This is a genomic window from Streptomyces sp. Tue6028 (genome assembly GCF_002300165.1).
Classification (GTDB): Bacteria; Actinomycetota; Actinomycetes; order Streptomycetales; family Streptomycetaceae; genus Streptomyces; species Streptomyces siamensis.
In genome coordinates, this window is record NZ_MLCE01000026.1 from 229,529 (window position 1) to 343,760 (window position 114,232).

The following is a 114,232-nucleotide window of genomic DNA, read 5'->3' on the forward strand; positions in this document are numbered from 1 at the left end:
ATTCGAAGGCATCCTCCTGGGAGGTGCGCGCGGTGATGCGCGCTAACCGCAGCCGTGACACTAAGCCGGAACTGGCGCTTCGTTCCCTGCTCCACCGGACTGGCCTGCGCTACCGAGTGGACATCCCACCGTTGGAGGGTGTCCGCCGGCGGGCAGACATTGTCTTCGTAAAGGATCGCATCGCCGTTTTCGTGGATGGTTGCTTCTGGCACGGCTGCCCTGAACACATGCGCTCTTCCAAGAAGAACGCGGCGGCGTGGACTGCGAAGCTCGAAGGTAACCGCGCACGTGACGCTGAGACGAACGAGTTGCTGCGGGCCGCTGGTTGGACTGTGATCCGGGTTTGGGAGCACGAGGACCCAGCCGAGGCAAGCCACCGGATCACAGATGCCGTCCAACAGGCGCGACGTGAAGAACGTGGTTAGCCGGAGGCGCCCGGCCGGCCCGGGGAACTGTGATTCTTGGGCCTGTTGACAGCGCCTGGTGATGTATGGGCCCCAAGGGCTGCCGCTGGCTCGGCAGTAACTAACGGGCTGGTGTTCGGCCAGCTGCCCGCCCTCAACTCACGTGGAGCCGGGTGCAGTTGCAGGTCAGGGCTGTGGTACAGTTATGGGGCTCGATCTCCTCGTGCCCCGAGCTGGACTCAAGGCGGGTTTTTTGCGTGGAGAAGTGTTAGAGCTCGAATCTTAATAAGTAAATATTTGTGAAATCGTAAGCCTGATTTCTTTTCGCGATGATGGTGCTTTAGTGCCGGAGTGATTAGGAATCGGGCTTTTCTTGTCTCGATGCAGAGAAGGTTAGAAGCGAGAGTGCTTGAAATGAAATGAGTGGAGGTACCGTGCGCGAATTGTTTTCGCAAGTTGGGCAGACGGTCCGGTTCGCAATTGCCGACGAGTCCCGGACCGCCCGCCTGAAGTCCCTGATTACGACGACGGCCATCATCGGAGTCACGGGCTACATCGTTCTGTTCGTCAGGTAGGCACGCCGACGCCAGAACCACCTAAGAGTACGGCTGGTTGCACCCAGTGATACACCCCGCCGTGCTCAGTAGCTTGTCACGACGCCCGCCCGAGACGTTTTCAGCGCGTCAGCTTGCTGCCGAACCCGAGAGGTCGGTGTAGCGGCTTTGGCCGGGAGCTGCTTTGGCGCGAGTGATCATGGCCCCTTACGCTGGCCCGCGGATCGGGCAGGCTTGTGAACCTGCCCGTTAGTGCTCGATGTGGGGCCGTGATCTTCGAGGCTCGCGCCAAAGTGGCTGGCTAAAGCCGTGGAGCCGACCGCCCCAGCGACGACGGGGTTTTCCCCTCTCAGGGCCGCACCCGCCATCCGGCTGGCCGCCCGGTGCGGGATCAGCGGGCCGTACGAAGCCCGCGCATCTGGCAGCGTCGGCCCGCATGCCACCGCCACCACGATCCGGCCTCTTTTGGTGACACAAAGCGTCTTTGACCTGCACCGTTGGGGATCACATCCGCCCCCGTGCCCGTGTTGGAATGTGGCCGCTGCGTGTGGCGACGGACGGGCGGCGACGTGCGGCCGGTGGCGAAGACATGGAGGCGGCGCGGCGGCGACCGGCCGGCGCCGCCGCGCTTGTGTGGCCCTTGGTTGATCCGACCTACTGGTGTAGGCAACCGGGTGGAAAGGGGTGCGGCGTGGCCCCGGAAGCGGGGCGTTGAAGTCCGACCGCTGTTGCGTCTTTCCCCTCCCGAGGCCGGATCGTGGTGGCGGTGGCATGCGGGCTGTACGCGGCCGTTGATGCGTTCGGGCGGAGTGTGCGGCGGTCGGGTTGGCGATGATCGCTGGGCGCCGTTCACCGCCCGGCGAGCGAGCGCAGCGAGCCTTGATGATGTAGGGAAAGTTTGACCGCATGGCTCTACATGGCGTGTGTCTTGTCTCGGTTGATGCTTGACGCAGTGGCTTCAGTTGATGCTTGACACCGCTTGCCTCGGCTTGGCTACGTGCGTCTCACAGGCCTGTGCGCGGTGCCATCAATATCGACGGTGGTCATGCGAGCATCGGGGCATGCTCACAGGTGCACACGTGATCCTCTACTCCCAGGATGCTGAGGCCGACCGGGCCTTTATTAAGGACGTCCTCGGCTTCGCCCATGTTGACGCGGGCCATGGCTGGCTGATCTTCAAGCTGCCGCCCGCCGAGGTCGCCGTGCACCCTACCAACGGCGCGCCGAAGCACGAGTTCTACCTGATGTGTGACGACCTGGACGCCGTATGCGCTCAGCTTGCAGAGCGCGGCGCGGAGCTCACCGGCGAGGTGACCGAGGAGCGGTGGGGACGCCTCACCGCCGTACGCCTCCCCAGCGGCAGTGAACTGCCCCTCTACCAGCCGCTGCACCCCGTCGCGCACAGCCTCGACTGAACCTCCGCCACCACCTCGTCACCGCGGGGACTTCGCTGGCCTCTCAGTGTTGAGCCACGTGGACATCTCGCGCGCTCTGGGCCAGTCCGCTTCCACCACAGCCCGTCACGGCACGTTTACTGGCCATCGCTCGACCTGTCGCAGTGCCAGAACCGGTTTTGATCGACTGAGGTTCGCCACTGAGCGTGATGTCGGCGGACCGTGCAGCTGAGTCCACGTCCGGGGGACTTTCGGCGTCCGTCATCAGACCCGGCGGTTAGCGGATTTCGAGCGTCAGCCTGGCCACTACCTACGACTGCGTGCGCACCTCGTTCGTGTGGCTGACGAGAGCCTGGCCCTCATAGCCCCGCAGTCACCGGGTGCGGCGGACACGCTGCTGGAGGCGGGCGAGGAGCCGACCGACCCCTTCCTGCGCCGCAAGGCGGGCCCGGCTTCCATCCTGATCAGGACTGAGCGGTGGTGGCTCGGTGGTGAGGGGCTCTGCCCTGCGCTGGGGGTGACTTCCTGGGGAGGGCGACTCGGGGTCAACGGGTCGCAAAAGGAGCGGAAGCCATTTATTTCGTGACGTCAGTCACAGTGCTCTACGAATCAACCGGTGCACTTAGTAGATGAGGCATGGCGTACATCTGAGTATTTGTCCGTCTTGACCTGGATGTGGATCCTGCGGTGTGTGTGGGGAATTCCGCCCAGCCTGCCCGCATGCACACTGCCGTGCGCTGTAAGGCTTCTGACGCTGCGACAGCTTTTCCTCCTGTCGCTGTGTGGGGATCGGAGGCCCACGCGCGGTCTTGGCGCGGTCCTGAGATCTACGGAGCGACGTAGTAGTGGGACCCATTGCGTGCTCTGTCGGGCGGTTCTAAGAATGTCGACCCACAGGACGTCGCTGCAGTTCGGAACCGGTGTTCACGCCGAGTCGACCGCGCGCTGTGGCGCTCGGCGTCACCGAGTGAGTAGGAGCACCCCCCACGTGATTTCGTCCCGAATATCTCCGAGATTCCTCGCCCTCGCTCTTGGCCTGGGTCTGGCCTCCAGCACGCTGGCCGTGGCTGTGCCGGCGAGCGCCCAGCCGGCCGCCACCCCCTCCGATTCCGCCGATACCTCCGTGGCGGGGTACGACGGGTCGGCTGGGGAGGCCGCGAACAACAAGGCATTCTTCGAGGCTGTGCTCAAGTCGGTCGCCGAGAAGAGTGCTGCTCAGCCCAGCGGGCAGGCGGTGACCCTCCACTACGACGCCTCCAAGGCACCGAGCTTCCGTTCGCAGATATCGAGCGCGGCCGAGATCTGGAACAGCTCCGAGTCCAACGTGAAGCTCGCGGAGGCTTCGAGCGGTTCGAGCAGCGCCGACTTCTCCTACACCGAGGGCAACGACCCCCGCGGGTCCCACGCCTCCACTGACGGCCACGGAGGCGGCCAGATCTTCCTCGACTACACCCAGATCCAGCAGTACGACTCGATTCGCGTTGTCACCCACGAGACCGGGCACGTCTTGGGCCTGCCGGACGACTACAGCGGGCCGTGTAGTGAGCTGATGTCGGGCGGCGGCCCTGGCCCGTCCTGCACCAACCGCAACCCGAACGCCACCGAGCGTGCGCGTGTCGACGAGCTGTGGGCCGGCGGAGGCGCGCAGGCTTCGGGTACGGGGAACCAGTCCGGTGGCGGCCCGAGTGCTGCACCGTCGGCACCGTCCGTGGCTCCGGGTACGGGGAATCCGTCCACTGGCGGCCCGAGTGCTGCACCGTCGGCACCGTCCGTGGCCCCGGGCGCAGGGAATCCGTCCGCTGGCGGCCCGAGCACTGCATGGCCGGGACGGCCCGTGTGGCCGGGTCACGGTCCGTGGCGTTCGCACCACCGCACGCTCTGGAATTGATCGCGTTCCAGCGGGAAGCGGCTCGCTGTCGAGGATGGCTGCAGCCGCATGCTCACGACGGTCGTCTGAGCACTCTCGCAGGATGGTCGACAGACGCTAGTGCGTTGTACGGCTGTCCTGGGGGACGGTGAAGCCAACCGCCTGCTGGTTGGTGACCTTGAACGTGCTCAACAGGGCCGGGTTGGTAGCCAACACTGCCAGCCCGGCCACGATCAGCAGAAGTCGGCTCTGGGACCGGAACGTCAAGCATCAGATGGAATCCGGCGGTTCTACTTGACGTGGCTGAGTGTGTTCAGGTGCTCCAAGTAACCCTGTCCTGAGTTCTCATCGGAGAAGTCACGGTTGACCAGTGCGGCGAGTTCGCGGCTGACCAAGAGGAGCGAGGGCAGAGAACGCCGATCTCCCTTAAGGGCCCACTCGCCATAGTCCACTGCCTGTTCAAGATCCCCGCGCCGGGCCGCGACGACTCCGAGTGTGACCCTGGCTTCGGCCATCCGCATGGGCGACTTCTCAGTGCCATCGAAGTCGGTCCCGACTCGGATTACTTCGTTGGCCAGGGTCTCCGCGAGGGCGTTCTCCCCAAGCAGGCGGTAGCAATCCATCGCGTAGAAGTCGAACTTGGCTGGGTCTACCACGAAGTGGTGATCAAGGTTCTCGGGGTAGGGCATCCCTTCCAGCAACTTACGTCCGCGATCGAGGGCTACCTCTGTCTTCCTCCGATCCCCGAGCCGCGCCCATCCTTTCGCCTCATGGGCCGCGAGTTGGACGGCGACACCGTGGTGAGTGGCGACCTCGGTACCGGCTTGGGAGGCGGCGAGGATGCCGTGATAGTCGCCGGTGGTGAGCGCGAACCATGCCCGCATCTCGTGGGCCCATCCAGCAACTTCGGAGTTTTCAGCCTCGTTGGCCAGCGACAGTACGGCGCGCCTGGTGCTCTCCGCCGCCGCGCGGTCGCCCATGTCGTACTCGACGCATCCGACGAGCAGAGCGAGCCACGCCGAGATTGTCAGCACCTCGCGGTGCTGGGCCAGCGTTAGCCGCTGGGACTGGAGACCGGCTACGCGCCTGAGCCATTCACGCCCTTCCAAGGCGAGTTGATCACTCGGGAGGTACGGGTATTCAGAGCAGAGGCGATCGGCCGTGATCCGTAGGGCATCCAGGGTCGCATTGTCGACGTCGGATGCCTGCAAGCGGCTGAGGATGTCGAGCGTCTCCATGCCGCTCGCCGTGGTGATCTCGGCGTTGCCGTCCCGGCGCCCCTCAACAGGGAAGATCGCGTGAGTCACTGTGCCGAAGGTGGACGCGATGATCGGTTGATAGAAGTCACTGGGGGTGACCTCGCCGGACTCCCACCGCTTCCATTGCCGGATCATGCTCGAACCCTCGGGCAGGCGCTTCGGAGAGTGCGCGCGAAGCGCTGCCACGGCTTCGGCCTGTGACCACTGCCGCGCTTGCCGCTCGGCTGCAATCCGCCGGGCCCATGCCGGCCGTTCGTCGCTCATGTGGTGCCCTCCCATCGAGTGCCTGGTTCGAGTCTGGCATCTCAGAAGCCGGTGACACGGGCGGTGACAGGGGGCTGACACCGGGGCTGTCCCCTGGTGACACCACCGCTGTCACTGGTTGGGGGATCACTCTGTGCGCATGGTGGGTCACGTGTCAGGCGCTGCCCGTGTGATCGCTTCGCTTCTCCAACTCGGCTACACGAGCGGCAAGTTGTCGGATCTCGGAGTGGATTGCGTTGATCTCTTCTCGGTCGATCGGGCCGGTTGGCACCTCGACATCGTCACCGTCCGTCGATGACTGCACGAAGTACCCCCGCGTCGGCACGGACACGATCAGTTCTTCGTCGATGAGGATCTGGAGCGCGTTGCCCACGGTCACGGTCGTGACTCCGAACCTGTCGGCCAGCTCGCGCAAAGACGCGAGCCGGTGCCCGTCTGGAAGCTCGGCGATCTCTGGACGCAACGTGTCCGCGATCTGCACCTTTTTGGGCCTTGGGTCATGGGCGGCAACGGTCATGACCTGAGCGTATCGACCCCACTCGAAGTAGTGCACCCTATGGCGCCCTACCTCTTGTGATCTAGTCTGCTATAGAGCAAGCTATGTCATGTGGCTGAGGCCGCGAACCTCGGAGGGCGACGCCACTACCGCCAAGCAGAACGCCGCCCTCCTTCGCCCCTTGAAGGGAAGTTCAATCATGCGTCAGATCCCCGTCGACACGAACGGTGCAACCTTGATGGTTGCCCAGCCCCCGCAGACGAAGATGCGCGACAAGCGCAACGGCGTGATCGCCACCGACCTCGACACCGGCCACACGCTCGTGACGGTCGACGTGCTGTTCGTGATGAACGGCAACGCCGAGGTCGTCACCATCACGGTCGCCGAGCCGGACATCTCCGGTGAGCTGGCCATGGGCACCCCGGTCGCGCTGACCGGCCTGGTCGCCCGTCCCTGGGAGAACGAGTTCAACGGCCAGAAGAAGCACGGAATCAGCTTCCGCGCGGTCGCCGTCACCTCGCTCGCCGCCGGCGCGTCGAAGCCCAAGGCGGCCTGATCATGGGCCGGTTAGTGCTCGCCGCTCTCGCGGCTCTGGTCGTGCTGGCGCTGCTGCTGAAGTGGCGCCGCCCCGCCTGGTACTGGCTGACCTTCGGCGTCCTGCTCGCCGTGCTGCGGGTGCGGCTGCGGTACGCGTCCGTGATGGAGGCCTGCCACCTCACCGTTCCGCCGCCGCGCTGGCGCCTCGCGCTGGCCCGCATGCTCAAGCGGGAGATCCCGCGTCAACAGGTGCCCCGGCTGCTGTGGCTGAGGCCCACCCGGACCGGCATCCGGCTGCGGATCCGGATGCGTCCCGGTCAGGACGCCTTCGAGTTCTCTGCCGCCGCCGACCGGCTGCGCCACTCCTTCGCCGTACATCAGGTCACCTCCCGCGAGATCAAGCCCGGTGTCGTTGAGATCGCGATGACCGGCTACGACGTCCTCAAGCGGGTGCAGATGCCTGCCAAGACCGAAAGCGGACCGTTGAAGATCCCGGTCGCGCTAGCCGAGGACGGCGTGGTGCACTACCGCGACTACCAGGAGACCCCGCACTCGGTCACCCTCGGTGCCACCAAGTCCGGCAAGTCCGTCTACCAACGTCAGGTGGTCAAGGAACTCGCTCCGCAGCGCGTCGCCCTGGTCGGTATCGACTGCAAGAACGGAGTCGAACTCGGCCCGCTCGCCCGCCGTTTCTCCGCGCTGGCCGACAACCCCGAGGACGCCGCCGATCTCCTCGAAGCGCTCGTGGCCCGGATGGACGGCATCTACGACCTGATCCGCCGGGAACAGCGGCTCAGCGCCGACATCCCCAACGCGGAGATCACCGCCGACATCTGGGGCCTGCCCGAGAAACTGCGGCCGGTGCCCGTCGTGGTCACGATCGACGAGATCGCCGAACTCGCTCTCACCTCCTCCAGGGCGGACGAGAAGCGCCGGGACCGATGCATCACCGCCCTGGTCCGCCTGGCGCAGCTCGGCCGTGCCGCCGGGATGTTCCTCGACATCTATGGGCAGCGCTTCGGCTCCGAACTTGGCAACGGCATCACTATGCTGCGCGCCCAGCTGACCGGCCGGACCGTGCACCGCGTCAACGACGAGTCGTCCGCGAAGATGGCGTTCGGTGACATCTCTGCGCACGCCGTGTTCGCCGCCACTCAGATTCCCAATACGCGGCGAGGGATGGCCGTGGTCGGCTACTCCTCCGGCGAATGGGTCCGCATTCGCACCCCGCACACCTCGATGCGCCAGGCCGTGACCGCCTGCAACCGGCACGCCCACCTCACCCCGGACCTGCCGGAACTGGCCCGCTTCAAGCCGCTGGTCGATCTCGCGCCTGTAGAGGCGGCTTCGGTGGCCAAAGCCGCCTGACCCATCCAGCTTGACCGGCCGGCGCGACCGCCTCGCGCCAAGTCCCTACCCGCTCCATGCCCAAAACCGTCGATCCGACAGGAGAGACCGCCATGTGCGAGCACATCGAGGACTTCCACCGCACGGTGCTGATGCTCGGCTCGCTGGCCGTGTACGCCGATCAGCCCGACGCCGACCATTCGTTCATCGAGGCGATCGGCCCGTCCCTGGCCTCGTCGCTGCCCGAGCCGCCGCCCGGCATGTTCCCGCCCGGCTACGACCCCACCGACGGCCCCGACTACCCCGGCCAGGGGTGAGGACGGTGGCCGCGCGCAAGCCCCGCAAAGCCACCGTGCCCGTGCCCGCTGCCAAACAGTGCGGGCCGTGCAACGGCACCGGTGAGGTTGCCCGCACCGTCCGCGTGGGTCGCACAAAGCGCCCGGTCGGCCAGCAGACCGGCATCTGCCTCGCCTGCTTCGGCACCGGCGAAGCCACCGACTGAACCCCGCCAGGGCGGGGCGGTCGGACCCGATCCCCGCCCTGCCCCGGCTCAACCCCCGCGAAGGAGGTGAAGACATGACCCGCTCGATCCGCCCGGATGCCGTACTCGTACAGGCCGTGATTGCCGGGGCGCTGTCCTTCGCCCACCTGCACGACCTTGCCTCCGCGGCCGGACAGACCGGCTGGAAGGCATGGGCCTACCCGATCAGTGTCGACCTGCTGCTGGTCGCCGCGTGGCGACGACTGCGCGCTGACGGCCCGTCCCGGCTGGCCTGGTCCTGGTTCCTGATCGCCCTTACCGCCTCGCTCGGCGCGAACGTCGCCACCGCCGGATTCCTCGATCTGGCCCACCCCCCTGCCTGGCTGCGCTTCGGCGTCGCTGGATGGCCCGCCCTCGCCTTCCTCGGCGGCACGCTGCTCGCCCACTCGTCGAACGCCGCCACGGACCGAGGGCCGGTTCCGCCGGCGCCTACAGCCCCGGCACTCGAACCCGACATCACCACCCCGGACACGAACGCGGTACCCATCGCCGCTGCCGAAGGGCCCGCGGCTCTGCCCGCTGCCGACCCGGCCCCCGCTCCCGCGGTTCCGGCCGCGCTGGTCGCGCACGCCCGCAAGGTCGCCGACGACCACCGCGCCCGCACCGGAGTCCGGATCGACACCGACACCCTGCGTGCCCGCCTCGGCGTCCCCGCCTCGCTGGCTGACGCGATCGCTGACCAACTCACCTGACCCGAAAGGAGCACCACCCATGGGCCTGTACCGGATCTACCGCGAACTGCACCGCGTCGGCACCACCACTGTCGGCAGCGGCCAGGACCGCAACGGCCACAGCTCGTACGTCGCCGCCTGCGGGACCGAGGAGTGCGGCTGGTCCAGCTCCTACGAGACCTACGCCGCCGCCATGGTCGCCGCCCAGGGCCACCGCTGCCCCGTCCGCTGAAGGGAGATCTCCCGTGTCCGTGCCGCTGTGGTTGTTCATCGCCTGCGTCGGATGGGTCGGCATCAAGCTCGTGCGCCCGCCGCTCTGGCTCGTCCTGGTCTTGCTACTCGGCGGCTACCTCCTCGCCGGCAGCTTCCTGGCCCCCGCCATCGACACCGCCACCAAGTGAAAGGAGATCAACTCGTGTTCCAGCCCCGCATCCCGGTCAACCCGACCCCGGCCAAGCAGCCGGTGCCGGTAGTCACGCCGACCGCTATCAAGCAGCCCCACCACACCCCGGCAGCTCCCTGCGGCTGCCAGCACCACACCCCAGCCCCCGTCATCCCCGCGCCGTCCCGGCCCGCCGTCCAGCTCACTCCGGTCTCTGTCGTGGCCGTCGTCGGTGGCGGTGTCGCCGTGGTCCTGGTCGTCGGTGCGGTCCTGGTCTCGCTGCTGCTCGCCGTGGCCGTCACGGGCGCCTCGCTCGCCATCTGCGCCCTGGTCATCCGCTCTCTGATCACCACCGACGCAAAGCGACGCTGACCGGCCCCCGGAGCGGCCTCTGTCGCCAAACTTCGTCCGCTCCGGGCGCCGTCCCTGTCTGATCCACTGAACCGGAAGGAAGTCTCATCATGACCGACCGCGCCCGTGCCGTGCCGCCGATCTGCCCGGACTGCCACGGCTTCGCCTCCGCCGCCGTATCCTCCGGCGGCCGCGACCGGCACGGCCACCTGCGCACCCTCACCGTCAACTGCCCGGCCTGTCACGGCACCGGCACCGTGTCCCGCTCCGTTCCTGCCCCGGTCCTCGTGGCCGTCGTCTCGGACCGGCGGGAGGTGTCCCGGTGATGCGACGCTCCCCGACCTCCCGTCCGACCTCCATCCACCTGTTCTGCGGTGCCGGGGGAGACTCCGACGGCTTCCGCCGCGCCGGCTTCGACGTCGTACTCGGCGCGAACCACTGGAACCGCGCGGTGGAGACCCATGCCGCGAACTTCCCCGAGGCCGAACACCTCTGCGTCGACCTCGACCACTACGACATGCGACGTCTGCCCAAGGCCCGCGTCCTGGTCGGCTCGCCCATCTGCACCGAGGGCAGTCCCGCCGACGGCATCAGGCGCCGCAAGGCCCCGCCCACCCCCGGACAGCTTGACCTCTTCGAGCAGGGCCCGATGCAGGATGCCGCCTGGGAACGCACCCGGGCGACCGCCTACGACATCCTCCGTGCCGCTGAGGTCCACGACTTCGACGCGGTGGTCTGCGAGAACGTGCCCCGCTTCGCGACCGCCTGGCCGCTGTTCGTCTGGTGGCTGCACGGCATGGAGATCCTCGGCTTCCGACACCAGGTCGTCTCCGTGTCCGCCGCACACGTGGGAGGCGCGGACAACCCGCACGCCCCGCAATGGCGGGATCGCATCTTCATCGTCTTCACCCGCACCCAGATGCGCGCCCCCAACCTCGACCTGCGCCCGCCTGCGTGGTGCCCCGGCTGCGAGAAGGACGTAACGGCGGTGCAGTCATGGCGCAACGGCCGCACCATCGGCAAGTACCGCCAGCAGTACGACTACCGCTGCCCTAACGCCACCTGCCGGTACCGCATCGTCGAGCCCTACGTGCGCCCGGCAGCGAGCGCAATCAACTGGGACGACCCTGGCATCAGGATCGGCGACCGTGCCGCCCACGGCCGCGGACCCCTCGCAGACGCAACCCTCCGCAAGATCCACCTTGGCCTGGCCAAACACCGCGTCCCGTCCGTGGTCACCGTCAACCACTCCGACGCCGGGGACGGCCGCGCCTTCCCCGCCCTGGCCGCGCCGCTGCCCACCCGCACGGTCCGCATCGGCGACGGCATCGCCATCCCGCCCCTGCTCGTCCCGGCCGGCGGAAGCTGGAACACCGACGCGGTTCCGGTCACCGTGCCCATGCACACCCGCACCACCCGCGACAGCGAAGCCCTCCTGGTACCGGCCCCGTTCATCACCGAACATCGCGGCGGAGGCTCCACCACACGGGGCATCGGCGACCCGCTCGCCGCGATCACCGCCGGGGGCAACCACCACGGCCTCGTCATCCCCTACCGCAAGGGCACCCCGACCACGACCGCCGTCCCGCTGCACACCATCGCCACCCGCGAATCCGCCGCCCTGGTCCTCGGCGCCGACGACACCCCGGGACAGATCGACGTCGAGGACTGCTACTTCCGGATGCTGTCCGCCCGCGAACACCTGCGCGCCCAGCGCTTCACCGACGACTACACCGTCCTCGGCCACGGCGGTGAGCAGACCAAACAGGCCGGAAACGCCGTCCCTGCCAACGTCGCCCAATGGATTGCCACCGCCCTCCTGGAGGTGCTGTGACATCTGACCTGATGATGGACCCGGCAACCCTCGCCGACGTGCTGCGGGTGGCCGGATCGCCTGGCTTCGACCGCTGGCAAGACCAGATCCGCCGCACCGGAGGATGCGCCAACCCCATCCATCTGACCGGCTGGGCCCTCACCAAGGACCGCACGACCGGCAAGACCCTGCGCCACTACAGCACCGAGCATGAGCCCGGTGGCCGCCTCCGCATCGCCTGCGGCAACCGCCGCGCCTCCCGCTGCCCGGCCTGCGCCTGGACCTACGCCGGAGACACCTACCACCTCATCCGCGCGGGTCTGGCCGGCGACGACCGCTACGACATCCCGTCCACAGTCCGCGAGTGCCCGCGCGTCTTCGCCACCTTCACCGCCCCCTCGTTCGGGCCCGTGCACAACCGGCCCGCACACGGGCACTGCCGTTGCGGCATCCAGCACGCCGACGACGATCCCGCGCTCGGCACCGCGCTCGACCCGGTGACCTACGACTACGCGGGCGCAGTCCTCTTCAACAACCATGCCGGGGAGCTGTGGCACCGCTTCGCCAAGCGCCTCCGCCGCGAGATCGCCGCACGCGCTGGACTGACACAGCGCGAACTCGCCGACACCTGCCGCGTCTCCTACGGCAAGGTCGCCGAGTTCCAGAAACGCGGTGCCGTGCACTTCCACGCGATCATCCGTCTCGACGGACCCGACGGCCCCGAAGATCCGCCGCCGTCCTGGGCCACCACCGCGCTCCTTGACGATGCGATCCGTGCCGCCGCCGTCCACCCCTACGCCACGGTCACCGCCCCGGCTGCCGGGGACCAACCGGCCCGCACCTTCCGCTGGGGCCGACAGCTCGACGTTCGCCCCGTCAAGGCGTTCGGCGACGGAACGGACCTGACAGAGCAGGCGGTCGCCTCCTATGTCGCCAAGTACGCCACCAAGGCAGCCGAGTCGACAGGCACCCTCGATCGCCCCATCGGCAACCGCGAAGCCGCAACCCTCCTCGGCGTCCCCGACCACGCCCGCCGCCTTATAGATGCCTGCTTCGACCTCGACCCCCTCTACCCCGACCGCCGGTTACGCGCCTGGGCGCACATGCTCGGCTTCCGCGGCCACTTCAGCTCCAAGTCCCGCCGCTACTCCACCACCCTCGGCGAACTCCGCCAGACCCGCGCCAACTACCGCGCCCTGCAGGAACGCCAAGAACTCGGCCTCGACGACCGCGAGCCGGAAACCGTGCTCGTCCTCGCCTCCTGGCAATACGCCGGACACGGCCACACCCCCGGCGAATCCGCCCTCGCCGCGTCGATCGCCCGTGACCTCCAGCTCAACCGCGAAACAGCCCGCGAAGCCCTACGAGGCGAGCTCGCCATGGAAGGGGCGCACCTGTGAGGGACGAACTGATGACGGTTCCGGAGATTCTCAACGAGTTGGGGAAGGTCTCGCGGCGCACCTTCTACCGCTGGCGGGAGCTGGGGCAGGCACCAAAGGCCCTGAAGCTGCCCAACGGCGAACTGCGGGTGTGGCGAAGCGACTTCACCGCGTGGCTGCGTGAGCGGGAGGAAGCCGCGTGAAGTCTCTGAACGTGAAGATTTGGGGGGTTCGCAAGCGTGCCTCGAAGCGGCCTTCCTACAACGTGCGTTGGTCGGTGGCCGACAGGGTCTTTTCCGAGACTTTCCGGACTAAAGCTCTGGCGGATCATTACCGAACCAAGCTCGTGGTCGCCGCGCGTGACGGTGAGGAATTCGACGATGTCACGGGTCTTCCGGATTCGATGGCGGAGAAGAAGGCCGAGCTGACCTGGTACACCTTCGCCTTGAAGTACCTGGCGATGAAGTGGCCGCATGCCGCGCCGAACACCCGTGACGGGATCAATGAATCACTGGCTTCCGTGACGATCGCGCTCCTCGACGACCGCGCCGGACGGCCGAGTGCCGATTTGATCAGGCAGGCCCTGCGGAACTGGGCCTTCGTCCTGCCCGGGCCGACTGAACGGGAGGTGCCTACGGAGATCGCGAACACCCTGCATTGGATCGCCAAGGCGTCGCGCTCGTTGAATGATCTGGCCGATCCTGTGACGGCGCGCGAGGTACTCGACTCGTTCAAGGTCCGTCTCGATGGGAAGGCTGCTGCGGCCGAGACGGTACGCCGCAAGCGACGCACCTTCGTCAATGCTCTGCACTACGCCGTTGACCTCGGTGAATTCAAAGAGAATCCGCTGACGGCCGTGCGCTGGCAGAAGCCCAAGGTGTCCAGCGAGGTGGACCCGCGCGTCGTGGTGAATCCGCAGCAGGCCCTCTCACTCCTCCATGCCGTCTCCTATGTGGGCGGATATCGCAGGGCCCGCGGTCGTCGACTGGTCGGGCTCTTCGCTTGTATGTACTTCGCCGGCCTGCGGCCCGCCGAAGCTGTCGGGCTCACGGAATCCGACCTGACTCTGCCTGAGCAGGGCTGGGGCGCCGTGGTCCTACATCGGACGCGTCCGAGCGTCGGCAAGCGGTGGACGGATTCCGGAGAGAGCCACGACGACCGCGGGCTGAAGAACCGACCGGCCGAAGACGTGCGCCGCGTACCGATCCCGCCTCAACTCGTGGCGATGCTCCGTGAACACCTCGCCGTCTTCGGGACGGCTGCCGACGGACGCCTCTTCCAGAGCGAAGGTGGGGGAGTGGTCGCCTCGTCGACGTACTGGCGGGCCTGGCAGGATGCCCGCACGCTTGCCCTTCCGCCGGCCGCGGTGGCATCGCCGCTGGCGCGCCGACCGTACGACCTTCGCCACTCCGCTCTGTCGACGTGGCTCAACGCCGGCGTCGACCCGACTGAGGTAGCCGAACGGGCTGGCAACAGTGTTGAGGTCCTGCTCAGCCGGTACGCGAAGTGCCTGGACGGGAGGCAGGAGGTGGCCAACCGTCGCATCGAAGATCTTCTGAACGAGTACGACTGACCGGCGCGCGTCGCGCATCCTACGCTGGGCCCCTGGACCTCTCCGGGGGCCTGCGCCGTTTTGTGGGGTCTGACCAGGGAAAACGTTCCAAGATCCTGTCCACGAATAGTCCACAGACGCTGACATGGGGCCGCTCAGGGCGGCATACGGCTGCACAGGGCTGTAGATACGCGAAGACCCCGGCCTCAGCGTTTCCGCTGGTGACGGGGTCTTTGGGCACCTCATACAGGGTGCCCCCGGCAGGATTCGAACCTGCGCACACGGCTCCGGAGGCCGTTGCTCTATCCCCTGAGCTACGGGGGCGTGTCGGGCGCGGTGTTCGCGGCGACGGGTAGAACCCTACCAGCTCTTTCGGGGGTGATTGCCATGGGTTTTGGTGGTCGGAGGCGTCGTGTTGTGAGGGGGGGGTGGGCAGGCTGGGGGTGTCCGGGCGGGCCGGCCGGGGGAGGGGCGCGCGTCCCCCAGGGGGTGGAAGTCGGGAAAACCCGGACGCGGCGGTGGGTGCGGACCTACTCTCGAGTTGTGCCAGGCGCGTCCGGTCGGGTGCTTGTTGTGGACGACAACAAGGTCATCCGGCAGCTGATCAGGGTCAACCTCGAACTGGAGGGTCTCGAGGTCGTGACCGCGGCCGACGGTGCCGAATGTCTGGACGTCATTCATCAGGTGCGGCCCGATGTCGTCACCCTCGACGTCGTGATGCCCCGGCTCGACGGTCTCCGGACCGCCGCCCGCCTCCGTGCCGACCCCCGCACGCGGAACGTGCCCCTCGCCATCGTCAGCGCCTGCACCCAGCACGAGGTCGAAAGCGGTCTCGACGTCGGCGTCGACGCCTTCCTCGCGAAGCCGTTCGAGCCCTCCGAACTCGTACGGCTCGTCCGGCAGTTGATGGATCGGCGTGAGTCCGACCGCGAGCGTGCCATGAGTGGGGGGAGCCGCGAGGGGAGTGCGGGCAGCAGTCGTGAGGGCGGCTCACCCGACCCGGCCTTCGAGGACCCCTCCTTCGACGCGGATCCCTTCGGCGGGCGCCCCTTCGACGACGCCTTCGGGGCGGGCGGCGGGCCCGACGCCGGCCTCGGCCTCGACGAAACCGAGCGCGCCGGACGTGCCGGGCACTGACCGAGGGTTCCGGTATCCGGTTGTTCTGATCAGCGCCCCACCCCGCCCCGTCCCGTCCTGATCAGTGGTCCTTGCTCTGATCCGCACCGCCGTCCTGATCATCCCCGGTGACCCCGGTGACCCCGGTGACCCCGGTGACCCCGGTGACCCCGGTGACCCCGGTGACCCCAGAGACTCCGGTGGCGCCCGTGGCCCCAGAGACTCCCGTCACCCCAGAGCCCCAGCCACACCACGCCGCCCGTACGGCCAAGAATCCGTCCCCCCGGCCCCGGCCCCAACCCGCCGCGAGCCCAGCCCCCCACTCCCACGAGGACACCCCACCACCCGACCGCACCACGCCGACCGTACGGCCAAGAATCCGGCCCCCGACCCTGACCCCGGCCCCACCCCCCGACCGCACCCGACCCCGTCCACACCCCACCCCCTCACCCCGTCCACATCCCGGACCCCACCCCAAACCCATTAGCCTCCCCACCCCCCTCCTCCCATACGCTTGTCCCGTGACCCCCGTCGAGCTGTCCCGGACCGTGCTGTGCGCGGTGCGGCGTGCTGTCGATTCGGGGGAGCTGAGTGTGGCCGTGCCCGCACGGGTCTTGGTGACGGTGCCGGGGCCCGGAGGGTGCGGGGACTACGCGACCAACGTCGCGTTGCAGCTCGCGCGGCCCGCCGGGCGGCCCGCGCGGCAGGTCGCCGAGATCCTGCGGCCGCACATCGGCGGCGCCGCCGGCGTCGCGGGCGTCGAGATCACCGGACCCGGTTTCCTGAACATCAGCCTCGGCCGCGAGGCCTCCGCCGCCCTGGTGGCGGAGGTGCTGGCACAGGGCGCCGGGTACGGACACGGCGACGCCCTCGCCGGACAGGTCGTCGAGCTGCGCGTGCCGTTCGACACCCGTGCCGAGGTCGTCGCCGACGCGCTGGTACGGATCGTCGCCACCCAGGGCGGTCGCGTCGAGGTCCGGCACGTCGAGTCGGGGAACCCCCGGTCGGTGCTCGCACCAGAGCATCGGGGGGTACGAGTCGCCGGCCCCCAGGAGGCCCACCCCGAGCCACGCCACCCCGAGGTGCGGCAAGCCGAGGTGCGGCACCCGGAGCCCCGCCACCCCGAGCCGGTGAACCTGCGCCCCGTACCCGCCCCGGAGGACCCCGCCCCACTGGGCACGGACGCCGCCCGCTGGGCCCTGCTGCACCCCGCACCGCACGACCGGCCCCGGATCAGCGCGGATCACCTCGTCCAGCGCGAGAGCAACCCTCTCTTCCGGGTCCGTTACGCCCATGCCCGCACCCGGGCCCTGCTTCGGAACGCCGCGGCGCTCGGCTACACCGGCGCCCCCGGCGACGTACGCGATCTGGACCGGGCCGGGGACCTGCTCGGCGCCCTCGCCGAGTACCCGCACGCCCTGCGCGTCGCCGCGGCCGACCGCACCCCCGACCGGCTCGCCCGGCACCTCGTCGTCACCGCCGATGCCCTGCTCGCCGTCCAGCACACCGTGCTGCCGGTCGGCGACGAGAAACCCATGGCCGCCCACCGTGCCCGGCTCGCGCTCGCCGACGCCGCCGGGACGGTGCTGGCCGGCGGCCTGACCCTGCTCGGCATCAGCGCACCCGACCACCTCTGACTGCCTCAGACACCGCAGAAAGCCGACACCTGAGATGAGCCGTTCCGCACACCCCGCCGGGCCCCGTCACGCCGATGTGCTTCCCGAGGGCCACTACACCGCGCCGCCCGCCGACCTCAACGCCCTCGACCCGAAGGTCTGGTCCCACACCGTGACCCGTACGGCCGACGGGGTCGTCAGTGTCGGCGGCATCGAAGTCACCCGGCTCGCCGAGGAGTTCGGCACGCCCGCCTACTTCCTGGACGAGGCCGACTTCCGGGAGCGCGCCCGCGCCTGGCGCACCGCGTTCGGGCACGACGCCGACGTCTTCTACGCGGGCAAGGCATTCCTGTCGCGTGCCGTCGTGCGCTGGCTGCACGAGGAGGGCCTCAACCTCGACGTGTGCTCGGGCGGCGAGCTGGCCACCGCGCTCTCGGCCGGCATGCCCGCCGACCGCATCGCGTTCCACGGCAACAACAAGTCGGAGACCGAGATCCGCGCGGCGATCGAGGCCGGGGTCGGGCGCATCGTCCTCGACTCCTTCCAGGAGATCGTGCGGGTCTCGCACATCGCGCAGTCGCTCGGCAAGCGCCAGCGGGTGCAGATCCGCGTCACCGTGGGCGTCGAGGCGCACACCCACGAGTTCATCGCCACGGCGCACGAGGACCAGAAGTTCGGCATCGCGCTCGCCGACGGGCAGGCCGCGGAGGCGGTGCGCCGGGCCCTGAATCTGGACGGGCTCGAACTCGTCGGGATCCACAGCCACATCGGTTCGCAGATCTTCGACATGGCGGGCTTCGAGGTCGCGGCCCGGCGCGTGGTGGGGCTGCTCGCCGCCGTCCGTGACGAGCACGGCGTCGAGCTGCCCGAGATCGACCTCGGCGGCGGTCTCGGTATCGCGTACACCAGTGAGGACGACCCGCGCGAGCCGCACGAGATCGCCAAGGCGCTGAGCGAGATCGTGACGCGGGAGTGCGAGGCCGCCAGGCTTTCGACGCCCCGGATCTCGGTGGAGCCGGGCCGGGCGATCGTGGGCCCGACCGCCTTCACGCTCTACGAGGTCGGCACGATCAAGCCCCTCGACGGGCTGCGTACGTACGTCTCGGTGGACGGGGGCATGTCCGACAACATCCGTACGGCGCTGTACGACGCCGAGTACAGCGTCGCGCTGGTGTCGCGGACCTCGGACGCCGACCCCATGCTCGTCCGTGTCGTCGGCAAGCACTGCGAGAGCGGCGACATCGTGGTGAAGGACGCCTTCCTGCCCTCCGACGTGGCTCCGGGCGATCTCATCGCGGTGCCGGCGACCGGGGCGTACTGCCGTTCCATGGCCAGCAACTACAACCACGCGCTGCGTCCGCCGGTCGTCGCCGTGCAGGACGGGGCGGCCCGGGTGATCGTCCGGCGCGAGACGGAGGAGGACCTGCTGCGCCTCGACGTGGGCTGAGCGGTGTTCGAACCGGTGTCGGTGATGTCGGCCGAGAGGTGGCCTGTCCACCCACTCGGCCGACATCGGGGGACGCCGGCTGAGAAGCTTGACCTGCGGCGGAAGATCTCCTGCGGTCCGCCGCCGTGAAAATGAAATAGACGTCTCACGATCCGGACGAAGGATAGAAACTCCAGTCCGGTGAGTGAGACTGGTCGAACCGAGAACGGTATGAGGAAACGAGGTCGGATGATGCGTACGCGTCCGCTGAAGGTGGCGCTGCTGGGCTGTGGGGTTGTCGGCTCAGAGGTGGCGCGCATCATGACGACGCACGCCGACGATCTCGCCGCCAGGATCGGAGCCCCGGTCGAGCTCGCGGGTGTCGCCGTCCGGCGCTCCTCGAAGGTCCGGGAGGGCATCGCGCCCGAGCTGGTCACCACGGACGCCACCGCGCTCGTCAAACGCGGGGACCTCGACGTCGTCGTCGAGGTCATCGGCGGCATCGAGCCCGCCCGTACGCTCATCACCACCGCCTTCGAGCACGGCGCCTCCGTCGTCTCCGCGAACAAGGCGCTCCTCGCCCAGGACGGCGCGGCCCTGCACGCCGCGGCCGACGAGCACGGCAGGGACCTCTACTACGAGGCCGCCGTCGCCGGTGCCATCCCGCTGATCCGCCCGCTGCGCGAGTCCCTCGCCGGCGACAAGATCAACCGCGTGATGGGCATCGTCAACGGAACGACGAACTTCATCCTCGACAAGATGGACTCCACCGGCGCCGGCTATCAGGAGGCCCTCGACGAGGCCACCGCGCTCGGGTACGCCGAGGCCGACCCGACCGCCGACGTCGAGGGGTTCGACGCGGCCGCCAAGGCCGCCATCCTCGCCGGGATCGCCTTCCACACGCGTGTGCGCCTCGACGACGTCTATCGCGAGGGCATGACCGAGGTCACCGCCGCGGATTTCGCCTCGGCGAAGGAGATGGGCTGCACCATCAAGCTGCTCGCCATCTGCGAGCGGGCCGCCGACGGCGGGTCGGTCACCGCGCGCGTGCACCCCGCGATGATTCCGCTGAGCCACCCCCTCGCCTCCGTGCGCGGCGCGTACAACGCCGTGTTCGTCGAGTCCGACGCGGCCGGGCAGCTCATGTTCTACGGGCCGGGTGCGGGCGGCGCCCCCACGGCCTCCGCGGTCCTCGGCGACCTGGTGGCCGTGTGCCGCAACAAGCTCAACGGCGCGACCGGACCGGGTGAGTCCGCGTACGCCGCGCTGCGGGTCTCGCCCATGGGCGACGTCGTCACCCGCTACCACATCAGCCTCGATGTGGCCGACAAGCCGGGTGTTCTCGCCCAGGTCGCCACCGTCTTCGCCGAGCACGGTGTGTCGATCGATACGGTTCGCCAGCAGGGCAAGGACGGCGAGGCCTCCCTCGTCGTCGTCACGCATCGTGCGTCCGACGCGTCCCTCACCGGGACCGTCGAGGCGCTGCGCAGCCTCGACACCGTGCGGGGTGTCGCCAGCATCATGCGGGTTGAAGGAGAGTAACCAGCAATGACCCACCAGTGGCGCGGAATCATCGAGGAGTACCGGGACCGGCTGCCGGTATCCGACAGCACGCCGGTCGTGACGCTCCGTGAGGGCGGTACGCCGCTCGTGCCCGCGCAGGTGCTCTCCGAGCGCACGGGCTGCGAGGTCCACCTCAAGGTGGAGGGCGCCAACCCGACCGGGTCCTTCAAGGACCGCGGTATGACCATGGCCATCACGAAGGCCAAGGAGGAGGGGGCGAAGGCCGTCATCTGCGCCTCCACCGGCAACACGTCCGCCTCCGCCGCGGCCTACGCGGTACGCGCCGGGATGGTGTCCGCCGTCCTGGTGCCGCAGGGCAAGATCGCGCTCGGCAAGATGGGCCAGGCCCTCGTGCACGGCGCGAAGATCCTCCAGGTCGACGGCAACTTCGACGACTGCCTCACGCTCGCCCGGTCGCTGTCCGACAACTACCCCGTGGCGCTGGTCAATTCGGTCAACCCGGTGCGTATCGAGGGCCAAAAGACCGCCGCCTTCGAGATCGTGGACATGCTCGGCGACGCGCCCGACATCCATGTGCTCCCGGTGGGCAACGCGGGCAACATCACCGCGTACTGGAAGGGGTACACGGAGTACGCCGCCGACGGTGTCGCGAAGCGGACCCCGCGCATGTGGGGTTTCCAGGCCTCCGGTTCCGCGCCCATCGTGCGCGGCGAGGTGGTCAAGGACCCGTCGACCATCGCCACCGCGATCCGCATCGGCAACCCCGCGTCGTGGAAGTTCGCGCTGGCGGCCCGGGACGAGTCGGGCGGCCTGATCGACGAGGTGACGGACCGTGAGATCCTGCGCGCCTACCGGCTGTTGGCCGCGCAGGAGGGCGTCTTCGTGGAGCCCGCGTCCGCCGCGTCCGTCGCCGGTCTGCTGAAGGCCGCCGAGCAGGGCATGGTCGACCCGGGCCAGACGATCGTCTGCACGGTCACCGGCAACGGCCTCAAGGACCCCGACTGGGCCGTCGCGGGCGCCCCGCAGCCGGTCACCGTCCCCGTGGACGCGGCGACCGCGGCGGAGCGGCTCGGCCTGGCATGACACCGTCGGCGGGGGCCGGTCCTTCCCGGTCCGCCCCCGTCGGCCGTGGTCCGGCCCGTACCGGCCACCGGGTGCAGGCCCGAAGCGGGTGTGCGCATCCGCCGGAAACAGGAGCACGCACCGGGCAGAAGTGGGTGTGTGCACCGGCCGAAAGGCGCTCGTGGCCCGACTTGGCGGAAAGCCGCCTGGCGTAAAGCCGCCACGTCGTCGCCGAAACGGCGTCGACAGGCCCGGGAAACGGGCGGATCCCCTCGGACACGGGTGGACAATCGCCAGAAGCCGACGGAAACCGCCCGACGAAGGGGGCACCCTCGTGGCAACCCGACAGGGGGTGCACAGGGGGCTTACGACACGCATCGTGCGCCTCCTGTGCGCCCTATGTCGCCACAGAACCTTCCTTCGATAGGCTGTACCGAACCCGCCCGCCGCATATGCCGCGGTGCCGCGCCGTCATTGCGGCCTCCGGGTCTTCGGTACGTATCGCAGTTCATCGAGAATCTCGCACATCACGCAGCTCAAGGAGAGTCATCGAGCGATGGCCGGTCCAGCGTTCCGCGCCGCCGCCGTCCGGGTGCGCGTCCCCGCCACCAGTGCCAACCTCGGCCCGGGTTTCGACGCCCTCGGCCTGTCACTGGGGCTCTACGACGACGTGGTCGTCCGGGTGGCCGACTCCGGGCTGCACATCGACATCGCAGGTGAGGGCAGTGACACCCTGCCCCGCGACGAGAGCCACCTCCTAGTCCGCTCCCTGCGCACCGCCTTCGACCTGCTGGGCGGACAGCCGCGCGGACTGGAGATCGTCTGCGCCAATCGCATCCCGCACGGACGGGGCCTCGGCTCCTCCTCCGCCGCCATCTGCGCCGGCATCGTCGCCGCCCGCGCGGTGACCATAGGAGGGGACACCAAGCTCGACGACAGCGCGCTGCTGGAGCTCGCCACCGAGATCGAGGGACACCCCGACAACGTCGCGGCCTGCCTGCTCGGCGGCTTCACGCTCTCCTGGATGGAGGCCGGCGCGGCCCGTGCCATCAGGATGGATCCCGCCGATTCCATCGTTCCGGTGGTTTTCGTACCGGGAAAGCCGGTCCTCACCGAGACCGCGCGCGGACTGCTGCCGCGCACCGTGCCGCACGTCGACGCCGCCGCCAACGCGGGCCGTGCCGCGCTGCTCGTCGAGGCCCTCACCCGGCGCCCCGAGCTGCTGCTGCCCGCCACCGAGGACCGGCTGCACCAGGAGTACCGGGCCCCGGCGATGCCGGAGAGCGCGGCCCTCGTGGAGCGTCTGCGCGCGGACGGAATTCCCGCGGTGATTTCCGGCGCGGGCCCCACAGTCCTCGCTCTGGCGGACCGGGCGTCGGCCGACAAGGTTGCCGATCTCGCAGGTCAGGGCTGGGCCGCCAACCGGCTGGACCTCGACGCCCAAGGGGCGAGCGTGCTGCCGCTCGCACCCGTCGGGGTCAATTGACGGCGCACGGTTGCCGGATTTGGAGAGGGGGAATGTTTGTTGGATCCGGTAGTGTTAACCTCAAGTCTGCACCCGACCCCACCATGGCGAGGTGCTTCGCGTCCCCGTCCGGGACAACCATTCTTCCGGGAGCCTCCCAAACTGCTTTGTGCCACGCATTGGGTGCTATGCGCTGAGCAGTGCTGAGCACGCTCCGGAACCGGCGTGACCGAGCCGATGACACCGCAATTCAGTGCCACGGGCCCGGAATCGTCATCACCAGATATTTCTTCCGCCGCTTTGGCGGACCACCGCCCCGGCACGGTCCACACAAGCAAGGACCAACGTCGGACAGCACAACCGGTCGCCGAGCCAGACAGGCCGACGTCCGCTCCAGGGAAGGACCCTTCGTGAGCGACACCACCGATCTGATGGGCGCACGTGTCGAGGAGACCGCTGCCGCGCCCGCCACGGACGCCTCCGCGCCTGCCACCGGTGCCGGCTCCCGGCGGCGCCGCGGTACCGGCCTCGAGGGCATGGTGCTGGCCGAGCTGCAGCAGGTCGCATCCGGCCTCGGCATCAGGGGCACCGCGCGCATGCGCAAGAGCCAGCTGATCGAGGTCATCAAGGAGGCGCAGGCCGGGGGTGCTCCGGCCGCCAAGGCCGAGGCCGCCACCGAGACCAAGCCGAAGCGCCGGACCACCTCGAAGGCTCGTACCGGCGAGGACGCCGCCGCTCCGGCCGAGAAGAAGGCCGAGAAGCCCGCCGCCGAGAAGGCCGTGGCTCAGCAGCAGATCGAGATTCCCGGCCAGCCCGCCAGCGAGGACGCCCCCGTGGAGCGCCGTCGTCGCCGTGCCACCGCCGAGGCCGGCAGCCCCGAGACGGTCGCCGCCGAGGCGAAGGGCGAGCCGAAGGCCGAGGCGAAGGCCGAGACGCAGGGCGAGGCCAAGACCGACACCGAGGGCACCGACGGCCGTCAGGGACGTCGCGACCGTCGCGACCGCGACCGGGGCGGCCGTGACCGCCGCGGCAAGGGCGACGAGCAGCAGGGCGGTGGGCAGCAGCGTCCGGACCGTCAGCAGCAGGGCGGTGGCGGTGGCCGCCAGGACCGCCAGCAGCAGCGTGACAACGGACCGCGGGTCGACGAGGACGACGACTTCGAGGGCGGCCGCCGTGGCCGGCGCGGGCGCTACCGCGACCGTCGTGGCCGTCGTGGCCGTGACGAGATCGCCGAGCCGCAGCTCGCCGAGGACGACGTCCTGATCCCCGTCGCGGGCATCCTCGACATCCTCGACAACTACGCCTTCATCCGTACGTCGGGCTACCTGCCGGGTCCCAACGACGTGTACGTCTCCCTCGCCCAGGTCCGCAAGAACGGTCTGCGCAAGGGCGATCACGTCACCGGCGCGGTCCGTCAGCCCAAGGAGGGCGAGCGCCGCGAGAAGTTCAACGCGCTCGTGCGCCTCGACTCCGTCAACGGCATGGCGCCCGAACACGGCCGCGGCCGCCCGGAGTTCACCAAGCTGACGCCGCTGTACCCGCAGGACCGGCTCCGTCTGGAGACCGACCCGGGCGTGCTGACCACCCGCATCATCGACCTCGTCGCGCCGATCGGTAAGGGCCAGCGCGGTCTGATCGTGGCCCCGCCGAAGACCGGCAAGACCATGATCATGCAGGCGATCGCCAACGCGATCACGCACAACAACCCCGAGTGCCACCTGATGGTCGTCCTGGTCGACGAGCGTCCGGAAGAGGTCACCGACATGCAGCGGTCGGTGAAGGGCGAGGTCATCTCCTCGACCTTCGACCGTCCGGCCGAGGACCACACCACGGTCGCGGAGCTCGCCATCGAGCGCGCCAAGCGCCTGGTGGAGCTGGGCCATGACGTCGTCGTGCTGCTCGACTCGATCACGCGTCTGGGCCGTGCGTACAACCTCGCCGCCCCGGCCTCCGGCCGCATCCTGTCCGGTGGTGTCGACTCGACGGCCCTCTACCCGCCGAAGCGCTTCTTCGGTGCCGCGCGCAACATCGAGGACGGCGGCTCGCTGACCATCCTCGCGACCGCGCTCGTCGACACCGGGTCCCGCATGGACGAGGTGATCTTCGAGGAGTTCAAGGGCACCGGCAACGCCGAGCTCAAGCTCGACCGGAAGCTCGCCGACAAGCGCATCTTCCCGGCGGTGGACGTCGACGCGTCCGGCACCCGTAAGGAAGAGATCCTGCTCGGCAGCGACGAGCTCGCCATCACCTGGAAGCTGCGCCGCGTGCTGCACGCGCTCGACCAGCAGCAGGCGATCGAGCTGCTGCTCGACAAGATGAAGCAGACGAAGTCGAACGCCGAGTTCCTGCTCCAGATCCAGAAGACGACGCCGATGCCGGGCAACGGCAACGACTGAGTCCGTAGGACAAGCAAGACAAGGGCCGCCCCCGTCACGCAGGTGACGGGGGCGGCCCTTTGCGCTGCCCGGGGCAGGTGTACGATCTCGCTTCTTTCAGCATTCACTGAATTCCAGCATTGAATTCACCTGTCTCAGGGGGGACTTGAGTGGATACATCCATATCCGGCCGTGGTCGTCACAGACGTCGGATACGCATCGCCGTGCCCGTCGCGGCGGCAGGCCTGGCGGCAGCGGTCGCCGGCGCGCTCCTGATGTCGTCCGCGAACGCCGCCACGGCGCTGCCCACGCCGACCGTCAAGCCCAGCACGTCCTCGCCCTCCCTGAGCGAGCTGACGAAGCGGGTCGCGGGAGCCGTGGCGGGCGACGACACCGCGGGTGAGACGACCAAGAAGTCGTCGCTGAGCGCGAGCACGGACAGCGCGAGCGTCGACCCGAAGATCATCGGTGGCAGCCAGACCACCATCACCACCGCCCCGTGGATGGCGCAGCTCTGGTACTACGACGACAAGGGCACCACGAGCGAGAGCGACGACCTCGGCTTCTTCTGCGGCGGCTCCGTCGTGTCGCCGACGAAGATCCTCACCGCCGCGCACTGCGTCAAGGGCTACGACTGGCACGCCAACGGCGCCGTCGTGACGGGCACCGCGCAGCTGCCGACCACCGACTCCTCGGGCAACACCAATCTGCACGGCGGCACCGTCTCGGGCGTCTGGCGGCAGTGGAACCACCCCTCGTACAGCTCGACGACCATCGACAACGACATCGCGGTCATCACGCTGGCGAGCCCTGTCACGGCCAAGCCGATCCGCATGACGACGTCCGGTGACACCACCTCGTACGCGTCCGGCACCAAGGCGACGCTGTACGGCTGGGGCCGTACCAGCTCCACCAGCGAGGACATCTCCGAGACGCTGAAGACGGCCACGCTGCCCATCAAGTCCGACACCACCTGCGCCGGCTACTACGGCAGCGACTTCGTCAAGGGCCACATGGTCTGCGCGGGCGACGCGGCGACCGGCAGCGACACCGGGACCACCACGGCGTGCAACGGCGACTCCGGCGGCCCGCTGATCGTCGGCGGCCGTATCGTCGGCGTCGTCTCCTGGGGTGTGAAGGACTGTGTCGAGAAGGGCGCGTACAGCGTCTTCTCCAAGGTGAGCACGTACGTGGGCGCGGCCTGGCCGCGGGTGGAGGACACCAACCTCAGCGGCGACCACAAGGCCGACCTGTGGGTGCGCAACTCCTCGACGAAGACCGGGTACGAGAAGGACTCCAAGGGCACCTCGTTCGCCGCCCGTCAGACGTGGGGGGACTGGAACGGCGTCAACGTCGTGCTCCAGACCGACCTGAACCGTGACGGCTACCAGGACCTCGTCTACCGCGACAGCAGCAACGGCAACGTCTACTGGGCGCACTACGTCCAGGCGAGCGGTAACTGGTCCACCGACAAGATCTTCAGCAGCTGGGGCACCCGCACCCGGATCATCGCCCCCGGCGACATCACCGGCGACGGCCTGCCCGACATGCTCTCCGTCGACTCCGCCGGAGCGATGTGGGAGTACCCGGGCAAGGGCAACGGCACCTTCTCGGCGCGTATCCAGGTCCGCACCGGCTGGAACCAGTACAACTCCATCCGCGGGCACGGCGACTTCACCGGCGACGGAAAGGCCGACCTGATCGCGCGCAGCAAGACCGGCTCGTACGTCTACCTCTACAAGGGCACGGGCAAGACCGGCAGCGAGGCCTTCTCCAGCCGCATCAAGGTGCGCACCTGGAGCGGCTACAACGCCTTCGACGCCCCCGGAGACGTGACCGGCGACGGCAAGGCCGACTTCCTGGCCCGCACGCCCGGCGGCACGCTCTACCTGTACCCGGGCACCGGCAAGGCGACCACGGAGATCTTCGCCACAAGAATCTCGGTCGGCACCGATTTCAAGCAGTACGACATCTTCGGCTGAAATCGCAGGTGAACGCGGGTTCGCCCGCTTTCGCCGGTGACGCAATGTGCCCATCGCGCCACGCGGTGGGCACATCGCGTTGTGCAACCCTTTCCCGGGTTTCCCCGTCTGACCGTACGGAGTGACCATGGAGCGGTACCCGTAGTCACGACCTGATGGGCTTGGCCCTGAAAGCAGGGGGTAACCGACCGCAGACACAGGACTGAGGAGCACATGCCTGCCGAGAGCACGCCGGAACCCGGCATACCGGGGGACCCCGGCACCAGCGCCCCGCGTCAGCGCGGGAAGGGCCGACGCCGCAAGACGCGCAGCGCGCGGCGCAAGGCCCTCCTGATCACGGCCTGGACGGCCGCGGGTGTGGTCGTGCTGGGGGGTACCGGCGCGGGAATCCTGTACTTCAAGCTCAACGGCAACCTCAAGAACGTCGACATCAACGGCGCCCTCGGCACGGACCGGCCGACGAAGGTCGACAACGGCTCGGAGAACATCCTCGTCCTGGGTTCCGACACGCGCTCCGGCAGCAACAAGAAACTCGGCGGCGGCGCCGACGACGGCAGCGCCCGGTCCGACACGGCGATGGTCGTGCACGTGTACAAGGGCCACAAGAAGGCGAGCGTCGTCTCCATACCCCGCGACACCCTCGTCGAGCGGCCCTCCTGCACCGACCCCGAGGGCGCCACCCACGACGCGGCCTCCGGCGTGATGTTCAATTCGGCCTACTCGACCGGCGGCGCCGCCTGCGCGGTCAAGACCGTCGAGTCCATGACCGGCATCCGCATGGACCACTACCTCGAGGTCGACTTCAGCGGCTTCCAGAAGCTCATCGACGACCTGGGCGGGGTGGACATCACCACCACCAAGGACATCTCCGACCCGGACAGCCACCTGCATCTGAAGGCCGGACCGCACACGCTCGACGGCGAGCAGGCACTCGGCCTGGTCCGCACCCGGCACGGCGTCGGCGACGGCTCCGACCTCGGCCGCATCCAGCTCCAGCAGGCCTTCATCAAGGCCCTGGTGCAGCAGGTCAAGGACGTCGGTGTGCTGAGCAGCCCGAAGAAGCTGTACGACCTCGCCGACACCGCGACCAAGACCGTCACCACCGACTCCGAGATCGGTTCGGTCGCCGAGCTCGCGTCCTTCGCCGACGGCCTCAAGGGCATCAACTCGTCCCGCATGACCATGGTGACGATGCCGGTCCAGTACGACGCCGCGGACGCCAACCGCGTCCTCGTCGACAAGGCCAAGTCGAAGCTGGTGTGGGACGCCCTGAAGAACGACCGGGCGATCCCCGCGGCGGCCACCAAGGGCACCGCCACGGGCACCGCCAAGGGCGTCGTCACCTCCTGAGGCGCCCGCCCGGGGCCCATCGGGCTCCCGGGGCGCACGCCGGGGCGCGTGAAAGCGCGCCGGGAACAGCCCGAGGAAGGTCCGGGAACAGCCCGGGGAAGGCCCGTGAGCGGTCCGGGGAAGGCGCGGGAGCGGTCTCGGGGCGGGCCGGGAATAGATCCTCCACCACCCCGGTTTTGGGGGATGCGCCCAGTCCTGGCAGACTGGTACGTCGGCTCCGGTTCACGCTCCCGCATCCCGCGGCGGCGACCCGGCGCCCTCCCGAATCTAGGAGACACCTTGAAGCGCGACATCCACCCCGAGTACGTCGAGACGCAGGTCAGCTGCACCTGTGGCGCGTCGTTCACCACGCGTAGCACGATCGAGTCCGGCACCATCCGTGCCGAGGTCTGCTCCGAGTGCCACCCGTTCTACACGGGCAAGCAGAAGATCCTCGACACCGGTGGCCGCGTGGCCCGCTTCGAGGCCCGCTTCGGCAAGGCTGCCGCTGCCAAGAAGTAGCGAGCCCACAGCGCCGGTCTCCGGTGTCCCCTGCACGGGGGCGCCGGGACCGGCGCTTTGCGGTGCAGCCCCCTCCCCCGAGCTCGCGCACACGCCCGAGCAGGGGGGACCCCCATGCCGTACCTACGTCCCGAGCCCATGATGGAGCTGGGGACAGTCCATTGGAGCCGGAGATGTTCGAGGCGGTCGAGGAACTCATCGGCGAGCACGCCGACCTGGAGAAGAAGCTCGCTGACCCGTCGGTCCACGCCGACCAGGCCAACGCGCGCAAGCTCAACAAGCGCTACGCCGAGCTGACCCCGATCGTCGCGACGTACCGCTCCTGGAAGCAGGCCGGGGACGACATCGGGACGGCGAAGGAGCTCGCCGCCGACGACCCCGACTTCGCCGCCGAGGTCAAGGACCTGGAGAAGCAGCGCGAGGAGCTCACCGAGAAGCTGCGCCTGCTGCTGGTCCCGCGCGACCCCAGCGACGACAAGGACGTGATCCTGGAGATCAAGGCGGGCGCGGGCGGCGACGAGTCCGCCCTGTTCGCCGGCGACCTGCTGCGCATGTACCTGCGGTACGCCGAGCGCGTCGGCTGGAAGACCGAGATCATCGACTCCACCGAGTCGGAGCTCGGCGGCTACAAGGACGTCCAGGTCGCCGTGAAGACCAAGGGCGGCCAGGGCGCCACCGAACCCGGCCAGGGCGTGTGGGCCCGTCTGAAGTACGAGGGCGGGGTGCACCGCGTGCAGCGGGTGCCGTCGACCGAGTCGCAGGGCCGCATCCACACCTCCGCCGCGGGCGTGCTGGTCACGCCGGAGGCCGAGGAGGTCGACGTCGAGATCCACGCGAACGATCTGCGGATCGACGTGTACCGCTCGTCGGGTCCCGGCGGCCAGTCCGTCAACACGACCGACTCGGCGGTGCGCATCACGCACATTCCCACCGGAGTCGTCGCTTCCTGCCAGAACGAGAAGAGCCAGCTGCAGAACAAGGAGCAGGCGATGCGTATCCTGCGCTCCAGGCTCCTCGCGGCGGCGCAGGAGGAAGCGGAGCGGGAGGCCGCGGACGCCCGCCGCAGCCAGGTCCGTACCGTCGACCGCTCCGAGAAGATCCGTACGTACAACTTCCCGGAGAATCGCATCTCGGACCACCGGGTCGGCTTCAAGGCGTACAACTTGGACCAGGTCCTCGACGGCGAACTCGACTCGGTGATCCAGGCCTGCGTCGACGCGGACTCGGCGGCCAAGCTCGCCGCCGCGTAACAGCGGCGGCTACACCCAGCACACGACAACAGCTCAGCCCCGGAGGACCAGCGTGAACCTGCTGCTCGCGGAAGTGGCCCAGGCCACCCAGCGGCTGGCCGACGCCGGCGTGCCCTCGCCGCGCAACGACGCGGAGGAGCTCGCCGCCTTCGTGCACGGCGTCAAGCGGGGCGAGCTGCACACCGTCAAGGACGCGGACTTCGACGCCCGTTACTGGGAGGTGACCGCGCGCCGTGAGGCCCGCGAGCCGCTCCAGCACATCACCGGGCGGGCCTACTTCCGCTACCTGGAACTCCAGGTCGGGCCCGGAGTGTTCGTGCCCCGGCCGGAGACCGAGTCGGTGGTGGGCTGGGCCATAGACGCCGTCCGCGCGATGGACGTCGTCGAACCCCTGATCGTGGACCTGTGCACCGGTTCGGGCGCCATCGCGCTCGCCCTGGCGCAGGAGGTGCCGCGCTCCCGCGTGCACGCCGTGGAGCTGTCCGAGGACGCCCTGCGGTGGACGCGCAAGAACGTCGAGGGGTCCAGGGTCGACCTGCGCCAGGGAGACGCCCTGGAGGCCTTCCCGGACCTCGACGGCCAAGTGGACCTGGTGGTCTCCAATCCGCCGTACATCCCGCTGACGGAGTGGGAGTACGTCGCTCCGGAGGCCCGGGACTACGATCCCGAACTCGCCCTGTTCTCCGGCGAGGACGGACTCGACCTCATCCGCGGCATCGAGCGCACCGCGCACCGGCTGCTGCGCCCCGGCGGCGTCGTCGTCATCGAGCACGCCGACACCCAGGGCGGACAGGTGCCGTGGATCTTCACCGAGGAGCGGGGCTGGGCCGACGCGGCCGACCACCCGGACCTCAACAACCGGCCGCGGTTCGCGACCGCCCGCAAGGCGATGCCGTGAGCACGCGCATCACGTTCCCCAGCCAGCAGTACGTGTACGAGGAGGCCCGCTAAATGGCACGGCGATACGACACCAACGACGCGACCGACCGCACCACCGGTCTGCGTGAGGCAGCGTCCGCCGTCCGCCGTGGCGAGCTGGTGGTCCTCCCGACCGACACCGTGTACGGCGTGGGCGCCGACGCGTTCTCCTCGGAGGCCGTCGCCGACCTCCTGGAGGCCAAGGGCCGGGGCCGCAACATGCCCACCCCCGTCCTCATCGGCTCCCCGAACACCCTGCACGGCCTCGTCACGGACTTCTCCGAGATGGCCTGGGAGCTCGTCGACGCCTTCTGGCCGGGCGCCCTGACGCTCGTCACCAAGCACCAGCCGTCCCTCCAGTGGGACCTCGGTGACACCCGTGGCACCGTCGCCGTGCGCATGCCGCTGCACCCGGTCGCCATCGAACTGCTCAGCGAGGTCGGCCCGATGGCCGTGTCGTCCGCGAACCTCACCGGCCACCCGGCGCCGGAGGACTGCGACGCCGCGCAGGAGATGCTCGGCGACTCCATCTCGGTCTACCTGGACGGCGGCCCCACCCCGGGCAACGTGCCCTCCTCGATCGTCGACGTGACCGGCAAGGTGCCCGTGCTGCTGCGTGCGGGCGCACTGTCGGCGGACGAGCTCCGGAAGGTCGTACCCGACCTCGAGGTGGCGAATTGACAGCCCCTGACACCTCCCGGCCCGCGGCTCCGCTCGACCAGGGGGCACCCCCATGCGTGGCATAGGCGAGGGGATCACGGAGGCCGGCGGGCTCGCCGGCGGGTCCTTCCGCATCCTCCACGTCAGCACCGGCAACGTGTGCCGTTCGCCGATCACCGAGCGGCTGACCCGGCATGCCCTGGCGGACCGGCTCGGCGACCCCCTGTGGGGCGGCCTGATCGTGGAGAGCGCCGGCACCTGGGGCCACGAGGGCGCGCCCATGGAGGCCAACGCCGAGACGGTCCTCGCCGACTTCGGCGCGGACGCCTCCGGCTTCGTCGGCCGGGAACTCCTCGACGAACACGTCATCCGCGCCGACCTGGTCCTGACCGCCACCCGTGACCACCGGGCCCAGGTCATCTCGATGGGCCACTCCGCGGGCCTGCGCACCTTCACCCTGAAGGAGTTCACCCGCCTCGTACGGGCGATAGACCCGGCGACGCTTCCGCCGCTGGACGACGGTGTCGTCGAACGCGCCCGCGCCCTCGTGCGGGCCGCCGCCGCGCTGCGCGGATGGCTGCTGGCCCCGACCGCCGAGGCGGACGAGGTGTACGACCCCTACGGGGCGCCGCTGCCCTTCTTCCGGTCGATCGGGGACGAGATCAACGAGGCGCTGGACCCCGTGGTGACCGCGCTGACGGGTGTGCCGGCCCGGGCCTAGGCGCAACGACCGCGCGCGGTGCGAATGGTGGTGATACCGGGCGCCCCACCGGCCCCGGTTCTACATTGGGACGTAGCGTCCCCCCGCCGAGGTCCGGAGTCCACCATGCCGGTCACACAAACGCTCGAAGCGGATGTCCTGCGCCGCCAGGACCCCGAGCTCGCCGAGATCATCCTCGGGGAGCTCGACCGGCAGTCCACCACGCTCCAGCTGATCGCGGCCGAGAACTTCACCTCGCCCGCCGTGCTGGCCGCGCTCGGCTCGCCGCTCGCCAACAAGTACGCCGAGGGCTACCCCGGCGCCCGACATCACGGCGGGTGCGAGATCGTCGACGTCGCGGAGCGTCTCGCCGTGGACCGCGCCAAGGCGCTCTTCGGGTCCGCCCACGCCAACGTGCAGTCCCACTCGGGGTCTTCGGCGGTCCTCGCCGCGTACGCCGCGCTGCTGCGGCCCGGTGACACCGTGCTCGCCCTGGGACTGCCCTTCGGTGGTCACCTCACCCACGGTTCGCCCGCGAACTTCTCCGGCCGCTGGTTCGACTTCGTCGGATACGGCGTCGAGGCCGACAGCGGGCTCATCGACTACGCGCAGGTGCGCACGCTCGCCAGGACGCACCGGCCCAAGGCCCTGGTGTGCGGATCGATCGCCTACCCGCGCCACATCGACTACGCCGTCTTCCGCGAGATCGCCGACGAGGTGGGCGCCTATCTCATCGCCGACGCAGCACATCCCATCGGGCTCGTGGCCGGGGGAGCCGCACCCAACCCGGTGCCGTACGCCGATGTCGTGTGCGCGACGACGCACAAGGTGCTGCGCGGTCCCCGAGGCGGCATGATCCTGTGCGGGGCGGAGCTGGCCGAGCGGGTCGACCGGGCGGTCTTCCCGTTCACGCAGGGCGGTGCGCAGATGCACACCATCGCCGCCAAGGCCGTCGCGTTCGGCGAGGCGGCGACCCCGGCCTTCACCGCCTACGCCCACCAGGTGGTCGCCAACGCGAGAGTGCTCGCGGAGCGGCTGGCGGCGCAGGGCCTGCACATCACCACCGGCGGTACCGACACCCATCTGCTGGCCGCGGACCCGGCGCCGCTCGGCCTCGACGGACGCACCGCGCGCGCACGCCTGGCCGCGGCGGGCATGGTCCTCGACACGTGTGCGCTTCCCCACGGTGACGCGCGCGGTCTGCGGCTGGGCACCGCCGCCCTGACCACGCAGGGCATGGGCGAGGCGGAGATGGTGTGGATCGCGGACCTGTTCGCCGGGGTGCTGCGCGAGGACGTCGACGCCAGGACCGCGCGTGAAGATGTGCGGGAGCTCACCGGCAGATTTCCGCCCTATCCGGACTGAGCGGGGGTACTCGCACACTCGTGCACAGCCACTCGTGCAACCATCGTCGCTACCCGGAAGTCCCCAACCATATGCGTGCATCGCTAGGGTGTGGGGCTGAGATGGCCAGCGAGACCTGTGGGGAAGCCCGTGCGTGAATACCTGCTGACGCTCTGCATCACGGCCGCGGTGACGTACCTGCTGACAGGACCGGTACGGAAATTCGCGATCGTGGCCGGAGCCATGCCGGAGATCCGTGCGCGCGACGTGCACCGGGAACCCACTCCGCGCCTCGGCGGGATCGCGATGTTCTTCGGGCTGTGCGCGGGACTGCTGGTCGCCGACCACCTGAGGAACCTGAACGCGGTCTTCTCGAACTCCAACGAGCCGCGGGCACTGCTGTCCGGTGCCGCGCTGATCTGGCTCATCGGCGTCCTCGACGACAAGTTCGAGATCGACGCGCTGATCAAGCTGGGTGGTCAGATGATCGCCGCGGGCGTGATGGTCGTGCAGGGTCTGACGATCCTGTGGCTGCCCATCCCCGGTGTCGGCCTGGTGGCGCTCACCCAGTGGCAGGGCACGCTGCTGACCGTGGCCCTCGTCGTGATCACGATCAACGCCGTGAACTTCGTGGACGGCCTCGACGGCCTCGCAGCCGGCATGGTGTGCATCGCCTCCGCCGCGTTCTTCCTGTACGCGTACCGCATCTGGTACAGCTACGGCATCGAGGCCGCGGCCCCGGCGACGCTCTTCGCGGCCATCCTCATGGGCATGTGCCTCGGCTTCCTGCCGCACAACATGCATCCCGCGCGGATCTTCATGGGCGACTCCGGCTCGATGCTCATCGGGCTCGTGCTGGCGGCCGGCGCCATCTCCATCACCGGGCAGATCGACCCCGACGCGATGAACCTGTTCTCCGGTTCGGAGCGCAACACCGTGCACCAGACGGTGCCCGTCTACATCCCGCTGCTGCTCCCGCTGACGATCATCGCGGTGCCGGCCGCCGACCTGGTGCTGGCGATCGTGCGGCGTACCTGGCGCGGCCAGTCCCCGTTCGCCGCCGACCGCGGGCACCTGCACCACCGTCTCCTCGAGGTCGGGCACTCGCACAGCCGCGCGGTCCTGATCATGTACTTCTGGTCCGCGCTGATCGCCTTCGGCGCCCTCGCCTTCTCGGTCAACTCGGCGTCCATGTGGATCGTCCTCGGCATCGCCGCGCTCAGCGCGGTCGGCCTCGTCCTGCTCCTGCTGCCGCGCTTCACCCCGCGCACCCCGCAGTGGGCCGAGCGCCTCGTGCCGCCGCGCTACCGGCGCCGCAGGGCGGCCTCCTCGGCCGCCGCGGAGGCGGGGCAGGAGGTCACGCACGGGACGGCGGAGGCCGAGGAGCCGGACGAGGCGCGCGAGCACCGTGCGCCGGTCGTGGCGGGCGTCTCGGGAGTCAACGGAGCGACGGCCATCGGCCCCCGTTCGCGCTTCCTGGATGGGCGCAATGCCGGGTCGTCGCGCTGACGCGAAGGTAAGAATCTGACTAACGCGTGACCAAGTCGTGGGGGTGCAAAGCACCCCAATAACAGACAAGTCCACGCTGTTCTTGCACAGACGCGCAGGTTCACTCTCATGTGTGACAGCGAGCACACCAACCAGGTAAAGACCTCATCAAATAGTTTGTGATACGGTTCACGAGAACCCGGGATAGAGCCGAAGGACCGTAGTGCGACGGTTCCTTGGCGTGAGGTTCTCTCTCAGCCCGGGACTACGCTCGTCCATGACGACACGCCCCCCTTACAAGCGGAGTTGCCGCCATGCCGTCCAATGACGCCCGGATCCTCCTACAGGCCGCTGTGCCCACAGCTGCCGTCGGCGCTGTTGCCGCCGTCGTCAGTGGTGTGGTCGCCGGCGGCAAGGGAGCGATCGGGGCCGTCGTCGCGACGCTTGTCGTGATCCTCTTCATGGGGCTCGGGCTCTACGTCCTGCAGCGCACCGCCAAATCGCTTCCGCACCTGTTCCAGGCGATGGGTCTGCTGCTCTACACGGCGCAGATCCTGCTGCTGTTCGTCTTCGTCGCCGCGTTCAAGAACACGTCGCTGTTCAACCCCAAGGCCTTCGCGCTCACCCTGGTCGCCACCACGCTCGTGTGGATCGGCGCACAGGCGCGTGCCCACATGAAGGCCAAGATCCTTTACGTCGAACCCGACTCCTCGAAGGGCGACAAGCCCGAAAAGTCGGGGCACTCGTCGTGAGGGGTAGGGCCGGGATAAGTGCGCGTAAGAGATCCTGCTATCGTCCGGTGCCAACTGCGGCATCGCGGGCGCGGGCATCTGAGCTGACGCCTGCTCAATCGCGAGGCTTGATGCCCCACAGCCGCCCCCACATCCGTAACACCAGTCCAGTGCCGAACCGCGGCTGCGCGCCGCGCCGACACAACGAGGTTGCCGTACCTATGCGCCACGCTGAAGGAGCCCGCGGTGAGTGCTGACCCGACGCAGGTGCTCGCCTTCGAGACCGACTGCCACATCTTCGACGGCTGTGGCTTCCCGGCTCCCGGCCTGCACTCGTTCCTGTTCGAGCCCCTCTGGGGCGACGGCGACAGCAACGTGTACTTCAACAAGACGATGCTGCTGGCGCTGCTCGGCTCGATCATCGTTATCGGCTTCTTCTGGGCCGCCTTCCGCAAGCCGAAGGTCGTCCCGGGCAAGCTGCAGATGGTCGCCGAGGCGGGCTACGACTTCATCCGCCGCGGCGTCGTCTACGAGACGATCGGCAAGAAGGAAGGCGAGAAGTACGTTCCGCTGATCGTCTCGCTGTTCTTCTTCATCTGGATGATGAACCTCTGGTCGATCATTCCGGTCGCCCAGTTCCCGGTCACCGCGATCATCGCGTACCCCGCCGTTCTGGCACTGATCGTCTACGTCCTGTGGGTCTCGCTGACCTTCAAGCGGCACGGCTTCGTCGGTGCGCTCAAGAACTTCACCGGCTACGACAAGTCGCTCGGCCCGGTCCTCCCGCTGGCCATGTTCATCGAGTTCCTCTCGAACCTGATCGTCCGGCCGTTCACGCACGCCGTGCGACTGTTCGCGAACATGTTCGCGGGTCACACGCTGCTGCTGCTGTTCACGATCGCCAGCTGGTACCTGCTCAACGGCATCGGCATCGCCTACGCGGGTGTCTCGTTCATCATGACGCTCGTCATGACGGCCTTCGAGCTGTTCATCCAGGCCCTGCAGGCGTACGTGTTCGTGCTGCTGACCTGCACCTTCATCCAGGGCGCGCTGGCCGAGCACCACTGAGCGCAGCCCCTCTCGACCCCGCACTCGTCCGGTGGCCAACCCCCACCGGTCCGTAAAGAAAAGGAAGAACTGGCATGTCCCAGACCCTTGCCGCTGTCTCCGGCTCGCTCGGCTCGATCGGTTACGGCCTCGCGGCCATCGGCCCCGGCGTCGGCGTCGGCATCATCTTCGGTAACGGCACCCAGGCGCTCGCCCGTCAGCCTGAGGCCGCCGGTCTGATCCGCGCCAACCAGATCCTCGGCTTCGCCTTCTGTGAGGCGCTCGCCCTCATCGGTCTGGTCATGCCGTTCGTCTACGGCACCTGATCGACCGATCAGCAACAGCCCACTAGACGAAAGGCACTGAAATGAGCCACCTGCTCATTCTGGCGGCCGAGGAGAAGGAAAACCCCCTCGTCCCGCCGATCCCCGAGCTTGTCATCGGCCTGATCGCCTTCGTCATCGTCTTCGGCTTCCTGGCCTGGAAGCTCCTCCCGAACATCAACAAGGTTCTGGAGCAGCGTCGCGAGGCCATCGAGGGCGGTATCGAGAAGGCCGAGGCCGCTCAGACCGAGGCCCAGAGCGTTCTTGAGCAGTACAAGGCGCAGCTCGCCGAGGCCCGGCACGAGGCGGCCCGTCTGCGCCAGGAGGCGCAGGAACAGGGCGCCACGCTCATCACCGAGATGCGTGCGGAAGGCCAGCGGCAGCGCGAGGAGATCGTCACCGCCGGTCACGCGCAGATCGAGGCGGACCGCAAGGCTGCCGCCCAGGCGCTGCGTCAGGACGTCGGCCAGCTGGCCACGGCCCTGGCCGGCAAGCTGGTCGGCGAGTCCCTCGAGGACCACGCCCGGCAGAGCCGTGTCATCGACCGCTTCCTCGACGAGCTTGAGGAGAAGGCCGAGGCAGCTCGATGACAGCGCACGGAGCGAGCCGCGAGGCATTCGCAGCAGCCCGTGAGCGTCTCGACGCGCTGACGGACTCGGCGTCCGTGGACGCGGCGCAGCTCGCCGACGAGCTGGCCGCCGTCACCGCGCTGCTCGACCGCGAGGTGTCGCTGCGTCGGGTCCTGACCGACCCGGCGCAGCCCGGCGAGGCCAAGGCCGAACTGGCGCAGCGCCTGCTCGGCGGCCAGGTGAGCGGCACGGCCGCCGACCTGGTGTCCGGCATGGTGCGTTCCCGCTGGTCGCAGCCCCGCGACCTGGTGGACGCGCTGGAGGAACTGACCGCGACGGCCGACCTCACGGCCGCGCAGCGCAGCGGTGGCCTCGACAACGTCGAGGACGAGCTGTTCCGGTTCGGCCGGATCGTCTCCTCGAACACCGAGCTGCGCGCCGCGCTGACCGACCGCGCCGCCTCCAAGGCGGCCAAGAGCGAGCTGCTGCGCAGCCTGCTCGGCGGACGGGCCGACGTGACCACCGAGCGCCTGGTGACGCGCCTTGTGACCGCTCCGCGTGGACGTAGCCTGGAAGCGGGACTCGAGTCCCTGTCCAAGCTCGCCGCAGAGCGCCGCAACCGCGTGGTCGCCGTCGTCACCTCGGCGGTCCCGCTGAGCGACGGACAGAAGCAGCGCCTCGGCGCCGCTCTGGCGAAGCTCTACGGCCGTCAGATGCACCTCAACCTCGACGTGGACCCCGAGGTCCTCGGCGGGATCCGGGTGCAGGTCGGCGACGAGGTCATCAACGGCTCCATCGCGGATCGACTTGAGGACGCAGGCCGCCGCCTGGCCGGCTAGCAGCAACTCAAAAAGAAGTACGTAATTACGGCCCTCGTTGGGCCGTGCAGAGGATTCACCTCTCTTAGGGGGGAGTCCCCATCCCCCCAAAGTGAAACTTCGGGCCCAACAAGGAGAGCAGGGAACCCAGATGGCGGAGCTCACGATCCGGCCGGAGGAGATCCGGGACGCGCTGGAGAACTTTGTCCAGTCGTACAAGCCGGACGCGGCCTCGCGCGAGGAGGTCGGTACGGTCACCCTTGCCGGCGACGGCATCGCGAAGGTCGAGGGCCTGCCCTCGGCCATGGCCAACGAACTGCTGAAGTTCGAGGACGGCACCCTCGGCCTCGCGCTGAACCTGGAAGAGCGCGAGATCGGCGCCATCGTCCTCGGCGAGTTCAGCGGCATCGAGGAGGGCCAGCCGGTGCAGCGCACCGGAGAGGTTCTGTCCGTCGCCGTCGGCGAGGGCTACCTCGGCCGCGTTGTCGACCCGCTCGGCAACCCGATCGACGGCCTCGGCGAGATCGAGACCACCGGCCGCCGCGCCCTCGAACTGCAGGCCCCCACGGTCATGCAGCGCAAGTCGGTGCACGAGCCGATGGAGACCGGCTACAAGGCCGTCGACGCGATGACCCCCGTCGGCCGTGGCCAGCGTCAGCTGATCATCGGCGACCGCCAGACCGGCAAGACCGCCCTGGCCGTCGACACGATCATCAACCAGCGCGACAACTGGCGCACCGGCGACCCGAAGAAGCAGGTCCGCTGCATCTACGTCGCCATCGGCCAGAAGGGCTCCACCATCGCCTCGGTGCGCGGTGCCCTGGAAGAGGCCGGCGCGCTCGAGTACACGACCATCGTCGCCGCCCCGGCGTCCGACCCGGCCGGCTTCAAGTACCTGGCGCCGTACACCGGTTCGGCCATCGGCCAGCAGTGGATGTACGAGGGCAAGCATGTCCTCATCATCTTCGACGACCTCTCGAAGCAGGCCGACGCCTACCGCGCCGTCTCCCTGCTGCTGCGCCGCCCGCCGGGCCGCGAGGCCTACCCGGGTGACGTCTTCTACCTGCACTCCCGTCTGCTGGAGCGCTGCGCGAAGCTCTCCGACGACATGGGCGCCGGTTCGATGACGGGTCTGCCGATCGTCGAGACCAAGGCGAACGACGTGTCGGCGTTCATCCCGACCAACGTCATCTCCATCACCGACGGCCAGTGCTTCCTGGAGTCGGACCTCTTCAACGCCGGTCAGCGTCCCGCGCTGAACGTCGGTATCTCCGTCTCCCGTGTCGGTGGTTCCGCCCAGCACAAGGCGATGAAGCAGGTCTCCGGCCGACTGCGCGTCGACCTCGCCCAGTTCCGTGAGCTGGAGGCGTTCGCCGCCTTCGGTTCCGACCTGGACGCCGCGTCGAAGTCGCAGCTGGAGCGCGGTCAGCGCATGGTCGAGCTGCTCAAGCAGGCTCAGTACCAGCCGATGCCGACCGAGGACCAGGTCGTCTCCGTGTGGGCCGGCACCACCGGCAAGATGGACGACGTGCCGGTCGCCGACATCCGCCGCTTCGAGAAGGAGCTCCTGGAGTACCTGCACCGCAAGGAGCAGGGCCTCATGACCTCCATCAAGGAGGGCGGCAAGATGTCGGACGACACCCTCACCGCTGTTGCCGACGCGATCGCCGACTTCAAGAAGCAGTTCGAGACCTCGGACGGCAAGCTTCTCGGCGAGGACGCCCCGGCCGCGGCCAAGTGACGTAAGGAAGGGACCTGACTCATGGGAGCCCAGCTCCGGGTCTACAAGCGTCGCATCCGATCCGTCACCGCGACCAAGAAGATCACCAAGGCGATGGAGATGATCGCCGCCTCGCGTGTCGTGAAGGCGCAGCGCAAGGTGAGGGCCTCCACGCCGTACGCGACCGAGCTCACGCGCGCGGTCACGGCGGTGGGTACCGGTTCGAACACCAAGCACCCGCTGACCACGGAGGCGGAGACGGCGACCCGTTCCGCGGTGCTGCTCCTCACGAGCGACCGCGGACTGGCCGGCGCCTTCAACTCCAACGCCATCAAGGCCGCCGAGCAGCTGACGGCGCGCCTCGAGGCGGAAGGCAAGCAGGTCGACACGTACATCGTCGGCCGCCGCGGTGTCGCCCACTACAACTTCCGTGAGCGCAAGATCGCGGAGCAGTGGACGGGCTTCACCGACGAGCCCACCTACGCGGACGCGAAGACGGTCGCGGGTCCGCTCATCGAGGCCATCGAGAAGGAGACGGCGGACGGCGGCGTGGACGAACTCCACATCGTCTACACCGAGTTCGTCTCGATGATGACGCAGACGGCCATCGACGGCCGACTGCTTCCGCTTCGCCTCGAAGAGGTGGCGGAGGAGGCGTCCGGCACGGGCGAGATCCTCCCGCTGTTCGAGTTCGAGCCGTCGGCGGAGGACGTCCTCGACGCCCTGCTGCCGCGCTACGTCGAGAGCCGAATCTACAACGCGCTGCTCCAGTCGGCTGCCTCCAAGCACGCCGCCACGCGACGCGCGATGAAGTCGGCGACCGACAACGCGGGCGAGCTGATCAACACGCTCTCCCGTCTTGCCAACGCGGCCCGCCAGGCCGAAATCACCCAGGAAATCAGCGAGATCGTCGGTGGCGCCAGCGCCCTTGCCGACGCGACCGCGGGGAGTGACAAGTAATGACGACGACTTCAGAGACGGCCGTTGCCACGGGCCGCGTCGCCCGGGTCATCGGTCCGGTCGTCGACGTGGAGTTCCCCGTCGACGCGATGCCGGACATCTACAACGCCCTTCACGTCGAGGTGGCCGACCCGGCCAACGCCGGCGAGAAGAAGACGCTGACCCTGGAGGTCGCCCAGCACCTGGGTGACGGCCTGGTCCGCACGATCTCCATGCAGCCCACCGACGGTCTGGTCCGCCAGGCTCCGGTCACCGACACCGGCGACGGCATCACCGTCCCGGTCGGCGACTTCACCAAGGGCAAGGTGTTCAACACCCTCGGTGAGGTGCTGAACGTCGACGAGCAGTACACGGGCGAGCGCTGGTCCATCCACCGCAAGGCCCCGAACTTCGACGAGCTCGAGTCGAAGACCGAGATGTTCGAGACCGGCGTCAAGGTCATCGACCTTCTCACCCCGTACGTCAAGGGTGGAAAGATCGGTCTGTTCGGTGGTGCCGGCGTCGGCAAGACGGTGCTCATCCAGGAGATGATCTACCGCGTCGCCAACAACCACGACGGTGTCTCCGTGTTCGCCGGTGTCGGTGAGCGCACCCGTGAGGGCAACGACCTCATCGAGGAGATGTCGGACTCGGGCGTCATCGACAAGACCGCCCTTGTCTTCGGTCAGATGGACGAGCCCCCGGGCACCCGTCTGCGCGTGGCCCTGGCCGGTCTGACCATGGCGGAGTACTTCCGCGATGTGCAGAAGCAGGACGTGCTGTTCTTCATCGACAACATCTTCCGCTTCACCCAGGCCGGTTCCGAGGTCTCCACGCTGCTCGGCCGCATGCCCTCCGCGGTGGGCTACCAGCCGAACCTGGCCGACGAGATGGGTCTCCTCCAGGAGCGCATCACCTCGACCCGTGGTCACTCGATCACCTCGATGCAGGCGATCTACGTCCCCGCGGACGACCTGACCGACCCGGCCCCGGCCACCACGTTCGCCCACCTCGACGCGACGACGGTTCTGTCCCGTCCGATCTCCGAGAAGGGCATCTACCCGGCCGTGGACCCGCTGGACTCCACGTCCCGCATCCTGGACCCGCGCTACATCGCGCAGGACCACTACACCGCCGCGATGCGCGTGAAGTCGGTGCTGCAGAAGTACAAGGACCTCCAGGACATCATCGCGATCCTCGGTATCGACGAGCTGGGCGAAGAGGACAAGCTCACCGTCCACCGTGCCCGTCGCGTGGAGCGCTTCCTGTCCCAGAACACCCACGTCGCCAAGCAGTTCACCGGCGTCGACGGGTCGGACGTCCCGCTGGACGAGTCGATCGCGGCCTTCAACGCGATCATCGACGGTGAGTACGACCACTTCCCGGAGCAGGCGTTCTTCATGTGCGGTGGCATTGAGGACCTCAAGGCCAACGCCAAGGAGCTCGGCGTCTCCTGAACCTCGTGTTCTGCGTGAGGGGGGCGGGGTCGCACCTCGCGGGGCGCGTCCCGTCCCCCTCCGTACGCCTACTAGACTTTGACCCAACACCCGGCAGCAACGCCGGGTGGTGACCCGAGGAGCCCACCTTGGCTGCTGAGCTGCACGTCGAGCTCGTCGCCGCGGACCGCAGTGTCTGGTCCGGCGAGGCCACCCTGGTCGTCGCGCGTACCACGTCCGGCGACATCGGCGTCATGCCCGGTCACCAGCCGCTGCTCGGTGTGCTGGAGTCGGGCCCGGTGACCATCCGTACGAGTGATGGTGGAACGGTCGTCGCCGCGGTGCACGGCGGTTTCATCTCGTTCGCCGACAACAAGCTGTCACTGCTGGCCGAGATCGCCGAGCTGTCGGACGAGATCGACGTCCAGCGTGCGGAGCGGGAGCTCGAGCGCGCGAAGGCGGAGGGCGATGCCTCCGCCGAGCGTCGCGCGGACGTCCGCCTGCGGGCGGTGGCGGCGCGCTGACCCCAGCGCGCACGGAATGACGTGACTCAGCCGCGGCCGGGACTGGAGACATCCAGACCGGGCCGCGGCTGAGGCGATGCGGGTACTTTTTTCCGTTTCATTACCTGCTTTACCTAGGAGACGAGGAGGTCGGTGTCGATGGTCCTCGCTCTGACTGTGTGCGGGTTGGTAGTGGCGCTCGTGGTCGTGGGCCTTTTCGTCTTCGGCCTCCGCCGCCGGCTGATCCAGCGGTCCGGCGGTACGTTCGACTGCAGCCTGCGATGGGACGTCCCGGAGGACGGCGACCCCAGCGGCAAGGGCTGGAGCTACGGGGTGGCCCGCTACAACGGCGACCGCATCGAGTGGTACCGCGTCTTCTCCTACGCACCGCGCCCGCGTCGTGTGCTGGAGCGTTCCGCGATCGAGGTGGCCGGCCGCCGCGCCCCGGAGGGCGAGGAGGAGCTGGCCCTGCTCTCCGACGCGATCATCCTCGCCTGTCTGCACCGCGGGACACGGCTCGAACTGGCGATGAGCGAGGACGCCCTGACGGGATTCCTCGCGTGGCTGGAGGCCGCACCACCCGGACAGCGGGTGAACGTGGCCTGAGAGGTCACGTCCACCCGCCGGGTGAGATGTCCCGGACCGGGTCCGGGGAGGGGCGTCAGAGACGCCCGGGTGTTCCGACTTTCCTACGACAGGCCGCTGTTGATGGCGCTGACGAGTTCACCGTTGCTGGTGTCGCCGCTGAACTCCCAGAAGAAGGCGCCGCCCAGGCCCTGGTTCTTGGCCCAGGTCATCTTGGTCCCGATGGTGGCCGGGGTGTCGTAGCTCCACCAGTTGCTGCCGCAGTGCGCGTACGCCGTTCCGGCGATGGTGCCGGTGGCGGGGCAGGACGTCTTGAGGACCTTGTAGTCCTCGATGCCCTGCTCGTACGTGCCGGCGGCGGGTCCTGTCGCGGTGCCGCCGGGGGCGTCCTGGGTGACGCCGGTCCAGCCGCGCCCGTAGAAGCCGATGCCGATCAGCAGCTTGCTCGCGGGCACGCCCTTCGCCTTGTACTTGGCGATCGCGTCGGCCGTGGTGAAGCCGGCCGTCGGGATGCCGCTGTACGAGGTGAGCGGGGAGTGCGGGGCCGTCGGGCCCTGGGCCGCCCAGGCGCCGAAGAAGTCGTACGTCATCACGTTGTACCAGTCGACGTACTGTGCGGCGCCCGCGTAGTCGGCGGCGTCGATCTTGCCGCCGGAGGAGCCGTCAGCGGTGGTGGCCGCGGTGACCAGGTTGTTCGAGCCGAACTTGGCGCGCAGCGCCTGCATCAGGTTCTTGTAGGCCGCCGCCCCGCTGGTGTCGCAGCTCAGGCCGCAGGCGTTCGGGTACTCCCAGTCGATGTCGATGCCGTCGAAGACGTCGGCCCAGCGCGGGTCCTCGACCAGGTTGTAGCAGGACTGGGCGAAGGCGGTCGGGTTGGCCGCCGCCTGCGCGAAGCCGCCGGACCAGGTCCAGCCGCCGAAGGACCACAGCACCTTGATGTTCGGGTACTTGGCCTTCAGCTGGCGCAGCTGGTTGAAGTTGCCGCGCAGCGGCTGGTCCCAGGTGTCGGCGGTGCCGCTGACGGACTGGTCGGCGGTGAAGGCCTTGTCGTAGTCGGCGTAGGAGTCGCCGATGGCGCACTGGCCGTTCGTGACGTTGCCGAAGGCGTAGTTGATGTGCGTGATCTTGGCGGCGGAGCCGGACGTCACCAGGTTCTTGACGTTGTAGTTGCGGCCATAGATGCCCCACTCGGTGAAGTAGCCGAGCCTGACCTTGTTGCCGGTGGGCGGCGGGTCGGTGGTGCCGCCCGTGGTGTGCACGGCGACCGCGCCGCTGACCGGTCCGGTCTGGTCGGCGGTGTCACGGGCCTGCACGGTGTACGAGTAGTCGGTGCCGGCGGTCAGCCCGGTGTCCGAGTACGAGGTAGTGGTCACCGTCGCGACCTTGGCGCCGTCGCGCAGGACGTCGTAGTTCTTGACGCCCTTGTCGTCGGTGGCCGCGGACCAGGACAGCTTCACCGAGGTGTCGGTGATGGCGGAGGCGGTCGGGGTGCCGGGCGCGGAGGGGGCCGCGTCCCCGGGCACGGTGGTGCCGTCACAACTGTCGCCGTTGAGCTTGCAGTTGGAGGGCGAGCCGGAGCCGGAGCCGTTGAAGCCGAAGGAGATGGAGGCGCCCGCGGCGAGGGTGCCGTTGTAGGACTTGTTCTTGGCGGTCCAGTGGTTGCCGGAGGAGGTGACGTCGGCGTCCCAGGCCGAGGTGACCGACGTGCCGGAGGGGAAGTCCCACTCGACGGTCCAGGAACTGATGCTGGTGGTACCGGTGTTGGTGACCGTCCACTTGCCTTCGAAGCCGGTACCCCAGTCCTGGGTCTTGGTGTACGTGGCCTTGGCGCCGGCGGCCGCGTGGGCGGGGCCCGCGAGGCCGACCAGTGCGGCGAGGGGGAGGAGCAGGGTGGTGAGCCCTGCCACGGTTCTGTGTCGGGCTCTCTGCCGGAAGCGCATGATGCCTCTCCTCTTGAGTCTGATCGCCTGTGGGGGCAGGCGGTGTCGTGGGCATGGCTAAGCGCAGTGCGGCGAGAATAGAAAGGTCTGGACCATAGGTCAATAGGTCTGGACCAGTGAGGATGATGCGGTGTCAGTACGGCGCGCTAGACGCCCAACTCCTGCGCCAGTACCGCCGCTTGCACCCTGTTGCGCATCTCCAGCTTCCCCAGCAGACGGCTGACATGGGTCTTCGCCGTCGCCTCCGCCATGTCCAGGCGCGCCGCGATCTCCGCGTTCGACAGCCCCTCGCCGAGGCAGGACAGCACCTCGCGCTCTCGCCGGGTCAGGGTGTCCAGCACGGCCGCGTCGGCGGACGGCTCGCGCACCGGCCCGGCGGCGAACTCCGCGATCAGCCGGCGCGTGACCGCCGGCGCGACGATCCCCTCCCCGCGCGCCACCGTCCGTACCGCCGTCAGCAGGTCCTGCGCCTCGGTGTTCTTCAGCAGGAAGCCGGCGGCGCCCGCGCGCAGCGCACCGAACACGTACGCGTCGAGGTCGAAGGTGGTGAGCACCAGGACGTCGGCGAGCCGCTCCGCGACGACCTGCCGGGTGGCCGACACCCCGTCCAGCCGGGGCATCTGCACGTCCATCAGGACCAGGTCCGGCCGTAGCAGGCGAGCCTGCCGCACCGCCTCCTCCCCGTCCGCCGCCTCACCGACCACCTCGATGTCGGGCGCGCTGCGCAGGATGAGGACAAGGCCGGCGCGCACGGCGGACTGGTCCTCGGCGACGACCACCCGGATCATGCGGCTACTCCTCGGTTCAGGGGCAGGGCGGCCCGCACGGTCCAGACCCTCCCGGCGGGGGAGTCCTCGGGACCGGCCTCGAACGTGCCGTGCAGCAGGGCCACCCGTTCCCGCATGCCGACCAGGCCGGCCCCCGAGCCCGGCGCCCGCGGTCGGTCCCGGTCGGCGTACGGACTGCTGACCCGCGTGGTGAGCCAGTCGTCCCGCAGCGCCAGCGCGACCGTCACCCGGCCCGGGCCCGCGTGCTTGAGCGCGTTGGTCAGGGACTCCTGGACGATGCGGTACGCGGCGAGCTCGACCGGCGCGGGCACCTTGCCGTGGTCCGCGCTGAGCCCGACGTCCAGCCCGTTGGCGCGTGCACCGTCCACCAGCGCGCCGAGCCCGTCCAGGGTGGGCGCCGCGGCCGGCCTGTTGTCCCCGCTGCCGTCGCGCAGGATGCCGATCAGCCGCTGCATCTCGGCGAGTCCCTCGACGCTGTTCTCCCGGATGACGGCGAGGGCGTCCTCGGACGTCTTCGGATCGCGGAGCGAGAGCGCGGCCGTGGAGTGGATGGCGATGGCGGACAGGTGGTTGGCGACCATGTCGTGCAACTCCCGTGCCATCCTGGCCCGTTCGGCCGTGACCGCCTGGACCCGGTCCATCTCGGCCAGCAGCGCCGTCTGTTCGGCACGCAGCCGTTCCGCGACGGCGGTGTCACGGTGGTTGCGGACGATCCAGCCGGTGGCCGCCGGGGTGAAGGTCACCAGACCGGTGAACGCCCCGATCAGCAGGCCCTCCGGCTTCCGCCACAGGGCGACCGGCCACACGGTCGAGATCACCGTGACCAGCCCCGTGATCCAGGGAATGCGGCGGGCCGCGGCCGGCGAGCCGTACAGGACCGCCGCGTACACCAGGTCGGTGAACAACACCACGCTGGCCAGGCTGCCCCGCGTCAGCAGATCCGCCACGAGGGCGACCGTGCCGATGAGCAGGGCGGTCCGCGGCCGGGTGCGCCGCATCAGCTCACAGCCGGCCAGGACGACCAGCGGGACGAGGACCGCCCAGCCCTGGTCGACGCGCGCCATCGGATCGTTCGGGCCACGGCTGTGGAGACCGACGCCCCACAGCGTGAGCCCGCCGAGCAGCCCGCCGACCGCGATGCGCACGTCGTCGCGGTGCGGGCGGGGGAGCGTCAGGGCCATGCCCTCCATCCAACACGGCCGCCGGACCGCCCGCGTGCTCCCGGGGAACGGTCCCCGACTGCATCTTTCGATGTATCGCGGTTTCGTCACCGACGACGACGAAGCGCGCCTTTGCAGCGACGAGCCTGGAACGACGAGCGAGAGGAGCGAACCGTGATCGTCGGACTGGTCATCGCCTGCGAGGTGGGCTTCTGGGTGCTGCTCGCCGCCGGCCTGGGGGCCCGCTACCTGCTGAGACTGCGGCGCACCGGCGCGGCGCTGCTGCTGTGCGAGCCGCTGCTGGAGGTGGTGCTGTTCGTGGCGACGGCCGTCGACCTCAGGAACGGGGGCGAGCCGGGCTGGGAACACGGCCTGGCGGCGCTCTACATCGGCTTCACCGTCGGCTACGGGCACTTCACGGTCCGATGGCTCGACGGCCACGCCGCCCACCGGCTGGCCGGCGGCCCGCGCCCGCCGAAACCGCCGCGCCACGGGGCGGCCCGCGCCCGGTACGAGGGCCGGCTCTGGCTGCGCACTCTGCTCGCGTCCGCCGTCGCCCTCGGCCTGCTCCAGTCCGCGGTCTGGTACGTGGGCGACTCCGGCGACACCGGCCCGCTGCGCTCCTGGCAGTGGGTCGCCCTGCGGATCGTCGTGATCCACGGGCTGATCGCGCTGTCCTACCTGCTCTGGCCCAAGAGGAGCCCGGCCGCCGCTGCCGCCCGCGAGAAGGAGGGCCGTACCCTGACCGGGCGATGAGGAGGGGCGAGGCGCATGAGCGGTGCGGTACTGGTCGTCGACGACGACGCGGCGATACGACGGTCACTGGAACGCGGGCTGCGACTGAGCGGCTTCCGGGTCCGCACCGCCGACAGCGGTCCCGAGGCCCTCGACGCGGTCCGCGACGAGCCGCCGGACGTGCTCGTCCTGGACGTCTCGATGCCCGGCATGAGCGGCATCGAGGTGTGCACCCGGCTCCGCGACGACGGGCGGGACCTGCCGGTGCTCATGCTCTCCGCGCTCGACGAGACCGCCGACCGCATCGCCGGACTCCAGGCGGGCGGCGACGACTACCTGGTCAAGCCGTTCGCCCTCCAGGAACTCGTGCTCCGGCTGCACGCACTGCTGCGCCGCCGCCCCCCGACGGGTCACGAGGTGCTGCGGGTGGCGGGCCTGGTCGTCGACCCGGCCGCCCGCACCGCCGAGCGCGACGGCAGGGCCCTGGAGCTGACCCGGCGGGAATTCGAACTCCTCGAAGTGCTCGCCCGCAACGCCGGGCTCGTCCTCACCCGCGACCAGCTCCTGGAGCGCGTGTGGGGCTACGACTTCGATGTGCGCACCGACGCCGTGGACACCTTCGTCAGCTATCTGCGCCGCAAACTGGAGGCGGGCGGAGCCGGGCGGCTGGTGCACACCGTGCGCGGGGTGGGCTTCGTCCTGCGGGAGGAGCCGTGAGGCTCTCGACCCGTATCGGGCTCGCCGTCGGACTCACCGTGCCCCTGCTCGTCCTGGCCTCCGGCTGGCTCCTCCTCCAGCTGGTCTCCCGGGACCTGCACCGGGTGGAGGACGACCACCTGCGCAAGCGGGCCGCGGCCGTCGTCCCCGACGCCCTCGCGCTGCTGCGGGCCGGCGCCAACGACCGCCCCAAGGCTGCCGACACCAGGGAACGGCGGCTCTACAGCGCCGCCCTCGACGTCGGCGTACGCGTCGTCGGACCGGGGACGACGTACAGCGGCGGACCGCAGCCGGACCCCTCCGTCCCGCTGCCGGACCACACGTCCGTCCCGGTCACCGTCCGCGCCGACGGCGACAGTTGGCGGGCGCTGTCCGTGCCGGTCGCGGGCGCCCGTGTGTCGGGCACCCTGTGGGTCTTCGCGCAGGACACCGCCGACCGTGCCCAACTCCATCTGGTGCGTCGGCGCGTGGTCACCACCGCGCTGCTCGCGGCCCCGCTCTCCGGCCTGCTCGCGTGGGGTGTCGCCGCCGGGGCGGGCCGCCCGCTGCGCCGCCTCAACCGCCGCGCCGCCGGCCTCGATCCGCGGACCAGCACCGCCCGGCTGCACCACGAGCCGACCGGGCTGACCGAGGTGGACGAACTGGCCGCCACCCTGCAGACGGTCCTCGCCCGCTACGACGCCCAGGCCGTGCGCACCGGTGAGGCCCTGGACACCGCGCGCTCCTTCGCCACCGCGGCCTCGCACGAACTGCGCACCCCGCTGATGAGCATGGGCACCAACCTCGACATCCTCGCCGACCATCCAGGCCTCCCCGACCCGGACCGCACCGAGGTCCTCACCGACCTGCGCCGCGAACACGCACGGCTGCTCGGCCTGCTGGTCATGCTGCGCGAACTGGGGCGCGGGGACCTGGTGGAGGCGGAGGCGCTGCGGACCGTCGACCTGCCGGAGGCCGCCGACGCCGCGGTGGCCGAGGCCCGGCGGCGCGCCCCCGGAGCCCGGATCACCCTGGATACGGACCCCGGGCTCACCGTCCACGGCTGGGAACCCGGCCTGCGACTGCTGCTCGACAACCTCCTCGCCAACGCGCTCGCCCACGGCCGGGACGCGGAGCGGCCGGCCGAGGTGACGGTGGCCGTACGGGGAGCGGGGGAGCAGGTGCTGATCACGGTGGACGACCGCGGACCGGGGGTACCGCCGCAGGCCCGCGCCCAGATCTTCGAACGCTTCCGGCGGGGCCCGGCCAGCACCGGCTCCGGCCTCGGCCTGACCCTGGTCGCCCAGCAGACGGCACTGCACCGGGGGAGCGTCACGGTGGCCGACGGCCCGGACGGCACCGGGGCGCGCTTCGAGGTGCGGCTGCCGCGAGCGGGCGGCGAACTGCCCGGACGCAGGGACTGGCTGATCGGCACAGCGGGGGCGAACCGGTCACAGAGTTTCCCCAAGGACGCCTCCTAGCCTCCGCTGCGGCGGACGGACGACGGGGCCGTCCGGGGAACGGAGAGGCACATGTACGGACGACGACCGCTCATCGCGGGGCTGGCCACGGTGGCACTGCTCGCGGGTGTCACGGGCGCGGCCTCGGCGGAGAGCTCTCCCGCGGCGGGGCCGACGGGCGACGGGGCGCAGGCGCTGTGCAAGCGGGCGCCGAAGATCGACCACCGGATCGACCGGGCGCTCAAGCGCCTCCAGGCAGGCCCGGGCAGGCGTGGCTCGGTCGCCCGGCTGGAGCAGCGCGTGGCCAACGCGAAGAAGGCAGGTCACGACGAGATCGCCACCTACCTGAAGGACCGGCTGACCTTCCGCACGTCGCTGGTGACGACGCTTCAGCAGCGGCAGAAGGATCTGAAGGACGTCCGCACCTGGTGCGCGGACCACGACAACGGAGCGAGCTGATGCGCGCGCTGCGGGTCCTGCCGGCGGTTCTGCTCGCCCTGGGGCTCGCCGTGGGCTGCGGGGCGCACGAGGGTCCGGCGGACGAGCCGTCGTCCTCGACCCCTTCGGGGTACGCCGACATGCAGAAGAAGGTGGACGCCGCCGAGTCTGCGGCGGCGGAGGCCGACCGGGACGCGCGCACCGACAAGTGACGGGCGCGGTCCGGTGACCGGCGGGAAGGAAGAAGGCGAGGGGCGCCCACGGCACGTCGGTCCGCGTGACGCGGACCGGCCGGGGCGACCCTCGCCGTCCCGATGGCTTCGGGCGTGGGGGCTAGCGCTCCCCGCCCGGGACCCAGAGCACGTCGCCGACCTCGCCGTTCGCCGTGCGGGCGAGGATGAACAGCAGGTCGGACAGCCGGTTGAGGTAGGTCGCGGTGAGCGGGTTCATGGCCTCGCCGTGCACCTCCAGCGCGGCCCACGTGGACCGTTCCGCACGGCGGACCACCGTGCAGGCCTGGTGCAGCAGCGCCGCTCCGGGAGTGCCGCCGGGCAGGATGAAGGAGCGCAGCTTCTCCAGCCGCTCGTTGAAGCGGTCGCAGTCCGCCTCCAGCTTGTCGATGTAGAACTGCTCCACCCGCAGCGGCGGGAACTGCGGGTTCTCGACCACCGGCGTCGACAGGTCCGCGCCCACGTCGAACAGGTCGTTCTGTACACGGGTGAGGACCGTGATGATCTCCTCGTCGAGCCCGCCCAGCGCGATCGCCGTGCCGATCACCGCGTTCGCCTCGTTGGCGTCGGCGTACGCCGAGATCCGCAGGTCGGTCTTGGCGACCCTGCTCATGTCGCCGAGGGCCGTGGTGCCCTGGTCGCCGGTCCTGGTGTAGATGCGTGTCAGATTGACCATGAGGCCAGCGTAGTTACGCTCCGGCCGTCCGGAAGACCCGTGTGCCCACCGTCACGGAGAGCGCGGTGAAGGCGAGGGCCGCGACGACGCCGTACAGCATGTGGGCCGTGGCGTACGAGCCCACGTACGCGTCGCGCACCGCGTCCACCAGATAGCGGAACGGGACGAAGTGCGAGAGCACGTCCAGCCAGCCCGGCGCGAGGCTCATCGGCAGCATCAGGCCGGACAGGAGCATGGACGGCATGGTCAGGGCGTTGACCGCGGGACCGAACTCCTGCGGGGTGGTGACCTTCATCGCCATCGCGTACGACAGCGAGCCCAGCGAGACGGTGAGCAGCGCGACGAACGCGAATCCGATGAGCACGCCCGGCAGCGGGGCGCGCAGCCCCATCGCTACCGCGGCCAGCACCAGCAGCACCGCCTGGAAGACGAAGACGGTGGCGTCGCGCAGCACCCGGCCCAGCAGCAGGGCGAGCCGGCTGACGGGCGTCACCCGCATCCGCTCCAGCACCCCCTGGCCGTTCTCGATGATGACGGCGAAGCCCGCGAACGCTGCGCCGAACAGGCCGAGTTGGAGCAGCAGTCCGGGCACGAGCAGCTGCCACGAGCTGCCCCGCCCGCCCAGCGGCAGCCCGGTGAGCAGGGGGCCGAAGAACAGCAGGTAGAGCAGCGGCATCAGCACGCCGAAGAGCAGCGCGAAGCGCGAGCGCAGCGACTGGCGCAGGTACCGGCCGTAGATGAGGGCGGTGTCGTGAAGAAGCATCGGGGCGGTCCTATACGGCTACGGGGGCGGTGTCGGCCGGGGCCGGCCCGCGTCCGGTGACGGCGAGGAAGGTGTCCTGGAGCGAGGCGTCTGCCGAGCCGGCGTACGCGAGTTTCAGGGCGTCCGGCGTGCCCTCGGCCGCGACCACGCCCCGGTCGACGATCACCAGGCGGTCGGAGAGGGCGTCGGCCTCGTCCAGATAGTGGGTGGTGAGGAACACCGTCGTGCCGTGGTCGTCGCGCAGACGGCGGATCAGGTCCCAGAGGTCGGCGCGGCTGCCCGGGTCCAGACCGGTCGTCGGCTCGTCCAGGAAGAGCACCCGGGGCCGGTGCGTGAGGGCCATCGCGATGTCCAGGCGGCGCCGCTGGCCGCCGGACAGCGCCGACGTCCTGCGGTCCAGCAGCTCCGTCAGGCCGAGGTCGTGGGCCAGTTCCTCGGCGCGCGCCACGGCTCGGGCCTTCGGCAGGCGGTACAGGCGGCCCTGGGTGACCAGTTCCTCCCGCGCGGTGATCTGCCCGTCGACGCCGCCCGACTGCGCGACGTAGCCGCAGGCCCGGCGCACCCCGGCGGGGTCGGTGGCCAGGTCGTGGCCCGCGACGGTGGCGGCGCCGCCCGTCGGCGCGAGCAGGGTGGTGAGCATCCGGAGCGTGGTCGTCTTGCCCGCGCCGTTCGGGCCGAGGAATCCGAGGATCTCGCCCGGCCGCACGGTGAGGTCGATGCCGCGCACCGCCTCCACGGGGCCGCTCTTCGTCTGGAAGGTACGGGCCAGGCCGGCCGTACTGATGATTGCCATGCCGCCCAGAAAAACAGAGTCACTGAAATTTTGCAATGACTCCAAGATTTCAGGAGCTCCAGCGAAAGTTACGATGCGGGCATGGCTGAAGGGCTCAGGGAGCGGAAGAAGCGCCAGACCAGGCAGTACATCTCGGACGTCGCCACGGGGCTGTTCCTGGAACGGGGCTTCGACGCGGTGACGGTGGCGGAGGTCGCGGACGCGGCGAACGTCTCCGTGAACACCGTCTACAACTACTTCCCGGCCAAGGAGGACCTCTTCCTCGACCGCTCCCGGGGTGTCGTCGACCGGCTGGCGCGCTGGGTGCGCGGCCGGAGCGAGGGTGAGTCCGCCGCCGCCGCGGTCCTGCGCGAACTGCGGGAGGAGGCGGAGGCCGTCTCGCCCCGGCTCGGCCTGATGGTCGGATATGCCCGCTTCATGCACGTCATCCACGAAGCCCCCGCGCTCCGTTCGCGGTTGTGGGCGATCGCCCAGGAGGTCCTCGACAACCTGGAGGAGGCGCTGCGCGAGGAGACCGGCGCGGCCGACGACGACCCGCTGCCCGGTCTGGTGGCCGGCCAGATCAACTGGATCCACCAGACCGTGATGTCCGTCATCGGCAGGAAGATGATGGCCGGGCGCGACCCGGGCGAAGTGTCACGCGAGGTGCTCGTCCTCCTCGACGACATGGAGGACCTTTTGAGCGAGAAGGTCCTCAACTACGCCGTACGGGGGGCGCCATGACCCGTGCCGGTGTGATGTCCGTCAGATGAGACGTGACGCGCATTACTTACCGGTCACACAGGCCCTCACGAGCGCTAGGGTCCGCCGGAGAGGCAACTCAGGGTTACCCCGGGTCGCCTTGCGAAGTCAGCGCCGGTCGACCCAGCTGACCTTTCTTTCGGCTGGGGGTCCGGGGGGCGTCCCCCGGGGAAACGCAGTAGGGGAGTCGGAGTGGCACGGAAGCTTGCCGTCATCGGAGCCGGACTCATGGGGTCCGGCATCGCCCAGGTCTCCGCGCAGGCGGGCTGGGACGTCGTCCTGCGCGACGTCACCGACGAGGCCCTCACCCGTGGCCTCGACGGCATCAAGGCCTCGTACGACAAGTTCGTGAGCAAGGGCAAGCTGGAAGCGGCGGACGCCGACGCGGCGCTCGCGCGCATCACCGCCACCACCGACCTGGACGCGGCCGCCGACGCCGACATCGTCGTCGAGGCCGTCTTCGAGAAGCTCGAGGTCAAGCACGAGATCTTCCGGACGCTCGACAAGATCGTCCGCGACGACGCCGTCCTCGCCTCCAACACCTCCGCGATCCCGATCACCAAGATCGCGGCGGTCACCGAGCGCCCGGAGCGCGTCGTCGGCGTGCACTTCTTCTCGCCGGTGCCGATGATGCAGCTCGTCGAGCTGGTCCGCGGCTACAAGACGAGCGACGAAGCGCTCGCCACCGCGCGGGAGTTCGCCGAGTCCGTCGGCAAGACCTGCATCGTCGTCAACCGCGACGTGGCCGGCTTCGTCACGACGCGCCTCATCTCGGCCCTCGTCGTCGAGGCGACGAAGCTGTACGAGTCCGGCGTGGCGACCGCCGAGGACATCGACCTGGCCTGCAAGCTGGGCTTCGGACACGCCATGGGCCCGCTGGCCACGGCCGATCTGACGGGCGTCGACATCCTGCTGCACGCCACCGGCAACATCTACACCGAGACCCAGGACGAGAAGTTCGCACCGCCGGAGCTGATGCGCCGGATGGTTGACGCCGGTGACATCGGGCGCAAGAGCGGGCAGGGCTTCTACAAGCACTGAACGACCACGCGGCGCCCGGACACCGGGCGCCGCATCCGGCACGGAATCCGCACGAGCCTCTGGAGCATCACTCCATGAGGTGAATTCGGTATCGGTTCGCTTACAGACGGCAACCTCTGCGGGCCTCAGCCAGTCAGACGATGCAACACAGACACAACGCGGAGTACGAGACGCACTCTCGGGGAGCGCATATGTACATCAGGGGCGACCACGCCGAGCTGGTCGTCGGGGGCCGCCTCGACGTACGCAGCGCGGCGGACGCCCGTACCGTCCTGCACTCGGCCGTCGACGACGGAGCCGGCGACCTGGTGCTGGACCTGTCCGAACTGGACTCCTGGGACGCCACCGGACTCGGCGTCATCATGGGAGCCCATCGACGGGCCGGGCGGTGCGGGCGACGGCTCGTGCTGCGCGGCGTGCCACCACAGATGCAACGCCTGCTCGTCGCCACCCGGCTGCACCGGATCCTCGCGATCGAGGGCGGCATCGGCGTCGACTCCCTGCCCCGGGTGTGAGCCCTCGTACCCGTCCCGACCGGCGTATTAAAGGCACCACGCGCACAATCCTCACGAAGCTGTGACGTCTCGGACGGCGCGGTACCCCGCCTGTTCATAGATACTGTGCGAAGGTTTAGGGTTCGGCTGCCCGCCGCCCGAAACCCTGAGAGCGGGCACCGGACCAGAAGCGACAGCGCGGTGTGCAGCAAGGCCGGGAGGGGCTTGGCACACGACGCTTTTGGGGGGCTTGGAACATGGACCCGAACAACCGGGGACCCGAAGAGTACGGCCATGAAGACGACGGCCAGGCGCCTCGTTCGCGCCCGCCTCGTGACCCGCTCACCGCTGACCTCGGTCAGCACTCGCCCGCACTCGCCCGCACCGTCCAGCTCGTCGCGGGCGACTTCCTGCTCACCGTCAATCCCGTCGACGGCAGCGAGATAGAGAACTGCCCGCCGAACGAGCGGCCGCAGCCGCCGGTGAAGTTCAACGCCGCCGAGCGGGCCGAGCTGGCCCGCGCCGCCCGGCCGCCGGTGCCACCCGGCCCGGCACAGCCCCGGCTGCCGCTCCTGGAGCGCCAGGAGGAGCGTGAGCGGCTCGTACGCCTCCTCGCGCGCGGGCGCTCGGTCCGGCTGACCGGCCCCTCGGGATCGGGCCGCACAAGCCTGCTCGACGCCGTCGCCGACGACTGCGCGGACCTCGCCCCCGACGGCGTCGTCCGCCTCTCCGGCCACCGGCGCACCGCGGCCGATCTGCTGCACGACCTCTTCACGGCCGTCTACTCCGCACCCCTGTACCGCCCGGAGCACGAAGAGCTGCTCCGGCACGTCCATGAGATCGGCGCGGTCGTCGTCCTCGACGACGCCGAGATCGGCGGCAGCGCGCTCGACGAACTGCTCGACGCCACCCCCGAGTGCGCCTTCCTGATCGCCGCGACCCCCGACGTCCCCGCGCCGTCCGCCGACTCGCTCCTCGAAGAGGTGCTCCTCGGCGGCCTCGACCGCAGCGGCGGCCTGGAACTGCTCGAACGGGCCGTGGGGCGCGAGCTGACCGAGGACGAGGCGAACTGGGCCGGCGACCTCTGGTTCGAGTCCGAGGGCCTGCCCCTGCGCTTCGTGCAGGCCGGGGCGCTGCTGCGGCAGCGCGACCGGCTGCGGGCCAGCGAGGAGGCCTTCGACGAGTTCGGCGTCTTCCAGGAGGCGCCGGTCGACGCGCCCTTCGACGCCGGCGACGGCCACGACGTACCGCTGCCCTCGCTCGCCGAGGGTGCCGCGCCCGCCGCGCTGCTCGCGTCCCGGCTGAGCGACTCGGCTCGCACCACCCTGCGCTTCGCCGTCGCGCTCGGCGGCGAGGTCCCGCACCAGGCGCACCTGCCCGCACTCGTCGGCGACACCCACGCCGACGCCGCGCTCGCCGAGCTCGCGAACTGCGCGCTGGTCTCCCCGGTCGGCTCCCGCTACCGGCTCGCGGCCGGCGTGCTCACCCAGCTGGAGGCCGCCGGATACACGGACGACCTGGAGGAGCGGGCGCTCACCGCCGCCCGGCACTACACCTGGTGGGCCGGCCACCCCTCGGTCACCCCGGAACGGGTGTGCGCCGAGGCCGACGCCCTGCTCGCCGCCCTGACCGTGCTCGTGCCGCTCTCCACGGCTCCGCTCGACGACGAGGACGAGGAGAACCACGGTGTGCGGCTGGCCCGCACCGCGGCGCCCGCCTTCGCCGCCGGTCTGCACTGGAGCGCCTGGGAACGCATGCTGCGCGCCGGCTCCGAGGCCTCCCGGCTCTCCGGTGAGGTCGCCGAACAGGCCTACTTCCACCACGAGTTGGGCATCCTCGCGCTCTGCGGAGGCCAGCTCGACCGGGCCCGCGCGGAGTTGGAGGCGTCCATCGGGCTGCGCGGCGCGCTCGCCGACAAGCGCGGCACCGTCGCGGGCCGCCGCGCCCTCGCGCTGGTCGCCGACCGCTCCGGGACCGCCGGGTCCGGCGCCAGCACGGCTGCCGGGGAGGAGGTGTCCGGCGCGCGCTACGAGGAGTCGGCATCGCCGCCCGGCGGGGTGCCGGCCGCCTTCGTGCTCGCCGAGCCGCCCGCGGAACCCACGACGCTGGTCACCCACCGGGTGGAGCCCGACCGTTCCACGGGCAAGCCCATGGGCGTCGCGGGCCGGCTGGTCAGCGGCACCCGCCGCAATCTGGTGGCGGCCGGGGCCGGCGCGCTCCTCGTCGCGGTGCTCGGCACCGTGGTGACGCTCGGCGCGACCTCGAACCACGAGGACAACCCCCCGTCCGAGAAGGTCGGCGTCAACCCCTCGGCCACCCAGGGCGGCGACGACGACAGCCTGGGCGCGGACAAGGCGAAGAAGGACGACGACTCCGACTCCGACACGGGGTCGGTGCCCACGCCCACCGACCCGGGCCCCGACGGCACCTACGGCACGTCGGACGACCCGACGCCGCCGTCGGCGACCGACAGCGGCGAGCCGTCCGACGAACCGAGCGGTTCGCACAGCTCGAAGCCGTCGACCAAGCCGCCGTCCTCGTCGTCGAAGCCGCCGTCGTCCACGTCCAAGCCGCCGTCGTCCACCTCGAAGCCGCCGTCGTCCACGTCGAAGCCCCCGACGACGCCCTCGACCCCGACTCCGACGGAGACGCCGACGACCACCACGCCGACGACGACACCGACCACGTCGGACAGCGCGAGCGGCCCCGCGTCGAGCGCACCGGCCAGCACCACGGCCAGCGCCCCCGAGAGCAGCGGGCCGGCGAGCGGCGGCACCGCCGCGTCGCCGGGCGGCGCGCTGATCTGACCGCACAGGGCATGGGAGAGGGCCCGCACCGTCCACGGACGGTGCGGGCCCTCTCCCATGCCCCGGCGGGACCCTCAGGGGGTCAGAACAGCCGCAGCTTGTCGTCCTCGATGCCGCGCAGCGCGTCGTAGTCCAGGACCGTGCAGCCGATGCCGCGGTCGGTGGCGAGGACGCGGGCCTGCGGCTTGATCTCCTGGGCGGCGAAGACACCGCGCACCGGCGCGAGGTGCGGGTCGCGGTTCAACAGCTCCAGATAGCGGGTGAGTTGCTCGACGCCGTCGATCTCGCCGCGCCGCTTGATCTCCACGGCGACGGTCCGGCCCTCCGCGTCCCGGCACAGGATGTCGACCGGGCCGATGGCCGTCATGTACTCGCGGCGGATGAGCGTGTAGCCCTCGCCGAGCGTCTCGATGCGGTCGGCGAGGAGCTCCTGCAGGTGAGCTTCCACGCCGTCCTTGATCAGGCCGGGATCGACGCCGAGTTCGTGGGAGGAGTCGTGGAGGACCTCCTCCATCGTGATGATGAGCTTCTCGCCCGCCTTGTTGATGACGGTCCAGGTGCCTTCCTCGTCACCGGAACCCTCCTTCAGCGTGCAGGGCGGCGACATCCAGTTGAGGGGCTTGTAGGCCCGGTCGTCGGCATGGATCGAGACGCTGCCGTCCGCCTTCACCAGGATGAGGCGGGGGGCCGACGGGAGATGGGCGGTGAGCCGGCCCGCGTAGTCCACGGAACAGCGGGCAATGACGAGACGCATGGTCGGCAACGCTACTCGACGGGCCAGGGTGCACGCGATTCGCCCTGGAAGGCGCATGTTCCGTCGTGGCTGATTGTGTCCCTACTGGGAGTTCGCTATGTGCGCATTCTCCTGGTGCCGTCACCGTCCGTTGCTTACCGTATAAACGGGAGGTCGCGGTGTGTGTACTCACCGTGTTCGACATCGCGAATTCCCTGTCCCTGTCCGGCAACCCCCGAGGTCTGGGGGTGCGAGAGGAGAACCCATGTCGCTCGACGTCTCACCGGCCCTACTCGAACAGGCCGAGCGAGGCGAGGTCGACGAAGCTGAATTCGTCGACTGCGTCCGGACCTCCCTGCCCTACGCGTGGGAGATGATCAGCTCCCTGGTGGCCCAGCTGAAGGTGGACGGCGGCAACTTCGCCGACAACCAGACGCCCCCGCCGGACGAGCAGGCACGTGGGCAGCTGCTGCGTGCGCTCGCGAGTGACGCGATTCGCGGCGCGTTGCAGCGGCACTTCGGAGTGCGGCTGGCCTTCCAGAACTGCCACCGGGTGGCGGTGTTCCCGCTGGACGCCTCGGTGGACGACACGCTGGCACGCTTCACCTCCGTCCGCAGTCAGGTGCTGAACCAGTCCCCGGAGTTCCGGGACTGCTGACACGGTGATGCCGTATGGCTTGCCGCTCCGTACGCGGGAGGTGCATTCGTACGGGGCGGCAAGCTCCCCGCACATCCGGCCCGTGCGGCCGGCCGCGTCACGTCAGCCGAGGTGGGGCAGTACTTCGGCCCCGAGCCGGCGGACGTTCTCCTCGGTCGCCGCGAGGTCTCCCGAGCCTTCGACCAGCAGGGCGAAGCGGGTGATGCCGGTGCGCTCCGAGGTCGCCGCGAGCCGGTCGGCGCACAGGCGTGGAGTCCCCACCGGGTGCAGGCCGCAGAGCAGTTCGGTGTACGCCAGGGGGTCGCGCATGGAGCGGGTGCGGCCGTCGACCGTCACATGGGCCTCCAGACCGTGCTTGAGCCAGCCCGGCATGGCCTTGACGAGCGTCTCGACGGCGTCGCTGCGCCGGTCCGCGATCTGGCAGACACCGGCGGACACATGGGCCGCCCCGTACACCTCGTCCGCCGGGCGTCCCGCCACACGCGCGCACTGCCGCCACAGGGCCACCATTTCGGCCTTCTCCTCGTCCCCGACATGCATGCCGAGGAGCATCGGCAGCCCGCGCTCCGCGGCGAGCCGCACGCTCGCCGGAGAGGTGCAGGCGACGACCACCTCGGGACCGGGGACGCCGCTCAGCGCCTCCGACGGCCGGGGAACCACGGGGACTTCACGGAACCGGAAGCGCCCTGAGTCGCTCGCCACGGCCGGCTCGCGCAGCCAGCGCACCAACAGATCGAGTGATTCCGGGAACCCCTTCTCGTACGCGTCGAGACCCGAGCCGAAGACCTCCAGGTCGACCCAGGGGCCGCCGCGCCCGACGCCCAGCGAGAACCGTCCGCCGGACGTGAGGTGCAGCAGCGCGGCCTGTTCGCCGAGCGCCACGGGATGTGCGGTGGGCAGCACACTGACCGCCGTGCCGACCCGGATCCGGCTGGTGCGGCCGAGCAGATACGCGGCGAGCGTGACGGCCGACGGGCACGTGCCGTACGGCACGAAGTGGTGTTCGGCCAGCCAGACCGAGTCGAGGCCCGCCTCCTCCGCGACCTCGGCGGACCGCACCGCGCGGTGCAGGGCCTCCCCGTGGCCCTGTCCCGGGAACTGCGCCGCCAGTACAAAACTTCCAACGTGCATGGCACTTCCTGCTTCCTCGGCTCCGACACGGAGCTCCCCCACCGGGCATAACCGCGTGACACGTGCCGAAGTCACGGCCTGGCGGAGAGATTTGCGGATTGTCTGCGAAATGGGCCGCCCGGTGGGGGATCTGTGCGGGTTGGAGGAGTACGCGTACCCCTGTGCGCGCCGCGTAGGCTGGACATGGCCGCTGCTCCCTGTATAGCTCCGTGAGGTGTTCCGTGTCCCCGCGTCGCAACCGTTCGAAGGGCGCCGGCAGCCCTGGCCGCAGCGCGTCCGCAGAGGACGACCGGGCCGATCGTTACGGCGGCTGGCAGTCCACGGAGAGCTGGCAGGGCGAGGAGTGGAGCGTGCGCCACGTCGCGGGCGCGAGCGCCGAGGGCAAGACGTACCGCTGCCCCGGCTGCGACCAGATGATCCCCTCGGGCGTACCGCATGTGGTGGCGTGGCCGGAGCACTCGGGCGTCGACGAGCGGCGCCACTGGCACAAGGCCTGCTGGAACGCGAAGGACCGCCGTACCTCGCGGGTGCAGCGGTCCCGTAACGCGCCCAGGTTCTAGAGGGGCCCGGGAGCCCGGTCGAGCGGGTGCCGGTGGCTCCTGCGGGTCGTCGACGCGGCTTTTACCTGCGGTCCCGTGTGCCGTCAAGCCCCGAATCCTCGGAGCGTGACCCTGCCGCGGGATGCGGGCCTACTTGAAGTGCGGACCTCGCCGGAAGAAACCGAGGCTCCGGAGGCGCGGAAGCGCCTTTCACTTCAGGAGGAGAGAACCATGACTCGCATTACCCGCAAGCGTGACGGCGTTCGTTCCAAGGGTCTGCTCGGCCTGGCGACGATGACGGCGTCGGCTGCCGTAATCGGCGGAGCCGTGATTCTGCCGGCGACCGCCGCGACGGCGGCCCCGATGACCCCGACGTCGGCCGCGGCCACGGTGGACGGACACAAGGGTCACCACAAGAACTACTGCTGGGACAAGAAGTCCAAGCACTTCAAGCACCACAAACATCAGAAGTACTCGTGCTGGTACAAGACCTACAAGTTCTACTGGGACGACCACCACAAGTGCTACTACGTCATCAAGAACCATGAGCCGCGGTACTTCGTGGCCACCCGCAACAACCCCCGCTTCTTTGTTCAGCACGTCACCAACATCACGAACGTCAACATAAACAACGTCAATATCAACGTCACGATCAACATCAACGACCCGAAGCAGTTCAAGGACGAGGACGGGATCAAGAAGGAGGGCGACGAGAAGACTCCGCCGGACGAGAAGACTCCGCCGGACGAGAAGACCCCGTCCGATGAGAAGACTCCGCCGGACGAGAAGACTCCGCCGGACGAGAAGACCCCGCCGGACGAGAAGACCCCGCCGGACGAGAAGACCCCGTCCGATGAGAAGACTCCGCCGGACGCGCAAGGGACTGGCGACGCGCAGGGTACCGGCGACCAGCAGGGCACGGACCCGGCGCAGGGCACGGGTGACGCGCAGGGCACTGGTGACCAGCAGGGCACGGACCCGGCGCAGGGCACCGACGACCAGCAGACCACGGACCCGGCGCAGCAAGGTACCGACGATCAGCAGGGTCAGGAGCAGGGCGTCACCGAGCAGGACGCGACCGATCAGACCGCGACCGATCAGACCGCGACCGATCAGGGTGCCACCGACCAGGGCGCGAGCGACCAAGGCGCCACCGACCAAGGCGCTGCCGACCAGGCTCCCGCGGACAGCGGTGCCGGGGCGGACGCCGGTGCCACCGACGGCGGGGTGTGACGGTCACAAGACAAAGGCGACGGGGCGAAGGTCGTGAAGACCTTCGCCCCGTCGCCTTTGCGCGCCCCTCTTCGGGGGCGGACTCACACGTCCCGGCGCTCCAGCAGCACGAACGCGCCGATGATCGCCGCGGCCGTGACCCCGGCGAGCAGGCCGAGCTGCGCCCCGCCGTGACCGCTCTCGGTGTCCAGCTGGAAGATCCGGGCGAGGGCGTTGGGCGCGTTGTACTCCTGCATCTTCTCGCCGATGGTGCGCATGCTGTCGGACATCATCAGGAACGCGGGCATGATCGCGGGCACGAGCACCACACCGAGCATGGTGGTGATCGCTCCGGCCGAGTGGCGCAGCATCGAGCCGACCGCGAGCGCGAGGGCCCCGAGCAGCGAGACGTACAGCGCACCCATGATCACCGAACCGCCCCAGCTGACGTCCGAGGAGCCGCCGTGCATCCCGGAGGTCATCATGCCGACGAGCGCGATCGAGAAGGCCGACACGACGAACGCCACCGCGAAGAAGATGATCAGCTTCGCGGCGAGTACCCGGTGACGCTGCGGGGAGGCCGTGAAGGTCGTACGGATCATGCCCGTGCCGTACTCGGACGAGACCACCAGGACGCCCAGGGTGATCAGGCAGATCTGCCCGAGCATCAGGCCGAAGAAGGCCGGGATGGTGTACGGGACATCGCTGAAGTCTTCGTTCGTGGTCTGCGCGGCGACCAGGAAGCCGATGCCGATCACGAGAAGCAGGAAGATACCGAGCGTCCACATCGTGGAGCGCACCGACTTGATCTTCGTCCACTCGGAGGTGAGCGCGTGACCGATGTGGGTGCGGGTGACCGGGATCGGCGAGGTGTACGAAGCGCCGGGCGCCGCCTGCCAGTTGGGGGCAGCGGCGGCCTGCTGCGGCATCGGGGGCTGGGGCGTGCTCATCGGGCGTCCTCGGGCTTGGTCAGGTCGGGTGCGGCGGCGGGAGCGACGGGAACAGCCGGTGCGGCGGGCGGTTGCGCGGGAGCCTGTGCGGGCGCCTGGGGCGCGGACTGGGCGTACGGGTTGGCGTCCGCGCCCGCGGGTGCGGACGGAGCGCCGTACGGGCCCGGAGCACCGCCCGCGGGGGCGCCGTAGGGGCCGGGCTGCCCCTGCGGCATCGAGAACGGCTGCCCGCCCTGCTGGGGCGGCGGCGGGGCGTACCAGCCCGGCTGGCCCTGGCCGGCGACCGGCATCTGCGGCTGGGGCACGGCGCCCGGCGGCAGCTCCTGCTGGAGACCGGCCTTCTGGTCGATGGTCGAGCGATAGTCGACGGCACCCTGCGTCATCCGCATGTACGCCTCCTCCAGCGAGGCCTGATGGGGCGACAGCTCCCACAGGCGTACGTCGGCGGAGTGTGCGAGATCGCTGATGCGGGGCAGCGGCAGACCGGTGACGCGCAGGGCGCCGTCCTGCTCGGGCAGCACCTGGCCGCCGGCTTCCGTCAGCGCGGCGGTGAGCTTCTCGCGCTGCTGGGGCTCGGTGTCCGGGGTGCGGACCCGGGCGAAGTCGGCCGAGTTGTGCGAGATGAAGTCCTTGATGTTCATGTCGGCGAGCAGCTGGCCGCGGCCGATCACGATCAGGTGGTCGGCGGTCAGCGCCATCTCGCTCATCAGGTGCGAGGAGACGAAGACCGTCCGGCCCTCCGCGGCGAGGGACTTCATCAGGTTGCGGACCCAGAGGATGCCTTCGGGGTCGAGACCGTTGACCGGTTCGTCGAAGAGCAGCACCTGCGGGTCGCCGAGGAGCGCGGCGGCGATGCCGAGCCGCTGCCCCATGCCGAGAGAGAAGCCCTTGGAGCGCTTCCTGGCGACGTCCTGGAGGCCGACGACACCGAGCACCTCGTCCACCCGGCGGGCGGGGATGCCGGACAGCTGGGCCAGGCACAGCAGATGGTTGCGGGCGTGGCGGCCACCGTGCACGGCCTTGGCGTCGAGCAGCGCGCCGACCTGACGGGGCGCGTTCGGCAGCTTGCGGTAGGGGAAGCCGCCGATGGTCACATGCCCCGAGGTGGGGTTGTCCAGGCCGAGGATCATCCGCATGGTGGTCGACTTGCCCGAGCCGTTGGGCCCGAGGAAGCCGGTGACGGCGCCCGGCCGCACCTGGAAGGAAAGGTTGTACACGGCCGTCTTGGCGCCGTAGCGCTTCGTCAGGCCGACTGCCTCGATCATGCTCCGCACCCATCGAAAGGTTCAGGACGTCGGGGCACACGCCCCCGTAAGGGTTAGGAGGATATCGGGGCGCTGACGGTTCCACTCAAGGGAAAGTAAAACTACGCAGGTCACACGCTCGCGTTGTCAGGTACGCGTCTTCGCAGGCCAGGGGCGAAACGGAACCCCGAGGGGCAGAAACCGCCGTGTTCCGGCAACGTCCCGAAGGGCCCGGAGACACGCCACCCGGACCCCCGGTGCCCCGCCCGGTGTGCGCCATCGGTGTGCGCTACGGCAGCGAGTCGCCCAACGGCGGCAGGTCGTCGTACAGCCGCAGGTCCGCAGAATCGTCGACGTAGGGCAGGAAGTCGGTCTGCGGCAGGACCCAGCCCTCCTCGCCGAAGACCAGCGTGCCCTGCTCCCGCAGCGACCGGTCGGCTCCGGCCCGCCGCACCCAGGTGGCCGGGTCGGGCCCGAGCAGGTCGCGCAGCCGCGCCGAGTCGGCGAGCAGGTGGGCGAGCAGCTCGGCCTGGTCGCCGCCGCCCGCGCGCGGCCGTCCGGTGGCCGGGTCGGCGAGCACACCGTGCGCGCTGAAGTAGATGTACGCGCCGCCGAGGCGCTCCCCGGACGGCATCGTCATCGCGAACGTGTCGCCGGGGAGTATCGCCCGCCGATAGTCGGGGAACTCGGTGTCGTCGACCGCCTTCAGCTGCGTCGAGTCCAGCCAGGTCACCACCAGCGTGGCCGAGGCGGCCCGGTCCACGTAGGGCGTCCCCGCCACATAGCCCGCCGGGCTGATGTGCCCCGAGCAGCCCACCGCGATGCCGTGCACCCGCACCGGGACCATCGGCACCGTCGCGGGGATCCCGAGCCGGGTCAGCTTGTGGGCGACCTGGCCGGGGGAGGCGTTGGAGCCGACGGCGATGACCGGGTGGCGGCGCCCCGTCACCACCTGACCGAGGTCGGCGAGCGCCTCGTCGAGCCGCTGCTGCTCCTGCCGCTCCTCCACGTACCACTCACCCAGGCGCAGCGGCCGTACGTCGAGCTGGAGCAGCTCCCCGCCGGTCAGCAGGGACGGCTCCGTCGTGGGGCGGCCGGGATAGGTCAGCGGCTTCTTCGCGGGCACGTCGTCCAGGCCCAGCGCCTCGAGGCTTCGGTCCTTCGTCGTCACGGTGACGCCCTTCCGGGGTGGTCGCGCGATACGGGCACAGCCTTCCACGCGGGATGTACCCGGGGCGGGGGCTCGTCTCCCCACGTGGACGGGGTTGGCCGGAACGGACACCGGGAATGATGCCGTCCCATTGTACGAGTGGGACCAAGTCGGTTACGGGGGATGTGAGTTGAGCTTACAGAGGCGCTCGGGGCGAGGCCGGGTGCATCCGCGGTTCCGTACGTCCGTTCGCTGGTGGATCGCCGGCCGCACGGTCCACGCCCTGGTGCTGATGACGCTCGGCGCGCTGGCCGGGCTCTCCGTGCTCATCGCGGTCGGGTGGACCCTGACCGAGCACTCGACGCGGTCGATGGCGCAGCGCTTCTCGGACGGCGAGCGGCTCTTCGACCTCAGCCTGTCCGTGCTGCGCGCCAGCGTCGGCACCGACAACCTCAACCCCGAACCGGACAGCACCGCGCACCAGCTGCTCGCCACGGTCGCCTCCGTCACCGGCGCGCTGGCGCCCGCGGTGCTCCTCGGCATCGTCCTGATCAAGCTGTTCGCGCTGCGGCCCTTCGTCTGGCGGCAGCGGGCCAGCATCTCGCACGCCTGGACCGCGGACTTCCCCGGCTACTCGCGTCGGCACGCCCACAGCGACGACGCGATCATCGCCGTCCGCTTCTACAACCGATTCGACAACCTCTCGGTCGTGGACCTGCGGGCCCGGGCGCACCTGCGCTACCTGGAGGAGTCCCCGCACGACGGCAGCCTCGTGATCTACAAGCAGTGGCTGAAGGTGCTGGACGCGCAGGGCGAGCCTGCCGACGAGCGCTACTGGCTCGCGGTCGAGCGCGGGGCGCCGTTCACCGTGTGGATACCAGTCCAGGCGCCGGTGTCCGAGCTGCCGTTCCGGCACATCCAGGGCAAGGACCTGTCGGACTCCCGCGGTGTGAAACTGCTCGTGCGGCTGACCGCGCGGACCGTGGGCCTGGGCACCGAGGTCGCCGACGAGCGCTGGTTCGACCTGGAGGCCGGCGACTTCGAGCTCGGCCGCTTCGTGCCCCTCCAGCCCGAACTCGACAAGGACGTCTGGCGCTGGGAGGGGTGGACGGACTTCGACGGCCTGCTGGCACCACGCCCGGACGGCCGGGACCCTGACGCACCCCGCCCGGACGGCCGGGGTCCTGACGACTGAGGGCCGGGACCGCCCGGACGGCGAGACCGTGAAGGCCGTGAGGGGCCGCCGGAGCCCGGCCCGGACGACGAGGACTCGTACGGCCGTGAGGCGGTGCGGCCCGCCGCCCGCTGAGCGTTACGCGTCCCGCTTCTTCAGCAGTGCGTACCCCCCGAGCAGCGCCGCGATCACCCACAGCACCATGATCCCGAAGCCGCCCCAGGGCCCGTACGGGGTGTCGTCGCCCAGTGGCGTCACCACCTGCATGATCTTGCTGCCGGCCTGGTCGGGCAGATAGCGGCCCACCTTCTTGGTCGCGGAGACCGCGCCCAGGATGTTGGAGATCAGGAAGAAGAACGGCATCAGGATGCCCAGCGAGAGCATCGGACTGCGCAGCATCGTCGCGACGCCCATCGAGAACACGGCGATCAGCGTCATGTACAGCCCGCCGCCGATCACCGCGCGCAGGACACCGGTGTCGCCGATCGACGCCCGGTGCGGGCCGAGCGCGGCCTGACCGAGGAAGAAGGCGACGAAGCTGGTGACGAGGCCGACCACGAGGGCGAGCACCGCGGCGACCGTGATCTTGCCGGACAGGAACATGCCGCGCTGTGGTACCGCGGCGAGCGACGTACGGATCATGCCGGTGCTGTACTCGTTGCTCACCACCAGCACCCCGAACACGATCATCGCCAGCTGCCCGAGGCTCATGCCGGCGAAGCTGATGAACGTGGGGTCGAAGGACAGCCGGTCCTTCACGCTCATCCGGTCGAACTCGTTCTTCGACAGCAGTGAGATCAGGATGCCCAGGGCGATCGTGACGACCGCGGCGAGACTCAGGGTCCACACCGTCGACGAGACCGACCGGATCTTGGTCCACTCGGACCGCAGGACCTGGGACGCGGCCATGGTCAGGCCCCCCTCTTCCAGTCGCTGCCCCACTCCCGGCGGGGCTCCGGCGGTGCGTGCGGGGTGTCCGCGTGCGCGTGGTACTCCACCGACTCCGCGGTCAGCTGCATGAAGGCCTCCTCCAGGGAGGCCTGCTGCGGACTGAGCTCGTGCAGCACGATCTGGTGCTGGGCGGCCAGCTCACCGATGTGCTCCGGCTTGCCGCCGTCCACTTCCAGCGTGCCGCTGCCCGACTCGACGACGGTGATGCCCGCGCCGTGCAGCACGTCGAGCAGCCGCTCGCGCTGCGGGGAGCGGATCCGCACGTAGGACCGCGAGTTCTGCTGGATGAAGTCCGCCATGGACGTGTCGGCGAGCAGCCGGCCCTGGCCGATGACGACCAGGTGGTCGGCGGTCAGCGCCATCTCGCTCATCAGGTGCGAGGAGACGAAGACCGTACGCCCCTGGGCGGCCAGGGACTTCATCAGGTTGCGGATCCAGTGGATGCCCTCGGGGTCGAGGCCGTTGACCGGTTCGTCGAACATCAGGATCCGCGGGTCGCCGAGCAGCGCGCCCGCGATGCCGAGCCGCTGGCCCATGCCGAGCGAGAAGCCCTTCGCCTTCTTCCTCGCCACCGCCGTGAGCCCCACCGTGTCGAGGACCTCGTGCACCCGCGCCCTCGGGATGCCGTTGCTCTGGGCCAGACACAGCAGGTGGTTGAAGGCGCTGCGCCCGCCGTGCATGGCCTTCGCGTCCAGCAGGGCGCCGATGTACTTGAGCGGGTCCTTGAGATGGTCGTAGTGGCGGCCGTCGATCCGTACGTCGCCCGTGGTGGGGTGGTCGAGCCCGAGCACCATCCGCATCGTGGTGGACTTGCCGGCGCCGTTCGGGCCGAGGAAGCCCGTCACGATGCCCGGTCTGACGGTGAAGGAGAGGTTGTTGACCGCCACCTTCTCGCCGTACCGCTTGGTCAGCCCCACGAGTTCGATCATGCGGCCACGCTAAGACGGGGTGCAGGGGCCTGCCACTTGAGCATCCCGGCACGACGAAGGCCCGCACCCCCGAGGAGAGAGTGCGGGCCTGCGGCGTCGTCAGCCGGTCCTGCGATTACCGGGACTGCTGGGCCGGAACACCACGGGAGATCGGCTCGTCCTCGGCCGGCGTGCCGGCAGCGGCCACCGCGGCGCCCGTGAGCGTCGCGAGCATCTCGCGGACGTTGGTGAGCTGGGCGTTGATCGAGTCGCGGCGGTTGGTGAGAGCCGCGAGCTCGCGCTCGGATTCCGAACGGATCCGGTCGGCCTTGGCGTTCGCGTCGGCCACGATGTCCTCGGCCTGGCGCTGAGCCGTCTCCACCGTCTGGCGGGCGCGGCGCTCGGCGTCCGTGCGCAGCTTCTCGGCCTCCAGGCGGAGCTGCTCGGCGCGGTGCTCGATCTCCGCGAGACGCTTCTCGGCCTTGGCCTGACGCGAGGCCAGGTCCCGCTCCGACTGCTCGCGGCGCTTGGCGAGGTTCGTCTCGAAGTCCGCGGCGGCCTGCGCGGCCTTGGCGCGGGTCTCCTCGAAGAGGGCGTCCGCCTCCTCACGCTTGGACTGCGCGTCCTTCTGCGCGTCGGAGCGCAGCTGGGAGGCGTCGCTCTTGGCCTTCTCGACGATCCGGACGCCCTCGTCCTCCGCCTTGGCCTTGCGGTCCGCGGCGAACGATTCCGCGTCGTTGCGCACCTGCTGGGCCGCCGACTCGGCGAGCTCGCGGTGCTGCTCGGAAGCGCGACGGGCCTCCTCGCGCAGGTCCTTCGCCTCCTCCTCGGCGAGGCGGAGGATCTTCTCGACCCGCGCGCCGAGACCCGCGTACGACGGCTCCGCGTCGGTGACCTGGGCCTGGGCGTTCTGCGTTTCGAGGTGGAGCTCCTCGATGCGCTTTTCCAGAGCAGTGATGCGGGCCAGAGCGCTGTCACGGTCGGAGACAAGCTTCGAGATGCGTTCGTCCACCTGCGCGCGGTCGTACCCACGCCGCACAAGCTCGAAGCCGTAGGGGGAAGTGTCGCTCATGGGGTTCCTGTCGAATGAGACCGGTGAGGTGATAGGGGAATCCTAGGGGCCAAAGCGGTGTGTCATCGAGCGGATACGTGTTTGATCTGGAGAATGACACTCCTTTTGGGTGGCTAGCTGTCGGAGGGCTTGCCAGAGCCTGTGTGAAAGGTCCCGGCAAAGCACGGAATCGGTGCTTCTGGCTAGCCCTCTGACGTCTTGCCACTCGAACGGGTTGCGCCGGCGGCGGCACCCGCCTTGACTCCGCTGTCTTTGCCGCCGGACGGCGCCTCGAAGGACTCCAGCGCCTCCAGGACGTCCTGGACGCGGGAGATCTCGGCGTTGATGTCCTCGCGGCGCCGCACCAGGACCTCCAGGTCGCGCTTGCCCTCCTCGACGGCCGCCTTGGCCTCCTGGATGGCCTCGGACCTGATCTTCTCCGCCTCGCCGACGACCGAGTTCTTCTTCTGTTCGGCCTCCTTGAGGAGACCCTCAGCCTTCTTCACGGCGGCGATGCGCACCTTGCTCGCCTCGGAATTGGCTTCCGAGACCAGGTCCTTCGCCTTCGCCTCGGCCTCGGCGAGCTGGTCCTCGGCGGCCTTCACCAGCGTGTCACAGCGCTCGCCGGCCGTCTTCATCGCCTCGGCCGACTCGCGGCGCGCCCGCTCGTGCAGGTCCTCGATCTCCGAGGTGATCCGGTCGCGCAGCTCCTCCGCGCGCTCCCGGATCGCCGTCGCGTCCCGGCGCGCACCGACCAGCAGCTCGTCCGCGTCCGTGCGGGCCCGCTCCACCAGGGTGTTGCCCTCGACGGTCGCCTCGGAGACCAGACGCTCGGCCTCGCCCCGCGCGACGCCGACCATCGTGTCGGCCTGCGACTCGGCGTCCGCCGTGGTCTTCTGCGCGCTCTGCTGCGCCTCGGCGAGCAGCTTGTCCGCCTCGGACGCCGTCTCCGAGATGAGCGTGTCGACCTGCTCGGCGGCCTCCGAGCGCCGCTTGTTGGCGTCCTGGCGCGCCTCGTCCAGCGTCCGCTCGGCCTCCTCGCGCGCCGACGAGGTGAGCCGCTCGGCCTCCTCCTCGGCCCGCGCCTTGACGCGCTCCGCCTCGGCCCGGGTCCGCTCGGCGTGCTGCTGCGCGGACCCGACCGTCTCGGCGGCCTCGGCGCGCAGCCGCTCCGCGTCGCCCGTCGCGTCCGCGATGAGCTTCTCGGCCTTCGCCACGGACTCGGCGCGGACCCGCTCGGCCTCGGCGGCGGTCTCGGTCGCCAGCCGCTCGGCCTCCGACGTCGCCTCGGTGATCAGGGTGTCGACCTGCGTGGCCGCGTCCGAACGGATCCGGTTCGCGTCCTCACGGGCGTCGGCGCGGGTGCGCGAGGCGTCCTGGTCGGCGTTGGCGATGGTGTCCGACGCCTCGGTGCGTACGCGCTGGGCGTGCTCGGCGGCGTCCGAACGCAGCCGCTCCGACTCGGCGACCGCCTCGGACATCGTGCGCTCGGCGAGCGACTTGGCGGCCTCCGTCTCCTCGGCCGCCTCACGGCGCAGGCGCGCCGCGTCCTCGGAGGCCCGCTCGCGCTCCGCGTAGGCGTCGGCGCGGACCCGGTCCGCCTCCTCCTGCGCCTCGCTGCGCGTACGGTCCGCCGCGTGCTCGGCCGCCGACCGCAGCCCGGTGATCTCCTCCTGGGCCTGCTCGTGCAGCCCGGAGACGGAGTCGCGCACCTGCTGGGCGGTCTGCTCCGCGTTCGACACCATCTCGGTGGCGCGCCGGTCGGCCTCCTCGACCAGGCGAACCGCCTCGGCCTGGGCCTCCTCGACACGGTTGCGGGCGGACGCCAGGAGCTCCTCGCTCTGCTCGCGGGCCCGCTCGCGCTCCTGGTCGGCCTCCTGGCGCGCGGAGCCGAGGAGTTCCTCCGCCTCGCGGCGCCGGCGGGCGGCCTCCTCCTGCGCGGCGGCCAGGGTCTCGGCGCCCTCGGTCGCCAGCCGCTCGGCCGCGGCCTGCGCCTCGGCCCGCACGCGGTCCGCGGTGTCCTGCGCCTCCGACTTGAGCCGCTCGGCCTCCGCGGCGGCGTCCGACCGCAGCCGTACGGCGATGGCCTCGCCCTCGGCCCGGGAGGCGGACGCGTCCGCCGCCGCCTCGTTGCGCAGCCGCTCGGCCTCGGTCTCGGCCTGCGCCTGGAGGGTACGGATCCGCTCGGCGGCCTCCGACCGCAGCCGGTCCGCCTCCTCGGCGGCCTCGCGCCGGATCCGCTCGGCCTCCGCACGCGCGTCCGTCAGCGCCTGCTCGGCGGCGGCGAGGCGCTCCTCGGCCTCCGTGTGCTGCCGGGTCAGTCCCTCGGCGGCCTCGGCCTGGCGTGCCGCTATGGCCCGCTCGGTCTCCTCGCGCAGTCCCTCGGCGGCCCGCTCGGCCTCCGCCTTGATCGTCTCGGACTGCTCGACGACCTCCGCGCGGTGCCGTTCGGCCTCCGCCCGGGTGCGCTCCAGCGTCTCCTCGGCCTGCCGGCGCAGCGTGGTGGCGCGCTCGATGGCCTCGGTGCGGACCTTCTCGCTGTCCGCCGTGGCCGTCGCCCGCAGCTCGTCCGCGTCCGCCTTCGCCTTGGCGAGCAGCTCCTCGGCGGTCCTGGCCGCCTCCTCGATCTGCTGGACGGCCTCGCGCCGCGCCTCCGCACGGATGCGCTCACCCTCGGCGACCGCGTCGGCACGCAGCTGCTCGGCCTCGCCACGCAGCCGGCGGGCCTCCTCCTGGAGCTCGACGGTCTTGGCGCGGTACTCCTTGGTGTCGTCCTTGGCGGCGCCCTTGAGCTCCTCGGCGATGTCGTGCGCCTGGCCGCGCAGCCGGTCGGCCTCGGCCTCCGCCTCGGAACGGATCCGCTCGGCCTCGTCGGACGCGGCCTTCGTCGTCTTCTTGGCGTCCTCGGACGCCTTGTTCAGCACGTCCTCGGCGGTGCGGGCCGCCTTGGAGAGCTGGGAGGCGGTCTCCTCCGCCGTGAGGCTGCGGGCCTTCTCGCTGGCCGTCGCGATGATGCTCTCGGCCTCGGTACGGGCGTCGGCGACGAGCTGCTCGGCCTCGGACTTGGTGTTCTCGGCCTCCTTGGTGGCCTCGCTGACCAGGCGTGCGACCTGCTCCTTCGCGGTCCGCGTGCGCTGCTCGTTCGTCGACTCGGCGCTCGCCAGGGCCTTGGTCGCGGCCTCCTTCGCCTCGGCGACGACCTTGTCCGCCTCCGTGCGCGCCTCGCGCAGCGCCGTCTCGGCCTCCGACATGCGCTGCTCGGCGGCCCGGCTCAGCTCCGAGGCCTGGCGGCGTGCGCTGTCCGACTCGGTCGCCGTGGAGCTGCGCAGCTGCTCGGCGTGGTCAGTGGCCTCCTGGGCCTGCGTGGACGCGGCGTTCAGCAGCCGCTCGGCGTCGGTGCGGGCCCGGCGCAGCAGCGCCTCGGCCTCCGAGCGGGCCGACTCGGCGTCGTTGGTGAGCCGCTGGCGGGCCTCGCCGGCGATCCGCTCGGCCTCGGCGCGGGCGGTGGCCAGCGCCTGCTCCGCCTCGGCGCGCGACTCGTCGAGGAGACGGCGGGCCTGCGACTCGCTGCGGGCGCGCAGCTGCTCCGCCCATGCCACGTTCTCGTTGACGTGCGACTCGACGGTCTGACGGCGCTCGGCCAGCTCCTGGTCGAGCTGCTGGCGACGGTTGACCGCCTCCTGGTGCAGCTCGGCCTGGAGCCGGGCGGCCTGCTCGGCGTGCTCCTGAAGGATGCGCTGGGTCTGCGCGCGGGCCTGGCTGAGTTCGCGCTCGGCGTCCGAGCGCAGCTGGTCGGCCTGGATCTGCGCATTACGGAGCAGCTGCTCGGCCTGATAGCCGATGTCGGCGCCGTCGTAGGCAGGACGGGTCGCCAGACTGCGCCGCGCCTCGTGCAGCTTGGCGCGCAGCACCTCGACCTGATAGCCGAGGTCCTCGGCGTGCTGGACCGCCTTCTCCCGCTCGGTCTTCAGCCGCTCCATCTCGGCCTCGAACCGAGAGAGGTGGTCGACGTCAGCCGCCGGCTCTCGCTCCTGGCGTTCGTAGCCCCGCACTGCGCGGTCCCATCCGTCCCCTGGTCGCAAGTCTTTCCGAACGAGCTCCGTCCATCCGCTGAACGGGGCCCCCGGGGAATGGTGTCAGATCAACGGCGGAGCATGGGCTGCTGCCCCGACGCTCGACCCCCGAAACCTGGACCCCGGCCCTCGGTCCTGCTCGCTGGAATACGGCAGGACCTCGGCCGTCACCGCACTGAGGCGACGGCCGCCCCCAACCCTACCGGCCCAGATATACGGAGGTCAGTGCTCAGGTGACTCAACAGCCGCCGAAGTGACCAGTTCTGTCAGGACACCGTGGCAATCCTTGGGGTGCAGGAAGGTGATCCGGGACCCCATGGACCCGATCCGCGGCTCGTCGTAGAGCACCCGTACGCCCTTGCCGCGGATGTCGGCGGCGTCGCCGTCCACGTCCGCCGTGCCGAAGGCGATGTGGTGCACGCCCTCGCCGTTCTTGGCCAGCCACTTCCCGACGGCGGAGTCCTCGCGGGTGGGTTCGAGCAGCTGGAGGTAGGAGGCGCCGCCGTCGGACGTCTCGTTGATCTTGAGCATGGCCTCGCGCACGCCCTGCTCCTCGTTGACCTCGGAGTGGAAGACTTCGAAGCCGTACGTGGCCCGGTAGAACTCGACGGTCTTGTCGAGGTCGAAACAGGCGATCCCAATGTGGTCGATTCGCGTCAGCATGGAGTCAGTGCAGCGCTCCGCGAGTGGTTACGCAACGTGCGCGCGATCACACCGCGGGCCGGATGACGCGTGGCTTACCGCTCAGTACATTCGAGTAAACCCTCGTTCACTCCTCAGCTGTGCAAGCTGGAAGGGGATCGCACCTCATGTCTGGAACGAACAGCACGACCTCCGTGATCGTCGCGGGTGCCCGCACCCCGATGGGACGGTTGCTGGGCTCCCTCAAGTCCTTCTCCGGAGCCGAGCTCGGAGGCTTCGCGATCAAGGCCGCCCTCGACCGTGCGGGGATCGGTGGCGACCAGGTGCAGTACGTGATCATGGGCCAGGTGCTCCAGGCCGGGGCAGGCCAGATCCCGGCCCGCCAGGCCGCCGTCAAGGCCGGCATCCCGATGGGCGTCCCGGCGCTCACCATCAACAAGGTGTGTCTGTCCGGCCTCGACGCCATCGCGCTGGCGGACCAGCTGATCCGCGCGGGCGAGTTCGACGTGGTGGTCGCGGGCGGCCAGGAGTCGATGACGAACGCGCCGCACCTGCTGCCGAAGTCCCGTGAGGGCTACAAGTACGGCGCGATCGCGATGCTCGACGCCATGGCGCACGACGGACTCACCGATGCCTTCGAGGGCATCGCCATGGGCGAGTCCACCGAGAAGCACAACGGACGCCTCGGCATCGCCCGTCCGGAGCAGGACGAGATCGCGGCTCTCTCGCACCAGCGCGCCGCCGCCGCCCAGAAGAACGGCATCTTCGAGGCGGAGATCACGCCGGTCGAGATCCCGCAGCGCAAGGGCGAGCCCGTCGTCTTCAGCAAGGACGAGGGCATCCGCGGCGAGACCACCGCCGAGTCCCTCGGCAAGCTGCGCCCCGCCTTCACCCGCGACGGCACGATCACCGCGGGCACCGCGTCGCAGATCTCCGACGGCGCCGCCGCCGTGGTCGTGATGAGCAAGGCCAAGGCGCAGGAGCTCGGCCTGGAGTGGATCGCGGAGATCGGAGCCCACGGCAACGTGGCCGGCCCGGACAACTCTCTCCAGTCGCAGCCCTCCAACGCCATCCTGCACGCGCTGAAGAAGGAGGGCCTGGAGGTCGAGGACCTCGACCTCATCGAGATCAACGAGGCCTTCGCCGCGGTCGCCGTCCAGTCAATGAAGGACCTCGGCGTGTCCACGGAAAAGGTGAACGTCAACGGCGGTGCCATCGCCCTCGGTCACCCGATCGGGATGTCCGGCGCGCGGCTCGTGCTGCACCTCGCGCTGGAGCTGAAGCGGCGCGGCGGCGGTGTCGGCGCGGCCGCGCTGTGCGGTGGCGGCGGTCAGGGTGACGCGCTCATCGTGCGGGTACCCAAGGCCTGACACGTTTTCCTCGTAGAACCCTCGTGAACGGAGCTGTGATGCAGGACGTCTCCTCGCTGGTGGCCCAGGCCAGGGAAGGCCGGCCGCGGGCCGTGGCCCGGCTGATCTCCCTGGTCGAGGGGGCGGCACCGCAGCTCCGCGAGGTCATGGCGGCGCTCGCGCCGCTCACCGGCAACGCCTACGTGGTCGGGCTGACCGGCTCGCCGGGCGTCGGCAAGTCGACGTCCACGTCGGCGCTGGTCACGGCCTACCGGAAGCAGGGCAGACGGGTCGGAGTGCTGGCCGTCGACCCGTCCTCCCCGTTCAGCGGCGGAGCGCTGCTCGGCGACCGCGTACGCATGTCCGAGCACGCCTCGGACCCCGGTGTGTACATCCGCTCGATGGCGACCCGCGGCCACCTCGGCGGACTCGCCTGGGCGGCCCCCCAGGCGATCCGGGTGCTGGACGCGGCGGGCTGCGACGTGATCCTCGTCGAGACCGTCGGAGTCGGGCAGTCCGAGGTCGAGATCGCTTCCCAGGCGGACACCTCGGTGGTCCTGCTGGCGCCCGGGATGGGTGACGGCATCCAGGCCGCGAAGGCCGGAATCCTGGAGATCGGCGACGTCTACGTCGTCAACAAGGCCGACCGGGACGGCGCCGACGCCACCGCCCGCGAGCTCAATCACATGCTGGGGCTCGGGGAGTCGCGGGCGCCGGGGGACTGGCGGCCCCCGATCGTCAAGACGGTCGCCGCCCGTGGCGAGGGGATCGACGAGGTCGTCGAGGCGCTGGAGAAGCACCGGGCGTGGATGGAGGAGCACGGGGTGCTCGGCGAGCGGCGCCGGGCGCGGGCCGCGCAGGAGGTCGAGACGATCGCCGTCACCGCGTTGCGGCAGCGGATCGGTGACCTGCACGGGGATCGGCGGCTCGGGGCGCTCGCGGAGCGGATCGTGGCGGGGGAGCTCGACCCGTACCGGGCCGCGGACACGCTGGTGGAGGGGCTGACCGAGGGCTGACGTCTTCCTGTGCGGAAGGGCCGTCCGGGGGGTGACCTCTCCTGCGTGGGAGGGCTGACCCTTTCTGCGTGGGACGGCTGACCGAGGGGTGACCCCCTCCGGCTCTGCACCTGTCCGGCCCCGGAGACCGCTGCCCAGCGGCGTCCGGGGCCGACGTGTTTCGCCCCCTCCGCCCCTGCCCGTCCCTTGCCCCTGGGGGCTCCGCCCCCAGACCCCCGGATCGGCCTGGACGGCCTCGTCCTCAAGCGCCGGACGGGCTGAAGTGCGTCCCCGGTTCTCAAGGGGCGTCGGACGGGCTGAGGGGCATCGGCCTGGACGGCCTCGTCCTCAAGCGCCGGACGGGCTGAAACGTGCCCCCGGTTCTCAAGCGCTGGACGGGCTGTGGCGTGCCCCGGTTCTCAAGGGGTGCCGGGTGGGCCGAGGCAGTCCGTCCGGCGATCGAGGGGCGGTGGGCATGGTGGTCAACTCGTCGTGTCCGCTGTTAAGTTAGGGCGCATGTTCCTCCTCTGTGCGTAGGGCCCGCCCAGGCCCGCGATCGGTCGGCAGTACGCAGGCTGCGCCGTCGCGGTCCCTCGGTGTCCCCTTTTCGCCTCGACAGAGGATTCACGAGCATGTCCACGCCTTCCACCGGGCGGCCCTCGTACGCCGCCGTGCTGCGCATCCCGTACGCCCGCCGTACCTTCGGCGCCGCCCTGCTGGGCCGCCTGTCGTACGGGATCGTCTCCCTCTCCGTGATGCTGGCCGTGACCCGGGCGACCGGGTCGTACACCGTCGCCGGCACGGTGATGGCGCTGTTCGGCGCCACCAGCGTCTTCCTGTCCCCGGCGCGCGCGGCCCTGGTCGACCGGCACGGTCCGCGCGCCGCGCTGCTCCCCATGGCCCTGCTCTACGCCGCGCTCCTCGGCACGCTCGCGGCGGCGAGCTGGCGGCCCGGCGTGCCCCCGGTGGTGCTCGGCGCCGTCGCGGTCGCGGCGGGTTCCTGCACACCTCCGCTCGGCCCCACGATGCGCGCGGTCTGGGGTGAACTCGTCGGCGACCGGCTGCTGTTGCAGCGCGCCTACAGCCTGGACGGTGTCGCCGAGGAAGTGCTGTTCGTCTCCGGCCCGCTGCTGGTCGGCGCGCTGGTGCAGATCGCGCCCCCGGCGGCCGGCGTCGCGCTCAGCGGGCTGCTGGTGGGCGCCGGGACGCTCGCGTTCGTCGCGTCGCCGGCCGTCCGCGACGTGCGGCCGTCCGGTGTGCGGAGGCCGGGGCGGGACGCCGCCCGGCCGAGCGCAGCGCGGGCGCTGGTGCGGCCCGTGGTCGTCGCCGCCGGGGTCGGGCTGTGCCTCGGCGCGGTCGACCTGCTGGTCCTCGCCTTCGCCGGGGAACGGCACCACGGCGACGACGTGGTCGCCTGGGTGCTCGCGGCGCTGTCGGCCGGCAGCGCGGTCGGCGGCCTGCTGAACGGCGCCGTCGACTGGCGGACCAGCGCCCGCGTCCGACTGCCGCTGCTGGCCGTCGGACTGGGCCTGGCCCTGGCCGCCGCCGGACTCGCCCCCGGCCTCGGCACGCTGGCGGCCGCGGTGGCCTGCGCGGGCTTCTTCGTGGCTCCGGCGCTCACCACGGCGTATCTGCTGGCGGACGAGACGGCTCCGGAGGGTTCCCGGACCCAGGCGGGCGCCTGGGTGAACACGGCCGTGAACGCCGGCAGTTCGGGAGGCACGGCGGCGATCGGTCTGCTGGTCGGGCGGCTGCCGCTGAGTGTGTGCTTCGCGGTCTCGGGAGCCGTGGCACTGCTTGCCGCGCTGGTCTCCGGCTGGGGCGGCCGGGCCACGGCGGAGGGGGCGGGGCCCCACATGGGCCCGGAGAGTCCGGAGCGTGAGGGGGACAGGGCTGCGGAGCCGGGCCGGAGCCGACGCTCTCGGCCCGCCGTGGCGTCCGGTGCGCCGTCGGCCGCGGAAGGTCCGGCGCCGTCTTCCGTGCACGGCGGCTCGGCGGGATCCTCGTCCCGATGAGAAGCGGCGGGCGACGGGACGGTGTTCCCGCCGCCCGCCCGCTCCGTCAGGGCTTTCCGCGCTGTCCGCGCAGGTGCTCGGCGATCGGCCGCAGCGACTTGTGGAGGTCTTCCAGCGCCTCGGGGGACAGCAGGTCGATGAAGTGCTTGCGCACGGACGCCACATGATGGGGCGCGACCTTCTTCATCGTCTCCATGCCGTGCGGGGTCAGGACGGCATACAGTCCCCGGCGGTCGGACTCGCAGTTCTCGCGGCGCACCAGATCCGCGTTCTCCATACGGGTGATCTGGTGCGAGAGCCGGCTCTTGGACTGGAGGGTGGCGGACGCGAGGTCGCTCATCCGCATCCGTACGCCCTCCGACTCGGAGAGGTTCACCAGGATCTCGTAGTCGTTCATCGTCAGCCCGAACGGCTGGAGGTCCCTCTCGAGCTGGTACGTCAACAGCCTGTTGACCTCCAGGTGGGTGCGCCAGGCGCACTGCTCCGCATCGGTCAGCCAGCGCGTGGCCGTCTCGGTCTCCATGAATGAAGTCTACCTAAAATGTTGAAAGGCGAACTAGTGAGGGTGGTGTGACGGTGCGCACGCGTTCGATGTCACACTCCGCAGACTACCGCTCACAGCCCGAAGCGACGCTGGAGGTCCCCCAGCTGTCCGGGAAGACGCGGTGCGCCGGCTTGCGCCCCGTGCTGACCCGGTACCCCGCCCGGGCCCGGCACTCCCGCCTGCTGCGGAACCGCCCCCGTGGCCTGCTCGGCCATGAGGGTTTCGGTGGACTGCAGCAGCACCGTGCCGGCCCCGACGAACTCGAACTGATGCTCCTCGCCGGAGGCCCCGCCGAGTCCCGTCATCGCACGTAGACCGCCCATTACACCTGTCAGGTACCCGTGGTCGTAGTGGTGGCAGGGGGACGGGCAGTCGGCCCAGCCGACCAGGGCCTGCGGGTCCACCCTGATCGGGGGTTCCATGAACACCACCGGACCGTTGGACGCGGCCACGAACTTTCCGGTTCCGATCAGGGTCAGAAAGCCCGGCACGATCGACTGCTTGAGGGCAAGACTTGGCTGAAAAGCGAGCAGGTTGCCCGAGCGAATGGTCAGGTTGCCCTCGTCGAGGTCGTACGAATTCACGTCGAAGGCCCGGTCGGCGAGGAGCATCTTGCCCGAGCCCTCCGCCACGACCCAGTCGCTCGCGTGCAGAGGCGAATGGAAGGATGTTCGCACCAGACGGTCCAGCCGGCCGTGTCCGACGCCGTTGAACTCCATCGAGCCGTAGTAGGCGATCATCTTCCCCTTCTGCAGGAACCACTGGCTCCCCTTGAGCTCCACGCAGAAGGTGTAGTTGTTCACGTTGTCGTCGACCGGCAGGGTCATCGGGTCGTGGATGACCGGGCCGCCCGGGGTCCCGTACGCGCTCACAGCTTCTCCTCCGAGGCCTGGACGTACACCGCGCCGTTGCCGCTCAGCTCCAGCTGGAAGGCCTCGCCCGAGCCGCGTCCGACCATGTCGCGCCAGCCCAGCGCCGTCGACAGCTTGTTGCGCACGTCCCCGTGGTGCGCCACGTACGCCTGCGGGTCCACGTGCACCGGGCGCTGCGGGGTGATCGGGACCTCGAAGACGCCGCCGTGCGCCATGACGGCGACCGCGCCGTGCCCCTTGAGCGTCGTCGTGAACAGGCCCTGGCCGGTGACCTGGCCGCGCACCATGCCCATGACGCCGCCCTGCGAGCCGAGGAACATCGTCCCCTGCTGGAGCGTGCCGTCGAAGGCGAGCAGCCGGTCCGCCTCCACGTACAGGGTGTCTCCGGTGAGCTCGATCACCTGGACGTGGTGGCCGCCGTGCCCGAAGAGCACGGTGCCCGAGCCCTCCACGGTCATGAGAGGGGTCGCCTCGTTCGCCAGGCGGCGGCCGATCATCGACATCACACCGCCCTGACCGCCCTGGACGTTGGGGGTGAAGGAGACCTCGCCCCGGTAGGCGAGCATGGCACCGCGCTGACTGAACATTCGTTGACCCGGCAGCACCGTGGCCTCGACCATCTTCGAGTTCACCTCACGGAACGGCATGTCACACGTCCCCCGCGATCGTGTTGCGCTCACTGGGCTGCACATAGACCAGACCGTCGCCCTCGAAGCGGATCTGGAACGCCTCGCCGCCGCCCTCGCCGAGCAGTGTGCGGAACGTCACGCCGGACTGGAACGACTGCCGCACATTGCCCTGGTGCGCGATGTACGCGCCCGGGTCGACCGTCAGCGGGTACTGAGAGCTCACCCGCAGCACCACCGCCGGGCCGTCCGACGTGATCGCCGCCTGCCCGTGCCCCTCGACCGTGGTCGTGAACAGCCCGTTGCCCTGCGAGGCGCCGCGCAGCCCGGTGAAGGTCGTCCCGGTCCGCAGCCCCGCGTCGGTCGCGAGCAGATTGCTCGACTCCACGTACAGCTTGTCCCCCTGGAGATTCACGAGGTTGATCTCGGAGGCCCGGTCCGCGAACCAACAGGTCCCGTGCCCCTTCACCTCCATCACCGTCATCTGCTCACCGGTGAGGCGCCGGGTCACCATCCCCCGTATCCCCTCACCGCCCCCGCTCAGCTTCTTGAACGCCATCTGGCCGTCGTACGCGACCATCGAGCCGTTCTTCGCCTTCACGGCGTCCCCGGTCATGTCGACGGCCAGCACCTTGCTGCCTTGAAGTCGGAACATCGCCACGCTGTGAAGGTAGCCGCAGGGTGGGGCCGCCGACAGGTCCTCGGGGAGGATCCCGACCCCGAGGACACCCCGACACCCCCCTGCCGGGGCGGCCGGAGTCCGGGTGCCACAATGGACCGACGCTTGTGCTTGCGTTCACAAAGCGAGCCCCGGCGCCACCCGTACGACCACCACGCGACGATCAAGTCGACAGCGAATCTCTCACCGAAGGTGAACCGTGGACATAAAGACCGCCTCCGCCCTCCGCCGCCTCCGCCTGGTCTCGGCCCCCGAGGCCGTCTCCTTCCTGCTGCTGCTCGTCTGCTCGGTGCTCAAGCGGACCACGGACTTCAACGCGGTGCCCGTCATGGGCGCCCTCCACGGTGTTCTGTTCATCCTGTACGTGATCTTCTGGGCGGACGCCTGGAACCGCGCCAAGTGGAGCGCGGGGACCGGCATCCTCTACTTCGTCCTCTCCGTCCTGCCGACCGGCGGCTTCTTCGCCGAGCGCAAGCTCAAGCGCGAGGCCGAGGACGCGGTGATCGCGTCCCGCGCCCGCAAGGAAGGGATCGTGAACGCATGATCGTCGCCTTCTCCGTGACGCCGCTGGGCGTCGGCGAGGACGTGGGGGAGTACGTCGCCGACGCCGTCCGGGTCGTCCGCGAGTCGGGTCTGCCGAACCGCACCGACGCGATGTTCACCTCCGTCGAGGGCGACTGGGACGAGGTGATGGACGTCGTGAAGCGCGCCGTCGCCGTGGTCGAGGAACGCGCGCCGCGTGTCTCGGTCGTTCTCAAGGCGGACATCCGCCCCGGCGTCACGGACGGTCTGACCTCCAAGGTGGAGACGGTGGAGCGGCACCTGTCCGCGTAGGCCGGCGGCCCCTGCGCCTTCCGTACCTGGTCCCTTGTCGAACCCCGGCCCCTGGGCCGGGGTTTCTTCGTGTCCGGTGGCCCGCGCAGGTCGGCGCGCTCCGGCCGACGCCGTGGGCGCGGAGCCCTCGCGGTCACCCCGCTCCGGACGCCAGCGCCAGGCCCAGGGGCGTGTGCTCGTAGAGGACCTGGTGGCCGTAGCGGCGGGAGGTGAGCAGGCCCGCGTCGCGGAGCGTCGCGAGGTGGGCCGACACGGAGGACGGCGCGAGCCCGAGACGCCGCGCCAGGACCGTCGTGGTGGCGGGCTCGGCCAGTGCGGTGAGGACGGCGGCCCGCCCCCGCCCGAGCAGCCGTACGAGCGGGTCGGGAGCCCGGTCCGACGGTTCGGCCCACAGACCGCCGATGCCCCGCGCCGGATAGACGAGCGTGGGCTGCCAGGGCGGGTCGTAGGAGCTGACCACGTCGGGCCAGATGAAGACGCTGGGCATCAGGACGAGCCCCTGCCCCGCGAGGTCCCGCTCGTGGAGCCCCTTCCACTCGACGGCCAGCGTCCGGGCGCGCCAGCCGAACCGCGGGTCGATCTCCGGCAGCAGCCCGCCGAGTCCGACCTCCGCGAGCCGCCGCGAGTGGAACGAGACGTCCGCCTCCAGCAGGGCCCGCAGCCGTGGCCAGTCCGGTTCGAGAAGGGTGTGCCAGGCCTCCTCCACCAGGTCGGCCAGTTCCCCGACCATGCGGACCGGGTCGTCCAGCAGGGCCCGTCCGCGGGCCGACGCGAGGGCGCCGGGGGTGTCCGCGAGCGACCGTGCGGTCTCCTCGCGGGCCGCCTCGGGGTCGGCCGCGCGGACCGCGGCGATCTCCTCCTCGAAGCCGGCGGCCGGACCGATCGGCGGCCGGCCGAGCCAGTCGGGGGAGTAGCCGCGGTGCGGCATGAGCATCCACAGGGGCGCGAGGTCGAGCCCCGCGGCCGCGGCACGGATCCGGCGCAGCCAGTGCGCGTGGTAGCCGTGGCGTGCGGGACGGTTCAGGGTCCGCACCGCCTCCAGGGTCTCCCACAGCGGGGACACCGCGAAGCGGCAGTTGAGGAGGTCGTCCTCCCCGAAGTGCAGCAGGGACGGCACGGCACCTCCCGCGCGGGATCTCGAAGATTCGGCTGACGCCGAAACTCTACGGGTCCCGCCGGCGTGCGGGCACGCTGCTGCCCATGCGGGAAGCACAGGACACGGAAGCGCGGGACACGGAAGCGCGGGACACGGAAGCGCGGGACACGGAAGCGCGGGACACGGAAGCGCGGGACACGGAAGCGCGGGACGCCGGGGGGACGGGGCCGGCAGGACCGGCGGGCACCCCGGTGCCGTCCGCCGCGGACGCCGACCCCGAGGTCACGGGCTACGGCCGTGTCTTCGCGGTACGGGAGTTCAGGGCCGTCTTCGCCGCGCACGCCCTGTCGTTGCTCGGGCTCGTGGTCAGCGAGATCGCCCTGTCGGTCCTGGTCTACGACCTGACGGGCTCCCCGCTGCTGAGCTCCCTCACCTTCGCGCTCGGCTTCCTGCCGTACCTCGTCGGCGGAACCCTCCTCGCGGGCGTCGCCGACCGTTTCCCGGCCCGGCGGGTGCTGGTGGTGTGCGACCTGTTGTGCGCGGGGTGCGTGGCCGTGATGGTGACGCCGGGCGCGCCCACGGCCGTACTGCTCGCGATGCGGTGCGCGCTCGCCGTGGTCTCGCCGGTCTTCCAGGGGACACGGACGGCGACCCTCGCGGACGTGCTCGGCGACGGGGACCTGTTCGTGCTCGGCCGTTCCCTGCTGCGGATCGTCTCGCAGAGCGCGCTGCTCGCCGGTTTCGCGGCCGGCGGCCTGCTGCTGACCGTCGTCACGCCGCGGCACGCCCTCGTCGTCACCGTGTGCACGTTCCTGGCGTCCGCCGCACTGCTGCGTCTCGGCACCCGGCGGCGCCCGGCGCGAGCCCGGCAGTCGGGGGCCCTGGTGCGGGACTCGCTGCGCGGCACCCGGCTCGTGCTCGCCGACCGGCGTGTGCGCGCGCTGCTCCTGCTGTTCTGGGTGCCGCCGATGTTCGCCGTGGCGCCGGAGGCGCTGGCCGCTCCGTACGCCGACGGGCTGGGCGCCGGTCCGGCCGGGCTCGGTCTGCTGATGTGCGCGCTGCCGGTCGGCACGATCGCGGGGGAGCTGTACGCCGGAGCGAGGCTGCGCCCGGCCACCCGCACCCGGCTCGCCCTCCCGCTCGTCTGCGTCACCCTGCTTCCCTACCTGGGCTACGCCCTGCGGCCCGGACTCGGCTGGTCGCTGGTCCTGCTGCTGCTGGCGGGTGCCGGGTCGGCGTACACGCTCGGCCTCGACCAGTGGTTCGTGCGGGCCGTTCCGGAGGAGCTGCGGGGGCGGGCCATGACCCTGAACACGGCGGGGCTGATGACCGTCCAGGGGCTCGGGATGGCGCTGGCGGGGGTGACCGCGGAGTTCGCCGGGGTGCGGGCGGCGGTCGCGGGCGCGGGTGCGCTGGGCACCGTCTGCTGCGTCCTGCTGGTGGTGGAGGCACGACGGGCGGAATCGGCGCGGGTGCGGAGCGCGGACCGGGAGGTCGCGCGGAGCACGGACGAGGGGGTGGCGGCCCGTGCCAAAGAGGCCGGAATCCCCGTCGGACCGGGGCCGGCGACCGAAAGGCGAGACGGGGCTGACCACGATGTGACCGGCCGGTAAGGTCTTTGGCGTGCCGAAGCCCCTCAGTCTTGCCTTCGATCCGATCGCCCGCGCCGACGAACACTGGAAGCAGCGCTGGGGATCGGTTCCGTCCATGGCCGCGATCACATCGATCATGCGCGCGCACCAGATCCTGCTCGCCGAGGTGGACGCCGTCGTCAAGCCGTACGAACTGACCTTCGCGCGGTACGAGGCGCTGGTGCTGCTCACCTTCTCCAAGGCGGGCGAGCTGCCGATGTCCAAGATCGGCGAGCGGCTGATGGTGCACCCGACGTCCGTCACGAACACCGTGGACCGGCTGGTGCGGTCCGGGCTCGTCGACAAGCGGCCCAACCCCAACGACGGGCGTGGCACGCTCGCCTCCATCACCGCGAAGGGCCGTGAGGTCTGCGACGCGGCCACCCGCGACCTGATGGCGATGGACTTCGGCCTCGGGGTGTACGACGCGGAGGAGTGCGGGGAGATCTTCGCGATGCTGCGGCCGCTGCGGGTCGCGGCGCACGACTTCGCGGACGAGTAGGACCACGCCGGCGCGCACGGCACCGCGGCGAGCAGGACCGCGCCGATGCGTAAGGCACCGGGGGCGACCGGGACCGCACCGCCGCGCACGGCACCGCGGGTGCGTGGCGGGGCACACGTCCGGTGGACGAGGCTGGGGGCGGGGGCGCGCGAAGATCGCGCAAATGGGGTGGTTACGCTCGTGCCCATGAAGAAGAGCGTGCTGACCAGGTACCGCGTGATGGCCTACGTCACCGGTGTGCTGCTGGTCCTGCTGACCCTCGGTGTGATCGCCAAGTACGTGCTCGACATGGACGGTGCCGCGGACTTCACGCGCGTCGTCGGTATCGCCCACGGCTGGCTCTACGTCGTCTACCTGGTCTTCGCCTTCGATCTCGGCTCCAAGGCGAAGTGGCCGGTCGGCAAGCAGCTGTGGGTGCTGCTGGCGGGGACGATCCCCACGGCCGCCTTCTTCGTGGAGCGCAGGATCTCGCGCGAGCTGGAGTCGCGGGTCGCGGACGCCGCTCCCGCGGTCGCCAAGGCATAGTTCACACCGCCGTACGACACCGTACGGCGGTTCCCCATCGACATTTACTTGGACGTCCTAGTAAATTCGAAGACATGGACGCTGACGCCATCGAGGAAGGCCGCCGCCGCTGGCAGGCCCGCTACGACGCCTCGCGCAAGCGCGAGGCCGACTTCACCACGCTCTCCGGCGACCCCGTGGAGCCGGTGTACGGTCCCCGGCCCGGGGACACATATGAGGGCTTCGAGCGGATCGGATGGCCCGGTGAGTATCCCTTCACCCGCGGTCTCTATCCGACCGGCTACCGAGGGCGTACGTGGACCATCCGGCAGTTCGCCGGGTTCGGCAACGCCGAGCAGACCAACGAGCGCTACAAGATGATCCTGGCCAACGGCGGCGGAGGCCTGTCCGTGGCCTTCGACATGCCCACGCTCATGGGCCGCGACTCCGACGACCCGCGCTCGCTCGGCGAGGTCGGGCACTGCGGTGTCGCGATCGACTCGGCCGCCGACATGGAGGTCCTTTTCAAGGACATCCCGCTGGGCGACGTCACGACGTCGATGACCATCAGCGGACCGGCCGTCCCGGTCTTCTGCATGTACCTGGTCGCGGCCGAGCGGCAGGGCATCGATCCGGCCGTCCTGAACGGCACCCTGCAGACCGACATCTTCAAGGAGTACATCGCGCAGAAGGAGTGGCTCTTCCAGCCCGAGCCGCATCTGCGCCTCATCGGGGACCTCATGGAGCACTGCGCCTCCTCGATCCCCGCGTACAAGCCCCTCTCCGTCTCCGGGTACCACATCCGGGAGGCGGGGGCCACGGCCGCGCAGGAGCTGGCCTACACGCTGGCCGACGGCTTCGGGTACGTCGAGCTGGGTCTGTCCCGCGGTCTCGACGTGGACGTCTTCGCCCCGGGCCTGAGCTTCTTCTTCGACGCGCACGTCGACTTCTTCGAGGAGATCGCCAAGTTCCGTGCGGCCCGGCGGATCTGGGCCCGCTGGATGCGCGACGTGTACGGCGCGAAGTCGGAGAAGGCGCAGTGGCTGCGTTTCCACACGCAGACGGCCGGAGTCTCGCTGACCGCCCAGCAGCCGTACAACAACGTGGTGCGCACGGCCGTGGAGGCGCTCGCGGCGGTGCTCGGCGGGACCAACTCGCTGCACACCAACGCCCTCGACGAGACCCTCGCCCTGCCGTCCGAGCAGGCCGCCGAGATCGCCCTGCGCACGCAGCAGGTGCTGATGGAGGAGACCGGCGTCGCCAACGTGGCCGACCCGCTGGGCGGTTCCTGGTACGTCGAGCAGCTCACCGACCGGATCGAGGCCGACGCCGAGAAGATCTTCGAGCAGATCAAGGAACGGGGCCTGCGGGCGCACCCCGACGGGCAGCACCCGATCGGACCGATCACCTCCGGAATCCTGCGGGGCATCGAGGACGGCTGGTTCACCGGCGAGATCGCCGAGTCCGCCTTCCAGTACCAGCGGGCCGTGGAGAAGGGCGACAAGCGCGTCGTCGGCGTCAACGTCCACCACGGCTCCGTCACCGGCGACCTGGAGATCCTCCGGGTCAGCCACGAGGTGGAGCGGGAGCAGGTGCGCGTGCTCGGCGGGCGCAAGGCCGCACGTGACGAGGCGGCCGTGCGCGGGGCGCTGGACGCGATGCTCGTGGCCGCGCGCGACGGGTCGAACATGATCGCCCCCATGCTGGAGGCCGTCCGGGCGGAGGCCACGCTGGGCGAGATCTGCGACGCCCTGCGGGACGAGTGGGGCATCTACACGGAGCCGGCGGGCTTCTGACCCTCTTTTCGCTCCCCGGCCCGGCCGGGGGTTCCCTTCCCCGGGGTGGCCGGGGGCCGTTCGCTCGGCCCCGGCCACCCCTGCTCCGTTTCCGGGGAAGTCCTCAGGGCTGGGCCGAGGCGCCGGCGAGGCCCAGCAGCAGCACCCGGGTGAAGCTGTGCACCCACTCCTCGTCCGCGGGCTCCGCGCTGACGAGGGTGCGGTGCACCACGGCACCCGCGACCACGTCGAAGATCAGGTCGGCCGTGCGGGCGGCGGCGGCCGCGTCGGTCTCCGGGGGCAGTTCCCCGCGCGCGGTGGCGCGGGCGCGCCCCTCCAGAACCAGCCGCTTCTGGCGGTCCACGATCGAGGTGCGGATGCGCTCGCGCAAGGGTTCGTCGCGGGTGGACTCGGCCACCACCGCCATCAGCGCGGTCTTCGCCTCCGGGCGGTCCAGGATCGCCGCGAACTGGAGCACCACACCCTCGATGTCGGCGGCGAGACTGCCCCGGTCGGGGAGTTCCAGCTCGTCGAAGAGGACCGCCACCGCGTCGACGACGAGCTCGTTCTTGCCGGCCCAGCGGCGGTAGAGCGTCGTCTTGGCGACCCCCGCGCGCGTCGCCACGTCCCCCAACGTCATCTTGGACCAGCCCAGTTCGACCAGGGCCGCGCGCGTCGCCTCCAGGATCGCGGCGTCCGCGGCGGCGCTGCGCGGGCGCCCCGTACGGGTGGCTGAAGTGCGACTCTGCATGTCAGTGACCATATCCGGCAATCTCGATGGCCGAATCCGGCGGTTGTGTGAAGTCGTGAGGGAGATCACCGGGGGAGGGTGCACGGCGGCGCCCCGGGACAGTTACGCTACGACTCGTAGCGAAAGCGTGCGCGGCATGATCACGCACGAGCGACAACCACAGTGACACACCAGCACACCACTGGCGCCAGGTGGGGACCCGGCGCCGAGCGGATCCGATCAAGACGTAACAGGTCTGGCTTTCACCACGCTTTTCACACGTGCGCGCGGAAGGGGGAGGATGTACTCATGCAGCCACGGAACATGTCCATGAGCGGAGTCGTCGACCTCGCCGCGGTGAAGGCGGCCCAGGAGGCCAAGACGAAGGCGGAGCAGGCGCGCGCGGAAGCGGCCAGGCAGGGCGGCGGAACAGGGGCCGTGTCCCCCGCAGGCCTCGTCATCGACGTCGACGAGGCGGGCTTCGAGCGCGATGTCCTGCAGCGGTCCACCGAGGTTCCCGTCGTCATCGACTTCTGGGCCGAGTGGTGCGAGCCGTGCAAGCAACTGAGCCCGGTGCTCGAACGCCTGGCCCTCGAATACGCCGGACGCTTCGTCCTGGCCAAGATCGACGTCGACGCCAACCAGATGCTGATGCAGCAGTTCGGGGTCCAGGGGATCCCGGCCGTCTTCGCGGTGGTCGCGGGACAGGCCCTGCCGCTCTTCCAGGGGGCCGCCGGCGAGGCGCAGATCCGGGGGACCCTCGACCAGCTCGTCCAGGTCGCCGAGCAGCGCTTCGGGCTCACCGGCCTGACGGTCGACCCGGACGCCGCGCCCGGCGACGTCCAGGCCGCGCCCGAGGTGCCTGCCGGCCCGTACGACGCGCTCCTCGAAGCCGCCGTGCAGGCCCTGGACGCGGGCGACTTGGCGGGTGCCGTCCAGGCGTACAAGAACGTGCTGGGCGACGACCCGGCCAACATGGAGGCCAAACTGGGTCTCGCCCAGGCCGAATTGCTCCAGCGCGTGCAGAACGTCGACCCGCAGCAGGTGCGCAAGGACGCCGCCGACAAGCCCGGCGATGTGCCGGCGCAGATCGCCGCCGCCGACCTGGACCTGGTGGGCGGGCACGTGGAGGACGCCTTCGGGCGGCTGATCGACACGGTGCAGCGCACGGCGGGTGACGACCGTGACGCCGTACGGCTGCGGCTGCTCGAACTGTTCGAGGTGGTCGGGGCCGACGATCCGCGGGTCGTGGCGGCACGCCGGGCGTTGGCCAGGGCTCTGTTCTGACCAGTCTCTAAACGCCGGGGCTTGTGATGCCCAGGTGAAAGATTGGCCGACAGGTCGACACGTGGCCGCGCTTTACCAAATCTTGGTAAACGCGGCCGCTGTTACTTGGAGTAAGTCAGGGCTGTTGATCTGTCGGATTCCGTCCACTAATCAACCGTTGTGTCACCCCACCTGATGCCACCCTGTGTTGCCGCCCGATACCGACGGGTCGTTGTTCGGTTATCCGGCCGTTACTAGCGAGTAACGAACCCCCTTGTGCGGGCGGCGAGAATGCACCACGATCGGCGACGCTCGGTCCATTCCCGTACCCCGACAACCAATCGGGTCAACGGATTTTCTGGGTCCCCACCGAGTAGAGCCGACGGCAGTGGCGCCGGCTCTTGGACAGGGGGGTCTCTGCCGTTCGGCGGAGCCTGTCCAGCAGGTTGTGCGTGATGTGTGTCAGGCGCGACCAGTGGTTGTCGCTCGGGGGTGATCGCCGGTGATTCGGGTGCTGTACGCACCTCCGAGTACGGGCGCTCTCCTTCCCGAGGACGTAGCACTTCTCCCATCCCTGCCCGGCTGAGCCGCCGACTTCGGGGCAGTCAGGGCCAGGAGATGTACGTCCGAGAAGGAGGAAATATGGAGTCCCAGGTGCGTGGCGGGACCAGATGGAAGCGGTTCGCGGTCGTGATGGTGCCCAGCGTGGCCGCCACGGCAGCGATAGGTGTCGCCCTCGCGCAGGGTGCTCTCGCCGCGTCGTTCAGCGTTTCCGGTCAGTCGTTCAAGGTGACGGCGGACCGACTCGACGGTACGGGCTTCTCGCAGTACGGAGCCATCGACTCGGGCTACACCCTGGACGGCAAGAAGACGGCTCACCCCGTCGCCGTCTCGGCGTTCAAGTCCGCGACGATCAAGGGCATGTGCCAGTCCGTGGTCACCCCGGACATCCCGCTGCTCGGGTCCGTCAGCCTCGTGCTCAAGGCCGGCGGTGGCGACACCCCGGTCGAGGCCGAGAACCTGTACATCGACGTCGAGGACCTCGAGGCCAACGCGACCTTCCGCGGCATCGACATCGGTGTTGCGGCCAAGGACGCCAGCAAGGGTCCGGGCATCGCCAAGGGCGACACGGCGAACCCCTACGGCTTCGCTCAGCAGGCCGACTCGGCCACGCTGACCGACGTCAAGCAGACGGCGTGGGCGACCACCGCCGGCACGTTCAAGCTCAGCGGCCTGAAGATGTCGCTGTCCAAGGGCGTCAAGGAGTGCTACTAGGCACTCCCTGGGGCGGGTGAGGAGGCTCCGGCAGCCTCGCCCGCCCCGCTCCGCACCGCCGTACGCGGACCACTCACGCGTACTTCTCACAGCAAAGCTGTTCCAGGGAGCTGTTTTCCATGAGCGCCGAGACCCCTGCCGCGCCCGGACACAACGAGCACTACCTCCGGGTCTTCCGGCGGAACTTCCGTACCTGGAGGGGCGACCGTCCCTTCTGGGCCGGCCTGTTCGTCCTGCTCGGCGGTTTCCCGATCGCCTACTTCCCGTACGCGAACCTCCAGATCGGTCACCTGACGCTCGCGATGGCGACCACCGCCGGCGCGGGCTCCCTGATCATCGGCGTTCTGCTCGTCGTGCTGGGCATCAGCCTCTGGTTCCAGAAGCACGTCCGCACCTTCGCTGGTGTGGCGGCGATCCTGCTGGCCCTGGTGTCCATCCCGGTGGCCAACCTGGGCGGCTTCCTGATCGGCTTCCTGCTCGCCATGATCGGCGGCGCGATGGCGGTCTCCTGGGCCCCGGCCGCACCTCCCGCCGAGGAGCGGCCCGCGTCGGCCTCCCTCGCCAAGGGGGACGGCCCGGAGGGCGTAAACGCCGAGCCCGCGATCGCCGCGAACGGTGTGGGTGAGCCGAACGATCTGTCAGGAACGAGCCCGACCAACGGGGCGAACGGGAGGCACAGTGCCGGCTGACGAGGTGACCCACGGGACTGAGGTGGACGAGTCCCGTGTGAGAACCGGGCCGCGCCACGCGGCCCCAAGGAAGCCGCTGTTCACCAGGTTCCACATGCCGGCCGGCAAGGCGATCGCCCTGGCGGCCATGCCCACGGCTGTCCTCATGGGAATGGGCCTCACCCCCACGCTGGCCCAGGCCGAGGACCACCCGACCGCGAAGAGCCTGACGGCCGACGAGTACCAGAAGTGCGTCGAGGCCGTGACGGGCTCCGAGGACGGCAAGGACGCGTCGGACACGGCGTCGCCCTCCGCCTCGCCGAGCGCGAGCGAGTCCGCGGACAAGGCCACACCGAAGCCCTCGTCGAGCTCGGACTCCTCGGACAAGACCTCTTCGTCGGATTCAGGTTCCGACGACAAGGCCGAGCCGACGCCGTCCGCCTCCTCGTCCTCCGCGAGCACCTCGCAGAACTCCTCGGACGGAGCCGCGTCCACGCCGGCCCCGTCCGCGTCCGAGAGCAGCAAGAACCCGCTCGACCCGCTGGGTGTCGGCGACGCCCTCAAGGACCTCCTCACGCCCGACGACACGGCGAGCCCCACCCCCACGCCGTCCGCGTCGGCGAGCGCGAGCAAGGACTCCTCCGCGTCGGACGACAAGAGCGTCTCGGACACCGTCAAGGACACGACCGACAAGGTCACCAAGACGGTCGAGGACACCGTGAAGGACACCACCGACACGGCCTCCAAGGCGGCTTCGGACGCCACGGAGAAGGTCCAGGAGGCCGCCGACGCGGCGACCGCCTCGCCCAGCCCGTCCGCGAGCGAGAGCACCGACGCCTCGGACTGCCCGGTCGCGACCGACGACGAGGGCGGTGTCGACAACCCGGTGGCCCTGCCGGACGACCCCTGGTACCTGAACGCCAGTTCGCTGCTGCTCAAGGGTGCCGACTACAAGGGCATCGTCAAGGTGAAGACGGCCAACGGCAGCACCAAGAGGGTCCTGAAGTACGTCATCTCCGACGGCACGGACATCGGGGACCTGCACCAGACGGTGAACGACAAGCAGTCCGGCAAGACCTACCACGTGCAGGCCGCCAAGGGCTCGACGTCCACCATCCGCGACGGCAAGACGATCATGTACACGGAGAGCATCTCCGGCAACCTGCTCGGTCTGATCCCGATCACGTTCGACCCGGACAACCCGCCGCCGCTGAACATCCCGCTCATCTACTTCACCAAGGTGAAGGTCGTGCAGGCGGGTCAGTTCGGCGGCACGCTGACCGTGCCGGGGTTGCACCAGTACACGACCGACTGAGCGCCGCCGAGAGCCTTTCCGGGAGCCGCAGAAGACGCTGAGGGCGCCCCCTGGCACAGGGGGCGCCCTCAGCGGCGTACGGGGCCCGGCGGTCAGCCGTGGTGGCCGCTCTCGCCCAGGTGGTGCACCCGGACCATGTTGGTGGTGCCGGGGACGCCGGGCGGCGAGCCGGCGGTCATCACGACGATGTCGCCGTCGTTGAACCGCTTGAGCTGCTGCAGCTGCTGGTCCACGAGGTCGACCATCTCGTCGGTGCTCTGCACGAACGGCACGATGTGCGACTCGACGCCCCAGCTCAGCGTGAGCTGGTTGCGGGTGCCCTCGTCCGTGGTGAAGGCGAGGATGGGCTGGGCCGCGCGGTAGCGGGACAGCCGGCGGGCCGTGTCACCGGACTTGGTGAAGGCCACCAGGCCCTTGCCGCCGAGGAAGTCCGCGATCTCGCACGCGGCACGGGCGACCGAACCACCCTGCGTGCGCGGCTTCTTGCCCGGCACGAGCGGCTGGAGGCCCTTGGACAGGAGCTCCTGCTCGGCCGCGACGACGATCTTCGACATCGTCTTCACGGTCTCGATCGGGTACGCGCCCACGCTCGACTCCGCCGACAGCATGACCGCGTCCGCGCCGTCCAGGATCGCGTTGGCCACGTCGGATGCCTCGGCGCGCGTCGGACGCGAGTTGGTGATCATCGACTCCATCATCTGGGTCGCGACGATCACCGGCTTGGCGTTGCGGCGGCACATCTCCACGAGGCGCTTCTGCACCATCGGGACCTTCTCCAGCGGGTACTCCACCGCCAGGTCGCCACGGGCCACCATCACCGCGTCGAACGCGGCGACGACGCCCTCCATGTTCTCGACCGCCTGCGGCTTCTCCACCTTGGCGATGACGGGGACCCGGCGGCCCTCCTCGTCCATCACCTTGTGGACGTCGTTGACGTCGTTGGCGTCGCGCACGAAGGACAGGGCCACCATGTCGCAGCCCATCCGCAGCGCGAAGCGCAGGTCCTCGACGTCCTTCTCGGACAGCGCCGGCACGTTCACGGCCGCGCCGGGCAGGTTGATGCCCTTGTGGTCCGAGATCACGCCGCCTTCGATGACGACCGTCTTGACCCGGGTGCCGTCGACCTCGACGACCCGCAGCTCGACGTTGCCGTCGTTGATGAGGACCTGGTCGCCCTTGGACACGTCGCCGGGCAGGCCCTTGTAGGTCGTGCCGCAGATGTGCTTGTCGCCGGGCACGTCCTCGACGGTGATGGTGAACTCGTCACCACGCTCCAGCTCGACGGGACCCTCGGCGAAGGTCTCCAGCCGGATCTTCGGGCCCTGGAGGTCGGCGAGGACCCCGATGGCCTTGCCGGTCTCGGCCGAGGCGGCCCGGACGCGGTCGTACCGCCCCTGGTGCTCCTCGTGCGTGCCGTGGCTGAAGTTGAAGCGGGCCACATTCATGCCGGCTTCGATCAGCGCGACCAGCTTCTCTTGGGAGTCGACCGCGGGGCCGAGAGTACAGACGATTTTCGAACGGCGCATGGGGCGATCCTATCGGTTTGTTTCGCTACGGAATATTCCGTCTGGCGGAAGATACAAATGGGCGGACGGCCGCTCAGGCGTTGCTCTCTCCGAGTCCGGCGCCGCTCCCACTGCTCTCTCCGACCAGCGCATACGTCTGTGTGGCGATCTCCAGTTCCTCGTCCGTCGGCACCACGGCGACGGCGACCCGCGCGTCCCGCGGCGAGATGAGCCGCGGCTCACCGCCGCGGACCGCGTTCAGATCGCCGTCGACCACGAGGCCCAGCTGCTCCAGCCCGGCGACGGCCGCCTCGCGCACCGGCGCGGCGTTCTCGCCGACCCCGGCGGTGAAGGCGACGGCGTCCACCCGGCCGAGGACCGCGTAGTAGGCGCCGATGTACTTCTTCAGGCGGTGGATGTAGATGTCGAAGGCGAGGCGGGCCTGCTCGTCGCCCTCGTCGACGCGGCGGCGTATCTCCCGCATGTCGTTGTCGCCGCACAGTCCGATCAGACCGCTCCGCTTGTTGAGAAGAGTGTCGATCTCGTCCGTGGACATCCCGCCAACACGCTGCAAATGGAAGATGACGGCCGGATCCACGTCACCGGAGCGCGTACCCATCACGAGCCCCTCCAGCGGCGTGAGCCCCATGGAGGTGTCGACGCACCTGCCGCCCCGCACGGCCGACGCGGAAGCGCCGTTGCCCAGGTGCAGCACGATGACGTTCACGTCCTCGGGCGCCTTGCCGAGCAGCCTCGCGGTCTCGCGGGACACGTACGCGTGCGAGGTCCCGTGGAAGCCGTAGCGGCGGATGCGGTGCTCGTCGGCGGTCCGCACGTCGATCGCGTAGCGCGCCGCCGACTCCGGCATCGTCGTGTGGAACGCGGTGTCGAAGACGGCGACCTGGGGCAGGTCCGGGCGCAGCGCCATGGCGGTGCGGATGCCGGTGAGGTTCGCCGGATTGTGCAGCGGCGCCACCGGGATGAGCCGCTCGATCTCCGCGAGCACGGCGTCATCGATGACCGTCGGCTCGGTGAACCGCTGCCCGCCGTGCACCACCCGGTGGCCGATCGCGGCCAGCTCGGCGGAGTCCAGGCCGAGCCCGTCCGCGGCCAGCTCCGCTGCGACGGCCTTCAGCGCGGCGTCGTGGTCGGCGATGGGGCCGACCTGCTCGCGGGTCCGGCCGCCGGTCAGCGGAGTGTGCTTGAGCCGGGAGGTCTCCTCGCCGATCCGCTCCACCAGGCCGACCGCCAGCCGTGAGCTGTCGCGCATGTCGAGCAGCTGGTACTTCACCGACGAGGAGCCGGAGTTGAGGACGAGGACGCGCGAGGCACGGGTGGCCGGGCGCGGCCCGCCGGACGCGGCGGTCGTGGGCGACGGATGGGAGCTCACTGCTGGGAAGCCTTCTGGTCGGGGGTCTGGGCCTGGATCGCCGTGATGGCGACGGTGTTGACGATGTCCTGGACGAGCGCGCCGCGGGAGAGGTCGTTGACGGGCTTGCGCAGCCCCTGGAGGACCGGCCCGACGGCGATCGCGCCGGCCGAGCGCTGCACGGCCTTGTAGGTGTTGTTGCCGGTGTTGAGGTCCGGGAAGATCAGCACGGACGCCTGCCCGGCGACCTCCGACTCCGGCAGCTTCGTCGCGGCGACCGACGGCTCGACGGCGGCGTCGTACTGGATCGGCCCCTCGACGCTCAGATCGGCGCGGCGCAGCCGCACCAGCTCGGTCGCCTCGCGCACCTTGTCGACGTCGGCGCCGGAGCCGGACGTGCCCGTCGAGTACGACAGCATCGCGATCCTCGGCTCCACACCGAACTGCTCGGCGGTGGCCGCCGACTGGATGGCGATGTCGCTGAGCTGCTCGGCGTTCGGGTCGGGGTTCACCGCGCAGTCCCCGTAGACCAGGACCTTGTCGGCGAGACACATGAAGAAGACCGACGACACGATCTTGGAGTCCGCCTTGGTCTTGATGATCTCGAAGGCGGGCCGGATGGTGGCGGCCGTGGAGTGCACCGAGCCGGAGACCATGCCGTCGGCGAGACCCTCCTCGACCATCAGCGTGCCGAAGTAGTTCACGTCGGCGACCACGTCGTGCGCCAGCTCCACGGTGACGCCCTTGTGGGCCCGCAGCCGGGCGTACTTCATCGCGAAGACGTCCCGCAGCTCGGAGGTCTGCGGATCGACGATCTGGCATCCGCCGAGGTCGATGCCGAGGTCGGCGGCCTTCTTGCGGATCTGGTCGACGGGCCCGAGCAGCGTCAGGTCGCACACGCCGCGGCGCAGCAGCACCTCGGCGGCGTGCAGCACGCGCTCCTCGGTGCCCTCGGGGAGGACGACGCGCCGCTTGTCGGAGCGGGCCTGCTCCAGCAGCTTGTGCTCGAACATCATCGGCGTGAGCCGGTCGCTGCTCGGGGCGGAGACCCGCTTCAGCAGGTCGCTCGTGTCCACGTACCGCTCGAAGAGGCCGAGCGCGGTCTCCGCCTTGCGGGGCGTGGCGGCGTTCAGCTTCCCCTCCAGGGAGAAGAGCTCCGCCGCGGTCGGGAAGGAGGTCCCGGCCACCGAGACGACCGGGGTGCCCGGCGCGAGACGCGCCGCCAGGGTGAGGATCTCGTCGCTGGGCCGCTCGTTCAGGGTGAGCAGCACGCCGGCTATCGGGGGAGTGCCGGCGCTGTGCGCGGCGAGCGAGCCGACGACGAGGTCGGCGCGGTCCCCCGGGGTGACCACGAGGCAGCCCGGGGTCAGGGCGCGCAGGAAGTTCGGCAGCATCGCGCCGCCGAAGACGAAGTCGAGCGCGTCGCGGGCCAGCCCGGCGTCGTCGCCGAGGAGCACCTTGCCGCCGAGGGCATGGGTGATCTGTGCGACGGTGGGCGCGGAGAGCGCGGGCTCGTCGGGCAGCACGTAACAGGGCACGGGCAGGCGGGAGTCGAGCCGTTCGAGGATCTCGGCGCGGTCCTCGGGCGCCACCCGGTTCACGACCATGGCGAGCACGTCGCAGCCCAGCCCGTCGTAGGCGCGGTAGGCGTTGCGCGTCTCGGCGCGCACCGACTCGGCGTTCTGCCCGCGACCGCCGACGACCGGGATCACGGAGGCGGCGAACTCGTTGGCGAGCCGCGCGTTCAGGGCCAGCTCGTCGGGGAGCTGGGTGGCGGCGAAGTCGGTGCCGAGGACGAGGACGACGTCGTACTCGCGGGCGACGCTGTGGAAACGGTCGACGAGCGTCGACACCAGTTCGTCGGTGCCCTGCTCGGCCTGGAGCGCGGACGCCTCGTGGTAGTCCATGCCGTACACCGTCGCCGGGTCCTGGGACAGCCGGTAGCGGGAGCGCAGCAGCTCGAAGAGCCGGTCCGGACCGTCGTGCACAAGCGGACGGAACACCCCCACCCGGTCGACCTGGCGGGTCAGGATCTCCATGACCCCCAGCTCGACGACCTGGCGGCCGTCACCGCGGTCGATTCCGGTCACGTACACGCTGCGCGTCACGCGTGCTCTCCGTTTCATCCCGATCGTGCACTTCGGGGCGTCGTGGTCTTCGCGGTCTGTACTCTTCGCGACCCTGCCCGCTTTATGGCGCGGAAAAATGGCCCGCTGAGGTGAGCAGAACCCTCTTGACAATACCCCCGCGGCTGGATAAGGCGCCCGCCGGACCCGAGGTCACGAGGTGCAGACCAGGATGCACAGGACGGAAGCGACGCTGCCGGGGAGCCGTGAAACAATCGGATCGGCTCACCGGCATCAACAGCGAGCAGGAGACACAGCACGATGCGCATCGGAGTTCTCACCGCAGGCGGCGACTGCCCGGGCCTGAACGCAGTGATCCGGTCGGTCGTGCACCGAGCGGTCACCAACTTCGGCGACGAGGTCATCGGCTTCGAGGACGGGTACGCCGGCCTGCTCGAAGGCCGCTTCCGCACCCTCGACCTCGACGCGGTCGGCGGCATCCTCGCTCTCGGCGGCACCATCCTCGGCTCCTCGCGTCTGCAGCGCGACCGGCTCCGCGAGGCCTGCGACAACGCGCAGGACATGGCCCGTGAATTCGGTATCGACGTCCTCATCCCGATCGGCGGCGAGGGCACGCTGACCGCCGCCCGCATGCTGGCGGACGCCGGACTGCCGGTCGTCGGCGTCCCGAAGACGATCGACAACGACATCTCGTCGACGGACCGCACCTTCGGCTTCGACACCGCCGTCGGCGTGGCCACGGAGGCCATGGACCGGCTCAAGACGACCGCCGAGTCGCACCAGCGCGTGATGGTCGTCGAGGTCATGGGCCGGCACGCCGGCTGGATCGCCCTGGAGTCCGGCATGGCGGCCGGCGCCCACGGCATCTGCCTGCCCGAGCGCGCCTTCGACCCCGCCCACCTGGTGGCGATGGTCGAGGAGCGCTTCTCGCGCGGCAAGAAGTTCGCCGTCGTCTGCGTCGCCGAGGGCGCCCACCCCGTCGAGGGCACCATGGACTACGGCCACGGCGAGATCGACCAGTTCGGTCACGAACGCTTCCAGGGCATCGGCACCGCCCTCGCCCGCGAGCTGGAGCGCCGCCTCGGCAAGGAGGCCAAGCCGGTCATTCTCGGCCACATCCAGCGCGGTGGCACGCCGACCGCGTACGACCGTGTGCTCGCCACCCGCTTCGGCTGGCACGCCGTCGAGGCCGCGCACCGGGGCGACTTCGGCAGGATGACGGCCCTGCGCGGCACGGAGGTCGTGATGGTGCCGCTCGCCGAGGCGATCACCGAGCTGAAGACCGTGCCGAAGGACCGGATGGACGAGGCCGAGTCGGTCTTCTGATCGCCCCGGAGCCCGGAGCCCGGAGCCCGGAGCCCGGAGCCCGGAGCCCGGAGCCCGGAGCCCGGAGCCGGGCATCGGGGCCCGGAGCCGGGCATCAGGGCCGTGGGCCGGATGTCGGACGGTCGCGGCTCCGCTGGGCGCGGCACTGCCGCGACTCCGGCGGGCCCGGTGCTGTCACGGTCACGGGGCGGCGGGCGCGTGCGTCAGTCGGTGGTGCTCTGGACCATCGTCCAGAAACGATCGACGATCCGGTCGAGGAAGTCGCGTCCCGACTCGCTGGAGTCGGCCGCGGCCGAACCACCGCCCCAGCTCAGTGTGGCGACCATCTGCCCCTGATAGTCCATGTGCATCTTCTCCAGGACGACCTCCAGGAGATGCCGGTCCAGCGGCACCATCTTCCCGACCGGTCGCACATAGGCCTGCCAGCGCGTCGTCATGGCACTGCGCAGCAGGTCCGCGAGCTTTTCGTCGCGCCCCGTCACGGTGATGAAGTCGGGCAGCGACAGTTCGAGGATGTCGGCGAGCGCGGTCGACTGCCGCTCGTTGCCGCGCCACGCGTCGGACTCCTCCATCCGCTGGTACGCGAGGAGTTCCAGACCGGCCGCGCGGGCCACGTCCTCCTGCGCCAGCCCCCGTGCGACCCGGTGCTCGCGCAGGGTGCGCGGCGCCCCGATGAGTTCGCCCGGTGAGCACCACAGCACCCCCGCGAGCGCGGTGAGTTCGGGCGAGCTCGGGACGGCGATCCCGCGCTCCCAGGCCGTGACCAGGTCCGGAGTGACGTACGGCAGTCCGTACGAGGCCCGCATGCCGTAGGCGACGTGCTCGGGCCCCATGCCGAGCGCAGCCCGCAGTCTGCGGGCGGCGGGGGCGTTGAAGGGCGGGGTGGGCTGATGGGCTTGCGGTAGCTGCACGCGCACAAAGTATGGGTACGGTGCAGCGGTGACTACGGGCTGTTCGGCCACAATCACGGATTGTAGGAACATACGGTTCCGGCCGTCGTCGGGACGGCTGAAGGCCACCCGCGCCGCCTCGGCGGTTCCGTCGTGGCGCGCTCCATACGGTATCGCCAAGTCGCCTGTCCAGCGCGGGTGTTGGGTCGGCCGGCGCGGCGTACTGTGATGTCGGGCGAGGTTCGGAGGCGGCACGGGGGACAGCACGATGACCGAGTACGACGGGGACCATCTCGACTTCCGGGGCGGGAACTTCACGGGTCCCTTCACGGCGAAGGCCGAATTCCACGAGCACGGGCCGGCGCCCACCGCGCTGGACGCGCTGCCCATGCGGGTCGGCGGCTTCACCGGCCGGGACAGCGAGCTGCGGGTGCTGCTGGACGTGCTGGCCCCGTCCAAGTCCGGCGGTCCCGCGACGGTCGTCGTCACCGCCGTGTCGGGGCTCGGCGGCATCGGCAAGACCGCGCTCGCGGTGGAGGCGGCGCACCAGGCGTGCGAGCGGGGCTGGTTTCCCGGCGGAGTGCTCTTCGTCGACCTGCACGGATACGACTACAACGAGGAATCCGTCAGCGCCGAACAGGCCCTGGAGGCTCTGCTGCGGGCCCTGGGCACCGCGTCCCAGCACATCCCGAGCAGGGCGGAGGAGCGGGCCGCGCTGTACCGTTCGGCGCTGGCCGAGCGGGCCCGCGAGCGGGGCCCGATGCTGATCCTGGCCGACAACGTCGGCCTGTCCGAGCAGGTGCGGTTCCTCCTTCCCGGCGGCGGCGTCAACCACCGCCTCCTGGTGACCTCCCGCGAACGTCTGCCCCAGCACGGGGCCAGACTCCTGCCGCTGGACGAGCTGACCCCCCGGGCCGCGTTCGACCTCCTCGACCGGGCCCTGAGGCTGGCGGATCCCCACGACCACCGGATCCGTCACGAGGCCGCGGCCGCCGAGGAGCTCGCCTCCCTCTGCAAGCACCTGCCACTCGCCCTCCAGATCGCGGCCGCCCGCCTGGCACTGGACCGGTCGAAGCCGGTCGCCGAACTCACGGCCGAACTGACCGAGCTACGGGACCCGCTCGCCCTCGACGACGGCGAACGCAGTGTCCGCGCCGCCTTCGAACTGTCCTACCGCCGGCTGTCGCCCGAGCAGACCCGCCTCCTCGGACTGCTCGCGCTCGCGCCCGGACCCGAAGTCACCACACAGGTCGTCAACGCGCTGATCGGCGCCGAGAGCCCACCGGCGCGGACCCTGGAGGCACTGGCTCGCGCCCATCTCGTCGAACAGGGCACCCAGCGCGGCCGATGGCGGCTGCACGACCTCGTGAAGGCGTTCGGGATCGACGTGGTGAAGCGGGACCCGGCGCTCGCGGAGGAGGGCGAAGCGGCCCGCTCGCGGGTGCTCGCGTTCTTCTGCCGGTGGACGGAGGCCGCCGACGCCCGGCTGCGCTGGCTGGACGGAATGCCGGAGCCCGAACTGTTCGCCGACCGGGCAGCGGCGCTGGAGTGGCTGGACGAGCAGCGGGCCGGACTGGTGGCGGCCGTGCAGTGGGCGCAGGAGGAGCGGTACGCCGCCGCGGCGGTACGGCTGGCCGAACTGCTGGCCGTCTACCTGGACTGGCGGCGCCACTTCGACGACCTGATCGTGGTGAGCAGCGCCGCCCAGCAGGCCGCGGAACACGCCGGGGAACACCGCAGCGAGGCCGCCGCCTGGAGCAATCTGGGCAACGCCCTCGGCGGCGCGGGCCGGGCGGCGGACGCCATCGAGGCCCTCACCCACGCCCGGCAGCGCTATCAGCTGGCCGGCGACCGGCACGGCGAGGCGATCGCCTTGAGCAGCCTCGGAGCGGCCCTGCGCGACGAGGGCCGCTCCGCGGACGCGATCGACGCGCTCAACAGCGCTCTCGCGCTGTACCAGCTCACGGCCGGGGACCGGCACCGCGAGGCCATCGCCTGGACCACCCTCGGTCTCGCGCTGGCCCAGGACGGCCGCGCGGAGGCGGCCATCAACGCCCACACCCGCAGCCAGGGACTGTTCAGGGCGACCGGGGACCGCCACCGCGAGGGCATCGCCTGCAACAACCTCGGCAGCGCGCTGATGCAGGCGGGACGCGTGCGGGAGGCGATCGAGTCGTACCGCAGTGCCGTGGGGATCTACCAGGAGTTCGAGGACTGGTACCGGACCGGCCGGGCCCTGGAGAACCTCGCGCGGGCCCAGGGAGCGGCGGGCGCCCCCCACCAGGCGCGCGACTGCTGGCTCCGGGCCGCCCGGGCCTTCACCGAGGCCGACGCCCCCGACCGGGCCGCGCGGGCTCTCGCCGAGGCCGAGGTGCCGGTGCCGGCACCGGCCGAATCCGGCTGGGGATACCCGCACGCGACCGGCCTGCTGCTCCCGTACCTGCCGGGCGTCTCAGCCCTTGACCGCACCCCCCAGCGCGAATCCTCCGCCGAGGCGGCGGGCGACGAGTACGTACAGGAGCAGGACCGGCGTTGAGTAGATGATCGAGAACGCCGCCAGCTGCCCGTACACCACCATGCCGCGGTTGCCGAAGAACTCGTTGATGCTCACGGACGCCGGCATCTGGTCCGGTGTCAGCAGCAGCATGAAGGGGACGAAGAAGTTCCCCCACATCATGACGAAGGAGAAGACCGTCACGACGGCCACGCCCGGACCCATCAGCGGCAGCACGATCCGCACCAGGGACTGGAGGGAGGACGCCCCGTCCGTCCAGGCCGCCTCCTCCAGCTCCTTCGGCACCCCGTCCATGAAGTTCTTCATCAGCCAGATGGCGAAAGGCAGTTGGGAGGCGGCGAAGAAGTAGATCGTGCCCTGCATGGTGTCGATCAGATTCACCTGCACGAACAGCGCGTACACCGGAACCATGATCGCCGTGATCGGCAGGCTCGTCGCGAAGAGGATCGTCAGGAGGAACGGGCGGTTCAGACGCGAGCGGAAACGCGACAGCGGGTAGGCCGCCAGCGCCGCGCACACCACGGTGAGCAGGGTGCCTCCGCCGCACAGGATCAGGCTGTTGAGCAGGGGGGTGAAGGTGATGTCCGGTTTCAGGACGGCGTCGAAGTTGGACAGGGTGAGGCCGTCCGGCGCCTTCACCCGCAGATCGGCGTGCGCGTCCAGCGAGGACAGGACCACCCAGGCCAGCGGCAGCGAGAACGCCGCCGCCACGACGAGGAGCCCGGCGTCCGCGGCCAGCCTCCTGCCCGTCCGGCGCGACTTGAGGGTCACACCCCGCCCGGTGGGACGCGACTTGAGCGTCGTCCCGCGGGTCAGTACGGCCATCTCACACCTCCGTCCGCAGCAGGCGCATGTAGATCAGCGAGAACAGCGAGCCCACCACCAGGAGCAGCAGCGCCACCGCCGTCCCGTACCCGATCATGCTCTTCTGGAAGGCCTGCTCGTACATGAACAGCGGGAGGGTCTGGCTGCGGTTGCCCGGGCCGCCGCGCGTCATCACCCAGATCAACCCGAAGACGGACAGCGTCTGCAGGGTGTTGAGCATCAGGTTCGTGCCGATGGAGCGACGGATCATCGGCAGGGTGATGTGCCACAGGCGCCGCCAGCCACCGGCCCCGTCGACCTCGGCGGCCTCCGTGATCTCCTTCGGGATCTCGTTCAGGGCGGCCGAGTAGACCAGCATCGAGAAGGCCGTCCCGCGCCATACGTTGGCGAAGGACACCGCGAGGATCGGCAGGGTGAACATCCAGTTCTGGGTGGGGAGATGGAGCCAGTCGAGGATGGCGTTCAGCGTCCCCTCGCGGCGGAAGAAGGCGTACAGCAGGAATCCCGCCACCACCTCCGGCAGCACCCAGGCCGTGATGACGATCCCGCCGACCACGGTGCGGACGGGCTTGGACGCACGCTGCATGAGCGAGGCGAGCGCCAGACCCAGCGTGTTCTGGCCGAGCAGCGACGACACCACGGTGAACACCAGCGTCAGCCAGACGGCGTTGCGGAACGCGTCGTCCCGGAACGCCGCACGGAAGTTCTCCAGGCCGACGAAGGACGACTGGGCCTGGCCGGTGAGCTGGAGGTCGGTGAAGGCGATGTACGCGCAGTAGGCGATCGGGCCGGCGAGGAAGAGCAGCAGCAGGACGACGGCCGGGGCGAGCGGCAGGGCGCGGGTCAGGGAGCGCAGGAGACCTCCCCGGCGCACGGGGGCGGACGTCTTGCCCACCGTGCCGACCGGGGACGCCGTGTGCGTACCGACGCTCACTTCTCGATCACTTGGTTGTCGGTGGCCGACTTCAGTTCCTCGTCGTAGCCGCTCGCCGCCTTGTCGACCGAACTGTCACCCGTGGTGACGCTCTCCATGGCCTCCTGGATGGCGGTCGAGACCTTCGGGTACGCCGGGTACGCGGGCCGGTAGTGCGTGCTCGCGACCAGGTCGGTGAAGAACTTGATGCCGGGCTGAGCCTGCACGTAGGCGGGGTCGGCGGCGACGTCCTTGCGCACCGCGATACCGGAGTTGGCGATGTACCACTTCTGGGCGTTGGCCTTGGTCTGCATCGTCTCGATGAACTTGAACGCCAGGTCGGGGTTGGCCGCCTTGGCCGGGATCGACCAGGTCCAGCCGCCCGACATGCTCACCTTGCCCGGTGCCTGGCCGTGCTGGGTGGGCATGTAGGCGAGGCCGAGATTCTGGGACCACTCGGGCCATTCGTGCCCGGCCCCCTTCAGCCAGTCCTGCGGGAGCCAGCTGCCGTCGAGGTTGATGCCGAGTTTGCCCTTGGGCAGCAGTTCGCCGCGGATCCGGGTCTGGATGTTGGGGTCCAGGGCGTCGGGGACGTCGAGGCCGAGCTTCTCCTTGTAGACCGTCTCCACGAAGCCGAGGGAGTCCTTGAAGGCCTGGCCGGAGGCGATCCACTTCTTCGAGGCGGAGTCGTACAGAGGGTCGGACTGTCCGTCGCCCGTCCCGTACAGCAGCATCTCGAAGCCCTGCATGGTGGCCGCCTCACCGGCGGGTTTGCCGGTGTAGACGTTCAGGGGTGTGACGCCGGGGACCTTCTTCTTGATGGTGCGCGCGGCGGAGAGGACGTCGTCCCACGTCTTCGGCTGCCAGTCCTCGGGCAGGCCCGCCTTCTTGAATATCCCCTTGTCGAACCAGAGGCCGCGGGTGTCCGTGCCGTCCGGGACGCCGTACGTCTTGCCGTCCTGCGCCTTCGCCGCCGCCTTCGCGGTGTCGATGAACTGGCCCCAGTCGGACCACTTGTCGAGGTAGGGGTCGAGGGGCTTCAAGTACCCGCTCGTGATGTCGGAGTTGATGAGGAAGGTGTCCTCGTAGACCAGGTCGGGGGCCGTCTTGGGCGATCTGAGCATCTGCTGGAGCTTGGTGTAGTACTCCGAGTCCGGGGCCTTGATCGGGACGAGCTCGACCTTCTTGCCGGGGTTGGCCTTCTCGAACTGCTTCTTCATGTCGGCCAGGTAGGTGTCCATCACCCGGACCGAGTTGTCGGTCGACTGTTTGAAGGAGATCTTCACGGTGTCGGGGTCACTCCCCGACCCGGATCCGCATGCGGTGAGTGTGGTGGCGGCGAGCACTGTCGCGAGCAGAAGTGGGGCGGCGGTGGGGCGCACGGGCACGACCTCCTACTGACCGACATCGTTGTCGGGCGAGCCGAGTTGTCTGCTCGGTGAACTTAGGAGGTGTGCGTATGTCAGGTCAATGACCTTGCGGCGGCTCGGGCTTGGGCGGCTTCCTCCGGTGCGCCGGCTCGGGTGAGGGCTCCGGCGGCTTGGAGGTAGTACGCGCGGGCCGCCGTGGGCATATCTGCACCTTCGTACATGCGGGCGAGATTCAGCGAGGTCCGGCCCGCTCCTTCCCAGTCCGTGAACTCCAGATACATGCGGAGGGCCGTCTCACACGCCTCGATCGCCTCGTCCCAGCGCATCGCCTCCTGCAAGGCCGATCCGAGGCCGGCCCATGCCATGGCTTCGCCAGGCAGGTCGTCGACGGCATGGTGCAGATGGCACGCGCGGGAGTAGGCGTCGATCGCCTCAGTAAGACGACCCACGTCCTGAAGGGTGTTGCCAAGGTTGTGGGAGGCTGCGGCTTCGCCGCTGACGAAGCCCGTGGCGTGGTGCAGATCGCGGGCGTGGGTGAGGGCCTCGGCTGCCTCCGGCGACCGGCCGAGGTCTGCCAGGGTGAGCCCGATGTTGTTCCAAGCGCTGGCTGTACCGTGCGGGTCGTCGGTGGTCTCGTAGAGGTCACGTGCGTCTGTGTGGGCGTCCATTGCCTCCGTCAGCTGATTGAGCTCTCGCAGGGCGAAACCGAGACTGTTGAGGATGCGTGCTTCGGCGATCCGGTCGCCGGTCCGCCGAGCCGCGGCGCGTGCGGGGCGGCTCATGGCGATCCACTCGACGCAGTCCCTACGCCAGTTCAGTCCGTAGTCCATGAGATGCAGTGTCAATCGGACCGTTTGGTCGGCATGGCGCCCCTTTTCCGACCACTGAACCGAGGCCACCAGGGCCGCCCGCTCCGCATCGAGCCAGGCCAGCGCCTCATGCCGGGTCGTGAAATGCTCGGGCGTCGCACCCGGGGGGCGCTTCCGCAACAGGGCATCGGCGTCCCGTGCCCATCGGCAGTAGAACTCCAGCAACCGGTCGCGAGCGGCCTCGCCTTCCTCCCTCAGGGCAGTGGAGCTCACCGCTGCCGCCGCCCCGTAGTCGCGCACCAGGTCGTGCAGCCTCCACCGCACACCGCCGTCCGTCGGTGCGGGCGTGACGAGGTGTGAGGCGGCCAGTTCCTCCAGCAGCGCGAGCGTGCGGTCGGTGGGGAGGTCGGCCAGCGCGACCGCGGCGTGCGTACCGACCTCCGCCGTGGGCGCGAGGGTGAGCAGGCGCAGCAACCTCGCCTGGTCCGGCGGAAGTTGCCCGTACGCCGAGTCGAAGATCGGCCGTACTCCCAGCGTCGCGGTCCGGTCGCCGGTTTCCCGGAGGTCGTCCACGAGCGAGGCGATGCTGCGGTACCGGCGTTTGCGCAGCATGCCGACGACGATGCGGAGGGCGAGCGGGTGGTGACCGCACACCGCGGCGAGCGCGGCGACGGCCTCGGGTTCGTGGGCGGGCCGGTCGTCCAGTTCGTCGCTGAGGCGCAGCGCCTTGTCGACGAGGTCGGCCGCCGCCGCGGGTTCGAGGACGTCGAGGTCGATGAGCCGGGCCGGGAGATCCGTCAGCCGGTTGCGGGAAGTGATCAGTACGCGATGGTGATCGGTTCCGGGCATGAGCGGCGTGAGCTGTTCCGGGTCGGAGGCGTTGTCCAGGAGCAGCAGGGTCGGGTCGCGCCGCTGTGCGAGCAGGGTGCGGTACAGGGCGTATTGCGCCGACGGTGTCTGGGGAAGGTCGGAGCCCCGCACCCCGAGCCCGTCCAGCAGTGCGAGCAGTGCTTGGTCGGCCGTCACCGGATCGGGGTCGTAGCCCCGGAAGTCCACGAACAGGGTTCCACCCGGGAACCAGCCGTGCCTGAGCGCCTTGTGCGCGGCGGACAGCGCCAGCGACGTCTTGCCGATGCCGCCCAGCCCGGACACCGCACAGATCACGACGGGCAGGTCGGACTCGGCGGCCGGGTCCAGAACCCGCAGCAGGCGGGCCAGGGGGGCATCCCGCCCGGTGAATCCCGCGGGCACGGCCGGAAGCGCAGCGGTCGCCACTGGGACCGGCCCGTGAACGCGGCCCGAGTTCGCCTTTGCCCTATCCCTGGTCCCCTCGTCCTCCGACCGACTTCGCCACGAACGGCCCGTGGAACGTGCTGCCCCGGAAGTCGAGGTGATCGCCGCCGTACCGGGAAGGGGGAAAGGGACCCTCCTGGGAGCCGGAGTCGTCCGGGGTGCCCGGAGCGGTCGTGCGGTCGCGCAGGGGCCGGTGCTTGCGCAGGATCGCGACCATCGCCGCCGCGGCCTCGTCGGCGGCACGCGGCTGCGATCCCGACGCGTCGGCCGCCGCCTTCCCCACGTCGGCGTAGTCGCTGATCCCGCGAATCACGAGCGCGTCCAGCCGATCGCTGAGGTGCGCCGCATGGGCGACCCCCGAGCCCTCCATCTCGATGGCGGCGGCGTCGTTGTAGTGGGCCCTGAGATGCTCGGCGACGTCCGACTTCGCGTCCGCCAGCACGACATCGCCGACGGCGATCGGTTTCAGGTGCACCTTGCCGCGCAGGGCGAACCGGGCGGCCTGTTCCAGGCGATGGGAGGAACGCCAGGCCTCGGGGCGGACGTGGAAGCCCTTGTCGGTCTGCTTGCCGCCGTGGATGCCGTACACCTTCGTGCCCACCACGACGTCGCCGATCCGGATGTCGTCCTTGAGGCCGCCCGCCACTCCCACGAACAGCAGCGCCTCGGGGCGCAGCCAGGCCACGATCCGCTCGGTGAGCACGGCCGCGTTCAGGGCGCCCTCGCCCAGCTCCGCCACGGCCACGTACCAAGGGGTGTCGGCGAGCCGGCCCCGCTCCACCCGCGTCCCCGCGGGATGTTCCAGTTCCTCCGCGTCCGAGAGCCGCCGGCGCACGGCCTCGTACTCGGACGGGAGTGCGGTGAGGACCACGACGGTGGGTTCTGTCTCCGGCACACTCTTAAGGTACTGCCAAGTCGCCTGCCCAGAAGGCGTGTTGGTGCTCGGAGGAGAAGGGGGAGGCGCACGTGTCGGAGCAGGGCGTCAACGGGGGGCAGTTGCTGCTCGCCGAGTACCAGAGCGTGAAGGACGAGCAGCGGGCGCGGATCGGGTTCCGGGACAATCTGCTGTACGTGACGCTCGCGGTGGTGGCCGCCGTCGTCGCCGCGTCCGCGCAGGCCGGGCAGGCGGCCATGCTGCTGGCGCTGCCGCCCGTCTGTGTCGTCCTCGGGTGGACCTACCTGGTCAACGACGAGAAGATCTCCGCGATCGGGGCGTACGTCAGGGGCGAGTTGGGGCCGCGGCTCGCCGAACTCACGGGCGCCGAGGCCGCCTTCAGGTGGGAGACCGCCCATCGCGGCGACGCGCGCAGGGCGTCGCGCAAGCTCATCCAGTGCGGGGTCGATCTGCTCGCGTTCTGTCTCGTGCCGCTCGCGGGGCTGGTCGTGTACTGGGCGAGCGGTCAGGTCTCCGCCGGGCTGGTGGCGCTGTCGGTGGCCGAGGCGCTGGCGGTCGCGGGTCTGGGAGTCCAAGTGGTGCTGTACGCGCAACCTTTCGCCGCGCCGACGGGTCCACCTTCTGCGAGTTGACGGCCATTGGTCCGTTTCGCGCGTCTGGAGGGAGACGTAATGCCGGACGACGAGGGGCGAGGGTTCGCCGGGGGTGTGCGCCGTTTCGTCCGGTGGCCCCGAGAGGTCCCGCGAGGTCCCGCGCAGGTCGTGCCGCTGGCCCGCGTGGGGCTCTTCAGCATCGCCGCGGGGGCGGGCATCGCCGCCCTCGGGTGGGGTGACCAGGTGGTGCTGATGGCGCTCGGCCCGGTGTACGCGATGGCCGACGACGTGATCAAGGGCGTGCGGCACCGGTGGCCGGGCTTCGCCGTCGGCCTGGCGGCCGGCTGGGGGTCAGGGGTCCTCGCGCGGGCGGCGGCCTCCGCCCCGGCCGATCCCGACTGGGCCGACTGGCCCGCCCTCGCCGCCGGGAGCCTCGTCGCCCTCGTGGCCTTCGCGGCGGTCACCCGCCTGCCCGACCGTCCGGGAACCGTGCAGTCCTAGTCATGTCCCGGTGGGACTCATGTCTCAATGAGCCTCATACCCCGCCGTCGTCGTCGGCGCGGCCGCGTCGGCGTCCAGGCGGTGTTCGACTTCGTCGGCGCGGAGCCGACCGTACGGACCGCCGGGGCCGTCGCCGCCGTCGAGGGCGACATCGGCATCGTGGGCATCGGCGGCGGCGCCCTGCCCGTCGGCTTCGGGGCCCTGCCCTTCGAGGTGTCCGTCAGCGCGCCCTACTGGGGTTCCCGCGGCGAACTGATCGAGGTCCTCGACCTCGCGCGCGCCGGTGCCGTCTCCGTCCACACCGAGACGTACTCCCTCGACGAGGCACCCCTCGCCTACGAGCGCCTGCACGCGGGCAAGGTCAACGGCCGGGCGGTCGTCCTCCCCAACGGCTGAACCCGCCGCCCGGTCAGCCCTTGACCCAGCGGTACTGCAGCTCCGGCCGCCCCACCTGACCGTACTGCGGAGCACGTGCCGCCCGCCCGGCCTCGACCAGGTGCTCCAGATAGCGCCGGGCCGTGATCCGGGAGATCCCGACGGCCTCGGCGACCCCGGCCGCCGTCAGGCCGTCGGCGCAGTCCCGGAGGACGACGGAGACGCGTTCCAGGGTCGGGGCGCTCAGCCCCTTGGGAAGCGCGGCCGGACCGGGAGCGCGCAGGGTGGCCAGGGCACGGTCCACCTCGTCCTGGCCGCTCGCCTCGCCGGCCGCCGCGTGGAACTCCGCGTAACGGACCAGCCGGTCGCGCAGGGTGGCGAAGGTGAACGGCTTCAGCACGTACTGCACCACACCGAGCGACACCCCCTCGCGCACGACGGCCAGATCCCTGGCGGACGTCACCGCTATCACGTCCGCGTGGTGACCGGCGGCGCGCAGCGAGCGGGCCAGTTGCAGCCCGTGCACGTCCGGCAGATGCAGATCGAGGAGCAGCAGGTCCACCGGAGTCCGGTCCAGCGCGCGACGGGCCTCCGTGCCCGTGTGGGCCTTGCCCACCGCGGTGAACCCGGGCACCCGCCCGACGTACATGACGTGCGCGTCGGCGGCGACCGGGTCGTCCTCGACGACGAGCACGCGGATCGGGTCGGTCATGCGTCGCCTCCGGGCAGAGCGGGCTGGACGGCCTCGGGCCGCGCGGGCCCGGGCACGGTGGACATCGTGGACCGCTCGGCCGGCGGCACCGCGGGCAACGGCAACCGCACCTCGAACTCCGCCCCGCCCCCGGCCGCCTCGCGCACCGTCAGCCTGCCCGCGTGACGCTCCACGGTCTGCCGCACGAGCGCCAGCCCCAGACCGCGTCCGCCCGGCCCCGCCGGCTTCGTGGTCCAGCCGCGCTGGAAGAGCTGTTCGGTGTGCGCCGGATCCACCCCGGCACCGGTGTCGGCGACCCGCATCACCAGCACGGACTCGTCGGTGAACGCCGTCACCGTGACCCGGGCGCCGGGCGTCCCCTGCGCCGCGTCCACCGCGTTGTCGATCAGATTGCCCAGGACGGTGACCAGGTCCCGGGAGGGCAGGGAATCCGGGAGCAGACCGTCGTCGATGGCGCTGTCGTCGGACACCACCAGCTCCACACCCCGTTCGTTCGCCTGCGCCGCCTTGCCGAGCAGCAGCGCCGCGAGGACCGGTTCGCTGACCGCTGCGACCACCTGGTCGGTCAGCGCCTGCGCCAGCTCCAGCTCCGCCGTGGCGAAGTCGACGGCCTCATCGGCACGGCCCAGCTCGATGAGGGACACCACGGTGTGCAGGCGGTTCGCGGCCTCGTGCGCCTGGGACCGCAGAGCCTGGGTGAAGCCGCGCTCCGAGTCGAGCTCGCCCGTCAGGGCCTGGAGCTCGGTCACGTCGCGCAGGGTGACGACCGTGCCACGGCGTTCACCACCGGAGACCGGGGACGTGTTGACGACCAGCACGCGGGACGCGGTCAGGTGCACCTCGTCGACGCGCGGCTGCGCGGACAGCAGCGCGCCGGTCAGCGGGGCGGGCAGCCCGAGGTCCGCCACCGAACGGCCGACCGCGTCGTCACTCACACCGAGCAGCTCCCGCCCGCCGTCGTTCATCAGCGCCACCCGGAACTGCCCGTCCAGCATCAGCAGCCCCTCGCGCACGGCGTGCAGCGCGGCCTGGTGGTAGTCGTGCATGCGGCTGAGCTCGGCTGCGTTCATGCCGTGCGTGGAGCGGCGCAGCCGGGCGTTGATCACGTACGTGCCGATGCCGCCGAGGACCAGCGCACCCGCCGCGACCCCGACGAGGGCGGTGACCTGGTCCTGGACCCGCTTGGTGATCGCCTCGACCTTGATGCCGGCGCTGACGAGCCCCACGATGCGGCCGTCGTCCCGGATCGGGGTGACGGCGCGGACGGACGGGCCGAGCGTGCCGGTGTAGGTCTCGGTGAAGGACCGGCCCGCCAGCGCGGGACCGGTGTGGCCGAGGAAGTGCTGGCCTATCCGGTTCTCGTCGGGATGGGTCCAGCGGATGCCCCGCGGGTCCATGATCGTGACGAAGTCGACACCGGTGTGCCGCTGCACCCGCAGCGCGTACGGCTGGAGGTCCTTCGAGGGGTCCTCGGTGCGGATCGCCGCGTGCACCGAGGGCGCGTCCGCCACGGAGCGCGCCACGCCCATGGCCTGCCGGCCCGCCGACTCCTCGGCCTGGCTGCGGTCGCTGACATAGGTGAACAGCGCGTACCCGGCGACGAGCACCGCGATCAGCACGGCCTGCATCGCGAAGAGCTGCCCCGCCAGGCTGCGGGGGCGCGGGGCACGGAGGAAACGCATGCCGTCAGTCTGCCTCGCCTCATGTGCGTGAACTCAATGAACGGAAGGGTGACCGCCCTCACAGGCCGGGAGATAGTCACCGCATCGCCCGGGAGTCCACGCCTCCCGGATTCCCCGGACGTGAGCCGCACGCCGGGTTCCGCCGGACGTGAGCCGCACGCCGGATGATGCCGACGACGTCGTCAAGGAGGGCAGCCGTGGCCAGTACATCCCCAACGGCACCTGACGCACCCGCTGTGAAGCGGGACCGTACGCACTACCTCTACATCGCCGTGATCGCCGCGGTGGGCCTCGGCATCGCCGTCGGGTTCGCCGCGCCGGACTTCGCCGTGGAGCTCAAGCCGCTCGGCACGGGCTTCGTCAACCTGATCAAGATGATGATCTCGCCGATCATCTTCTGCACGATCGTGCTCGGCGTCGGCTCGGTGCGGAAGGCCGCCAGGGTCGGCAAGGTCGGCG

General features: G+C 70.2%; 106 protein-coding genes, 1 tRNA gene and 3 pseudogenes (1 of these 110 only partly in view). 74 read left to right on the forward strand and 36 right to left on the reverse strand.

Annotated features, from left to right (window positions below; all coding sequences use genetic code 11):
• Positions 1–35 precede the first annotated feature (35 nt).
• From BKI49_RS35560 to snpA, 3 genes and pseudogenes are all read left to right on the forward strand, one after another.
• Complete coding sequence (locus tag BKI49_RS35560; protein WP_218835048.1) at positions 36–425, forward strand: very short patch repair endonuclease; 390 nt, start codon at positions 36–38, stop codon at positions 423–425.
• A gap of 1,594 nt (positions 426–2,019) precedes the next feature.
• Positions 2,020–2,373 (forward strand): VOC family protein, encoded by a 354-nt coding sequence (locus BKI49_RS25725; RefSeq protein WP_095936644.1) that lies wholly within the window; start codon positions 2,020–2,022, stop codon positions 2,371–2,373.
• A gap of 970 nt (positions 2,374–3,343) precedes the next feature.
• Positions 3,344–3,991: pseudogene (snpA, locus tag BKI49_RS25735) on the forward strand (snapalysin); the annotation flags it as partial.
• A gap of 518 nt (positions 3,992–4,509) precedes the next feature.
• Here the strand turns inward: snpA and BKI49_RS25740 are convergent.
• Both BKI49_RS25740 and BKI49_RS25745 read right to left on the reverse strand, forming a co-directional pair.
• Positions 4,510–5,742, reverse strand: a complete 1,233-nt coding sequence (locus tag BKI49_RS25740; protein ID WP_095936647.1) for a helix-turn-helix domain-containing protein — start codon at positions 5,740–5,742, stop codon at positions 4,510–4,512.
• 154 nt (positions 5,743–5,896) lie between these two features.
• Positions 5,897–6,259, reverse strand: a complete 363-nt coding sequence (locus BKI49_RS25745) for a GntR family transcriptional regulator (protein WP_095936757.1) — start codon at positions 6,257–6,259, stop codon at positions 5,897–5,899.
• Between the two features lie 178 nt (positions 6,260–6,437).
• On the opposite strand from BKI49_RS25745, the gene BKI49_RS25750 reads away from it, so the two are divergent.
• The 13 genes from BKI49_RS25750 (at position 6,438) to BKI49_RS25810 (ending at position 14,832) form a co-directional block, all read left to right on the forward strand.
• Entirely contained in the window at positions 6,438–6,794 is a 357-nt protein-coding gene (locus BKI49_RS25750; RefSeq protein WP_095936648.1) for an SCO3933 family regulatory protein, read from the forward strand.
• 2 nt (positions 6,795–6,796) lie between these two features.
• The gene (locus BKI49_RS25755; protein ID WP_095936649.1) at positions 6,797–8,143 is read left to right on the forward strand and encodes an FtsK/SpoIIIE domain-containing protein; all 1,347 of its coding nucleotides are present in this window, start codon (positions 6,797–6,799) and stop codon (positions 8,141–8,143) included.
• A gap of 92 nt (positions 8,144–8,235) precedes the next feature.
• Entirely contained in the window at positions 8,236–8,439 is a 204-nt protein-coding gene (locus BKI49_RS25760) for a hypothetical protein (RefSeq protein WP_095936650.1), read from the forward strand.
• Positions 8,440–8,444: 5 nt separating this feature from the next.
• Positions 8,445–8,624 (forward strand): hypothetical protein, encoded by a 180-nt coding sequence (locus BKI49_RS25765; protein ID WP_095936651.1) that lies wholly within the window; start codon positions 8,445–8,447, stop codon positions 8,622–8,624.
• A 74-nt stretch (positions 8,625–8,698) separates the two neighbouring features.
• Complete coding sequence (locus BKI49_RS25770; RefSeq protein WP_095936652.1) at positions 8,699–9,355, forward strand: DUF2637 domain-containing protein; 657 nt, start codon at positions 8,699–8,701, stop codon at positions 9,353–9,355.
• Positions 9,356–9,374: 19 nt separating this feature from the next.
• On the forward strand, positions 9,375–9,566 hold the full coding sequence (locus tag BKI49_RS25775) for a mobile element transfer protein (protein WP_095936653.1): 192 nt from the start codon (positions 9,375–9,377) through the stop codon (positions 9,564–9,566).
• A gap of 13 nt (positions 9,567–9,579) precedes the next feature.
• Complete coding sequence (locus BKI49_RS35410; RefSeq protein ID WP_095936654.1) at positions 9,580–9,735, forward strand: hypothetical protein; 156 nt, start codon at positions 9,580–9,582, stop codon at positions 9,733–9,735.
• Between the two features lie 14 nt (positions 9,736–9,749).
• Entirely contained in the window at positions 9,750–10,088 is a 339-nt protein-coding gene (locus BKI49_RS25785; RefSeq protein WP_095936655.1) for a SpdD-like protein, read from the forward strand.
• An 89-nt stretch (positions 10,089–10,177) separates the two neighbouring features.
• Positions 10,178–10,393, forward strand: a complete 216-nt coding sequence (locus tag BKI49_RS25790) for a hypothetical protein (RefSeq protein ID WP_095936656.1) — start codon at positions 10,178–10,180, stop codon at positions 10,391–10,393.
• A complete protein-coding gene (locus BKI49_RS25795; RefSeq protein ID WP_095936657.1) occupies positions 10,393–11,901 on the forward strand; it encodes a DNA cytosine methyltransferase in 1,509 nt (502 codons plus the stop codon). Before BKI49_RS25790 ends, BKI49_RS25795 begins: the two co-directional genes overlap by 1 nt.
• Before the next feature lie 11 nt (positions 11,902–11,912).
• The gene (gene repSA, locus BKI49_RS25800) at positions 11,913–13,280 is read left to right on the forward strand and encodes a replication initiator protein RepSA (protein WP_095936658.1); all 1,368 of its coding nucleotides are present in this window, start codon (positions 11,913–11,915) and stop codon (positions 13,278–13,280) included.
• Between the two features lie 11 nt (positions 13,281–13,291).
• The gene (locus tag BKI49_RS25805; protein WP_179332578.1) at positions 13,292–13,462 is read left to right on the forward strand and encodes a helix-turn-helix transcriptional regulator; all 171 of its coding nucleotides are present in this window, start codon (positions 13,292–13,294) and stop codon (positions 13,460–13,462) included.
• Positions 13,459–14,832 carry a tyrosine-type recombinase/integrase gene (locus BKI49_RS25810; RefSeq protein ID WP_095936660.1) on the forward strand — a complete coding sequence of 458 codons (1,374 nt, stop codon included), beginning with the start codon at positions 13,459–13,461 and terminating at the stop codon, positions 14,830–14,832. The genes BKI49_RS25805 and BKI49_RS25810 overlap by 4 nt, the downstream gene beginning before the upstream one ends.
• 231 nt (positions 14,833–15,063) lie before the next feature.
• On the opposite strand, the gene BKI49_RS25815 is transcribed toward BKI49_RS25810, so the two are convergent.
• Positions 15,064–15,135 (reverse strand) — tRNA-Arg (locus tag BKI49_RS25815).
• Between the two features lie 165 nt (positions 15,136–15,300).
• Between BKI49_RS25815 and BKI49_RS36010 the strand changes: the two are divergent.
• The 26 genes and pseudogenes from BKI49_RS36010 to BKI49_RS25950 form a co-directional block, all read left to right on the forward strand.
• Positions 15,301–15,798: pseudogene (locus BKI49_RS36010) on the forward strand (response regulator); the annotation flags it as partial.
• 650 nt (positions 15,799–16,448) lie between these two features.
• A complete protein-coding gene (gene nrtL / locus BKI49_RS25830) occupies positions 16,449–17,564 on the forward strand; it encodes an ArgS-related anticodon-binding protein NrtL (protein ID WP_095936662.1) in 1,116 nt (371 codons plus the stop codon).
• 34 nt (positions 17,565–17,598) lie between these two features.
• On the forward strand, positions 17,599–18,990 hold the full coding sequence (gene lysA / locus BKI49_RS25835) for a diaminopimelate decarboxylase (RefSeq protein ID WP_095936663.1): 1,392 nt from the start codon (positions 17,599–17,601) through the stop codon (positions 18,988–18,990).
• A gap of 228 nt (positions 18,991–19,218) precedes the next feature.
• Positions 19,219–20,511 (forward strand): homoserine dehydrogenase, encoded by a 1,293-nt coding sequence (locus BKI49_RS25840; protein WP_179332579.1) that lies wholly within the window; start codon positions 19,219–19,221, stop codon positions 20,509–20,511.
• A gap of 6 nt (positions 20,512–20,517) precedes the next feature.
• A complete protein-coding gene (gene thrC, locus BKI49_RS25845) occupies positions 20,518–21,576 on the forward strand; it encodes a threonine synthase (RefSeq protein WP_095936664.1) in 1,059 nt (352 codons plus the stop codon).
• Between the two features lie 535 nt (positions 21,577–22,111).
• Positions 22,112–23,041: a homoserine kinase gene (gene thrB, locus BKI49_RS25850; protein WP_095936665.1), complete on the forward strand. Its 930-nt coding sequence runs from the start codon at positions 22,112–22,114 to the stop codon at positions 23,039–23,041.
• A 389-nt stretch (positions 23,042–23,430) separates the two neighbouring features.
• Positions 23,431–25,416 (forward strand): transcription termination factor Rho, encoded by a 1,986-nt coding sequence (gene rho / locus BKI49_RS25855; RefSeq protein ID WP_095936666.1) that lies wholly within the window; start codon positions 23,431–23,433, stop codon positions 25,414–25,416.
• Between the two features lie 254 nt (positions 25,417–25,670).
• Complete coding sequence (locus BKI49_RS25860; RefSeq protein ID WP_257004961.1) at positions 25,671–27,377, forward strand: trypsin-like serine protease; 1,707 nt, start codon at positions 25,671–25,673, stop codon at positions 27,375–27,377.
• 213 nt (positions 27,378–27,590) lie between these two features.
• Positions 27,591–28,727, forward strand: coding sequence for an LCP family protein (locus BKI49_RS25865; RefSeq protein WP_095936667.1), 1,137 nt, complete (start codon positions 27,591–27,593; stop codon positions 28,725–28,727).
• Between the two features lie 279 nt (positions 28,728–29,006).
• On the forward strand, positions 29,007–29,228 hold the full coding sequence (gene rpmE / locus BKI49_RS25870; RefSeq protein WP_028804216.1) for a 50S ribosomal protein L31: 222 nt from the start codon (positions 29,007–29,009) through the stop codon (positions 29,226–29,228).
• A 173-nt stretch (positions 29,229–29,401) separates the two neighbouring features.
• Entirely contained in the window at positions 29,402–30,478 is a 1,077-nt protein-coding gene (gene prfA, locus BKI49_RS25875) for a peptide chain release factor 1 (RefSeq protein WP_095936668.1), read from the forward strand.
• 52 nt (positions 30,479–30,530) lie between these two features.
• Positions 30,531–31,376 (forward strand): peptide chain release factor N(5)-glutamine methyltransferase, encoded by an 846-nt coding sequence (gene prmC, locus BKI49_RS25880; protein ID WP_095936669.1) that lies wholly within the window; start codon positions 30,531–30,533, stop codon positions 31,374–31,376.
• 53 nt (positions 31,377–31,429) lie between these two features.
• Entirely contained in the window at positions 31,430–32,077 is a 648-nt protein-coding gene (locus BKI49_RS25885) for an L-threonylcarbamoyladenylate synthase (protein WP_095936670.1), read from the forward strand.
• Positions 32,078–32,129: 52 nt separating this feature from the next.
• A complete protein-coding gene (locus BKI49_RS25890) occupies positions 32,130–32,777 on the forward strand; it encodes an arsenate reductase/protein-tyrosine-phosphatase family protein (protein ID WP_095936671.1) in 648 nt (215 codons plus the stop codon).
• Between the two features lie 105 nt (positions 32,778–32,882).
• Positions 32,883–34,121, forward strand: coding sequence for a serine hydroxymethyltransferase (gene glyA, locus BKI49_RS25895; RefSeq protein ID WP_095936672.1), 1,239 nt, complete (start codon positions 32,883–32,885; stop codon positions 34,119–34,121).
• 129 nt (positions 34,122–34,250) lie between these two features.
• Complete coding sequence (locus BKI49_RS25900; protein WP_095936673.1) at positions 34,251–35,609, forward strand: MraY family glycosyltransferase; 1,359 nt, start codon at positions 34,251–34,253, stop codon at positions 35,607–35,609.
• 293 nt (positions 35,610–35,902) lie between these two features.
• A complete protein-coding gene (locus BKI49_RS25905; protein WP_095936674.1) occupies positions 35,903–36,340 on the forward strand; it encodes a Cg1360 family ATP-synthase-associated protein in 438 nt (145 codons plus the stop codon).
• A 210-nt stretch (positions 36,341–36,550) separates the two neighbouring features.
• On the forward strand, positions 36,551–37,387 hold the full coding sequence (gene atpB, locus BKI49_RS25910; RefSeq protein ID WP_179332583.1) for a F0F1 ATP synthase subunit A: 837 nt from the start codon (positions 36,551–36,553) through the stop codon (positions 37,385–37,387).
• 74 nt (positions 37,388–37,461) lie between these two features.
• Complete coding sequence (atpE, locus tag BKI49_RS25915; RefSeq protein WP_028804225.1) at positions 37,462–37,692, forward strand: ATP synthase F0 subunit C; 231 nt, start codon at positions 37,462–37,464, stop codon at positions 37,690–37,692.
• Between the two features lie 41 nt (positions 37,693–37,733).
• Positions 37,734–38,279 (forward strand): F0F1 ATP synthase subunit B, encoded by a 546-nt coding sequence (locus BKI49_RS25920; RefSeq protein WP_028804226.1) that lies wholly within the window; start codon positions 37,734–37,736, stop codon positions 38,277–38,279.
• On the forward strand, positions 38,276–39,097 hold the full coding sequence (locus BKI49_RS25925; RefSeq protein ID WP_095936676.1) for a F0F1 ATP synthase subunit delta: 822 nt from the start codon (positions 38,276–38,278) through the stop codon (positions 39,095–39,097). Before BKI49_RS25920 ends, BKI49_RS25925 begins: the two co-directional genes overlap by 4 nt.
• 130 nt (positions 39,098–39,227) lie before the next feature.
• A complete protein-coding gene (atpA, locus tag BKI49_RS25930; protein WP_095936677.1) occupies positions 39,228–40,817 on the forward strand; it encodes a F0F1 ATP synthase subunit alpha in 1,590 nt (529 codons plus the stop codon).
• A 21-nt stretch (positions 40,818–40,838) separates the two neighbouring features.
• Positions 40,839–41,756: a F0F1 ATP synthase subunit gamma gene (locus tag BKI49_RS25935; RefSeq protein ID WP_095936678.1), complete on the forward strand. Its 918-nt coding sequence runs from the start codon at positions 40,839–40,841 to the stop codon at positions 41,754–41,756.
• On the forward strand, positions 41,756–43,192 hold the full coding sequence (atpD, locus tag BKI49_RS25940) for a F0F1 ATP synthase subunit beta (RefSeq protein ID WP_095936679.1): 1,437 nt from the start codon (positions 41,756–41,758) through the stop codon (positions 43,190–43,192). The genes BKI49_RS25935 and atpD overlap by 1 nt, the downstream gene beginning before the upstream one ends.
• Positions 43,193–43,320: 128 nt before the next feature.
• Positions 43,321–43,695, forward strand: a complete 375-nt coding sequence (locus BKI49_RS25945) for a F0F1 ATP synthase subunit epsilon (protein WP_095936680.1) — start codon at positions 43,321–43,323, stop codon at positions 43,693–43,695.
• Positions 43,696–43,833: 138 nt separating this feature from the next.
• Positions 43,834–44,280 carry a DUF2550 domain-containing protein gene (locus tag BKI49_RS25950; protein ID WP_095936681.1) on the forward strand — a complete coding sequence of 149 codons (447 nt, stop codon included), beginning with the start codon at positions 43,834–43,836 and terminating at the stop codon, positions 44,278–44,280.
• A gap of 83 nt (positions 44,281–44,363) precedes the next feature.
• Here the strand turns inward: BKI49_RS25950 and BKI49_RS25955 are convergent, their stop codons facing one another.
• The 3 genes from BKI49_RS25955 to BKI49_RS25965 form a co-directional block, all read right to left on the reverse strand.
• Positions 44,364–46,199, reverse strand: coding sequence for a glycoside hydrolase family 18 chitinase (locus BKI49_RS25955; protein WP_095936682.1), 1,836 nt, complete (start codon positions 46,197–46,199; stop codon positions 44,364–44,366).
• A gap of 146 nt (positions 46,200–46,345) precedes the next feature.
• Entirely contained in the window at positions 46,346–46,987 is a 642-nt protein-coding gene (locus BKI49_RS25960) for a response regulator (protein ID WP_095936683.1), read from the reverse strand.
• On the reverse strand, positions 46,984–48,168 hold the full coding sequence (locus BKI49_RS25965; RefSeq protein ID WP_095936760.1) for a sensor histidine kinase: 1,185 nt from the start codon (positions 48,166–48,168) through the stop codon (positions 46,984–46,986). The genes BKI49_RS25960 and BKI49_RS25965 overlap by 4 nt, the downstream gene beginning before the upstream one ends.
• A 153-nt stretch (positions 48,169–48,321) precedes the next feature.
• Here BKI49_RS25965 and BKI49_RS25970 point away from each other — a divergent pair, with 153 nt between their 5' ends.
• The 5 genes from BKI49_RS25970 to BKI49_RS25990 are packed head-to-tail and all read left to right on the forward strand — an operon-like array spanning position 48,322 to position 51,688.
• Complete coding sequence (locus tag BKI49_RS25970; RefSeq protein WP_095936684.1) at positions 48,322–48,903, forward strand: hypothetical protein; 582 nt, start codon at positions 48,322–48,324, stop codon at positions 48,901–48,903.
• Between the two features lie 15 nt (positions 48,904–48,918).
• Positions 48,919–49,599: a response regulator transcription factor gene (locus BKI49_RS25975; protein ID WP_095936685.1), complete on the forward strand. Its 681-nt coding sequence runs from the start codon at positions 48,919–48,921 to the stop codon at positions 49,597–49,599.
• The gene (locus BKI49_RS25980; RefSeq protein ID WP_095936686.1) at positions 49,596–51,059 is read left to right on the forward strand and encodes a sensor histidine kinase; all 1,464 of its coding nucleotides are present in this window, start codon (positions 49,596–49,598) and stop codon (positions 51,057–51,059) included. The genes BKI49_RS25975 and BKI49_RS25980 overlap by 4 nt, the downstream gene beginning before the upstream one ends.
• Positions 51,060–51,110: 51 nt before the next feature.
• On the forward strand, positions 51,111–51,497 hold the full coding sequence (locus BKI49_RS25985) for a hypothetical protein (RefSeq protein WP_095936687.1): 387 nt from the start codon (positions 51,111–51,113) through the stop codon (positions 51,495–51,497).
• Complete coding sequence (locus BKI49_RS25990; RefSeq protein WP_095936688.1) at positions 51,497–51,688, forward strand: hypothetical protein; 192 nt, start codon at positions 51,497–51,499, stop codon at positions 51,686–51,688. The genes BKI49_RS25985 and BKI49_RS25990 overlap by 1 nt, the downstream gene beginning before the upstream one ends.
• A 121-nt stretch (positions 51,689–51,809) precedes the next feature.
• On the opposite strand, the gene BKI49_RS25995 is transcribed toward BKI49_RS25990, so the two are convergent.
• The 3 genes from BKI49_RS25995 to BKI49_RS26005 are packed head-to-tail and all read right to left on the reverse strand — an operon-like array spanning position 51,810 to position 53,938.
• Complete coding sequence (locus BKI49_RS25995; RefSeq protein WP_028804238.1) at positions 51,810–52,382, reverse strand: cob(I)yrinic acid a,c-diamide adenosyltransferase; 573 nt, start codon at positions 52,380–52,382, stop codon at positions 51,810–51,812.
• 13 nt (positions 52,383–52,395) lie between these two features.
• Positions 52,396–53,145, reverse strand: a complete 750-nt coding sequence (locus tag BKI49_RS26000; RefSeq protein WP_095936689.1) for an ABC transporter permease — start codon at positions 53,143–53,145, stop codon at positions 52,396–52,398.
• 10 nt (positions 53,146–53,155) lie between these two features.
• A complete protein-coding gene (locus tag BKI49_RS26005) occupies positions 53,156–53,938 on the reverse strand; it encodes an ABC transporter ATP-binding protein (protein WP_095936690.1) in 783 nt (260 codons plus the stop codon).
• 81 nt (positions 53,939–54,019) lie between these two features.
• Here BKI49_RS26005 and BKI49_RS26010 point away from each other — a divergent pair, with 81 nt between their 5' ends.
• The 4 genes from BKI49_RS26010 (at position 54,020) to BKI49_RS26025 (ending at position 59,021) form a co-directional block, all read left to right on the forward strand.
• Entirely contained in the window at positions 54,020–54,661 is a 642-nt protein-coding gene (locus BKI49_RS26010) for a TetR/AcrR family transcriptional regulator (protein ID WP_095936691.1), read from the forward strand.
• Between the two features lie 210 nt (positions 54,662–54,871).
• Positions 54,872–55,720: a 3-hydroxyacyl-CoA dehydrogenase family protein gene (locus BKI49_RS26015; RefSeq protein ID WP_095936692.1), complete on the forward strand. Its 849-nt coding sequence runs from the start codon at positions 54,872–54,874 to the stop codon at positions 55,718–55,720.
• Between the two features lie 191 nt (positions 55,721–55,911).
• Positions 55,912–56,235, forward strand: a complete 324-nt coding sequence (locus tag BKI49_RS26020; RefSeq protein WP_028804243.1) for an STAS domain-containing protein — start codon at positions 55,912–55,914, stop codon at positions 56,233–56,235.
• 236 nt (positions 56,236–56,471) lie between these two features.
• The gene (locus BKI49_RS26025) at positions 56,472–59,021 is read left to right on the forward strand and encodes an ATP-binding protein (protein WP_095936693.1); all 2,550 of its coding nucleotides are present in this window, start codon (positions 56,472–56,474) and stop codon (positions 59,019–59,021) included.
• 82 nt (positions 59,022–59,103) lie between these two features.
• Here BKI49_RS26025 and nucS read toward each other — a convergent pair whose 3' ends face one another.
• Positions 59,104–59,775: an endonuclease NucS gene (gene nucS / locus BKI49_RS26030; protein WP_095936694.1), complete on the reverse strand. Its 672-nt coding sequence runs from the start codon at positions 59,773–59,775 to the stop codon at positions 59,104–59,106.
• Positions 59,776–60,019: 244 nt separating this feature from the next.
• On the opposite strand from nucS, the gene BKI49_RS26035 reads away from it, so the two are divergent.
• The gene (locus BKI49_RS26035) at positions 60,020–60,412 is read left to right on the forward strand and encodes an SCO5389 family protein (RefSeq protein ID WP_028804246.1); all 393 of its coding nucleotides are present in this window, start codon (positions 60,020–60,022) and stop codon (positions 60,410–60,412) included.
• 102 nt (positions 60,413–60,514) lie between these two features.
• Here BKI49_RS26035 and BKI49_RS26040 read toward each other — a convergent pair whose 3' ends face one another.
• The gene (locus tag BKI49_RS26040; protein ID WP_095936695.1) at positions 60,515–61,543 is read right to left on the reverse strand and encodes an LLM class flavin-dependent oxidoreductase; all 1,029 of its coding nucleotides are present in this window, start codon (positions 61,541–61,543) and stop codon (positions 60,515–60,517) included.
• 221 nt (positions 61,544–61,764) lie between these two features.
• On the opposite strand from BKI49_RS26040, the gene BKI49_RS26045 reads away from it, so the two are divergent.
• Together BKI49_RS26045 and BKI49_RS26050 are read left to right on the forward strand one after the other, a co-directional pair.
• Positions 61,765–62,103: an ATP/GTP-binding protein gene (locus tag BKI49_RS26045; RefSeq protein ID WP_095936696.1), complete on the forward strand. Its 339-nt coding sequence runs from the start codon at positions 61,765–61,767 to the stop codon at positions 62,101–62,103.
• 210 nt (positions 62,104–62,313) lie between these two features.
• The gene (locus BKI49_RS26050) at positions 62,314–63,315 is read left to right on the forward strand and encodes a hypothetical protein (protein WP_143658528.1); all 1,002 of its coding nucleotides are present in this window, start codon (positions 62,314–62,316) and stop codon (positions 63,313–63,315) included.
• A gap of 83 nt (positions 63,316–63,398) precedes the next feature.
• On the opposite strand, the gene BKI49_RS26055 is transcribed toward BKI49_RS26050, so the two are convergent.
• The 3 genes from BKI49_RS26055 to BKI49_RS26065 all read right to left on the reverse strand — a co-directional run bounded on the left by BKI49_RS26055 (position 63,399) and on the right by BKI49_RS26065 (position 66,659).
• Positions 63,399–64,244, reverse strand: a complete 846-nt coding sequence (locus BKI49_RS26055) for an ABC transporter permease (protein WP_095936698.1) — start codon at positions 64,242–64,244, stop codon at positions 63,399–63,401.
• Entirely contained in the window at positions 64,241–65,509 is a 1,269-nt protein-coding gene (locus BKI49_RS26060) for an ABC transporter ATP-binding protein (RefSeq protein ID WP_095936699.1), read from the reverse strand. The genes BKI49_RS26055 and BKI49_RS26060 overlap by 4 nt, the downstream gene beginning before the upstream one ends.
• A gap of 268 nt (positions 65,510–65,777) precedes the next feature.
• Positions 65,778–66,659: a hypothetical protein gene (locus tag BKI49_RS26065; RefSeq protein WP_095936700.1), complete on the reverse strand. Its 882-nt coding sequence runs from the start codon at positions 66,657–66,659 to the stop codon at positions 65,778–65,780.
• A 202-nt stretch (positions 66,660–66,861) separates the two neighbouring features.
• Here BKI49_RS26065 and BKI49_RS26070 point away from each other — a divergent pair, with 202 nt between their 5' ends.
• Positions 66,862–67,833 carry a hypothetical protein gene (locus BKI49_RS26070; RefSeq protein WP_095936701.1) on the forward strand — a complete coding sequence of 324 codons (972 nt, stop codon included), beginning with the start codon at positions 66,862–66,864 and terminating at the stop codon, positions 67,831–67,833.
• Between the two features lie 117 nt (positions 67,834–67,950).
• Here the strand turns inward: BKI49_RS26070 and BKI49_RS26075 are convergent, their stop codons facing one another.
• The 5 genes from BKI49_RS26075 to mce all read right to left on the reverse strand — a co-directional run bounded on the left by BKI49_RS26075 (position 67,951) and on the right by mce (position 75,458).
• Entirely contained in the window at positions 67,951–68,721 is a 771-nt protein-coding gene (locus tag BKI49_RS26075; RefSeq protein ID WP_095936702.1) for an ABC transporter permease, read from the reverse strand.
• 2 nt (positions 68,722–68,723) lie between these two features.
• On the reverse strand, positions 68,724–69,692 hold the full coding sequence (locus BKI49_RS26080) for an ABC transporter ATP-binding protein (RefSeq protein WP_095936703.1): 969 nt from the start codon (positions 69,690–69,692) through the stop codon (positions 68,724–68,726).
• A gap of 115 nt (positions 69,693–69,807) precedes the next feature.
• Positions 69,808–70,743, reverse strand: a complete 936-nt coding sequence (locus tag BKI49_RS26085; protein WP_028804254.1) for a coiled-coil domain-containing protein — start codon at positions 70,741–70,743, stop codon at positions 69,808–69,810.
• Between the two features lie 182 nt (positions 70,744–70,925).
• A complete protein-coding gene (gene scy, locus BKI49_RS26090) occupies positions 70,926–74,774 on the reverse strand; it encodes a polarized growth protein Scy (protein WP_095936704.1) in 3,849 nt (1,282 codons plus the stop codon).
• Positions 74,775–75,017: 243 nt separating this feature from the next.
• Positions 75,018–75,458, reverse strand: coding sequence for a methylmalonyl-CoA epimerase (gene mce, locus BKI49_RS26095; RefSeq protein ID WP_095936705.1), 441 nt, complete (start codon positions 75,456–75,458; stop codon positions 75,018–75,020).
• A gap of 146 nt (positions 75,459–75,604) precedes the next feature.
• Between mce and BKI49_RS26100 the strand changes: the two genes are divergently transcribed.
• The 3 genes from BKI49_RS26100 (at position 75,605) to BKI49_RS26110 (ending at position 79,796) form a co-directional block, all read left to right on the forward strand.
• Positions 75,605–76,807: an acetyl-CoA C-acetyltransferase gene (locus BKI49_RS26100; protein ID WP_095936706.1), complete on the forward strand. Its 1,203-nt coding sequence runs from the start codon at positions 75,605–75,607 to the stop codon at positions 76,805–76,807.
• Between the two features lie 38 nt (positions 76,808–76,845).
• Positions 76,846–77,802: a methylmalonyl Co-A mutase-associated GTPase MeaB gene (meaB, locus tag BKI49_RS26105; RefSeq protein ID WP_095936707.1), complete on the forward strand. Its 957-nt coding sequence runs from the start codon at positions 76,846–76,848 to the stop codon at positions 77,800–77,802.
• A gap of 611 nt (positions 77,803–78,413) precedes the next feature.
• Positions 78,414–79,796: an MFS transporter gene (locus tag BKI49_RS26110; RefSeq protein WP_107469430.1), complete on the forward strand. Its 1,383-nt coding sequence runs from the start codon at positions 78,414–78,416 to the stop codon at positions 79,794–79,796.
• A gap of 46 nt (positions 79,797–79,842) precedes the next feature.
• Here BKI49_RS26110 and BKI49_RS26115 read toward each other — a convergent pair whose 3' ends face one another.
• The 4 genes from BKI49_RS26115 to BKI49_RS26130 form a co-directional block, all read right to left on the reverse strand.
• Positions 79,843–80,319 (reverse strand): MarR family winged helix-turn-helix transcriptional regulator, encoded by a 477-nt coding sequence (locus BKI49_RS26115; RefSeq protein ID WP_028804259.1) that lies wholly within the window; start codon positions 80,317–80,319, stop codon positions 79,843–79,845.
• A 92-nt stretch (positions 80,320–80,411) separates the two neighbouring features.
• Positions 80,412–81,212 carry an AIM24 family protein gene (locus BKI49_RS26120; protein WP_095936708.1) on the reverse strand — a complete coding sequence of 267 codons (801 nt, stop codon included), beginning with the start codon at positions 81,210–81,212 and terminating at the stop codon, positions 80,412–80,414.
• The gene (locus BKI49_RS26125) at positions 81,209–81,859 is read right to left on the reverse strand and encodes an AIM24 family protein (RefSeq protein WP_028804261.1); all 651 of its coding nucleotides are present in this window, start codon (positions 81,857–81,859) and stop codon (positions 81,209–81,211) included. Before BKI49_RS26125 ends, BKI49_RS26120 begins: the two co-directional genes overlap by 4 nt.
• 1 nt (position 81,860) lies before the next feature.
• A complete protein-coding gene (locus BKI49_RS26130; protein ID WP_095936709.1) occupies positions 81,861–82,493 on the reverse strand; it encodes an AIM24 family protein in 633 nt (210 codons plus the stop codon).
• A 223-nt stretch (positions 82,494–82,716) separates the two neighbouring features.
• Between BKI49_RS26130 and BKI49_RS26135 the strand changes: the two genes are divergently transcribed.
• A complete protein-coding gene (locus tag BKI49_RS26135) occupies positions 82,717–83,061 on the forward strand; it encodes a DUF3817 domain-containing protein (protein ID WP_095936710.1) in 345 nt (114 codons plus the stop codon).
• Positions 83,058–83,351 (forward strand): MTH1187 family thiamine-binding protein, encoded by a 294-nt coding sequence (locus BKI49_RS26140; protein ID WP_095936711.1) that lies wholly within the window; start codon positions 83,058–83,060, stop codon positions 83,349–83,351. The genes BKI49_RS26135 and BKI49_RS26140 overlap by 4 nt, the downstream gene beginning before the upstream one ends.
• Positions 83,352–83,484: 133 nt before the next feature.
• Here BKI49_RS26140 and BKI49_RS26145 read toward each other — a convergent pair whose 3' ends face one another.
• Positions 83,485–84,468, reverse strand: coding sequence for an ArsR/SmtB family transcription factor (locus BKI49_RS26145; protein ID WP_095936712.1), 984 nt, complete (start codon positions 84,466–84,468; stop codon positions 83,485–83,487).
• An 83-nt stretch (positions 84,469–84,551) separates the two neighbouring features.
• Between BKI49_RS26145 and BKI49_RS26150 the strand changes: the two genes are divergently transcribed.
• The 4 genes from BKI49_RS26150 (at position 84,552) to BKI49_RS26165 (ending at position 88,880) form a co-directional block, all read left to right on the forward strand.
• Positions 84,552–86,060, forward strand: coding sequence for an MFS transporter (locus tag BKI49_RS26150; protein ID WP_373557588.1), 1,509 nt, complete (start codon positions 84,552–84,554; stop codon positions 86,058–86,060).
• A gap of 10 nt (positions 86,061–86,070) precedes the next feature.
• Positions 86,071–86,580, forward strand: a complete 510-nt coding sequence (locus tag BKI49_RS26155; RefSeq protein WP_095936714.1) for a MarR family winged helix-turn-helix transcriptional regulator — start codon at positions 86,071–86,073, stop codon at positions 86,578–86,580.
• A gap of 186 nt (positions 86,581–86,766) precedes the next feature.
• Positions 86,767–87,105: a DUF3817 domain-containing protein gene (locus BKI49_RS26160; protein ID WP_095936715.1), complete on the forward strand. Its 339-nt coding sequence runs from the start codon at positions 86,767–86,769 to the stop codon at positions 87,103–87,105.
• A 74-nt stretch (positions 87,106–87,179) separates the two neighbouring features.
• Entirely contained in the window at positions 87,180–88,880 is a 1,701-nt protein-coding gene (locus BKI49_RS26165; protein ID WP_095936716.1) for a coenzyme B12-dependent isobutyryl-CoA mutase large subunit, read from the forward strand.
• 103 nt (positions 88,881–88,983) lie between these two features.
• Here the strand turns inward: BKI49_RS26165 and BKI49_RS26170 are convergent, their stop codons facing one another.
• Positions 88,984–89,610: a TetR/AcrR family transcriptional regulator gene (locus tag BKI49_RS26170; RefSeq protein WP_095936761.1), complete on the reverse strand. Its 627-nt coding sequence runs from the start codon at positions 89,608–89,610 to the stop codon at positions 88,984–88,986.
• Between the two features lie 288 nt (positions 89,611–89,898).
• On the opposite strand from BKI49_RS26170, the gene BKI49_RS26175 reads away from it, so the two are divergent.
• From BKI49_RS26175 to BKI49_RS26195, 4 genes are all read left to right on the forward strand, one after another.
• Complete coding sequence (locus BKI49_RS26175) at positions 89,899–90,876, forward strand: tetratricopeptide repeat protein (RefSeq protein WP_095936717.1); 978 nt, start codon at positions 89,899–89,901, stop codon at positions 90,874–90,876.
• A gap of 621 nt (positions 90,877–91,497) precedes the next feature.
• The gene (locus BKI49_RS26185; RefSeq protein ID WP_028804271.1) at positions 91,498–92,130 is read left to right on the forward strand and encodes a DUF6230 family protein; all 633 of its coding nucleotides are present in this window, start codon (positions 91,498–91,500) and stop codon (positions 92,128–92,130) included.
• A 119-nt stretch (positions 92,131–92,249) separates the two neighbouring features.
• Entirely contained in the window at positions 92,250–92,819 is a 570-nt protein-coding gene (locus BKI49_RS26190; protein WP_095936718.1) for a DUF6114 domain-containing protein, read from the forward strand.
• Positions 92,809–94,113, forward strand: a complete 1,305-nt coding sequence (locus BKI49_RS26195) for a hypothetical protein (RefSeq protein WP_095936719.1) — start codon at positions 92,809–92,811, stop codon at positions 94,111–94,113. The genes BKI49_RS26190 and BKI49_RS26195 overlap by 11 nt, the downstream gene beginning before the upstream one ends.
• A 92-nt stretch (positions 94,114–94,205) precedes the next feature.
• On the opposite strand, the gene pyk is transcribed toward BKI49_RS26195, so the two are convergent.
• The 3 genes from pyk to pta form a co-directional block, all read right to left on the reverse strand.
• Positions 94,206–95,639, reverse strand: coding sequence for a pyruvate kinase (gene pyk, locus BKI49_RS26200; protein ID WP_095936720.1), 1,434 nt, complete (start codon positions 95,637–95,639; stop codon positions 94,206–94,208).
• A 73-nt stretch (positions 95,640–95,712) separates the two neighbouring features.
• Positions 95,713–97,008 carry an acetate kinase gene (locus BKI49_RS26205; protein ID WP_095936721.1) on the reverse strand — a complete coding sequence of 432 codons (1,296 nt, stop codon included), beginning with the start codon at positions 97,006–97,008 and terminating at the stop codon, positions 95,713–95,715.
• A complete protein-coding gene (gene pta, locus BKI49_RS26210) occupies positions 97,005–99,095 on the reverse strand; it encodes a phosphate acetyltransferase (RefSeq protein ID WP_095936722.1) in 2,091 nt (696 codons plus the stop codon). The genes BKI49_RS26205 and pta overlap by 4 nt, the downstream gene beginning before the upstream one ends.
• 279 nt (positions 99,096–99,374) lie before the next feature.
• On the opposite strand from pta, the gene BKI49_RS26215 reads away from it, so the two are divergent.
• The gene (locus BKI49_RS26215) at positions 99,375–100,400 is read left to right on the forward strand and encodes an ATP-dependent 6-phosphofructokinase (protein ID WP_028804276.1); all 1,026 of its coding nucleotides are present in this window, start codon (positions 99,375–99,377) and stop codon (positions 100,398–100,400) included.
• A gap of 203 nt (positions 100,401–100,603) precedes the next feature.
• Here the strand turns inward: BKI49_RS26215 and BKI49_RS26220 are convergent, their stop codons facing one another.
• Positions 100,604–101,233, reverse strand: coding sequence for a helix-turn-helix domain-containing protein (locus BKI49_RS26220; protein ID WP_373557592.1), 630 nt, complete (start codon positions 101,231–101,233; stop codon positions 100,604–100,606).
• A 325-nt stretch (positions 101,234–101,558) separates the two neighbouring features.
• Between BKI49_RS26220 and BKI49_RS26225 the strand changes: the two genes are divergently transcribed.
• Positions 101,559–103,826 (forward strand): tetratricopeptide repeat protein, encoded by a 2,268-nt coding sequence (locus BKI49_RS26225; protein ID WP_095936724.1) that lies wholly within the window; start codon positions 101,559–101,561, stop codon positions 103,824–103,826.
• Here the strand turns inward: BKI49_RS26225 and BKI49_RS26230 are convergent.
• The 5 genes from BKI49_RS26230 to BKI49_RS26250 form a co-directional block, all read right to left on the reverse strand.
• Complete coding sequence (locus BKI49_RS26230) at positions 103,743–104,630, reverse strand: carbohydrate ABC transporter permease (RefSeq protein WP_234021344.1); 888 nt, start codon at positions 104,628–104,630, stop codon at positions 103,743–103,745. The genes BKI49_RS26225 and BKI49_RS26230 overlap by 84 nt on opposite strands.
• A gap of 1 nt (position 104,631) precedes the next feature.
• Positions 104,632–105,525, reverse strand: coding sequence for a carbohydrate ABC transporter permease (locus BKI49_RS26235; RefSeq protein ID WP_257004963.1), 894 nt, complete (start codon positions 105,523–105,525; stop codon positions 104,632–104,634).
• A 35-nt stretch (positions 105,526–105,560) separates the two neighbouring features.
• The gene (locus BKI49_RS26240; protein WP_095936725.1) at positions 105,561–106,931 is read right to left on the reverse strand and encodes an extracellular solute-binding protein; all 1,371 of its coding nucleotides are present in this window, start codon (positions 106,929–106,931) and stop codon (positions 105,561–105,563) included.
• A 74-nt stretch (positions 106,932–107,005) separates the two neighbouring features.
• The gene (locus tag BKI49_RS26245) at positions 107,006–108,973 is read right to left on the reverse strand and encodes an ATP-binding protein (protein WP_257004954.1); all 1,968 of its coding nucleotides are present in this window, start codon (positions 108,971–108,973) and stop codon (positions 107,006–107,008) included.
• A gap of 64 nt (positions 108,974–109,037) precedes the next feature.
• Positions 109,038–109,910 carry a 5'-methylthioadenosine/S-adenosylhomocysteine nucleosidase family protein gene (locus tag BKI49_RS26250; RefSeq protein WP_095936727.1) on the reverse strand — a complete coding sequence of 291 codons (873 nt, stop codon included), beginning with the start codon at positions 109,908–109,910 and terminating at the stop codon, positions 109,038–109,040.
• A gap of 71 nt (positions 109,911–109,981) precedes the next feature.
• On the opposite strand from BKI49_RS26250, the gene BKI49_RS26255 reads away from it, so the two are divergent.
• From BKI49_RS26255 to BKI49_RS26265, 3 genes and pseudogenes are all read left to right on the forward strand, one after another.
• Complete coding sequence (locus BKI49_RS26255; RefSeq protein WP_095936728.1) at positions 109,982–110,542, forward strand: hypothetical protein; 561 nt, start codon at positions 109,982–109,984, stop codon at positions 110,540–110,542.
• A 39-nt stretch (positions 110,543–110,581) separates the two neighbouring features.
• Complete coding sequence (locus BKI49_RS26260; RefSeq protein ID WP_095936729.1) at positions 110,582–111,004, forward strand: hypothetical protein; 423 nt, start codon at positions 110,582–110,584, stop codon at positions 111,002–111,004.
• A 69-nt stretch (positions 111,005–111,073) separates the two neighbouring features.
• A pseudogene (locus tag BKI49_RS26265) lies at positions 111,074–111,400 on the forward strand (zinc-binding dehydrogenase); the annotation flags it as partial.
• 13 nt (positions 111,401–111,413) lie between these two features.
• Here BKI49_RS26265 and BKI49_RS26270 read toward each other — a convergent pair.
• Together BKI49_RS26270 and BKI49_RS26275 are read right to left on the reverse strand one after the other, a co-directional pair.
• On the reverse strand, positions 111,414–112,091 hold the full coding sequence (locus BKI49_RS26270; protein ID WP_095936730.1) for a response regulator: 678 nt from the start codon (positions 112,089–112,091) through the stop codon (positions 111,414–111,416).
• On the reverse strand, positions 112,088–113,773 hold the full coding sequence (locus BKI49_RS26275) for an ATP-binding protein (protein WP_095936731.1): 1,686 nt from the start codon (positions 113,771–113,773) through the stop codon (positions 112,088–112,090). Before BKI49_RS26275 ends, BKI49_RS26270 begins: the two co-directional genes overlap by 4 nt.
• Before the next feature lie 164 nt (positions 113,774–113,937).
• Here BKI49_RS26275 and BKI49_RS26280 point away from each other — a divergent pair, with 164 nt between their 5' ends.
• Positions 113,938–114,232, forward strand: partial view of a cation:dicarboxylate symporter family transporter gene (locus BKI49_RS26280; RefSeq protein WP_373557589.1) — the 5' portion only. It continues 1,118 nt past the right edge of the window; 295 of the gene's 1,413 nt are visible here — the first part of the coding sequence; the start codon lies at positions 113,938–113,940; its stop codon lies beyond the right edge, outside the window.

Bases quoted from the DNA above. Each gene is read 5' to 3' on its own strand.
- BKI49_RS35560 (WP_218835048.1), top strand. From the start codon at position 36: ATGCGCGCTAACCGCAGCCGTGACACTAAGCCGGAACTGGCGCTTCGT.
- BKI49_RS25725 (WP_095936644.1), top strand. From the start codon at position 2,020: ATGCTCACAGGTGCACACGTGATCCTCTACTCCCAGGATGCTGAGGCC.
- BKI49_RS25740 (WP_095936647.1), bottom strand. From the start codon at position 5,742: ATGAGCGACGAACGGCCGGCATGGGCCCGGCGGATTGCAGCCGAGCGG.
- BKI49_RS25745 (WP_095936757.1), bottom strand. From the start codon at position 6,259: ATGACCGTTGCCGCCCATGACCCAAGGCCCAAAAAGGTGCAGATCGCG.
- BKI49_RS25750 (WP_095936648.1), top strand. From the start codon at position 6,438: ATGCGTCAGATCCCCGTCGACACGAACGGTGCAACCTTGATGGTTGCC.
- BKI49_RS25755 (WP_095936649.1), top strand. From the start codon at position 6,797: ATGGGCCGGTTAGTGCTCGCCGCTCTCGCGGCTCTGGTCGTGCTGGCG.
- BKI49_RS25760 (WP_095936650.1), top strand. From the start codon at position 8,236: ATGTGCGAGCACATCGAGGACTTCCACCGCACGGTGCTGATGCTCGGC.
- BKI49_RS25770 (WP_095936652.1), top strand. From the start codon at position 8,699: ATGACCCGCTCGATCCGCCCGGATGCCGTACTCGTACAGGCCGTGATT.
- BKI49_RS25775 (WP_095936653.1), top strand. From the start codon at position 9,375: ATGGGCCTGTACCGGATCTACCGCGAACTGCACCGCGTCGGCACCACC.
- BKI49_RS25790 (WP_095936656.1), top strand. From the start codon at position 10,178: ATGACCGACCGCGCCCGTGCCGTGCCGCCGATCTGCCCGGACTGCCAC.
- BKI49_RS25795 (WP_095936657.1), top strand. From the start codon at position 10,393: ATGCGACGCTCCCCGACCTCCCGTCCGACCTCCATCCACCTGTTCTGC.
- repSA (WP_095936658.1), top strand. From the start codon at position 11,913: ATGATGGACCCGGCAACCCTCGCCGACGTGCTGCGGGTGGCCGGATCG.
- BKI49_RS25805 (WP_179332578.1), top strand. From the start codon at position 13,292: ATGACGGTTCCGGAGATTCTCAACGAGTTGGGGAAGGTCTCGCGGCGC.
- lysA (WP_095936663.1), top strand. From the start codon at position 17,599: ATGAGCCGTTCCGCACACCCCGCCGGGCCCCGTCACGCCGATGTGCTT.
- BKI49_RS25840 (WP_179332579.1), top strand. From the start codon at position 19,219: ATGATGCGTACGCGTCCGCTGAAGGTGGCGCTGCTGGGCTGTGGGGTT.
- thrC (WP_095936664.1), top strand. From the start codon at position 20,518: ATGACCCACCAGTGGCGCGGAATCATCGAGGAGTACCGGGACCGGCTG.
- thrB (WP_095936665.1), top strand. From the start codon at position 22,112: ATGGCCGGTCCAGCGTTCCGCGCCGCCGCCGTCCGGGTGCGCGTCCCC.
- BKI49_RS25860 (WP_257004961.1), top strand. From the start codon at position 25,671: ATGTCGTCCGCGAACGCCGCCACGGCGCTGCCCACGCCGACCGTCAAG.
- BKI49_RS25865 (WP_095936667.1), top strand. From the start codon at position 27,591: ATGCCTGCCGAGAGCACGCCGGAACCCGGCATACCGGGGGACCCCGGC.
- prfA (WP_095936668.1), top strand. From the start codon at position 29,402: ATGTTCGAGGCGGTCGAGGAACTCATCGGCGAGCACGCCGACCTGGAG.
- BKI49_RS25885 (WP_095936670.1), top strand. From the start codon at position 31,430: ATGGCACGGCGATACGACACCAACGACGCGACCGACCGCACCACCGGT.
- BKI49_RS25890 (WP_095936671.1), top strand. From the start codon at position 32,130: ATGCGTGGCATAGGCGAGGGGATCACGGAGGCCGGCGGGCTCGCCGGC.
- glyA (WP_095936672.1), top strand. From the start codon at position 32,883: ATGCCGGTCACACAAACGCTCGAAGCGGATGTCCTGCGCCGCCAGGAC.
- BKI49_RS25905 (WP_095936674.1), top strand. From the start codon at position 35,903: ATGCCGTCCAATGACGCCCGGATCCTCCTACAGGCCGCTGTGCCCACA.
- atpE (WP_028804225.1), top strand. From the start codon at position 37,462: ATGTCCCAGACCCTTGCCGCTGTCTCCGGCTCGCTCGGCTCGATCGGT.
- BKI49_RS25920 (WP_028804226.1), top strand. From the start codon at position 37,734: ATGAGCCACCTGCTCATTCTGGCGGCCGAGGAGAAGGAAAACCCCCTC.
- BKI49_RS25925 (WP_095936676.1), top strand. From the start codon at position 38,276: ATGACAGCGCACGGAGCGAGCCGCGAGGCATTCGCAGCAGCCCGTGAG.
- atpA (WP_095936677.1), top strand. From the start codon at position 39,228: ATGGCGGAGCTCACGATCCGGCCGGAGGAGATCCGGGACGCGCTGGAG.
- BKI49_RS25935 (WP_095936678.1), top strand. From the start codon at position 40,839: ATGGGAGCCCAGCTCCGGGTCTACAAGCGTCGCATCCGATCCGTCACC.
- atpD (WP_095936679.1), top strand. From the start codon at position 41,756: ATGACGACGACTTCAGAGACGGCCGTTGCCACGGGCCGCGTCGCCCGG.
- BKI49_RS25950 (WP_095936681.1), top strand. From the start codon at position 43,834: ATGGTCCTCGCTCTGACTGTGTGCGGGTTGGTAGTGGCGCTCGTGGTC.
- BKI49_RS25955 (WP_095936682.1), bottom strand. From the start codon at position 46,199: ATGCGCTTCCGGCAGAGAGCCCGACACAGAACCGTGGCAGGGCTCACC.
- BKI49_RS25960 (WP_095936683.1), bottom strand. From the start codon at position 46,987: ATGATCCGGGTGGTCGTCGCCGAGGACCAGTCCGCCGTGCGCGCCGGC.
- BKI49_RS25965 (WP_095936760.1), bottom strand. From the start codon at position 48,168: ATGGCCCTGACGCTCCCCCGCCCGCACCGCGACGACGTGCGCATCGCG.
- BKI49_RS25975 (WP_095936685.1), top strand. From the start codon at position 48,919: ATGAGCGGTGCGGTACTGGTCGTCGACGACGACGCGGCGATACGACGG.
- BKI49_RS25985 (WP_095936687.1), top strand. From the start codon at position 51,111: ATGTACGGACGACGACCGCTCATCGCGGGGCTGGCCACGGTGGCACTG.
- BKI49_RS25990 (WP_095936688.1), top strand. From the start codon at position 51,497: ATGCGCGCGCTGCGGGTCCTGCCGGCGGTTCTGCTCGCCCTGGGGCTC.
- BKI49_RS25995 (WP_028804238.1), bottom strand. From the start codon at position 52,382: ATGGTCAATCTGACACGCATCTACACCAGGACCGGCGACCAGGGCACC.
- BKI49_RS26000 (WP_095936689.1), bottom strand. From the start codon at position 53,145: ATGCTTCTTCACGACACCGCCCTCATCTACGGCCGGTACCTGCGCCAG.
- BKI49_RS26005 (WP_095936690.1), bottom strand. From the start codon at position 53,938: ATGGCAATCATCAGTACGGCCGGCCTGGCCCGTACCTTCCAGACGAAG.
- BKI49_RS26010 (WP_095936691.1), top strand. From the start codon at position 54,020: ATGGCTGAAGGGCTCAGGGAGCGGAAGAAGCGCCAGACCAGGCAGTAC.
- BKI49_RS26020 (WP_028804243.1), top strand. From the start codon at position 55,912: ATGTACATCAGGGGCGACCACGCCGAGCTGGTCGTCGGGGGCCGCCTC.
- BKI49_RS26025 (WP_095936693.1), top strand. From the start codon at position 56,472: ATGGACCCGAACAACCGGGGACCCGAAGAGTACGGCCATGAAGACGAC.
- nucS (WP_095936694.1), bottom strand. From the start codon at position 59,775: ATGCGTCTCGTCATTGCCCGCTGTTCCGTGGACTACGCGGGCCGGCTC.
- BKI49_RS26035 (WP_028804246.1), top strand. From the start codon at position 60,020: ATGTCGCTCGACGTCTCACCGGCCCTACTCGAACAGGCCGAGCGAGGC.
- BKI49_RS26040 (WP_095936695.1), bottom strand. From the start codon at position 61,543: ATGCACGTTGGAAGTTTTGTACTGGCGGCGCAGTTCCCGGGACAGGGC.
- BKI49_RS26050 (WP_143658528.1), top strand. From the start codon at position 62,314: ATGACTCGCATTACCCGCAAGCGTGACGGCGTTCGTTCCAAGGGTCTG.
- BKI49_RS26055 (WP_095936698.1), bottom strand. From the start codon at position 64,244: ATGAGCACGCCCCAGCCCCCGATGCCGCAGCAGGCCGCCGCTGCCCCC.
- BKI49_RS26060 (WP_095936699.1), bottom strand. From the start codon at position 65,509: ATGATCGAGGCAGTCGGCCTGACGAAGCGCTACGGCGCCAAGACGGCC.
- BKI49_RS26075 (WP_095936702.1), bottom strand. From the start codon at position 68,721: ATGGCCGCGTCCCAGGTCCTGCGGTCCGAGTGGACCAAGATCCGGTCG.
- BKI49_RS26080 (WP_095936703.1), bottom strand. From the start codon at position 69,692: ATGATCGAACTCGTGGGGCTGACCAAGCGGTACGGCGAGAAGGTGGCG.
- BKI49_RS26085 (WP_028804254.1), bottom strand. From the start codon at position 70,743: ATGAGCGACACTTCCCCCTACGGCTTCGAGCTTGTGCGGCGTGGGTAC.
- mce (WP_095936705.1), bottom strand. From the start codon at position 75,458: ATGCTGACGCGAATCGACCACATTGGGATCGCCTGTTTCGACCTCGAC.
- BKI49_RS26100 (WP_095936706.1), top strand. From the start codon at position 75,605: ATGTCTGGAACGAACAGCACGACCTCCGTGATCGTCGCGGGTGCCCGC.
- meaB (WP_095936707.1), top strand. From the start codon at position 76,846: ATGCAGGACGTCTCCTCGCTGGTGGCCCAGGCCAGGGAAGGCCGGCCG.
- BKI49_RS26110 (WP_107469430.1), top strand. From the start codon at position 78,414: ATGTCCACGCCTTCCACCGGGCGGCCCTCGTACGCCGCCGTGCTGCGC.
- BKI49_RS26115 (WP_028804259.1), bottom strand. From the start codon at position 80,319: ATGGAGACCGAGACGGCCACGCGCTGGCTGACCGATGCGGAGCAGTGC.
- BKI49_RS26125 (WP_028804261.1), bottom strand. From the start codon at position 81,859: ATGCCGTTCCGTGAGGTGAACTCGAAGATGGTCGAGGCCACGGTGCTG.
- BKI49_RS26130 (WP_095936709.1), bottom strand. From the start codon at position 82,493: ATGTTCCGACTTCAAGGCAGCAAGGTGCTGGCCGTCGACATGACCGGG.
- BKI49_RS26140 (WP_095936711.1), top strand. From the start codon at position 83,058: ATGATCGTCGCCTTCTCCGTGACGCCGCTGGGCGTCGGCGAGGACGTG.
- BKI49_RS26150 (WP_373557588.1), top strand. From the start codon at position 84,552: ATGCGGGAAGCACAGGACACGGAAGCGCGGGACACGGAAGCGCGGGAC.
- BKI49_RS26160 (WP_095936715.1), top strand. From the start codon at position 86,767: ATGAAGAAGAGCGTGCTGACCAGGTACCGCGTGATGGCCTACGTCACC.
- BKI49_RS26165 (WP_095936716.1), top strand. From the start codon at position 87,180: ATGGACGCTGACGCCATCGAGGAAGGCCGCCGCCGCTGGCAGGCCCGC.
- BKI49_RS26170 (WP_095936761.1), bottom strand. From the start codon at position 89,610: ATGCAGAGTCGCACTTCAGCCACCCGTACGGGGCGCCCGCGCAGCGCC.
- BKI49_RS26175 (WP_095936717.1), top strand. From the start codon at position 89,899: ATGCAGCCACGGAACATGTCCATGAGCGGAGTCGTCGACCTCGCCGCG.
- BKI49_RS26185 (WP_028804271.1), top strand. From the start codon at position 91,498: ATGGAGTCCCAGGTGCGTGGCGGGACCAGATGGAAGCGGTTCGCGGTC.
- BKI49_RS26190 (WP_095936718.1), top strand. From the start codon at position 92,250: ATGAGCGCCGAGACCCCTGCCGCGCCCGGACACAACGAGCACTACCTC.
- pyk (WP_095936720.1), bottom strand. From the start codon at position 95,639: ATGCGCCGTTCGAAAATCGTCTGTACTCTCGGCCCCGCGGTCGACTCC.
- BKI49_RS26215 (WP_028804276.1), top strand. From the start codon at position 99,375: ATGCGCATCGGAGTTCTCACCGCAGGCGGCGACTGCCCGGGCCTGAAC.
- BKI49_RS26220 (WP_373557592.1), bottom strand. From the start codon at position 101,233: ATGGGGCCCGAGCACGTCGCCTACGGCATGCGGGCCTCGTACGGACTG.
- BKI49_RS26225 (WP_095936724.1), top strand. From the start codon at position 101,559: ATGACCGAGTACGACGGGGACCATCTCGACTTCCGGGGCGGGAACTTC.
- BKI49_RS26230 (WP_234021344.1), bottom strand. From the start codon at position 104,630: ATGGCCGTACTGACCCGCGGGACGACGCTCAAGTCGCGTCCCACCGGG.
- BKI49_RS26260 (WP_095936729.1), top strand. From the start codon at position 110,582: ATGCCGGACGACGAGGGGCGAGGGTTCGCCGGGGGTGTGCGCCGTTTC.
- BKI49_RS26270 (WP_095936730.1), bottom strand. From the start codon at position 112,091: ATGACCGACCCGATCCGCGTGCTCGTCGTCGAGGACGACCCGGTCGCC.
- BKI49_RS26275 (WP_095936731.1), bottom strand. From the start codon at position 113,773: ATGCGTTTCCTCCGTGCCCCGCGCCCCCGCAGCCTGGCGGGGCAGCTC.